General features: G+C 73.1%; 99 protein-coding genes, 1 tRNA gene and 2 pseudogenes (2 of these 102 cut by a window edge). 52 read left to right on the forward strand and 50 right to left on the reverse strand.

Features of this window, described 5'->3' with window-relative positions:
- A protein-coding gene (locus ACFUJY_RS16890; RefSeq protein ID WP_383299666.1) for a glycoside hydrolase family 9 protein crosses the window boundary here: on the forward strand, positions 1–1,248 show its 3' portion. It extends 1,140 nt beyond the left edge of the window; only the last 1,248 of its 2,388 coding nucleotides appear in the window; its start codon lies beyond the left edge, outside the window; it ends in the stop codon at positions 1,246–1,248.
- 40 nt (positions 1,249–1,288) lie between these two features.
- On the opposite strand, the gene ACFUJY_RS16895 is transcribed toward ACFUJY_RS16890, so the two are convergent.
- Positions 1,289–2,491, reverse strand: coding sequence for an MFS transporter (locus ACFUJY_RS16895; RefSeq protein WP_383300281.1), 1,203 nt, complete (start codon positions 2,489–2,491; stop codon positions 1,289–1,291).
- An 81-nt stretch (positions 2,492–2,572) separates the two neighbouring features.
- Between ACFUJY_RS16895 and manD the strand changes: the two genes are divergently transcribed.
- Entirely contained in the window at positions 2,573–3,787 is a 1,215-nt protein-coding gene (gene manD / locus ACFUJY_RS16900) for a D-mannonate dehydratase ManD (protein ID WP_383299669.1), read from the forward strand.
- A 40-nt stretch (positions 3,788–3,827) separates the two neighbouring features.
- Here the strand turns inward: manD and ACFUJY_RS16905 are convergent, their stop codons facing one another.
- The gene (locus tag ACFUJY_RS16905; RefSeq protein ID WP_383299672.1) at positions 3,828–5,621 is read right to left on the reverse strand and encodes an ABC transporter ATP-binding protein; all 1,794 of its coding nucleotides are present in this window, start codon (positions 5,619–5,621) and stop codon (positions 3,828–3,830) included.
- Positions 5,622–5,704: 83 nt separating this feature from the next.
- A complete protein-coding gene (locus ACFUJY_RS16910) occupies positions 5,705–6,934 on the reverse strand; it encodes a benzoate/H(+) symporter BenE family transporter (RefSeq protein WP_383299674.1) in 1,230 nt (409 codons plus the stop codon).
- A gap of 116 nt (positions 6,935–7,050) precedes the next feature.
- Here ACFUJY_RS16910 and ACFUJY_RS16915 point away from each other — a divergent pair, with 116 nt between their 5' ends.
- Complete coding sequence (locus ACFUJY_RS16915) at positions 7,051–7,590, forward strand: helix-turn-helix domain-containing protein (RefSeq protein WP_383299676.1); 540 nt, start codon at positions 7,051–7,053, stop codon at positions 7,588–7,590.
- Here ACFUJY_RS16915 and ACFUJY_RS16920 read toward each other — a convergent pair.
- From ACFUJY_RS16920 to ACFUJY_RS16930, 3 genes are all read right to left on the reverse strand, one after another.
- The gene (locus ACFUJY_RS16920; protein ID WP_383299679.1) at positions 7,568–8,158 is read right to left on the reverse strand and encodes an N-acetylmuramoyl-L-alanine amidase; all 591 of its coding nucleotides are present in this window, start codon (positions 8,156–8,158) and stop codon (positions 7,568–7,570) included. The two genes, ACFUJY_RS16915 and ACFUJY_RS16920, sit on opposite strands and share 23 nt — an antisense overlap.
- Before the next feature lie 156 nt (positions 8,159–8,314).
- A complete protein-coding gene (locus ACFUJY_RS16925) occupies positions 8,315–9,643 on the reverse strand; it encodes an SWF or SNF family helicase (RefSeq protein WP_383299681.1) in 1,329 nt (442 codons plus the stop codon).
- Complete coding sequence (locus ACFUJY_RS16930; protein WP_383299684.1) at positions 9,640–12,534, reverse strand: DEAD/DEAH box helicase; 2,895 nt, start codon at positions 12,532–12,534, stop codon at positions 9,640–9,642. Before ACFUJY_RS16930 ends, ACFUJY_RS16925 begins: the two co-directional genes overlap by 4 nt.
- A gap of 253 nt (positions 12,535–12,787) precedes the next feature.
- On the opposite strand from ACFUJY_RS16930, the gene ACFUJY_RS16935 reads away from it, so the two are divergent.
- From ACFUJY_RS16935 to ACFUJY_RS16945, 3 genes are all read left to right on the forward strand, one after another.
- Positions 12,788–13,831 carry a fatty acid desaturase family protein gene (locus ACFUJY_RS16935; RefSeq protein WP_383299687.1) on the forward strand — a complete coding sequence of 348 codons (1,044 nt, stop codon included), beginning with the start codon at positions 12,788–12,790 and terminating at the stop codon, positions 13,829–13,831.
- Positions 13,832–13,934: 103 nt separating this feature from the next.
- A complete protein-coding gene (locus ACFUJY_RS16940; RefSeq protein ID WP_164399881.1) occupies positions 13,935–14,117 on the forward strand; it encodes a hypothetical protein in 183 nt (60 codons plus the stop codon).
- 28 nt (positions 14,118–14,145) lie between these two features.
- The gene (locus tag ACFUJY_RS16945; protein ID WP_383299690.1) at positions 14,146–14,688 is read left to right on the forward strand and encodes an MOSC domain-containing protein; all 543 of its coding nucleotides are present in this window, start codon (positions 14,146–14,148) and stop codon (positions 14,686–14,688) included.
- 47 nt (positions 14,689–14,735) lie between these two features.
- Here the strand turns inward: ACFUJY_RS16945 and ACFUJY_RS16950 are convergent, their stop codons facing one another.
- On the reverse strand, positions 14,736–15,554 hold the full coding sequence (locus ACFUJY_RS16950; protein ID WP_383299693.1) for a hypothetical protein: 819 nt from the start codon (positions 15,552–15,554) through the stop codon (positions 14,736–14,738).
- 118 nt (positions 15,555–15,672) lie between these two features.
- Entirely contained in the window at positions 15,673–15,981 is a 309-nt protein-coding gene (locus tag ACFUJY_RS16955; protein ID WP_383299696.1) for a hypothetical protein, read from the reverse strand.
- A gap of 116 nt (positions 15,982–16,097) precedes the next feature.
- On the opposite strand from ACFUJY_RS16955, the gene ACFUJY_RS16960 reads away from it, so the two are divergent.
- Positions 16,098–17,000 (forward strand): oxygenase MpaB family protein, encoded by a 903-nt coding sequence (locus tag ACFUJY_RS16960; protein WP_383299698.1) that lies wholly within the window; start codon positions 16,098–16,100, stop codon positions 16,998–17,000.
- A gap of 15 nt (positions 17,001–17,015) precedes the next feature.
- Here the strand turns inward: ACFUJY_RS16960 and ACFUJY_RS16965 are convergent, their stop codons facing one another.
- On the reverse strand, positions 17,016–17,528 hold the full coding sequence (locus tag ACFUJY_RS16965; protein ID WP_383299700.1) for a MarR family winged helix-turn-helix transcriptional regulator: 513 nt from the start codon (positions 17,526–17,528) through the stop codon (positions 17,016–17,018).
- A gap of 91 nt (positions 17,529–17,619) precedes the next feature.
- On the opposite strand from ACFUJY_RS16965, the gene ACFUJY_RS16970 reads away from it, so the two are divergent.
- Positions 17,620–19,731 (forward strand): MMPL family transporter, encoded by a 2,112-nt coding sequence (locus ACFUJY_RS16970; protein ID WP_383299703.1) that lies wholly within the window; start codon positions 17,620–17,622, stop codon positions 19,729–19,731.
- A gap of 64 nt (positions 19,732–19,795) precedes the next feature.
- Here ACFUJY_RS16970 and ACFUJY_RS16975 read toward each other — a convergent pair whose 3' ends face one another.
- On the reverse strand, positions 19,796–20,371 hold the full coding sequence (locus ACFUJY_RS16975; RefSeq protein WP_383299706.1) for a TerD family protein: 576 nt from the start codon (positions 20,369–20,371) through the stop codon (positions 19,796–19,798).
- 436 nt (positions 20,372–20,807) lie between these two features.
- On the opposite strand from ACFUJY_RS16975, the gene ACFUJY_RS16980 reads away from it, so the two are divergent.
- The 5 genes from ACFUJY_RS16980 to ACFUJY_RS17000 all read left to right on the forward strand — a co-directional run bounded on the left by ACFUJY_RS16980 (position 20,808) and on the right by ACFUJY_RS17000 (position 25,227).
- Entirely contained in the window at positions 20,808–22,208 is a 1,401-nt protein-coding gene (locus ACFUJY_RS16980) for an LCP family protein (protein WP_383299709.1), read from the forward strand.
- 118 nt (positions 22,209–22,326) lie between these two features.
- Positions 22,327–22,740, forward strand: a complete 414-nt coding sequence (locus ACFUJY_RS16985; protein WP_383299711.1) for a roadblock/LC7 domain-containing protein — start codon at positions 22,327–22,329, stop codon at positions 22,738–22,740.
- 202 nt (positions 22,741–22,942) lie between these two features.
- Entirely contained in the window at positions 22,943–23,881 is a 939-nt protein-coding gene (locus ACFUJY_RS16990; protein WP_383299714.1) for a DUF6397 family protein, read from the forward strand.
- A 40-nt stretch (positions 23,882–23,921) separates the two neighbouring features.
- Positions 23,922–24,410: a GNAT family N-acetyltransferase gene (locus tag ACFUJY_RS16995; RefSeq protein WP_383299716.1), complete on the forward strand. Its 489-nt coding sequence runs from the start codon at positions 23,922–23,924 to the stop codon at positions 24,408–24,410.
- Positions 24,411–24,597: 187 nt separating this feature from the next.
- Positions 24,598–25,227 (forward strand): LAETG motif-containing sortase-dependent surface protein, encoded by a 630-nt coding sequence (locus ACFUJY_RS17000; RefSeq protein ID WP_383299718.1) that lies wholly within the window; start codon positions 24,598–24,600, stop codon positions 25,225–25,227.
- A 106-nt stretch (positions 25,228–25,333) separates the two neighbouring features.
- Here the strand turns inward: ACFUJY_RS17000 and ACFUJY_RS17005 are convergent, their stop codons facing one another.
- Positions 25,334–27,484, reverse strand: a complete 2,151-nt coding sequence (locus tag ACFUJY_RS17005; protein ID WP_383299720.1) for a SpoIIE family protein phosphatase — start codon at positions 27,482–27,484, stop codon at positions 25,334–25,336.
- Positions 27,485–27,673: 189 nt separating this feature from the next.
- Between ACFUJY_RS17005 and ACFUJY_RS17010 the strand changes: the two genes are divergently transcribed.
- Positions 27,674–28,744: an enoyl-CoA hydratase/isomerase family protein gene (locus ACFUJY_RS17010; protein WP_383299723.1), complete on the forward strand. Its 1,071-nt coding sequence runs from the start codon at positions 27,674–27,676 to the stop codon at positions 28,742–28,744.
- 34 nt (positions 28,745–28,778) lie between these two features.
- On the opposite strand, the gene ACFUJY_RS17015 is transcribed toward ACFUJY_RS17010, so the two are convergent.
- The gene (locus ACFUJY_RS17015) at positions 28,779–29,006 is read right to left on the reverse strand and encodes a hypothetical protein (protein WP_383299725.1); all 228 of its coding nucleotides are present in this window, start codon (positions 29,004–29,006) and stop codon (positions 28,779–28,781) included.
- 90 nt (positions 29,007–29,096) lie between these two features.
- A complete protein-coding gene (locus ACFUJY_RS17020) occupies positions 29,097–29,585 on the reverse strand; it encodes a hypothetical protein (RefSeq protein ID WP_383299728.1) in 489 nt (162 codons plus the stop codon).
- A gap of 135 nt (positions 29,586–29,720) precedes the next feature.
- On the opposite strand from ACFUJY_RS17020, the gene ACFUJY_RS17025 reads away from it, so the two are divergent.
- Positions 29,721–30,575 carry a pentapeptide repeat-containing protein gene (locus ACFUJY_RS17025; RefSeq protein ID WP_383299730.1) on the forward strand — a complete coding sequence of 285 codons (855 nt, stop codon included), beginning with the start codon at positions 29,721–29,723 and terminating at the stop codon, positions 30,573–30,575.
- 3 nt (positions 30,576–30,578) lie between these two features.
- Here ACFUJY_RS17025 and ACFUJY_RS17030 read toward each other — a convergent pair whose 3' ends face one another.
- Complete coding sequence (locus ACFUJY_RS17030) at positions 30,579–31,085, reverse strand: SRPBCC family protein (RefSeq protein WP_383299732.1); 507 nt, start codon at positions 31,083–31,085, stop codon at positions 30,579–30,581.
- A 220-nt stretch (positions 31,086–31,305) separates the two neighbouring features.
- Here ACFUJY_RS17030 and ACFUJY_RS17035 point away from each other — a divergent pair, with 220 nt between their 5' ends.
- Positions 31,306–32,661 carry a radical SAM protein gene (locus tag ACFUJY_RS17035; RefSeq protein ID WP_383299734.1) on the forward strand — a complete coding sequence of 452 codons (1,356 nt, stop codon included), beginning with the start codon at positions 31,306–31,308 and terminating at the stop codon, positions 32,659–32,661.
- A 4-nt stretch (positions 32,662–32,665) separates the two neighbouring features.
- Here the strand turns inward: ACFUJY_RS17035 and ACFUJY_RS17040 are convergent, their stop codons facing one another.
- Positions 32,666–33,550 carry a LysR family transcriptional regulator gene (locus ACFUJY_RS17040; protein ID WP_383299737.1) on the reverse strand — a complete coding sequence of 295 codons (885 nt, stop codon included), beginning with the start codon at positions 33,548–33,550 and terminating at the stop codon, positions 32,666–32,668.
- Between the two features lie 115 nt (positions 33,551–33,665).
- On the opposite strand from ACFUJY_RS17040, the gene ACFUJY_RS17045 reads away from it, so the two are divergent.
- Both ACFUJY_RS17045 and ACFUJY_RS17050 read left to right on the forward strand, forming a co-directional pair.
- Positions 33,666–34,538, forward strand: a complete 873-nt coding sequence (locus tag ACFUJY_RS17045; RefSeq protein ID WP_383299740.1) for an oxidoreductase — start codon at positions 33,666–33,668, stop codon at positions 34,536–34,538.
- A 147-nt stretch (positions 34,539–34,685) separates the two neighbouring features.
- A complete protein-coding gene (locus ACFUJY_RS17050; protein WP_383299743.1) occupies positions 34,686–35,237 on the forward strand; it encodes a glycoside hydrolase family 25 protein in 552 nt (183 codons plus the stop codon).
- A 33-nt stretch (positions 35,238–35,270) separates the two neighbouring features.
- Here the strand turns inward: ACFUJY_RS17050 and ACFUJY_RS17055 are convergent, their stop codons facing one another.
- Complete coding sequence (locus tag ACFUJY_RS17055) at positions 35,271–35,678, reverse strand: VOC family protein (RefSeq protein WP_383299746.1); 408 nt, start codon at positions 35,676–35,678, stop codon at positions 35,271–35,273.
- A 56-nt stretch (positions 35,679–35,734) separates the two neighbouring features.
- Here ACFUJY_RS17055 and ACFUJY_RS17060 point away from each other — a divergent pair, with 56 nt between their 5' ends.
- The 3 genes from ACFUJY_RS17060 (at position 35,735) to ACFUJY_RS17070 (ending at position 38,094) form a co-directional block, all read left to right on the forward strand.
- Complete coding sequence (locus ACFUJY_RS17060; RefSeq protein WP_383299749.1) at positions 35,735–36,196, forward strand: MarR family winged helix-turn-helix transcriptional regulator; 462 nt, start codon at positions 35,735–35,737, stop codon at positions 36,194–36,196.
- A 35-nt stretch (positions 36,197–36,231) separates the two neighbouring features.
- The gene (locus tag ACFUJY_RS17065) at positions 36,232–36,501 is read left to right on the forward strand and encodes a hypothetical protein (protein WP_383299752.1); all 270 of its coding nucleotides are present in this window, start codon (positions 36,232–36,234) and stop codon (positions 36,499–36,501) included.
- A 126-nt stretch (positions 36,502–36,627) separates the two neighbouring features.
- Positions 36,628–38,094, forward strand: a complete 1,467-nt coding sequence (locus ACFUJY_RS17070) for a carboxylesterase/lipase family protein (RefSeq protein WP_383299755.1) — start codon at positions 36,628–36,630, stop codon at positions 38,092–38,094.
- A gap of 21 nt (positions 38,095–38,115) precedes the next feature.
- Here the strand turns inward: ACFUJY_RS17070 and ACFUJY_RS17075 are convergent, their stop codons facing one another.
- Positions 38,116–39,189 (reverse strand): SCO7460 family lipoprotein, encoded by a 1,074-nt coding sequence (locus tag ACFUJY_RS17075; RefSeq protein ID WP_383299758.1) that lies wholly within the window; start codon positions 39,187–39,189, stop codon positions 38,116–38,118.
- A gap of 213 nt (positions 39,190–39,402) precedes the next feature.
- On the opposite strand from ACFUJY_RS17075, the gene ACFUJY_RS17080 reads away from it, so the two are divergent.
- A complete protein-coding gene (locus ACFUJY_RS17080) occupies positions 39,403–40,551 on the forward strand; it encodes a S1 family peptidase (RefSeq protein ID WP_383299761.1) in 1,149 nt (382 codons plus the stop codon).
- Positions 40,552–40,620: 69 nt separating this feature from the next.
- Here ACFUJY_RS17080 and ACFUJY_RS17085 read toward each other — a convergent pair whose 3' ends face one another.
- Positions 40,621–41,061, reverse strand: coding sequence for a GNAT family N-acetyltransferase (locus ACFUJY_RS17085; RefSeq protein WP_383299764.1), 441 nt, complete (start codon positions 41,059–41,061; stop codon positions 40,621–40,623).
- A gap of 106 nt (positions 41,062–41,167) precedes the next feature.
- Positions 41,168–41,240: transfer RNA gene (locus ACFUJY_RS17090), tRNA-Val, on the reverse strand.
- Positions 41,241–41,346: 106 nt separating this feature from the next.
- Between ACFUJY_RS17090 and ACFUJY_RS17095 the strand changes: the two genes are divergently transcribed.
- Positions 41,347–41,964, forward strand: a complete 618-nt coding sequence (locus tag ACFUJY_RS17095; protein ID WP_383299767.1) for an NUDIX domain-containing protein — start codon at positions 41,347–41,349, stop codon at positions 41,962–41,964.
- 37 nt (positions 41,965–42,001) lie between these two features.
- On the opposite strand, the gene ACFUJY_RS17100 is transcribed toward ACFUJY_RS17095, so the two are convergent.
- A complete protein-coding gene (locus tag ACFUJY_RS17100) occupies positions 42,002–43,051 on the reverse strand; it encodes a PhlD (RefSeq protein ID WP_383299770.1) in 1,050 nt (349 codons plus the stop codon).
- Between the two features lie 111 nt (positions 43,052–43,162).
- Positions 43,163–43,993 carry a helix-turn-helix transcriptional regulator gene (locus ACFUJY_RS17105; protein ID WP_383299772.1) on the reverse strand — a complete coding sequence of 277 codons (831 nt, stop codon included), beginning with the start codon at positions 43,991–43,993 and terminating at the stop codon, positions 43,163–43,165.
- Between the two features lie 723 nt (positions 43,994–44,716).
- Between ACFUJY_RS17105 and ACFUJY_RS17110 the strand changes: the two genes are divergently transcribed.
- Positions 44,717–44,920, forward strand: coding sequence for a cold-shock protein (locus ACFUJY_RS17110; RefSeq protein WP_018552900.1), 204 nt, complete (start codon positions 44,717–44,719; stop codon positions 44,918–44,920).
- A 75-nt stretch (positions 44,921–44,995) separates the two neighbouring features.
- Here ACFUJY_RS17110 and ACFUJY_RS17115 read toward each other — a convergent pair whose 3' ends face one another.
- On the reverse strand, positions 44,996–45,601 hold the full coding sequence (locus ACFUJY_RS17115) for a hypothetical protein (RefSeq protein WP_383299776.1): 606 nt from the start codon (positions 45,599–45,601) through the stop codon (positions 44,996–44,998).
- Positions 45,602–46,001: 400 nt separating this feature from the next.
- Between ACFUJY_RS17115 and ACFUJY_RS17120 the strand changes: the two genes are divergently transcribed.
- From ACFUJY_RS17120 to ACFUJY_RS17150, 7 genes are read left to right on the forward strand one after another with little or no spacing between them, the layout of a single operon-like run.
- Positions 46,002–49,190: an amino acid adenylation domain-containing protein gene (locus ACFUJY_RS17120; protein ID WP_383299779.1), complete on the forward strand. Its 3,189-nt coding sequence runs from the start codon at positions 46,002–46,004 to the stop codon at positions 49,188–49,190.
- Positions 49,187–54,727: an amino acid adenylation domain-containing protein gene (locus ACFUJY_RS17125; protein ID WP_383299782.1), complete on the forward strand. Its 5,541-nt coding sequence runs from the start codon at positions 49,187–49,189 to the stop codon at positions 54,725–54,727. The genes ACFUJY_RS17120 and ACFUJY_RS17125 overlap by 4 nt, the downstream gene beginning before the upstream one ends.
- Positions 54,724–56,214: a class I adenylate-forming enzyme family protein gene (locus ACFUJY_RS17130; RefSeq protein WP_383299785.1), complete on the forward strand. Its 1,491-nt coding sequence runs from the start codon at positions 54,724–54,726 to the stop codon at positions 56,212–56,214. The genes ACFUJY_RS17125 and ACFUJY_RS17130 overlap by 4 nt, the downstream gene beginning before the upstream one ends.
- Positions 56,211–59,246, forward strand: coding sequence for an amino acid adenylation domain-containing protein (locus tag ACFUJY_RS17135; RefSeq protein ID WP_383299788.1), 3,036 nt, complete (start codon positions 56,211–56,213; stop codon positions 59,244–59,246). Before ACFUJY_RS17130 ends, ACFUJY_RS17135 begins: the two co-directional genes overlap by 4 nt.
- A complete protein-coding gene (locus ACFUJY_RS17140; protein WP_383299791.1) occupies positions 59,243–59,452 on the forward strand; it encodes an MbtH family protein in 210 nt (69 codons plus the stop codon). The genes ACFUJY_RS17135 and ACFUJY_RS17140 overlap by 4 nt, the downstream gene beginning before the upstream one ends.
- Positions 59,449–59,709, forward strand: a complete 261-nt coding sequence (locus tag ACFUJY_RS17145; RefSeq protein ID WP_383299794.1) for an acyl carrier protein — start codon at positions 59,449–59,451, stop codon at positions 59,707–59,709. The genes ACFUJY_RS17140 and ACFUJY_RS17145 overlap by 4 nt, the downstream gene beginning before the upstream one ends.
- On the forward strand, positions 59,706–61,124 hold the full coding sequence (locus ACFUJY_RS17150; RefSeq protein ID WP_383299796.1) for a condensation domain-containing protein: 1,419 nt from the start codon (positions 59,706–59,708) through the stop codon (positions 61,122–61,124). The genes ACFUJY_RS17145 and ACFUJY_RS17150 overlap by 4 nt, the downstream gene beginning before the upstream one ends.
- 7 nt (positions 61,125–61,131) lie before the next feature.
- Here ACFUJY_RS17150 and ACFUJY_RS17155 read toward each other — a convergent pair.
- A pseudogene (locus tag ACFUJY_RS17155) lies at positions 61,132–61,305 on the reverse strand (SAM-dependent methyltransferase); the annotation flags it as partial.
- A gap of 88 nt (positions 61,306–61,393) precedes the next feature.
- Between ACFUJY_RS17155 and ACFUJY_RS17160 the strand changes: the two are divergent.
- A pseudogene (locus ACFUJY_RS17160) lies at positions 61,394–61,834 on the forward strand (phosphotransferase); the annotation flags it as partial.
- 162 nt (positions 61,835–61,996) lie between these two features.
- Positions 61,997–62,737, forward strand: coding sequence for an SDR family oxidoreductase (locus tag ACFUJY_RS17165; RefSeq protein WP_383299799.1), 741 nt, complete (start codon positions 61,997–61,999; stop codon positions 62,735–62,737).
- Between the two features lie 69 nt (positions 62,738–62,806).
- Here the strand turns inward: ACFUJY_RS17165 and ACFUJY_RS17170 are convergent, their stop codons facing one another.
- From ACFUJY_RS17170 to ACFUJY_RS17185, 4 genes are all read right to left on the reverse strand, one after another.
- Entirely contained in the window at positions 62,807–63,697 is an 891-nt protein-coding gene (locus tag ACFUJY_RS17170; protein WP_383299802.1) for a GH25 family lysozyme, read from the reverse strand.
- Between the two features lie 339 nt (positions 63,698–64,036).
- On the reverse strand, positions 64,037–64,807 hold the full coding sequence (locus tag ACFUJY_RS17175; protein WP_383299805.1) for a phosphatase PAP2 family protein: 771 nt from the start codon (positions 64,805–64,807) through the stop codon (positions 64,037–64,039).
- Positions 64,808–65,761, reverse strand: a complete 954-nt coding sequence (locus ACFUJY_RS17180) for a YihY/virulence factor BrkB family protein (RefSeq protein ID WP_383299808.1) — start codon at positions 65,759–65,761, stop codon at positions 64,808–64,810. It lies immediately after the preceding gene.
- Positions 65,761–67,476: a diacylglycerol kinase family protein gene (locus ACFUJY_RS17185; protein ID WP_383299811.1), complete on the reverse strand. Its 1,716-nt coding sequence runs from the start codon at positions 67,474–67,476 to the stop codon at positions 65,761–65,763. Before ACFUJY_RS17185 ends, ACFUJY_RS17180 begins: the two co-directional genes overlap by 1 nt.
- Before the next feature lie 190 nt (positions 67,477–67,666).
- Here ACFUJY_RS17185 and ACFUJY_RS17190 point away from each other — a divergent pair, with 190 nt between their 5' ends.
- Both ACFUJY_RS17190 and ACFUJY_RS17195 read left to right on the forward strand, forming a co-directional pair.
- Positions 67,667–68,047, forward strand: coding sequence for a VOC family protein (locus tag ACFUJY_RS17190; protein ID WP_383299814.1), 381 nt, complete (start codon positions 67,667–67,669; stop codon positions 68,045–68,047).
- Positions 68,048–68,094: 47 nt separating this feature from the next.
- Positions 68,095–68,526 (forward strand): SRPBCC family protein, encoded by a 432-nt coding sequence (locus ACFUJY_RS17195; RefSeq protein WP_143617067.1) that lies wholly within the window; start codon positions 68,095–68,097, stop codon positions 68,524–68,526.
- 11 nt (positions 68,527–68,537) lie between these two features.
- Here the strand turns inward: ACFUJY_RS17195 and ACFUJY_RS17200 are convergent, their stop codons facing one another.
- The 3 genes from ACFUJY_RS17200 to ACFUJY_RS17210 form a co-directional block, all read right to left on the reverse strand.
- Positions 68,538–69,026: a flavin reductase family protein gene (locus ACFUJY_RS17200; protein ID WP_383299818.1), complete on the reverse strand. Its 489-nt coding sequence runs from the start codon at positions 69,024–69,026 to the stop codon at positions 68,538–68,540.
- A 113-nt stretch (positions 69,027–69,139) separates the two neighbouring features.
- A complete protein-coding gene (locus tag ACFUJY_RS17205; RefSeq protein WP_383300284.1) occupies positions 69,140–70,456 on the reverse strand; it encodes a phosphatase PAP2 family protein in 1,317 nt (438 codons plus the stop codon).
- A 278-nt stretch (positions 70,457–70,734) separates the two neighbouring features.
- The gene (locus ACFUJY_RS17210) at positions 70,735–72,537 is read right to left on the reverse strand and encodes a cellulase family glycosylhydrolase (RefSeq protein WP_383299821.1); all 1,803 of its coding nucleotides are present in this window, start codon (positions 72,535–72,537) and stop codon (positions 70,735–70,737) included.
- Positions 72,538–72,897: 360 nt separating this feature from the next.
- On the opposite strand from ACFUJY_RS17210, the gene argJ reads away from it, so the two are divergent.
- On the forward strand, positions 72,898–74,091 hold the full coding sequence (gene argJ, locus ACFUJY_RS17215) for a bifunctional glutamate N-acetyltransferase/amino-acid acetyltransferase ArgJ (protein WP_383299824.1): 1,194 nt from the start codon (positions 72,898–72,900) through the stop codon (positions 74,089–74,091).
- A gap of 51 nt (positions 74,092–74,142) precedes the next feature.
- Here the strand turns inward: argJ and ACFUJY_RS17220 are convergent, their stop codons facing one another.
- From ACFUJY_RS17220 to ACFUJY_RS17230, 3 genes are all read right to left on the reverse strand, one after another.
- Positions 74,143–74,511 (reverse strand): DoxX family protein, encoded by a 369-nt coding sequence (locus tag ACFUJY_RS17220; RefSeq protein ID WP_383299827.1) that lies wholly within the window; start codon positions 74,509–74,511, stop codon positions 74,143–74,145.
- Positions 74,512–74,516: 5 nt separating this feature from the next.
- On the reverse strand, positions 74,517–75,116 hold the full coding sequence (locus ACFUJY_RS17225) for a TetR/AcrR family transcriptional regulator (protein WP_383299829.1): 600 nt from the start codon (positions 75,114–75,116) through the stop codon (positions 74,517–74,519).
- Positions 75,117–75,196: 80 nt separating this feature from the next.
- On the reverse strand, positions 75,197–76,087 hold the full coding sequence (locus ACFUJY_RS17230; protein WP_383299832.1) for a TIGR03620 family F420-dependent LLM class oxidoreductase: 891 nt from the start codon (positions 76,085–76,087) through the stop codon (positions 75,197–75,199).
- Between the two features lie 206 nt (positions 76,088–76,293).
- Here ACFUJY_RS17230 and ACFUJY_RS17235 point away from each other — a divergent pair, with 206 nt between their 5' ends.
- Complete coding sequence (locus ACFUJY_RS17235) at positions 76,294–77,838, forward strand: MFS transporter (RefSeq protein WP_383299835.1); 1,545 nt, start codon at positions 76,294–76,296, stop codon at positions 77,836–77,838.
- Between the two features lie 18 nt (positions 77,839–77,856).
- Here ACFUJY_RS17235 and ACFUJY_RS17240 read toward each other — a convergent pair whose 3' ends face one another.
- A complete protein-coding gene (locus tag ACFUJY_RS17240) occupies positions 77,857–78,489 on the reverse strand; it encodes a TetR/AcrR family transcriptional regulator (protein ID WP_383299838.1) in 633 nt (210 codons plus the stop codon).
- 105 nt (positions 78,490–78,594) lie between these two features.
- On the opposite strand from ACFUJY_RS17240, the gene ACFUJY_RS17245 reads away from it, so the two are divergent.
- The 4 genes from ACFUJY_RS17245 to ACFUJY_RS17260 all read left to right on the forward strand — a co-directional run bounded on the left by ACFUJY_RS17245 (position 78,595) and on the right by ACFUJY_RS17260 (position 82,261).
- Complete coding sequence (locus ACFUJY_RS17245; protein WP_383299841.1) at positions 78,595–79,770, forward strand: FAD-dependent monooxygenase; 1,176 nt, start codon at positions 78,595–78,597, stop codon at positions 79,768–79,770.
- A 72-nt stretch (positions 79,771–79,842) separates the two neighbouring features.
- Positions 79,843–80,709 (forward strand): GNAT family N-acetyltransferase, encoded by an 867-nt coding sequence (locus tag ACFUJY_RS17250; protein ID WP_383299844.1) that lies wholly within the window; start codon positions 79,843–79,845, stop codon positions 80,707–80,709.
- 87 nt (positions 80,710–80,796) lie between these two features.
- A complete protein-coding gene (locus ACFUJY_RS17255; RefSeq protein WP_383299847.1) occupies positions 80,797–81,567 on the forward strand; it encodes a restriction endonuclease in 771 nt (256 codons plus the stop codon).
- 133 nt (positions 81,568–81,700) lie between these two features.
- Positions 81,701–82,261 carry a YrhB domain-containing protein gene (locus ACFUJY_RS17260; RefSeq protein WP_383299850.1) on the forward strand — a complete coding sequence of 187 codons (561 nt, stop codon included), beginning with the start codon at positions 81,701–81,703 and terminating at the stop codon, positions 82,259–82,261.
- On the opposite strand, the gene ACFUJY_RS17265 is transcribed toward ACFUJY_RS17260, so the two are convergent.
- Positions 82,258–83,517: a cation:proton antiporter gene (locus ACFUJY_RS17265; RefSeq protein WP_383299853.1), complete on the reverse strand. Its 1,260-nt coding sequence runs from the start codon at positions 83,515–83,517 to the stop codon at positions 82,258–82,260. The genes ACFUJY_RS17260 and ACFUJY_RS17265 overlap by 4 nt on opposite strands.
- 140 nt (positions 83,518–83,657) lie before the next feature.
- On the opposite strand from ACFUJY_RS17265, the gene ACFUJY_RS17270 reads away from it, so the two are divergent.
- A complete protein-coding gene (locus ACFUJY_RS17270; protein ID WP_383299856.1) occupies positions 83,658–84,032 on the forward strand; it encodes a VOC family protein in 375 nt (124 codons plus the stop codon).
- A 92-nt stretch (positions 84,033–84,124) separates the two neighbouring features.
- Here ACFUJY_RS17270 and ACFUJY_RS17275 read toward each other — a convergent pair whose 3' ends face one another.
- Positions 84,125–84,373 carry a DUF5133 domain-containing protein gene (locus tag ACFUJY_RS17275; RefSeq protein ID WP_383299858.1) on the reverse strand — a complete coding sequence of 83 codons (249 nt, stop codon included), beginning with the start codon at positions 84,371–84,373 and terminating at the stop codon, positions 84,125–84,127.
- Positions 84,374–84,609: 236 nt separating this feature from the next.
- Positions 84,610–85,512: a DUF3626 domain-containing protein gene (locus ACFUJY_RS17280; RefSeq protein WP_383299861.1), complete on the reverse strand. Its 903-nt coding sequence runs from the start codon at positions 85,510–85,512 to the stop codon at positions 84,610–84,612.
- 134 nt (positions 85,513–85,646) lie between these two features.
- Between ACFUJY_RS17280 and ACFUJY_RS17285 the strand changes: the two genes are divergently transcribed.
- Genes ACFUJY_RS17285 through ACFUJY_RS17295 form a run of 3 tightly spaced genes read left to right on the forward strand, consistent with a single transcriptional unit; the run spans position 85,647 to position 87,014 of the window.
- Positions 85,647–86,195 (forward strand): hypothetical protein, encoded by a 549-nt coding sequence (locus ACFUJY_RS17285; protein ID WP_383299864.1) that lies wholly within the window; start codon positions 85,647–85,649, stop codon positions 86,193–86,195.
- 34 nt (positions 86,196–86,229) lie between these two features.
- Positions 86,230–86,571, forward strand: coding sequence for a hypothetical protein (locus ACFUJY_RS17290; RefSeq protein ID WP_383299867.1), 342 nt, complete (start codon positions 86,230–86,232; stop codon positions 86,569–86,571).
- Positions 86,572–86,582: 11 nt separating this feature from the next.
- The gene (locus tag ACFUJY_RS17295; protein WP_383299869.1) at positions 86,583–87,014 is read left to right on the forward strand and encodes a glutaredoxin domain-containing protein; all 432 of its coding nucleotides are present in this window, start codon (positions 86,583–86,585) and stop codon (positions 87,012–87,014) included.
- Positions 87,015–87,029: 15 nt separating this feature from the next.
- Here the strand turns inward: ACFUJY_RS17295 and ACFUJY_RS17300 are convergent, their stop codons facing one another.
- The 5 genes from ACFUJY_RS17300 to ACFUJY_RS17320 form a co-directional block, all read right to left on the reverse strand.
- Positions 87,030–87,917 carry an NAD-dependent protein deacetylase gene (locus ACFUJY_RS17300; protein ID WP_383299871.1) on the reverse strand — a complete coding sequence of 296 codons (888 nt, stop codon included), beginning with the start codon at positions 87,915–87,917 and terminating at the stop codon, positions 87,030–87,032.
- Between the two features lie 39 nt (positions 87,918–87,956).
- The gene (gene rph, locus ACFUJY_RS17305; RefSeq protein ID WP_383299873.1) at positions 87,957–90,557 is read right to left on the reverse strand and encodes a rifamycin-inactivating phosphotransferase; all 2,601 of its coding nucleotides are present in this window, start codon (positions 90,555–90,557) and stop codon (positions 87,957–87,959) included.
- A 195-nt stretch (positions 90,558–90,752) separates the two neighbouring features.
- On the reverse strand, positions 90,753–91,760 hold the full coding sequence (locus ACFUJY_RS17310; RefSeq protein WP_383299876.1) for an adenylate cyclase regulatory domain-containing protein: 1,008 nt from the start codon (positions 91,758–91,760) through the stop codon (positions 90,753–90,755).
- On the reverse strand, positions 91,757–92,206 hold the full coding sequence (locus tag ACFUJY_RS17315; RefSeq protein ID WP_383299878.1) for a universal stress protein: 450 nt from the start codon (positions 92,204–92,206) through the stop codon (positions 91,757–91,759). The genes ACFUJY_RS17310 and ACFUJY_RS17315 overlap by 4 nt, the downstream gene beginning before the upstream one ends.
- Before the next feature lie 120 nt (positions 92,207–92,326).
- Positions 92,327–92,926 (reverse strand): SUKH-4 family immunity protein, encoded by a 600-nt coding sequence (locus ACFUJY_RS17320; protein WP_383299880.1) that lies wholly within the window; start codon positions 92,924–92,926, stop codon positions 92,327–92,329.
- Positions 92,927–93,048: 122 nt separating this feature from the next.
- Between ACFUJY_RS17320 and ACFUJY_RS17325 the strand changes: the two genes are divergently transcribed.
- Complete coding sequence (locus tag ACFUJY_RS17325) at positions 93,049–93,588, forward strand: GNAT family N-acetyltransferase (protein ID WP_383299882.1); 540 nt, start codon at positions 93,049–93,051, stop codon at positions 93,586–93,588.
- A gap of 18 nt (positions 93,589–93,606) precedes the next feature.
- Here ACFUJY_RS17325 and ACFUJY_RS17330 read toward each other — a convergent pair whose 3' ends face one another.
- Both ACFUJY_RS17330 and ACFUJY_RS17335 read right to left on the reverse strand, forming a co-directional pair.
- On the reverse strand, positions 93,607–94,017 hold the full coding sequence (locus ACFUJY_RS17330; protein WP_383299885.1) for a RidA family protein: 411 nt from the start codon (positions 94,015–94,017) through the stop codon (positions 93,607–93,609).
- Between the two features lie 103 nt (positions 94,018–94,120).
- On the reverse strand, positions 94,121–94,804 hold the full coding sequence (locus ACFUJY_RS17335; protein WP_383299887.1) for a ThuA domain-containing protein: 684 nt from the start codon (positions 94,802–94,804) through the stop codon (positions 94,121–94,123).
- Positions 94,805–94,954: 150 nt separating this feature from the next.
- On the opposite strand from ACFUJY_RS17335, the gene ACFUJY_RS17340 reads away from it, so the two are divergent.
- From ACFUJY_RS17340 to ACFUJY_RS17355, 4 genes are all read left to right on the forward strand, one after another.
- On the forward strand, positions 94,955–95,179 hold the full coding sequence (locus ACFUJY_RS17340; protein ID WP_383299890.1) for a hypothetical protein: 225 nt from the start codon (positions 94,955–94,957) through the stop codon (positions 95,177–95,179).
- 67 nt (positions 95,180–95,246) lie between these two features.
- Entirely contained in the window at positions 95,247–95,942 is a 696-nt protein-coding gene (locus tag ACFUJY_RS17345; protein ID WP_383299893.1) for a response regulator transcription factor, read from the forward strand.
- Positions 95,935–97,017: a sensor histidine kinase gene (locus tag ACFUJY_RS17350; protein ID WP_383299895.1), complete on the forward strand. Its 1,083-nt coding sequence runs from the start codon at positions 95,935–95,937 to the stop codon at positions 97,015–97,017. Before ACFUJY_RS17345 ends, ACFUJY_RS17350 begins: the two co-directional genes overlap by 8 nt.
- Positions 97,018–97,087: 70 nt before the next feature.
- Positions 97,088–97,777, forward strand: a complete 690-nt coding sequence (locus tag ACFUJY_RS17355; RefSeq protein ID WP_383299898.1) for a VanZ family protein — start codon at positions 97,088–97,090, stop codon at positions 97,775–97,777.
- On the opposite strand, the gene ACFUJY_RS17360 is transcribed toward ACFUJY_RS17355, so the two are convergent.
- Complete coding sequence (locus ACFUJY_RS17360; RefSeq protein ID WP_383299901.1) at positions 97,768–98,376, reverse strand: TetR/AcrR family transcriptional regulator; 609 nt, start codon at positions 98,374–98,376, stop codon at positions 97,768–97,770. The two genes, ACFUJY_RS17355 and ACFUJY_RS17360, sit on opposite strands and share 10 nt — an antisense overlap.
- 154 nt (positions 98,377–98,530) lie before the next feature.
- Between ACFUJY_RS17360 and ACFUJY_RS17365 the strand changes: the two genes are divergently transcribed.
- Positions 98,531–99,361: an alpha/beta fold hydrolase gene (locus ACFUJY_RS17365; RefSeq protein ID WP_383299904.1), complete on the forward strand. Its 831-nt coding sequence runs from the start codon at positions 98,531–98,533 to the stop codon at positions 99,359–99,361.
- A 47-nt stretch (positions 99,362–99,408) separates the two neighbouring features.
- A complete protein-coding gene (locus ACFUJY_RS17370) occupies positions 99,409–99,618 on the forward strand; it encodes a DUF4287 domain-containing protein (protein WP_383299906.1) in 210 nt (69 codons plus the stop codon).
- 60 nt (positions 99,619–99,678) lie between these two features.
- On the opposite strand, the gene ACFUJY_RS17375 is transcribed toward ACFUJY_RS17370, so the two are convergent.
- The 5 genes from ACFUJY_RS17375 to ACFUJY_RS17395 all read right to left on the reverse strand — a co-directional run.
- Entirely contained in the window at positions 99,679–100,950 is a 1,272-nt protein-coding gene (locus ACFUJY_RS17375) for an MFS transporter (RefSeq protein WP_383299908.1), read from the reverse strand.
- A complete protein-coding gene (locus ACFUJY_RS17380; protein WP_383299910.1) occupies positions 100,947–101,486 on the reverse strand; it encodes an ArsR/SmtB family transcription factor in 540 nt (179 codons plus the stop codon). Before ACFUJY_RS17380 ends, ACFUJY_RS17375 begins: the two co-directional genes overlap by 4 nt.
- Positions 101,487–101,584: 98 nt before the next feature.
- Complete coding sequence (locus ACFUJY_RS17385) at positions 101,585–102,418, reverse strand: NAD(P)H-binding protein (protein ID WP_383299913.1); 834 nt, start codon at positions 102,416–102,418, stop codon at positions 101,585–101,587.
- Positions 102,419–102,483: 65 nt separating this feature from the next.
- Positions 102,484–109,035 carry a beta-ketoacyl synthase N-terminal-like domain-containing protein gene (locus ACFUJY_RS17390; protein ID WP_383299916.1) on the reverse strand — a complete coding sequence of 2,184 codons (6,552 nt, stop codon included), beginning with the start codon at positions 109,033–109,035 and terminating at the stop codon, positions 102,484–102,486.
- Between the two features lie 48 nt (positions 109,036–109,083).
- Positions 109,084–113,390: the 3' portion of an SDR family NAD(P)-dependent oxidoreductase gene (locus ACFUJY_RS17395; RefSeq protein ID WP_383300287.1), read on the reverse strand. 1,666 nt of this gene lie beyond the right edge of the window; only the last 4,307 of its 5,973 coding nucleotides appear in the window; its start codon lies off the right edge, out of view; the stop codon is at positions 109,084–109,086.

The following is a 113,390-nucleotide window of genomic DNA, read 5'->3' on the forward strand; positions in this document are numbered from 1 at the left end:
GACGCCACCCGCAAGGCCAGGTACCACGACTTCGCGGTCCGCCAGATCGACTACGCGCTCGGGGACAACCCGCGCGGATCGAGTTACGTGGTCGGCTTCGGCGAGAACCCGCCGACCAAGCCGCACCACCGCACGGCCCACGGTTCGTGGACCGACCAGATGAACAACCCGGTGGAGACTCGCCACACGTTGTACGGGGCCCTGGTCGGCGGCCCCAGCGCTCCCGACGACTCGTACACGGACGACCGCGGCAACTACGTCAACAACGAGGTCGCCACCGACTACAACGCCGCGTTCACCGGGGCGCTGGCCCGGCTCTACGCCGAGTACGGCGGGGCACCGCTCGCCGACTTCCCGCAGCCGGAGGAGCCGGACGGGCCGGAGATGTCCGTCCAGGCGTCGGTGAACGCGACGGGCGCCGGCTTCACCGAGATCAAGGCGTACCTGATCAACCGGTCGGCCTGGCCCGCCCGCGCGCTCACCGATGCCTCGGTGCGGTACTACTTCACGCTGGAGCCGGGCGTCGCACCCGAGGACATCAGCTTCACCACCAACTACAACCAGTGCGGTGACGTGACGGGCCCCACGCATGTGGCGGGCGACGTCTACTACGCCACGGTGGACTGCTCGGGTACGGACATCGCGCCGGCCGGCCAGTCCGCGTACCGCAAGGAGGTGCAGTTCCGGATCAGCTCGGCCGGTGCGTGGGACCCGTCGAACGACTGGTCCTACCCGTCGACGGCGACGACCCCGGGCGGCACCCCCGTCGACGCCCCGCACATGGTGCTGCTCGAGGGCTCGGCGCCCCAGTGGGGCAGCGCACCCGACGGCACGGACCCCGGGCCGGACCCCGACCCGACGACCACGCCCGACCCCACGACGACCCCCGACCCCTCCCCGACGCCCGACCCGACGGACACGCCCGACCCGGAACCGGGCGCCTGTGACGTCAGCTACCGGGTCAGCCAGGCATGGGGCACGGGTTTCACCGCCGATGTGACGGTGAAGAACACCGGATCGACGCCGCTGGACGGCTGGCAGCTGGTCTTCGACTTCCAGGGCGCCGAGAGCGTGAGCAACGCGTGGAACGCCACCGCCACGCAGAGCGGGACCCGGGTCACGGTCGAGAACGCCGGCCACAACGGTTCGGTCCCGGCGGGCGGCAGCGCCTCGTTCGGCTTCCAGGCGGCCGGCGCGCCGGCCGCCGATCCGGACTCCTTCACGCTCAACGGGAAGGAGTGCGGCTGACCGGTGTGAGCGGTGGGGCTCCGCCGGTGGGCGGAGCCCGTCACGCCTCGGGCGGCGTACGCAGGGCCGCGTACGTCCCCGACACCGCCGCCAGGACCACCACGCAGCCCGTGAAGACCAGCCCGGCGGCGCGCAGCCCGACCGCGGTCGCCAGCGCGCCCACCCCCACCACCGGCAGCGAGATCCCCGTGTAGGCGACGACGAAGAACGCCGAGATCGTGCCGCCCCGGTGCTCGGCGGGGGCCGCGGCGCTCACGAGCGTCAGCGCGGCCCGGAAGGCGAGCCCCTGCCCGATGCCCCCGCAGACCGCGCCCAGGACGAGCAGCGCCAGTGACTTCGCCAGCAAGGAGGAGGCGACCAGCAGCAGTCCGGCGATCAATACGGCGCACCCCAGCGGCAGTGCCCGGCGCGCCCCGGCGCGCGGGGCCAGCCACTGCCCGGCCGTCGAGGCGCAGAACACCGAGAACACCACCGCGCCCGTCACCGCCAGATTGCGCACGTCCAGCGTCTCGGCCGCGAAGCTGGGCGCGACCGCCGTGAACAGGCCGAGCAGCGCGAAACCGGCGAAGGCGGCCAGCGAGGCCGGCACGAACACACCCTTCACCTCTGCGGGCACCCTGACGCCCTGGGGTTCGAGCCGCGGCCACCGCCGCGGCTCGGCCACCGTCTCCGCCAGCCGCCACGTGATGAGGCACGCCACGGCGACCAGCCCCAGGTGCACCCAGAACGGGAGGGACAGCGGCCAGGGCGTGTACTCGGCCAGCACACCGGAGAGCAGCGGACCGCAGCCCAGACCGCCCATGTTCGCGGCCGTCGCGGCGAACCCGGCGCGCGCCTTCTGCCCCGGGCCCGCGAGCTCGATGACCGCGGCCGTCGCCGCGCCGCTCAGCAGCCCGGCCGCGCCACCGGACAGCACCCGGCCGGCGAAGAGGAGAGGCAGCCCGGTCTCCAGCAGGAAGCACCCGGCACTCGCGGCGGACAGGGCCATGGCGGCCAGCAGCACCGGCTTGCGGCCCACCTTGTCCGAGTAGTTGCCCGCCAGCAGGAGCACGGAGATGACCGCGACCGCGTACACGGCGAAGACGACGGTCACCATCAGCTCCGAGAAGCCGATCTCCTTCTGGTAGAGCCCGTACAGGGGCGTCGGCAGCGTGGTGCCGGCCATGCCGATGGCGAAGACCACCGCCGCCGCCGGGTAGCCCGCCCGGTGCCCGCCCGTCCGTCCCGTATCCTCACGCACCATCACGCACGCCACTCTATGCAGCGGGCGGCCCCCGGTCAGGGCGACGGGCTGCCGCCCGCCGCGGCCCGAAAGAGAGCCACCATGAGGATCGCCGACGCACAGGTCGTCGTCACCAGCCCCGGCCGCAACTTCGTGACGCTGAAACTGACGACCGACGAGGGTCTCACCGGTCTCGGCGACGCCACGCTCAACGGCCGGGAGCTCGCCGTCGTCAGCTACCTCACCGACCATGTGGTGCCCCTGCTCACGGGCCTGGACCCGCACCGGATCGAGGACACCTGGCAGTACCTCTACCGGGGCGCGTACTGGCGGCGCGGCCCCGTCACCATGGCCGCGATCGCCGCCGTCGACGTCGCCCTGTGGGACATCAAGGCGAAGGCGGCCGGGATGCCGCTCTACCAGCTGCTGGGCGGCGCCTCGCGCGACCGCCTCGCCACCTACGGCCACGCCAACGGCCGCGACATCCCCGAACTCCTCGACTCCGTGCGGCAGCGGCTGGCCGAGGGCTACCCCGCCGTCCGCATCCAGACGGGCATCCCCGGCCTCAAGGCCGTCTACGGGGTGCACGCCACCGACGAGCACGGCGCGCCCGTCCTTCACCAGCAGTCCCGCCCTCTCGTCGAGGACTGGGACACGGACGCCTACCTGCGCCACACCCCGGCCGTGTTCGAAGCGGTACGAGCGGAGTTCGGCGCCGCGCTACCGCTCCTCCACGACGCCCACCACCGGCTCACGCCCGTTCAGGCGGCCCGGCTCGGCAAGGACCTGGAGCCGTACCGCCCGTTCTGGCTGGAGGACTGCACCCCCGCCGAGAACCAGGAGGCCCTGCGGCTCGTACGCCGGCACACGACGACGCCCCTCGCGCTCGGCGAGGTCTTCAACACGGTGTACGACTACCAGACGCTGATCACCGAGCAGCTGATCGACTACGTGCGCAGCGCCGTCACCCACTTCGGCGGGGTCACCCCGCTGCGCAAGCTCTTCGACTTCGCCGCCCAGTACCAGATCAAGAGCGCGGTCCACGGGCCCGAGGACATCTCCCCGGTCGGGATGGCCGCCGCCGTCCACCTCGGCTTCGCCGTCCACAACTTCGGCATCCAGGAGTACTCGGGCCACAACCCCCTCACCGAGGAGGTGTTCCGGCACGCGTACACCTTCACCGACGGCTTCCTGCACCCCGGGGAGGCCCCCGGAATCGGTGTGGAACTGGACGAGGAGCGCGCCGCGGCCCACCCGTACGAGCAGACCTATCTGCCCGTCAACCGGCTCCGGGACGGCACCGTCCACGACTGGTGACCGTTCGCCGGGGTCCCGGGTGCCCGGGACCCCGACGCCGTCACGGGAACGCCGGCTGGAGGCCCGCGTACACGCCGTGCCGGTCCAGCAGCTCCTCGTGCGTGCCGGCCTCCGCGATCCGGCCGCCCTCCATGACCACGATGCGGTCGGCGCCCTGGATGGTGGAGAGGCGGTGGGCGACGACGAAGACGGTCCTGCCGTGCACGAGGCGGGACAGCGCCTCCTGGACCAGTGCCTCGGAGCGGTTGTCCAGCGCCGAGGTGGCCTCGTCGAGCACCAGGACCCGGGGGTCGCGGATCAGCGCCCGGGCGATCGCGAGCCGCTGCTTCTGGCCGCCCGAGAGCCGGGCGCCGCGCTCACCGACCACCGTGTCCAGGCCCTGGGGCAGCCGGCGGACGAACTCCATGGCGTTGGCGTCCTCCAGGGCGCTCCGCAGCGTGTCCTCGTCGGTGTGCCCGAGCCCGTACGTGACGTTGTCGCGGATGCTGCCCTCGAAGAGGATCGACTCCTGCGGCACCACCGAGAGGAACCGCCGGTAGCTGCGCAGATCGAGCCCGGCCATGTCGGTGCCGTCCAGCAGGATGCGCCCCCCGGTGGGCCGGATGAACCCGATGAGCAGGTTGAGGACCGTCGACTTGCCCGCTCCCGACGCACCGACCAGGGCGATCGTCTCGCCGGGCCGCGCGGAGAGCGTGAACCCGTCGACGGCGGGCCGCTCGTCCTCGTACGCGAAGGAGACGCCCTCGAAGTCGATGCGGCCGGTGACCTGCTCCACCTGCGCCTTGCCCGCGTTGTGCTCCAGGTCGGGGGCCTGGAGGACCTCGCCCGCCGAACGGACGGACTCAAGGCCCTTGGTGAGGATGGGCGCGAGGCCGAGCAGGGTGGTCACCGAGCCGGTCAGGACGGTGAAGAAGGCGCTCAGCATGACGACGTCACCTGCGGTGACGTCCAGCCAGCCGTGGTACGCCACCAGCGCGGACCCGGTCAGGCAGAGCACGCCGAGCGTGTTGAGCAGCACCCAGGCCAGTGAGCCGAAACGGCCGTTGAGCATGTCCAGGCGCAGACCGGCGGCGAACACCTGCCGCAGGGAGCCGTCCACGCGCCCCAGCGCGGTGCGCTCCAGTCCGTGGGCGCGCGTGATGGGGATGAGCGTGGTCATCTCGCCGACCCGGGACGACAGCTGCTCCACCTCGCGCCGGAACGACTCGTTGTGGCTGCGCAGCCTTCCCCGCAGCTTCATCACGAGGAACCCGGCGGCGGGGACGACGACCAGGAAGACGGGCAGGAACGAGGGGACCCGGACGCCGATGACGACGAGCCCGCCGACCAGCGTCACGACGGCCCCGAGCCCCATGTCGGCGCTCTGCTGCACCATCTGCTCGACGGCTTCGACGTCGCGGACCACCTTGGCCTGGAGCACGCTGGAGCTGACGCGGGCGTGGTAGCCGACGGACAGCTGCTGCATCCGGCGGCAGAGCGCGGAGCGCAGGGTGATGCCCATGCGGCGGATGCTGCCGCCGAGGCAGCGGACGTACCACTGATGGAGCGGGTAGTTGAGGACGAGGATGAACAGGAGGAGGCCGGTGGCCTTCCAGAGCTCGGCCTCCCGGCCGTGCTGGACCACCACGTCCAGCACGGTGGCGGTGATCAGGGGCAGCAGCCATATGGGGCTGTGCTTCACGGTGAAGAGGACGACGGCGAGAGCCAGCCGTCCCCGGTCCGGGCGGAAGAGGAGCGCGAGGGTGCGGACCGGGTGTTCGCCGCGGTAGTGGTGGTCCAGGTGGTCGAAGGGTGCCGGGGATTCGGCGGAGGGTGGGGATACCGCTTTCTGCATGGCACCATCCCAACCCGCGACCGATGCCCGGGGCAACTGTGTTCCACCTAGGGGACAGCACACCGCCGGCGACAGGGGGGATGTCAGCGCACGGGGAGTTCGTCCGGCCGCCGCTCCGGCGCGGGTTCTTCGTGCCGGGGGCGGCCCACCGTGGCGATCACGCTGGTGACCAGGCCGGCCAGCAGCCCCCAGAACGCCGAGCCGATGCCCAGCAGCGTCACGCCCGAAGCGGTGGCGAGGAAGGTGACGACGGCCGCCTCGCGCGACGCCTTGTCGGCGAGGGCGGTGGCCAGTGAGGACTCGATCGTCGCGAGGAGTCCGATGCCCGCGATCGCCATGACGAGCTCGTGCGGCATGGCGGTCAGCAGCGAGGCGACGGTCGCGCCGAGGAGCCCCACGCACAGGTAGAAGAACCCGGCCCACACCGCCGCCAGATAGCGCTTGTCGCGGTCCGGATGTGCCTCGTCGCCCGTGCAGATGGCGGCCGTGATGGCGGCGAGGTTGATCCCGAACGCCCCGAAGGGGGCGAGCACGGCGTTGGCCGCGCCGGTCCACGTCATCAGCGGGGACACCCGCACGTCGTAACCGGAACCGCGCAGCACGGCGACGCCGGGCAGGTTCTGCGAGGCCATGGTGACGACGAACAGCGGCGCGCCGACGCTGACGAGCACCTTCCAGTCGAACTCGGGCGCGGTGAAGACCGGTGTGGCCAGGGACAGCTGGACCTCGCCGGTCCGCCAGCCCCCGGTGAACAAGGTGGCCACCACCCCCGCGGCCAGCGCCAGCAGCACCGCGTAACGCGGCAGCAGCCGACGGCCCAGCAGGTAGATCACGAACATCGGGAACGCGACCGCGAAGCTCCGGTGCATGGTGCCGAACAGGCCGGTGCCGAACCTCAGCAGCACCCCGGCGAGCAGTGCGGCGGCCAGCGGCACGGGGATGCGGTTCATGACCCGGGCGAACCAGCCCGTGACCCCGCTCACCACGATGAGCAGCGCCGAGAAGATGAACGCGCCGACCGCCTGCGGCATGGACACCCCGCTCAGACCGGTCGTCAGCAGGGCCGCGCCGGGCGTCGACCAGGCGGTCACCACCGGCGCCCGGTGGCGCAGCGACAGGCCGGCACAGGTGCAGGCCAGTCCGACGCCGAGCGCCAGCATCCAGGAGGAGATCTCGCGGGCGTCCGCCCCCGCCGCCTTCGCGGCGGTGAAGACCAGCGCGGCGGAGCTGGTGACCCCGACCATGACGGCGATCAGGCCGGCCGCCACGGCGGAGGGAGGCGCGGCCGAACGTATGCGGGTCAACGCGGGCATGAGTGAGCCACTTCCGGGATGCTGCCGGGCGTTCCGTATACGGAACGTTCTGTTTGTGGAACACTAGAGACGCGGGCCGGTGCCCGTCAACCAGGTGGGCGAGCGGGCGGACGGCGATGGGGCTGAACGAGGACGTGGGGCGCAGGCTGCGGGCCCTGCGCCACGGCATGGACGTATCGCTTTCGGAGCTCTCGCGGCGCTCCGGGGTCGGCAAGGGCACGCTCTCGGAACTGGAGAGCGGCAGGCGCAACCCCACGCTGGAGACCCTGTACGCCCTCACCACCGCCCTCGGCCGCCCCCTCAGCGCGGTGCTGAGCGACCCGTCACCGGACGGGGCGGGCGTCTCCGGCAGCGCCGTCACCGCCGTGCTGATCGAGCGGTACGAGGACGGGGAAGCGGTCACCGACGTGTTCCGGGTGACCATCCGGGCCGGCGCGGTCCAGGAGTCGGAGGCCCATGTGCCGGGTACGTCCGAGAGCCTGATGGTGCTCGCCGGCACCGCCGTCGTCGGGCGGCCCGACGACCTCAGCACCGTCGGGCCCGGGGCCTCCGCCCGGTGGCGCGCCGACGTGCCCCACGTCTACAGCGCGCCCGACGGCGATGCGCAGGGAATCCTCTTCGTGCGCTGCCCGGTCAGCCCGCGCCGAGGAGATTGACCAGGCGGATGTAGCGGACCCAGTCCCAGTGCGGACCGGGATCGGTGTGGTCGGTGCCCGGGACCTCGACGTGACCGAGGATGTGGGCGCGGTCCTTCGGAATCCTGTAGCGGTCGCAGACATCGGCCGTGAGCAGCGCGGACTGCTCGTACATCGAGTCGGTGAAGTACGAGGGCTGGTCCACCCACCCCTCGTGCTCGATGCCGATGCTGCGGGTGTTGTAGTCCCAGTTCCCCGCGTGCCAGGCGATGTCCTTCTCCCGCACCATCTGGTTGACGTAGCCGTCACCCGAGCGCACCACGTAGTGGGCGGAGACCTGCTTCGCCGGGTTCTGGAAGATGGACACCGTCTCGGAGAACGTCTCCTGCGTGACATGGATGATGACGTACTGCACGGGGTACGCCGAAGGGCGCGAAGAGGCCGTGTAGTTGGACGTCGAAGCGGGCACCCAATGCGCCTCCGGGTAATCCGTGGCACCCGTCGTCGCGGCGACGGCGCGGACGGAGGCGGGCAGCAGCGCTCCCGCCGCCGCCACCGCGGCGCCCTGAAGGATTTTTCTGCGTTCCATGCGAACTCCTGTGGGGGGTGAGAGGGGCAGGGATACCGAAGGCGCGGCGCCGAGTGCGGGCCCCACCGTACGGGCGCCGCGCAGGTCGCGGAAGACGGCGGGAGTCCCAAATCCTGTCCATGGCAGGGGAGTTCAGGCGAAAGCAGACCCCCGTCGTCAGACGCCGAGCGCCTCCGCCCAGGCCGCCGCCGGATCGTCGTCCGACGGACCCGCCGGGAACCACTGACCGTTCTCCTTCCGGTACGGATTCCAGCGCCCGTCCGGTCCGTAGCGGAGTTGGAGGCCACCGTCCGCCGACGTCCAGCGGTTGCGCTCGGCCCGCAGCCGGGGCGCCTCGTCCTCCTCCCACGCCTCGGCCAGCCGGCTCCTGGCCCGGGCCAGCGCCTCGCCGTCCAGGGGCCGGTCCTCGTCGAGCACGGCGAGCGCGGTCGCCCCACCGTACCGCCAGGCCGCGACCGCGGCGGGGAGCCCGGCGCGCGTCTTCCCCGCGCCGCCCGACAGCCGGTGGGCGATCCACGGCTCGGGGCGGGCCTCGGCGGCCAGCCTGACCGCGTCCTGGCGCACCGTCAGCCCCTCGGGCACCGGGCGCCCTTCGTGGCCGGGCGCCAGCGCGTCGGCGAGCATCCGGTGCGCCCGGGCCGCCGCGTCCCGCGCCAGCATCTCCAGCGCCGTCGGGTCGATGCCCGCCTCGGGGTCCGTCTCCGTGTCGAGCGAGGGGGCGGGGCCCGGTTCCCCGGGAAGCGCCGGAGGAGCCGGCAGCCCGGGCAGGATGGAGCCGGCGGCGTACGCCTGATCCGCCGGTATGCCGGTCACCGGGTCGGGTACCGATTCCTCGGTCGTGACCTCCGGCACCCCGGCCGCCGCCGCGATCCGCTCCTGGAGTCCGCCCAGCAGCATCCGTTCGCCGCGCCCCCGCATCAGCATCAGCACGAACGGGTCCTGGTCCAGGAGCCGCGCCACCTGATAGCAGAGGGCGGCGGTGTGCGGGCAGTGGTCCCACGCCTCGCACGTGCAGCGCGGTTCCAGGTCGCCGACCCCCGGAAGCAGGTCCATGCCGGCGGCCGCGGCGTCCTCGACCAGATGCGGCGGCATATCCCGGTCGAGCAGCGCCGCGATGTGTCCCGTCCGCTCGGCCGCCATGCCCAGGAAACGGTCCCACTCCTGCTCGTCCAGCTCCTGGAGCAGTACATCGCTGCGGTAGGTGCTCCCGTCCCGCTCCCGCACCACGGCCGTGATCCGACCGGGGCGCACGGACACGGCACCGACCCCGCCCTCCCGGGCGACGCGCCGCCCCGCCTTCAGCTGCTGGAGGTCCAGAGCGGTGTCCTCCAGCGCCTTGAGCCACGCCTTTCCCCACCAGGAAGCGGCGAAACCGCGTCCGGGCGCCGGGGGCAGGGCGGCGAACGTACGCTCCTGTGCCGCCGCCCCGTCCTCCCGTGCGCCGCCGCCCTCGGCGAACTCCTCGGCCTCGTATCCGTCCCTCATCGCGTTCCCCCTCGAAGCTCCACCAGGTCGGCCAGTTCCGCGTCGCTGAGCTCGGTCAGGGCGCTCTCGCCGGAGCCGAGCACCGCGTCGGCCAGGCCCTGCTTGCGGGCGAGCATGTCCGCGATCCGGTCCTCGATCGTCCCCTCGGCGATCAGCCGGTGGACCTGCACCGGCTGCGTCTGCCCGATCCGGTACGCGCGGTCGGTGGCCTGCGCCTCGACCGCCGGGTTCCACCAGCGGTCGAAGTGCACCACATGACCGGCCCTGGTCAGGTTGAGCCCGGTGCCCGCGGCCTTCAGGGACAACAGGAACACCGGTGCCTCGCCCGCCTGGAACCGGTTCACCATCTCCTCCCGCGCGGCGACCGGTGTCCCCCCGTGCAGGAACTGCGTACCGATGCCCCGCGCCGCCAGATGCCGTTCGAGGAGCCGGGCCATACCGACGTACTGCGTGAAGACCAGCACACCGGCGCCCTCCGCCACCATGGTGTCCAGGAGTTCGTCGAGCAGTTCCAGCTTCCCCGAGCGGCCGGCGATGCGCGGTTCGTCCTCCTTGAGGTACTGCGCCGGATGGTTGCAGATCTGCTTGAGCGAGGTCAGCAGCTTCACCACGAGACCGCGCCGGGCCATGCCGTCGGCCTCCGCGATCGCCGCCAGCGTCTCCCGGACCACCGCCTCGTACAGCCCCGCCTGTTCGGGCGTCAGCGAGACCGCCCGGTCCGTCTCCGTCTTCGGCGGCAGCTCCGGCGCGATGCCGGGGTCCGACTTGCGCCGGCGTAGCAGGAACGGCCGCACCAGCGCGCCCAGCCGCTCGGCCGCCGCCGGGTCCCCGCCCTCCACCGCCCGGGCGTACTTGGTGCGGAACGTGCCGAGCCGCCCCAGGAGCCCCGGAGTCGTCCAGTCGAGGATCGCCCACAGCTCGGAGAGGTTGTTCTCCACCGGGGTGCCGGTCAGCGCCACCCGCGCCCCGGCGCCGATGGTGCGCAGGGCACGGGCCGTCGCCGAGTACGGGTTCTTGACGTGCTGCGCCTCGTCCGCGACGACCATGCCCCACCGCGCCGCGGCCAGCTTCGGCGCGTCCAGCCGCATCGTCCCGTACGTGGTGAGCACGAAGCCGTCCGGTGCCAGGCCGTCCAGGGTGCGGGACGCGCCGTGGAAGCGGCGGATGGGGGTGCCGGGGGCGAACTTCTCGATCTCGCGCTGCCAGTTGCCCATCAGCGAGGTCGGGCAGACCACGAGCGTGGGCCCGGCACCTCCTTCCAGGGTCCGGCGGTGCAGGTGCAGCGCGATCAGGGTGATCGTCTTGCCGAGCCCCATGTCGTCGGCGAGGCAGCCGCCGAGCCCGAGCGAGGTCATGGTGTGCAGCCAGTTCAGACCCCGGAGCTGATAGTCCCGCAGGGTCGCGGTGAGCGCGGCCGGCTGACCGACCGCCGGTTCCCCGCCGCCGTCCGGCCGGGCCGGGTCGGCGACGCGCTCGCGCAGCCGTTCCAGCCAGCCGGTGGCCCGGACCTCGACCCGCCGGCCGTCCACCTCGGCGGAACCGGTCAGCGCCGCGCCCAGCGCGTCGATCGGGGAGACCTTCCGGTCCTGCGTCTCCCTGGCCCGCCGCGCCTCGTCGGGGTCGATGAGCACCCACTGGTCGCGCAGCCGCACCAACGGCCGGCCCGCCTCGGCGAGCCGGTCCAGCTCCTCGCGGCTGAGCTGCTGGTCGCCGAGGGCGAACCACCAGTTGAAGGTCAGCAGGGCGTCGGACGACAGCAGCGGCGCGGCGTCCGACGCGGTCCGCGCGAGCCCCCGGGGCGCGTCGCCGTCGCCGTCCGCCTCGTCGCCGTCCGGGCCGATCACCGCGCGCGCCGTCAGCTTGCGGGCGGTCAGTTCCCGGGGCCAGTGGACCTGGACGCCCGTCGCGGCGAGCGCCCGTGCGGCGGGTCCGAGGAGTTCGGTGATCTCCTCGTCGGCCGGCTCCACCGCGTCCGGCACGGCCGCCGACAGCAGGGGAGTGAGCGTCGGCCAGGCCCGGGCGGCCCGGCGCAGCATCAGCAGGGTGTCCATCCGGGCGCGCGGCCCGAACGCCTCCGCGGCCGGGCCGCCGCCCGCCCACACCTCGGCGGCGTCGGCGACCACGGCGGGGTCGCTCACGCTGTGGATCTGCGGGACCACGCGGAACGAGGGCCCGGACCCGGGTCCGTCGCCCCCGTCGAGCCCCGTCACCTCCACGCGCAGCGACAGCCGGACCCCCGCGTCGTGGCCCGCCGCGACATCGGCGGCCCAGGCCCGGTGGCCGGGCAGACGCTGCGGCTCCCACGCGCTGAACGCCGGACCTCCTGCGGCGAGCGGCGCGGCGGGGGTCCGGGGCAGCGAGTCGGCGACCGCGTCGAGGAACGCCCGTACCAGGCGCTCCGGTTCGGGCAGGAGCAACGGCCGGGCCGCCGCGTCGACGGGCACGGCGTGGGCGGTGGGCGGCATGGAGGCGGCCAGGGTGCGGACGCGCATCAGGTCGTCGGGCGTCAGCGGCCCCGACCGCCAGCTGTCGTGGTCCGTCGCGCTCAGCCCCGGAAGGAGCAGGCCCCGGGCGGCGAACTGCAGGGCGAGCAGCCCCGCCGCGCCCCAGAACGCCACGGCCGCAGAGGCGTGCGCCGCCGCCCGGGCCCGCGTGAGCACGGGCAGCCCGTCGGCGACGGACAGGAGGTGCGCGGGCACCTCGTACGGCAGGGCGTCGGGGCCCGCGACCGTCAGGGTGCCGGGCTCGCCGGGGCCTTCGGGCGGGCTGCTCCCGTCGGGGTGCCAGAAGGCGAGACGGCTGGTCCGGGCCGGGTCCGAGGGCAGGAACACCACGGAGCAGCCGGCGAGTTCGGAGACGTGGGAGAGGGAAGCGGAGGAGGGGCTGTGCACAGCGATGTCAGATTCCTCAAATTTGACTAGCCGACCGAGGTCGCCGAGGGTACTCCAACTTCCGCGTCCAGGGGCCCTCGTCCCGTGTGAGGTACGCCACGCGACGGTACGGGTGCGACTCCCCGGTGCAGTCGGCCCCCCATCCCGGGCGGGTGCTGGCACCACCATGCCTCGGGTGGTGGCGCCATGGCTCCGCGTACCCCGTGAACCGTACGTTTCCTGAGGTCGGAGCGGATTCGAGACCGGAGACACCATGCCCCAGGCCACCCTCGCCCCAGCGGAACGAACGCGTGACGGCGCCCGAAGCCCAGGAAGCGACTTCGCGCCGCTGCTGCGGGACGCCAAGGCGCAAGGACTCCTCGAACGGCGCACCGGCTGGTACGCCGTCGGAATCACCGTCAACCTGCTCGCCCTGGCGGCCGTGGTCACCGGCATCGTGCTCCTGGGCGACACCTGGTGGGTGCTGCCGCTCGCCCTGCCCCTGGCGCTCCTCTGGGCCCGTACCGCATTCGTGGGACACGACGCGGGGCACGCCCAGATAACCGGCAACCGCAAGGTCAGCCGTGTGATCGGCCTCGTCCACGGCAACCTGCTGCTCGGCATGAACGAGGCATGGTGGAACGACAAGCACGTACGCCACCACGCCAATCCCAACCACATCGACAAGGACCCCGACGTCGGAGTGGGCGCGCTCGTGTGGACGCAGAAGCAGGCCGCGCAGCGCGAGGGTTTCGCCCGCTGGCTCACCCGCAACCAGGCCCGCCTGTTCTTCCCGATGCTGCTCCTCGAAGGCATCGCGCTCAAGGTCTCCGGATTCCAGTACCTGAAGCGGCAGCCCCCGCGCGAGCGCGCCCTGTCCGCCTTCCTGTTCACCGCGCACCTCGGCCTCTACGCCGCCCTGCTCCTCACCGTCATGTCCCCGGGCAAGGCCCTCGTCTTCGCGCTCGTGCACCACGCGCTGTTCGGACTCCACCTCGGCATGGCGTTCGCCCCCAACCACAAGGGCATGGAGATGCCCGACCCCGACGGGGACCGCTGGGACCACCTGCGGCGCCAGGTCCTCACCTCGCGCAACGTGCGCGGGGCGGCCCTCACCGACTGGTTCCTCGGCGGCCTCAACTACCAGATCGAGCACCACCTCTTCCCGAGCATGCCCCGGCCGCACCTGCGCCTGGTCCAGCCGCTGGTCAAGGCCCACTGCGAGTCCGTCGGCCTGCCGTACGCGGAGACCGGACTCGTCGAGTCCTATCGGCAGGCGCTCACCCACATGCACGAGGTCGGTGCGCCGCTGCGGTGACCGGGCGCTCCGCGCGGGACGGAGCGGGAAGCAGGAACCGATGAGGGCGCGCGGACGTTCTCACCATCAGAGGCGGCCACGGGCCGCGAAGGAGGTACGGACGATGTCGAACAGCGCCAAGATCGCCATCGGGGGAGTCGTCGTCGCGGTCGTCCTGATGCCGTTCATCGGGTTCTGGCTGTCCCTGCTCGTGCTCGTCGGCGTCCCCACGCTCGCGTATCTCGCCCTGGATCCCGGCCAGCGCCGGCGGCTCCGTAGGATCACCCGCAAGGAGATCGGCCGCTGAGGGCCGGCCGCTGAGAGGGGTATCCGCCGTGAGTGGCACCGTGACCGCCGTCAGCAGGAACGAGACCTACAGCTTCACGAAGCCCAACCGCGACAGTGTCACGCTGCTCGCCGGCCTCGGCGTGGAGGGCGACGTGCACGCGGGGCTCACGGTCAAGCACCGTTCCCGGGTGGCCCAGGATCCGACGCAGCCGAATCTGCGCCAGGTCCACCTCATCCATGAGGAGTTGTTCGACGAGGTCCGTGCGCTGGGCTTCGAGGTGGCGCCCGGCGACATCGGGGAGAACATCACGACCCGGGGGATCGATCTGCTGGCCCTCCCCGTCGGCACCCTGCTGCGCCTCGGTGACGAGGCGGTCGTCGAGGTGACCGGGCTGCGCAATCCGTGCATGCAGATCGACGACTTCCAGGGCGGCCTCCTGAAGCAGGTCGTCGGCCGCGACGAGGCGGGCAACATCGTCCGCAGGGCCGGCATCATGGGCGTCGTCACGGCCGGCGGCGTGGTCAGGCCCGGGGACCCGGTCAAGGTCGAGCTCCCCGCCGAGCCGCACCGGCCGCTCGATCGCGTCTGATCCCGCCCGGACCCGTTCGATCCCGCCGGCACCCGCCCCGCCGGCGGTCAGGACGGGCGTACGGCGATGGCGTCCAGGGCCGTGAGGAGACCGGGCAGTTCGGGCCCGCGCCCGACCGGCAGGATCTCGCTCGGGACCTCGTCCAGGAGCAGGAAGGCGATGTCGTCGGTCCTGGCCACCATCGACCAGCCGGGGCCGTCGGCCCGGATCATCCGGGCATCCCCGGGCGCGAACGAGGACCGGACGCGGCCCGGCGGCGGCGGATCGTCCAGATAGCCGCGCGCCTCGGCCAGGGCGCGCCGGATGCCGGGATGCCCGCCGGAGGCCGGTGGCGGCGCCGCGTCGTCCGGGGCGGGGTCCGTCGCGTCGTCCATCTGTTCGCGCCAGGCGGCCCACTGCGAGGCGATGGCGTCCGCGCCCAGACGGCGCTGGGCCGGCCCCCACACATCGGTGTCGGGAGGCGACAGGGGGGCCGGGTCCTCCCCGTCCGCGTCCGGACCGGGGTCCGGGTCGTGCGGGTCCGGCACCCCGGGCGCGGCGACGGCCACGGCGAGCGGCCAGCCGGGGAGCGCGCAGACCACCGAGCCGTCGTCCGGTGACAGGTCGTACTCCATGCCGCAGTCCCACGACGCGATCGCCACCGCCACCAGGGAGACGTCGTCCACGACGACGGTCCACCGGGCGCCGTCGGAATCCTGGCCCAGGACCAGCCCGTACCCCTCGGCGTACGGCTCAAGGCCCAGCGCCGCGCACGCCGCCGGATAGTCGTCGCCGAGCACGCTCGGGAACTGCGCGGGCGTCAGCAGGACCGCGGTCAGCACATACAGCGCGTCGTCGTCGGCGACCGCGTCGTCCGTCCCGGTCACTGCGCTCTCCTCGTCCGTCGTGGATTCGTCGGCGCACCCTAACCAGTGGGTAACCCCGCCGTCGAGGCCCTGACGAGGACGGATGTCCCACGAGGGCGTCCCCCCTGCCCCACCCGGATCAGGCGTCGGACAGGCCGAGCAGCTCCCGTGCCACCACCTGCGGCGATTCGTTCCGTTCACGGGCCAGCGCGATCACCGCCCGGCAGGCCAGCTCGCTGACGCCGAAGGAGAGCTGCTCCGGCGACACCCAGCCGCTCGCCTCGTCCATCCGCTCCTCGTCGTCCTCGGCCGAAGCCGCGACGAACACGGCCGCCGCCTCGAAGAGGTTGTGCTGCCTGCGCCGGGCCGATGCGGGGACCGTCCGGGGGCTGCCTGCCCTGCGGCCCGTGGTCACGGCTCTGCGCAGGACGCCGAATATCGCGGTCATGGGGGCCCGCCTTCCGTCGGTGCGTCAACATGTCGACGCGCGTGCGTCGCGCCTACTCACGGTCCTGCCCCCGGACGTAGGCTGGGACACTCGACCTGGACAAGGGGGACGGTGCGGTGAAGCGTTACGACCGGCTGAAGGAGATCCAACGCCTCGATCCGGAGCGGGACTTCCTGAAGATCTACCGGCTCACCGTCACCTACGAGTTCCCCTGGGACGTCACCCGCGCCCTCGAACTCGCCCTCTACCGCACCTATGCCGTCCCCGGCATCGGCCGCCTCCTGGCCGAGACGGCCGAACTGACGGACCGTTCGCAGAAGCGGTACGACGACACCGCGCTGCTCCTCGACACCGTCGTCGAGCACGGCTTCGACAGCGATCCGGGGCGCACCGCCCTCCGCCGGATCAACCGGATGCACGCCGCCTACGACATCGGCAACGACGACATGCGCTACGTCCTGTGCACCTTCGTCGTCACCCCGAAGCGGTGGCTCGACGCCTACGGCTGGCGCCGGCTCTGCGACCACGAGCTGCGTGCGTTCGCCGCGTACTACCGGACGCTGGGCGCCCGCATGGGGATCAAGGATCTGCCGCACACGTACGAGGACTTCGAGCACACCCTCGACACCTACGAGGACGCGCACTTCGGCTGGGACGAGGGCGCGCGCTCGGTCTCCGACGCCACGCTGGACCTGATGGCCTCCTGGTACCCCCGCCCCCTCGCACCGCTCGTACGCGGCGCCAGTCTCGCGCTCCTGGACGACTCGCTGCTGCGCGCCTTCCGCTACGAGCGGCCGGCGCCCCTGGCCCGGAGCCTCACCCGGGGCGCGCTGCGACTGCGGGCACGCGCCGTACGCCTGCTGCCGCCGCGCGCCACGCCGCACTACGCGCGGCAGAACCCTGAGATCAAGGGCTACCCCGGGGGATACGAGGTGGCGGCCCTGGGCACGTTTCCCACCCCCGGGGTGCGCGGCTGTCCGGTCCGCGATCTCGCCCGGCCGGAGGCCGTCGCGGAGTGACCGCGGGCACCGGCCCTACGCTCGCGGTTCGGTGCGGCGCAGCTGGGTCAGCTCCTCGTTCATCGCCTCCAGGAAACGGATCACGACACGCAGCTCGTCGTCGGCGAACTGCCTGCGCGCGGCGTCCGTGCCCGCCGCCAGCGGCTTGAAGAAGTCACGGGCCACATGCTTCGCGGCGGCCGCGTAGTGGAGGTGCACCACGCGCCGGTCGCTGCTGTCCCGTACCCGCCGGATGTGTCCCGCGCGTTCCAGCCGGTCCAGGCACGCGGTCACCGCTCCCGACGTGAGATCCAGCTGTGCACGCAGCCGCCCCGGTGTCATGGCGCGGTCGCCCTCGCCGCGGTCCGCGTCGAGGATGGCCACGAGGGCCTGCACATCCGTCGGGTGCAGCCCCTGGGCCTGGGCGAATTCATGTGCGATGCGGTTGAACTCGCTGTTCATACGGCGCAGCAGTACGGCGAACGACTGGAGGCCCGTGGGCCCGTCGTCGTCCGTGCCGCTGCCCGGGGTCTCGTCTGCGGTGCGCATGTCTCTACAGTAATATCTCTCAATCATTGAGATAATGAATGACAGAGAGACTTCGGGTCATGTGTGTCATGTGTCGAACCCTGAGGAAGCGATGAAACCCCCACCGAGGTACCGCGTCATCCGCTGGCTCGTGCCCGTAGCCCTGCTCGTCGTCTGGCTCGGAATCGGCGGGGCACTCGGCCCGTACGCCGGAAAGCTCGGCGAGGTGGCGACCAACGACCGGGCGGCGTTCCTGCCGCGCAGCGCCGAGTCGACCCGGGTCGCGGACGAGCAGAAGGCGTTCCAGCGGTCCGGGACCGTGCCCGCCATCGTCGTCTGGACCGGCGAGGACGGGACGCTCCCGGCCGGCGCCCGTGCGTCCGCGACGCGAGCGCTGGCCTCCCTGTCCGGAAAGCCCGGCGTGGTCGGCACCCCGTCGCCCGCGCTGCCGTCCGACGACGGCGAGGCCCTGTCGGGTGTCGTGCAACTGCGCTCCGACCTCGGCGACGAGCTCCCGGCCACCCTCGACCAGGTGCGTGACGCCGCCGGTTCGGTGGCGGGCACGAGCGCCGAACTCGCCGGACCCGCGGCCACCCAGGCCGACCTCAAGGACGCCTTCGCCGGCATCGACGGGCTCCTCCTCGGGGTGGCGCTCGCCGCCGTCCTCGTGATCCTGCTGCTGGTCTACCGCAGTGTGCTGCTGCCCTTCCTGATCATCATCAGTGCCGTCTTCGCCCTCGCGCTGGCCTGCGCCGTCGTCTACCTCCTCGCGGACCACGACGTCGTCCTCGTGGACGGCCAGGTCCAGGGCATCCTGTCCATCCTGGTGATCGGCGCGGCCACCGACTACGCGCTCCTGCTCACCGCCCGTTTCCGGGAGGAGCTGGCGCGCCACGGCGACCGGACGACAGCCGCCCTCGCCGCGCTCCGCCGTTCCTTCGGCGCGATCGTCGCGAGCGCCGCCACGGTGGCGCTCGGCCTGCTCGCGCTGCTGCTCAGCGACCTGACGAACAACCGGGCCCTGGGGCCCGTCGGCGCGATCGGCATCGTCTGCGCGGTGCTGAGCACGATGACCTTCCTGCCCGCCGTGCTGGTCCTGTGCGGGCGGGCGGCGTACTGGCCGGCCAAGCCGCGCCCCATGGACGAGGCGACCGGCGGGCACGGGATCTGGCGCCGGGTCGCCGCCCGCGTCGACGGGGCGCCGCGCAAGGTGTGGCTCTCGTGCGCGGTCGTCCTGGTCGCCTGCGCCTCCTTCGCCCCCACCCTGAAGTCCCACGGCGTTCCGCTGGACGAGATCTTCGTGAACGACGCCCCCTCCGTCTCCGCCCAGGCCACGCTGAGCAAGCACTTCCCGGGAGGCTCCGGGAACCCGGCCGTCGTCATCGCGGACGCCGACCGGGCCGACGAGGTCACCGAGGCCGCCGAGGCGACACCCGGGGTGGCCTCCGCGGCGCCCGTCACGGCCTCCGGCCGGCCCGGCGGGGGCGAGCCGCTCGTGGTCGACGGCCGGGTCCGCGTGGACGTCACCCTGAAGGACGCGGCGGACAGCGACGGGGCCACGGAGACGGTGAAGCGGCTGCGTACCGCCGTGCACGCCGTGCCCGGGGCGGACGCGCTCGTCGGCGGCTACACGGCGCAGCAGTACGACACCCAGAACACCGCCGAGCGCGACCGGGACATCATCGTTCCGGTGGTGCTCGTCATCATCCTGCTGATCCTGATGGGCCTGCTGAGGTCGGTCCTGGTGCCGGTGCTCCTGGTGGCCACCGTCGGCCTCAACTTCCTGGCGACCCTCGGCGTCTCGGCCCTGGTCTTCGAGCATGCCTTCGGCTTCAGCGGTACGGACGCCTCGGTGCCCCTGTACGGATTCGTGTTCCTGGTGGCCCTCGGCGTCGACTACAACATCTTCCTGATGTCACGGGTCCGCGAGGAGGCGCTGGCGCACGGGGCCCGGCAGGGCATGCTGAGGGGCCTGGTGAGCACGGGCGGTGTCATCACGTCGGCGGGCGTGGTGCTGGCGGCCACCTTCGCCGCGCTGATCGTGATCCCGCTCGCCTTCCTGGCGCAGATCGCCTTCATCGTCGCCTTCGGCGTCCTGCTGGACACGCTGGTGGTGCGGTCGCTGCTGGCGCCCGCGCTGGTCGTGGACATCGGGCCCAGGGCCTGGTGGCCGAGCGCCATCAGCCGTACCCCGCGTGCAGCGGAGCCGGGGCGCTCGGACTGACGGCCGCCCGGACGGAGCCGGCCCGGCCACCGCTGACGCGGGGCCGGGCCGGTGGGCGTCACGCTCAGACGTTCACGCCGTAGTCCTTCGCGATGCCCGCCAGACCGGAGGCGTAGCCCTGGCCGACGGCGCGGAACTTCCACTCGCCACCGTGCCGGTACAGCTCGCCGAACACCATCGCGGTCTCCGTCGACGCGTCCTCGCTGAGGTCGTACCGGGCGAGTTCCACACCGTTGGCCTGGTTGACCACGCGGATGAACGCGTTGCGCACCTGGCCGAAACTCTGCCCCCGGCTCTGCGCGTCATGGATGGAGACCGGGAAGACTATCTTCGCGATGTCGGCGGGGACCGCCGACAGAGTCACGTTGATGGACTCGTCGTCGCCGTCGCCCTCACCCGTCAGGTTGTCCCCCGTGTGCTGGACGGAGCCGTCCGGGCTGTTGAGGTTGTTGTAAAAGACGAAGTGCAGGTCGGAGACCACCTTCCCGTGCTCCGCGCACAGCAGCGCACTGGCGTCGAGGTCGTAGTCCGCCCCCGTCGTCGTGCGTACGTCCCAGCCCAGGCCGACCGTCACCGCGGTCAGGCCGGGCGCCTCCTTCGACAAGGAGACGTTGCCGCCCTTGGCCAGGGTCACACCCATGAACTTCCTCCAATGATCCAGTGGTTCACCGACCGCCGTCCGCGCGTGCCGCCGGTCGCGGTCCGGCCGCTGCCCGGAACGGACGGCGGCTGTCCCCTCACTCTTCAGGAAACGCGAGGATTTGCCCAGGGCGCGGGTGGCCTCCGGCCCGATTCGTCGCGGGGCGGCCGGGGAAGAGACGCTTTTCGCCCCGCCGCCTCCCGGTGTCTTCCGGTCAATGTTTCCGGGGCCGCTGTGGGGAGAGGGGATCGGACTGACGATGGTCAGGTCCGGAGGCGCATGAAGCCACCGCACGGCACGACCAAAACCGCACGACCGTACGGATTCCGCCGGCAGGCGGGCCCGCGCGGCAGCCGTACGAACGGGGTGGCCCATGGCAAGCAGGAAAAGAGCGACAGGAGCGGGGAGGAGGGGGAGCCGTCTGCGGCGGACGGCGGTGTCCGCACTGTCCTTCCTCGTCCTCCTGGTCGCCGGGATCGGCTGGGGATACCTCAAACTGACCGGCAGCATCGACACGTTCAGCGCCGACGGGGTCTCCGGCGACCGGCCGCCCGGTTCCTCGGGCGGGCAGAACGTCCTCGTCATCGGGTCGGACACCCGCTCGGGCAAGAACAAGGGACTGGGCGGAGCCACCGGAGAGGTCGGCCGCTCCGACACCGTGCTCCTGCTGCACGTCTACGCCGATCGCCGACACGCCGTGGCCGTGTCCGTCCCCCGCGACGCCATGGTCGACATCCCGGCCTGCCGGAAGCCGGACGGCAGTTGGACCGCCCCGCGCCGGCACAGCCAGTTCAACGGGGCGTTCTCGGTGGGCGGGACCACCGAGGGCAATCCGGCATGCACCCAGAACACCGTCGAGCACCTGACCGGGCTGCGCGTCGACCACACCGTCGTCATCGACTTCGCGGGGTTCTCCGCGCTGACCTCCGCCGTCGGAGGAGTACCGGTGTGCCTGCCCGAGGACGTGTACGAGCGCGACCTGAACCCCAAGCGGGTGACCCGGGGCGGCCTCGTCTTCGAGAAGGGCCCGCAGACGGTCTCGGGCCAACGCGCGCTGGACTACGTACGGCTGCGCCACGGCATCGGCGACGGCTCCGACCTGGGGCGGATCAAGAGGCAGCAGGCATTCGTCGCCTCCCTGGTGAAGAAGATCAAGTCGCGTGGCATGAACCCCACGACCCTCCTGCCGCTGGCCGACGCCGCCACCGACGCGATGACCGTCGACCCCGGGCTCGGCTCCGCCGACAAGCTGCTCTCCTTCGCGCTCTCGATGAAGAACATCGATCTGCACAACACCAAGTTCGTCACCGTCCCCTGGCGGTACGAGGGCGAGCGCGTCGCCGTCGTGGAGCCGGACGCCGACGCGCTCTGGGCGGCGCTGAAGGCCGACCGCCCCCTCGACGCCGAGGCGGCTGCCGACGCTTCCCCCAAGGCTTCGCGGTCCCCCGTCTCGGGTACGGGCATCCAGGTCGCCGTCCAGAACGGCACCACGGTGCCCGGACTCGCGGCCAAGGCGGCCGAACTGCTGCGCGCGCACGACTTCACCGTCACCGACACGGCCACCGCGCAGGACCAGACCCGCGCCACGACCGTCGTCGCGTACGGCCCCGGCCTGCGGGACGAGGCCCGCACCACGGCCGGGCTCTTCCCGGGCGCACGGATCACCGAATCCGGCGGCGCGGTGAGCGGAGTCCGGGTCACCGTCGGACAGGACTACGCGGACGCGCCGTCGGCCGCGCCCGACACCGCGTCCGCCACACCGAAGGCGCGGGCCAGGATCGCCGAGGAGGCCCGGTCGGCGGACGACGACCCGTGCGAGAACCTCTCCTACGGCTGAGGGGCGGTGGCTGCTTCCCGACCGGTGGCGGGAGCGGGGTGCTTGCCCGTACGTGACCCGTGCGCAAGGCTTGCCCACGAGCGAGGCACGGGGAACGCGTGAACGGGGAGGAAACAGAATGGCGATGGACAGGGGACTCGACTGGCTCCTGGACGATCTCACCAAGCGGGTGGCGCACATCCGGCACGCCCTGGTGCTGTCGAACGACGGGCTGGTGACCGGTGCGAGCACCGGCCTCGCCCGGGAGGACGCCGAGCACCTGGCGGCCGTCTCGTCGGGGCTGCACAGCCTGGCCCGCGGGTCGGGCCGGCACTTCCGGGCCGGGAAGGCCCGCCAGACCATGGTGGAGTTCGACGAGGCACTGCTCTTCGTCACGGCCGCGGGGGAAGGCAGCTGCCTGTGCGTGCTGAGTGAGGCGGAGTCGGACGTCGGTCAGGTGGCCTACGAGATGACGCTTCTGGTCAACCGGGTGGGACAGCACCTCGGCGTGGACTCACGGCAGGACGGGAGCGGGGGAGCCGACCGGCTCTGACGGCCCGGCCCGACGCGATCCGACCGCCGCCGAGTCCGTGGAGTTATCCACAGGCTCGGCGGCGGTCGGCTTTTTCGGGACTACTCTGACTGCGGAGAGTGATCACGAGTCGCGGGGGAGTGACGGCATGACGATGAATCAGCTGCGGAACGGGATGTTGAGGGCCGAGTCGGGCCCTGGAGGGGCGCCGACACCCGATACCGTGCGTGACGAAGTCGCGGGGACGCTCGGTGCGGCCCGCGCGGCTACGGAGCTCGGCCTCAAGCGCAACGAGTTCGACCTCGCCGTGTACCTGGGAGCGGTCCGGGTGAACAGCGGACCGGACGGCCGGCCCAGGATCGGCCGCGCGGAGATCGAGCGCCTGCGGGCCCAGGACGGCTTCCCCGACGCGCTGCGCGAGCGGGTCCGGACGGTGGGGACCGCCGAGGGGGCCCGACTGCTGGGGATCAGCCCGGCCCGGTTCACCCGGCTGGCCCGGGCCGGATGCCTCACGCCCGTCGCCTTCTACCTCAACCGGTACCGGGCGGTGGTGTGGGTCTATCTCGCCCAGGAGCTCGAAGCGCTGGCCGCCCGCACGCCCGAACTCCTGGTGGGCAACAGCCCGCCCTGGATGCGCAGCCGGCTGGACGCCGGGGCCGACTGGCGGCCGCGCAACTGGCGCTCCCGGCGGATCGAACGCCTGCTCGCCCTCACCGGCGACCCCTGGGTGCGCGCCGCGATCGTCGCCCAGGGCCTGGACCCGGAACAGCTGGCGGAAGTGGTGGACGACCCGTACGAGCGCGCCCACTTCGCCCGGGTGAGGCCCGAGGCGGTGTTCGGGCGACGAGGATCGGTCGCCGGCCGCGAGGCCATGACGCGGCTGATGTCCGCCGACGCACCGGACGAGATCCTCTGGCGCAGGATCAGCCTGATCGCCGAGCTGGACGCCGCCCGGGAGGCGCGGCCGGCGCCACGACCGGTCCCGCCCCCCACCGTGCGAGCCCGGCCCGAGGGTCCGCCGGGGCTGCTGGCCCGGCTGCGGGGGCGCGCGGCCCGGGGATGGGGGTTCCGCCGGCCGCCCTACGACAGGGCACCCGGCGCGGTGCGACCCGGCGGGCGCCGGCGGACCGGAGGCCGGACCGGTGCGGGGCACCCCGGATAATCGCTGGTCATCGGCGGGCGGGCCGGGCATCCTGTGCGCCATGTTGATCAGGGAAGCCACCTCCGAAGACTGGCCCGCCATCTGGCCGTTCTTCAATGAAATCGTCGCCGCGGGCGAGACCTTCACCTACCCCCTCGACCTCCAGGAGGCGGACGCCGCCGGCTGGTGGCTTCTGGAGCCGCCCAACCGGACCGTGGTCGCGGTCGCCGACGACGGGACCGTCCTCGGCACGGCGAAGATGAACAAGAACCACATGGGCAACGGATCTCACATCGCCAGCGCCAGTTACATGGTCGACCCCCGGCACTCGGGGAAGGGCGTCGGACGCGCCCTGTGCGAGTACACCATCGACTGGGCACGCACGGCCGGGTACCGGGCCATGCAGTTCAACGCGGTGGTGGAGACCAACACCGCCGCGGTGAAGCTGTACCGCTCGCTGGGCTTCGACATCCTGGGCACCCTCCCCGAAGGATTCGCCCACCCGGTCGAGGGCTTCGTGGGGCTGCACATCATGCACCGCCGCCTCTGACGGCGAGGCGAGCGCCGGGGCCCGCCGCGCGGTACCGGTTCGTGTCCGGCATGTCCCAACCGGCGCGGATGTGGGTGTGGTTGGGACGCGGAAACGGCTGTGGGGCGGGTGCACACCGTGGGGACGGGGGCAGTACTGTGCGCTGCACCGTCCATACGGGCGCGAAACATCTGCGGAGGAAATATCCATGACCATACCCAGGAGATCGTGGCGCGCAGCGGGAACCCTCGTCGCCGCCGCGGTTGTCGGCCTCTCCGGCGCGGTCCTCACCGCCGGTCCGGCCGCAGCTCACACCCCCACCTGGGACGTGACCTGTGACGAAGTGAGCCTGCACCTCACTCAGTACAACGCCGGTGTCACCAACGAGGTGACCGTCACCGTCGACGGCAAGGACCTGCTGCCGACGGAGACGTTCGGCAAGGACTTCGACAAGAAGCTCGCTCTGCCGGAGCACGACCAGCCGCTGAACGTGCGCCTGGTCGTCAAGGCCGGGGACGGCGAACGGTTCTCGAAGGACGAGACCAAGCAGGCGCCGGTGTGCGAGGGCACCCCGCCGTCGAAGCCGACGCCGAGCCCGACCGAGACGAAGCCGTCCGAGACGCCGACCACGGCGTCGCCCAGCCCGACCGGCACGCCGAGCGAGTCCGTCTCGCCGTCCGCGCCCGCCGCGGCTACGCCGAGCCCCAGCTCGCCTGACCTGGCCGAGACCGGCTCCTCGTCCGCCACGCCGATCATCGGTGGCGCGGCGGTCGCCGTGCTGCTGGCCGGCGGCGGCATCATGTGGTCGGTGCGCAAGCGCCGCACCGCACAGCACTGACATGAACCGCGCCACCCGGACGCGGACAGCGTAGCGGGGCGCGGCCGAGGGGCGCACCGTCACGGCGTGACGCGGCGGTGCGCCCCTCACCGTTGTGCGCCGCCCCTCACGGGCCGCCCCGGGGCGGTTTCGCGGCGTGCCGGTGCACGGGCGGCGAGGTGGGCGGGGCGCCCGGCCCGATCTCGCACCACACCGCCTTGCCCTCGCCCCGCGGCTCGATGCCCCAGCGCGTGGAGACGGCGTCGAGCAGCAGCAGCCCCCGGCCGGATGTCGCGGTCTCGCCCGGTGACCGGCGGCGCGGCCACGCGCTGGAGCGGTCCTGCACCGAGAGCCGCACCCGGCGGACCGGTTCGGGCAGCACCTCCAGGGTCAGGACGGCCCCGCCCTCCGTGTGGAGCAGTACGTTCACCAGCAGCTCCCCGGTCACCAGCTCGGCGTCGTCGGCCAGCTCGGCCATGTCCCAGTCCGTCAGGGCCTGGCGCACGATGGTCCGGGCCTCGGACAGCCCCTCCGGGTCCGCCTGGTGGATGTACTGGTGGAGCCTCGGCGCCCGGGGCGACCCCGGGTCCGGGCTGCGGCGCAGCACCAGCAGCGCCACGTCGTCACCGGAACCCCAGCGCTCCCACAGCCGGTCCGACAGATGGTCCGCCAGCGCCTCGGCGCCCGCCGGCCCCGCGCTGACCTCGGTGATGAGGGTGCGCACCCCCGCGTCGATGTCGGCGCCCGGCTCCTCCACCAGCCCGTCCGTGTACAGCACCAGCGTCTCGCCCGGCACCAGGTCGAGCCGGGTCTCCGGATACTCCTCGTCGCCGAAGTCGGTCGAGATGCCCAGCGGCATGCCGCCACGCACCCGAGGGCTGCCGACCCGGCCGTCCATGTGCCGGATCAGCGGCCCGAAATGGCCGGCCCGCACGACCCGGACGGTCCCGGTCTCCAGATCGACCTGCGCGTAGGCGCACGTCGCGAACCGGTCGGTGTCCAGCTCGGCGAGGAACCGCGAGGCGCGGGCCAGCACCGTCGAGGGCGGATGCCCCTCGGCGGCGTACGCGCGCAGCGCGATCCGAAGCTGTCCCATGATCGCCGCCGCGTGCGTGTCGTGCCCCTGCACGTCGCCCACCACGATCCCGAACCGCCCTTTGGGCAGGGCGATCACGTCGTACCAGTCACCGCCCACCTGACGGCCGCTCCACGCCGCGTGGTACCGGACCGCGATCTCGCCGCCCTCGATGTCATGGATGCGGCGCGGCAGCATCGCGGACTGCAACCCGGTCGCGAACTCCCGCTCCTCGTCGAACAGCTTGGCCCGCTGCAAGGACTGGGCGACGATCGCGGCCAGCCCCAGGCACAGATTGCGCTCGTCGGCCGTGAAAGCGATGCGCTGCCGGTAGAACAGCGCCAGCCCACCGAGCGTCCTCGCCTGGGCGACCAGCGGCAGATAGGCCGCCGCCTGGAACGTCAACCGGCCCACGTACGGCTCCAGCACCGGATAGCGCCGCGTCAGTGCCGCCAGCGAACCGACGAAACGGGGACGCCCGCTGAGCACGGTGTCGGCCAGCGGAAACGTCGGGTCGAGGCGGCCGGAACCCAAGTCGTCCAGCACCTCCAGGGACTCGCCGCTCAGCGCGATGACGTCGAGCGCCGCGTTGTCCAGCAGCCCCAGCGCCAGCCCGTCCGCGCCCAGCCGCGCCAGCCCGCCGGGACCGGTCAGGGCGGAGGTCACGTCGTCCACCGTCACCGCACGCGACAAGGCACTCGTCGTACGCTCCACTATGTCCGTCTGGCGGCGCCGGCGTTTTTCCAGCTCCAGCACGAAGTCCGAATGGGTGACCTCGGCCGTCGCGTCCCGCACCAGACCGATCACCCGGCGCGCCTTCCCGTCCTCGCCGCGCAGGATGCGCCCCTGGACATGCGTCCACTGGTCCCGGCCGTCGGCCAGCCGGATGCGGAAGTGGATGCTGTACGAGCTGCCCGTGCCGTTCAGCGCCTCGTCCGTCGCCACGCTCAGACGGGTGCGCTCCTCCGGCTCCAGCAGTTCCGCCAGGGACTCCGGGCGCGCGTCGAACCCGGCCGGGTCCAGGCCGAACACCAGCAGACCGGCCTCGTCCACATCCAGCGTCCAGCCGTCGAGGTCCCACTCGAAGCTGCCCGTCCGGTTCAGGGCGAGCCGCTCCGCCGTACCGGTCTCGCCGACCGGCATCCTGCCCTCCGGCCGGTCGTCCGGTCCGGGGACGACCGTCGGCCGGTTCTGATCGGTCATTCCAGCTCCGAAGATCGTCCGGCGGGTCCGCCGTACGGCGTGCCTCAATTGTCCGGCCGGTCCGGCACGCCTGCCACAGCGGAAACCACCCCGCACCGCCCGCCCGCCGGAGCCCCGCGCACAATGGCAGCGGAAGATCGTCCCCCGACCGGCGGACGGCACGGCACCCGGGCTGAGCGGAGCGCGCGCATGAACCACGAGGACCCCGTCCTGCTGCACACCGAAGGACGCGTCCGCCACCTCACGCTCAACCGGCCGCGCGCCCTGAACGCGCTCAACCACGCCATGGTGCGGCTCATGGCCGACGCGCTCGACGCGGCCGGGAGCGACGAGGCCGTCGTCGCCGTGCTGCTCACCGGCGCGGGGGAGCGCGGCCTGTGCGCCGGCGGCGACATCCGAGCCGTCCGCGACGACGCCCTGGCCGGAGGCAGCGCCTCGCTGGACTTCTGGCGGGACGAGTACCGGCTCAACGCACGGATCGCCCGCTTCCCCAAGCCGTACGTCGCCCTCATGGACGGCATCGTGATGGGCGGCGGCGTCGGAGTCTCCGCCCACGGCTCCGTGCGGATCGTCACGGAGCGCTCACGCATCGCCATGCCGGAGACCGGGATCGGGTTCGTCCCGGACGTCGGCGGAACGTACCTGCTGGCAGCCGCCCCCGGCGAACTCGGCACGCATCTCGCGCTCACCGGTGAGCCGGTCGGCGCGGCCGACGCCCTGCTCTGCGGACTCGCCGACCACTTCGTGCCCGCCGAAGGGCTCGCCGCCCTCGTCGCCGCGCTCGCCGACTGCACGACCCCCGACGCCGTCACCGCGACCGTGCAGGACCACGCCCGCCCCGCCCCGGGCGGCGAGCTCGCCGCGCACCGTGCCTGGATCGACTCCTGCTACGCGGCCGGCACGGTCGAGGAGATCGTCGACCGCCTCGCCGGCCACGGGGACCCGGCCGCCAAGCAGGCCGCGGCGACCATCCTGGCCAAGGCGCCCACCTCGCTCAAGGTGACGCTCGAAGCCGTGCGCCGGGCGCGCCGCCTCGGCGGGCTCGAAGCGGTCCTCGACCAGGAGTACCGCGTCTCGACCGCCGCCTTCGCGGGGCCCGACCTGGTGGAAGGCGTACGCGCCCAGATCGTGGACAAGGACCGCGACCCCCGGTGGAATCCGGCCGAGCTGGCCCACGTCACCACCGAAGACGTGGCCCGCCACTTCGCGCTCCTCGGAGACCGCGAACTCGGCCTCGCGCCCCTGCCCGAGGCCGGCTGAGGCGCCGCCGGCGGGACCCGCCCCGGCGCACCCCTCAGCGGCCGCTGCCCGTCAGACTCGGCCGGAGCGATCCGACCAGCTCGAAGAACCGGGTCTCGTTGCCGGCGAACCCCGCGCGCCGGAGCGCCCCGTCGGCCTCCTCCATCGGCGACGTGAGCAACGGCAGGTACACCGGGGCGTCCTCCGGGTCGGAGAGGGCCGCCCGGGTGGCTTCCAGTAAACGGACATACGCCTGCGCCGCCGCGAGTTCGTCCTTGCGCATCTCAGCATCTCCAGGGTCAGAGGTGTCGGACGCCACCAGCATCCCCCATGGGTCCGACAACGGCGTCCGGCGAGCGGCACGGCACGGCGACTATCGGCCGTCCGGCCGACCCGCCGGCGGCTCGACCTCCAGGAAGCGCCGGCCCCGCGGCCCCCGGTACAGCAGCGCGGTCCAGCCCGACTCCCGCAGCGCCGCCGCACACCTGGACAGCTCGCCGTCCTCCTCGTACGCCGCCCCGCTCCCGGCCGGCCCCAGCCACTCCACCCGCACGGTGCCCGGCGCCGCTCCCGCCGTCACCCGGTAACCCTTCGCGGTGCGCTCCCCTGACGGGCCGACGGCCGAGGCGGGGAGACCCGCGGCCTCCAGGACCAGGGCCACGGCCCGCACCGGACGGTGCAGTTCCCATGGCGCGGGCACCGACTCCGGGCCGGCCAGGCCGCTGTTGGCCAGCCGCCTGATCTGCCGCAGCCCGGCCAGCGCCGACCGCACCGAAGCGGCACGCGCCTCCGCGTCCCCGGGGGCCGGAGGGCCGTCCCCGGTCGCCGGTTCGAACCCGCTCTCCTCCCCGCCGCCGCTCATCCGCGCCCCTCCGTTCCCTTCGCCGTTCCGCACCCCTGCAGTGTGCGCCGCCCCACCGACAACGGCGGACCGCACCCGAAGCGGATAGGCTCCGGTGCTGCTCACGAACACCGCACCCCGAAGGATTCACCCACCGTGCCCGACACCGACCGGCCCTCCGGCACCGACCGCCAGGACGGAGACGGCCGTGACGCCCTGCGGGCCGACTGCGGCAGCTGCTTCGCCCTGTGCTGTGTCGCGCTGACGCTCACCCGCTCCGCGGACTTCGCCGTCAACAAGGCCGCGGGCACGCCCTGCCGAAACCTCCGGGACGACTTCCGCTGCGGCATCCACTCCCGGCTGCGCACCGAGGGCTTCCCCGGCTGCACCGTCTACGACTGCTTCGGGGCCGGTCAGAAGGTGTCGGTGGACATCTACGGCGGCCGGGACTGGCGCGCCGCACCGGAGACCGCGCAGCAGATGTTCGAGGTCTTCCCGGTCGTCCGGCAACTCCACGAACTGCTCTGGTACCTGACCGAGGCGACCGCCCTCGCCCCCGCCCGGTCCCTGCACGGCGAGATCCGGCGCACTCTCGAAGCGACCGAAGCCCTGACCCGCCTCGATGCCGCCGCCCTGGCGGAGCTCGACGTGGCCGCCCACCGGGCCGAGGTCGCCGTGCTCCTCGGACGCGTGAGCGAACTCGTGCGCGCCACGGCCCCGGGCCGCAAGCGGCGCGGCCACCGGGGCGGCGACCTCATGGGCGCCCGGCTCAGGAAGGCGGACCTGCGGGGCGCCGATCTGCGCGGCGCCTACCTCATCGCGGCGGACCTCGGCGGCGCCGACCTGCGCCTCGCGGACCTGATCGGCGCGGACTTCCGGGACGCGGACCTCTCGGGCGCCGACCTGACCGGGGCGCTGTTCCTGACGCAGGCGCAGGTGAACGCCGCCCGGGGGAGCGCCGCGACCCGGCTCCCGCCGTCGCTCGGGCGCCCCGCGCACTGGACGGCGTGACCGTCAGGCGTCCGGGGATTCCAGGGCCGCCTTGAGGCGTTCGAGCGTGGTGCGGATGTTGCGGCGCTGGAACACGGCGAAGGTGTGCCCCCGGGTGGCCACCCGGTCGAAGGCATGGGCCACGACGTCCGGCCAGGCGCGGCGGTCGTCCGTCCAGGTCTCGGTGACCCGGGTGCCGCCCTCCACCGCCTCGAAGCGGTACTCCCACGTGGCGATCGGCCCGCGCAGCAACGGCCGCCGCGCACCGATGGCGTGGACCCGGAACGCGAACCGCCGGCCCGGATCGGCCGCCGTCACCGTGCACCGCGTCGTCCAGCTCACCGGCCCCCGCTTGTTGCGGCCGTCGAAGACCATGCCGACGTACGCCTCCCGGCGTTCCCCCCGCACCCGCGCGCCGAGGTTCTCCGGGCTCCAGCGGCCCATGGCCGTGGGGTCGCTCAGCCGGGCGTACACCTCCATCGGTCCGGTGTGCACGACGATGCTGTCCGACACGGACATGGTGCGGGGCATGGCGCACTTCCGTTCCGCGGCCGGCTGCGGTCACGACGGGGCGTCGGACCGGCCGCTCGGCCGACGGGCTCCCGCCCCCATACCTTACTGACCGGTCACATAGGATCGGGAGGCGGGGAGTGACGCATCCGGCAGCGGGGACGAGAACGCCCCGCGGCCGTGGTTCGTTGCACAGACGTCGCATCCGGAACACGCCGACGACCGACCGAGGAGCCCGCACATGCCCAGCCGTACCGATCCCAGCCGCACCGAGCCCGGCACCGCAGACCGCACCCGGCTCGTCGAACGGCTGATGGAACAGTTCCCGCACGTGCCGCGCGAGGCCGTCATCAAGGAGGACCTGCTGCGCGGCGGCGTGGCCTTCGACGAGTCCGCGCTCAGCGACAACGAGGGCGGTGACGTCAAGCCGAAGTCGTACTTCATCTTCTCCTTCGACCACGGCACCCTGCCCGAGCTGGGCGCGGCCGCCCTGCGCCGCCCGCCGGAGGAGATCGTGCTCACCGGCGGCCCGTACGAGCTGCGGCGCACCGTCGTCTCCGTGCGCGTCAACCCCGCCTCCCCGTACCGCGTCGCGGCGGACGCGGACGGGATGCTCGGGCTCTACCTCGACGGCAGGCGCATCTCCGACGTCGGCCTGCCCCCGATGCCGGACTACTACCGGCACACGCTGGCCAACGGGAAGTCCGTGATGGAGGTCGCCCCGACGATCCAGTGGGGCTACCTCGTCTACCTCACCGTGTTCCGCGTCTGCCAGTACTTCGGCGCGAAGGAGGAGTGCCAGTACTGCGACATCAACCACAACTGGCGCCAGCACAAGGCGGCGGGCCGCCCGTACACCGGGGTGAAGCCCGTCGAAGAGGTGCTGGAGGCACTGGAGATCATCGACCGCTACGACACGGCGAAGACCTCCACCGCGTACACCCTCACCGGCGGGGCCATCACCTCGCACATCGGCGGCCGGGACGAGGCGGACTTCTACGGCCAGTACGCCAAGGCCATCGAGGAGCGTTTCCCGGGCCGCTGGATCGGGAAGGTCGTCGCCCAGGCGCTGCCCAAGGCGGACGTCCAGCGGTTCCACGACTACGGGGTGCAGATCTACCACCCCAACTACGAGGTGTGGGACCGGCGGCTGTTCGAGCTGTACTGCCCCGGCAAGGAGCGCTACGTCGGCCGTGACGAGTGGCACCGCCGCATCCTCGACTCCGCCGAAGTCTTCGGCGCCCGCAACGTCATCCCGAACTTCGTGGCCGGTGTGGAGATGGCCGAGCCGTTCGGCTTCACCACGGTGAAGGAGGCCATCGACTCGACCACCGAGGGCCTGCGCTTCTTCATGTCGCACGGCATCACCCCGCGGTTCACCACCTGGTGCCCGGAGCCGACGACCCCGCTCGGCAAGACCAATCCGGACGGGGCGCCGCTGGAGTACCACATCCGGCTCCTGGAGTCGTACCGCGCGACGATGGAGGAGTTCGGTCTCAGCTCGCCTCCCGGCTACGGCCCGCCCGGAGCGGGGAACGCGGTGTTCTCCGTCAGCTCCTTCATGGACAGCCTGCCGGCCGCCCCCGAAGCGGACTGAGCGCTCAGACCTCCGCGGCGAGTTCGCGCACCACGCGCGCGAAGCCCCGGACCAGTGCCCCGTCCGCGCCGTCCGCCCAGGCCAGGACCACGCGCAGCGGCTCGACGTCGGTGAGCGGCACCCAGGACAGGTCGGGGCGCGCGTAGTAGCGGGCCATGCTCTCGGGTGCGAAGCAGATCGCGGACCCCTGCGCCACCTGCTCCAGCATCTCCTCGACGTTGTCGTTGGTCGGCCCCCAGACCGGGGCCGACCCGTCGGGGCGCGGGTTGACGGCCCACCAGTCCACCCACTGCCGGGGTGCCCGCCGGGTCCACAGCAGCGGCTCGTCCTTGACCTCCAGGACGGAGACGCCGTCGCGGGACGCCAGCGGGTGCCCCGTGGGCAGTCCGACGACGCGGGGCTCGGTGTGCACCGGTTCGTACGTCAGGCCGGTCAGGTCGTTGGGCAGCCAGACGAACGCCACGTCCGCCAGGCCGTCCCGCAGCGCGTCGGCCTCCTGCCCCCAGTCGTAACGCTTGGGCGCCACCCGCACCCCGGGATGGCGGCGGGCGAACTCCGCCCGCGCCCTGGTGGTCAGTTCCCCCGCCCCGCTCGCCTCGAAGCCCACGCGCAGCACCCCGGTCTCGCCCCGGGTGTGCCGCTCGGCCGCCGCGGTGACGCGCTCGGCCTGGCGCACGGTGAGCAGTGCCTCGGCGATCACGTCGCGCCCCGCCGGGGTGGGGGAGACCCCGCCCGCGTGGCGGTCGAAGAGCTTCACCCCGAGTTCCGTCTCCAAGGTCTTGAGCGCGTACGAGAGTGCCGGCTGGCTGACGTAGAGCCTGCGGGCGGCCCGGCCCAGGTTCTCCTCCTCGGCCATCACCGTGAGGTAGTGCAGCTGGCGCAGTTCCATGGCGCGATCATAAGCCGCGTTTATCGCTCCGGAGAATCCATGTCTTGGACCGTTCGGGAGCGCGGATGACATAAAGGGATCACCACAACGGGCCGATGAAAAAACGGAGTTGGACATGAACACCGCACCCGGTACCCCCGCCCGCGACAACGCCCAGGGCCGCGTCTGGCTGATCACCGGCGCCTCCTCCGGCTTCGGCCGGTCCATCGCCGAGGCCGCCCTCGCCGCCGGCGACACCGTCGTCGCCACGGCCCGCCGGCCCGAGACGCTCGACGCCCTCGTCGCCGCACACCCCGACCGCGCGGTCGCCGTCCGGCTCGACGTCACCGACACCGCCCGCATCGCCGACGTCGTCGCGGACACCGTGCTCTGGTACGGGCGGATCGACGTGCTCGTGAACAACGCGGGCATGGGGCTCGTCGGCGCGGTCGAGGAGACCACCGACCGCGAGCTGCGCGACCTCATGGACCTCCACTTCTTCGGCCCCGCGGCCCTCGTCCGGGCCGTGCTGCCGCACATGCGCCGCAACGGTTCGGGCGCCGTGGTCCAGATGAGCAGCATGGGCGGCCGGTTCACCTTCCCCGGCGTCGGCGGGTACTCCGCCACGAAATTCGCTCTGGAGGGCCTTTCCGAAGCCCTGGCCGCCGAGGTGGCTCCGCACGGCATCAAGGTCCTCATCGTCGAACCCGGCTCCTTCCGCACCGGCTTCGCCGGCGGCGGCGCCCTGCGGCAGTCGGCGCCGCTGGACGCCTACGCGGACTCCGTCGGCCCGGTCCGCAGCGGCCTGCCGGACTCGGACGGCAAGCAGGAGGGCGACCCGGCCAAGGCCGCCGCGGCCATCCTGACCGCACTGGACGCCGAGGACACCCCGCTGCGGCTGCCGCTCGGCAACGACGCCACGGACGCCGTGCTCGGCGCGCTCGACGCCTCCCGCGCCGAAGTGCTCACCTGGGAGAAGGTCAGCCGCTCCACCGGATTCGACGCCTGACGCCCGGCGGGCGCGTACCCGCCCGCGCGTGTGTGCCGGAGCGCGCGCCCCGGCACACACGCGCATTCGTGCTTCGGGTGAGGGTGGGAGGCGGGCGATCAGGGAAAGTAAGCGGAACAGAGCACCCCAATTGTAGAGGTGGCGCCCATGCTGCACGGTGTCGACGTCAGCGCCCATCAGTCCTCGTTCGACACGGACGGAGTGGACTTCGTCTTCATCAAGGCCACAGAGGGCCGTTCGTACGTCAACCCACGCCTGACCGACCAGACGAAGCAGGCCCGCGACGCCGAATGCGTCGTCGGCTTCTACCACTTCCTGTGGCCCGGGAACATCGCGGCTCAGGCCGAGTACTTCCTCAGCAAGGCGCCGGAGAAGGCCGGCGATCTGCTCGCCGTCGACTGGGAGCAGAACGGCGAGGGCACCCGCCCGAGCAACTCCGAGAAGGACCGCTTCATCCGCGAGGTCAAACGCCTGCGGCCGCACCACCGCGTCCTGCTGTACTGCAACCGCTACTTCTGGCTGAACCACGACACCACGTCGTACGCGGGAGACGGACTCTGGATCGCCGACTACGTGAAGGCGGGCAAGCCGCGCATCAAGGCATCCTGGCGCATCCACCAGTACACCGACCGACCGCTCGACAAGGACGTCGCCGACTTCTCCTCCCGCTCCGCCATGCGCGCGTGGGCGCGCAAGTGACCTAGGGTCTTTCGGGCGCCGGGCCGGCACCCGTCAGTAGGACTGCAGCTCCAGAAGATTCCCCTCCGGGTCGCGCACATGGGCGGTGCGCAGCCCCGGCCCCCACTCCGGGCGGTCGCACGCGGGCGCGGTCGGCTCCGCGCCACGGCCGAGGCAGAGGGCCAGTCCCGCGTCCACGTCCGTCACGCGCAGGACGAACATCGACCGGTCCTGCGCCGGAGGCGGGTCCGCGGGCAGCTGGGCCGTACCGGCGACCGCCGCCATCGCGCTCCGGTCGAACAGCACCAGTACGCCCTGGCCCTCGACGTCCCAATGGGCGTACGGCCCCGAGGCGTTGCCGCTGGCGCGTACCGCCCCGATCAGCTCCGGCAGTACGGCGTCGTAGAAACGGAAGCAGTCGGCGAACCGGTCGACGAGCAGGCGGGGATGCAGTGCGTCCACGGTGTCTCCTTCGATAGGTGCACACCCATCATTGGGTTGGCCCTACGATATACCTGATGAACGAAACTCCTCCCAGTCTCCTGGGCCTCACGACCTACCTCATGTCCAAGACCGGCAAGACGGCGCGCGGCAGGCTCGCGGACCGGCTGGCCGAACGCGGGCTGAGGCTCTGGCACATGGCGGTGCTCGCCGCGCTGACCGACTTCGGCCCGCATGTGCAGCGCGAACTCGCCACGCGGCTCTCGATCGACCGGAGCGACGTCGTGAAGATCGTGGACGGCCTCGGTGGGTCCGGCCTGGTGGAGCGGGCCCGGGACACCGCCGACCGGCGCCGCGTCACGGTCACCGTCACACCGGCCGGCCGGGCCCTGCTGGAAAACCTCAAGTCCGAGGCGCTGGCCGTGCAGGACGACGTCCTCGCGCCCCTGACGCCCCGTGAACGCGCCCAGTTGACCGCCCTGCTGCTCCGCGTCCACGACGGGGCGCGGGAGACCGGACCGGCACGGCCGGGTCGATGACCCCGACGGGGCACCGGGTGCGGCAGAATTCCCCGGTGACCACACCCGCGGCCCAGCCGCCTCGTGACCGCGCGCTCGGGCGCGGCATCACCACGCTCATCCCGCAGGCCGCACAGGCCACGCCCGCCGAACAGGCGGCGGCCGTCCTGACCGCCATGCGGTCCGTTCCGGTGCGCGTCGGTGTACTCCAGGCGGCGGTGGTGCTGCTGGAGGAACGGGTGCGGGCCACGGAGGACGAGGCGGAGCGGGCCGCCGCGGCGACCACCGTGGCCATGCTCCGCAGCGCCATCGGACAGACCGGCTGACCAACTCCTTGATCACTTCCGCCGAATCTCCATCGCGTCGGAGCAGGAAGTGAGCCATCCTGATCATCGCTCCCGGCCCGGGAGCCGTGATCGAAGGGCAGTGGCAACGCGTTGGCGAACAGCGGTGTGTACGAGACGGCAAGCGGTCGGGTACGCGGACGCGCCCCGCACAAAGACGTCGTCGCCGTCCTCGGCATCCCTTACGCCGAGCCGCCGTTCGGCGAGAACCGCTTCCGCGCCCCCCGCCCGCGCGCCCCGTGGCCCGGCGTCCGCGACTGCACGGGGTTCGGGCCCGTTCCGCCCCAGTCCGCCGAGCTACCCGGCGCCCCCACCTGGTCGCCCGGCGACGAGGACGTCCTGAGCCTCAACATCTGGGCCCCCGTGGCGGCAGCGGACCCGCTGCCCGTCCTGGTCTGGCTCCACGGCGGCGCCTACACCTTCGGATCGAGCGCCCAACCGGACTTCGACGGTACGGCGCTGGCCCGTGCCGGTCTCGTCGTCGTCACCCTGAACTACCGCGTCGGCTTCGAGGGCTTCGGCCATGTCCCGGACGACGCCTGCCCGCCCAACCGGGGGCTGCTCGACCAGATCGCCGCCCTCGCATGGGTCCGCGACAACATCGCCGCGTTCGGGGGAGCCCCGGACGACGTCACCCTGGCCGGGCAGTCGGCCGGAGCGACCTCCGCGGTCTGCCTGATGGTGATGGACCGCGCCCAGGGGCTCTTCCGGCGGGTGATCGCGCACAGCGCGGTCGGCCCCGTCTTCGCCCCGGAGCTCGCCGAGCGGGTCGCGGCGCGGGTGGCCGCCGCCGCGGGGGCACCCGTGACCGGGGCCGCCCCGCAGGAGCTGCTCGCCGCTTCCGACAAGGTCGTCGGCGACCACCGCGAGGACCCCGGCTCCGGGCAGCTGCACTGGGACCGGGTCATCTACGGCCCGGTGGCCGACGGACGCCTCCTGCGCGACGACCCGCTGGCCCTCCTCGCCTCCGGAGCCGCCCGGGACGTCGACCTGCTCGTCTGCCACACGACCGAGGAGTACTGGCTGATGGACGCCGTCGGCAGCAGCATCCCGGTCCCCACGGACGAGCGGCTGCGCCGCTTCGCCGCCGACTTCGGACTGCCGCCCGGGCTCGTCGACGGGTACCGCGCGCTCATGCCGGGCGCCGGACCGCACGACATCCACCTCGCCGTATACGGGGACCTGATGTTCGGCGAGTACAGCACCCGGCTCGCCGAGGCCCACGCGGCGGCGGGGGGCCGCGCCCACCTCTCCCGGTTCGACCGCAGGGGCGGCGGAGTGCGCGCCTGGCACTGCGCCGACGTGCCCTTCGCCTTCGGCAACGTGGACGACGAGCGCACCCGGTTCCTCATCGGCGGCGCCGCGCCGACGCCCGACGACCGGGCCCTCGCGGACCGGATGACCTCGGCCTGGGCCGCGTTCGCGGCCACCGGCGACCCGGGCTGGGAGCCGGGCGCCGGCCACGTCAGGGTGTGGGCGACGCCGGACCGTGCGGCGGCCTCCGGACACTGGCGGGACAGCGGCGCGGTCCGGGCGCTGTGGGACGCGTACACCTACCGGCCCGCCCGCTCCTGACGCGGCGCCGGCCGCGCGAGGTCACATCGGGGGCAGGCGCAGCGGACCCCGGCCCTCGCGGACCTTGCCGATCTCCCGCAGTTCGCCCAGCAGCCCGCCGTCGAGGTCGGTGGTCGCCAGCACGGCCCGGTCGCCCAGGCACTCCAGGTCCCCGTCGGGCTCCTCGCAGTAGAGGACGTAACCCGTGAGCCGGTCGACGGTCCCGGGCTCCAGACGCCAGATCCACTCGTAGTCGCTCACCTGCACACGGGGGTGGGCGGCCCGGAGCCGGTCCGCGACGGCGCTGTGGACGGCGGTGGCGAACTTCTGCCGTTCGGCGAACGGGCGCACGATGCGTGCGCTGCCCGACGCCGGGTCGACGCGGCCGTCCTTCGCCGCGTAGCCGGCGCTGTAGTAGGCGTGCGAGCCGAGCGCCGCCAGCAGTGGCGTCGCGCTCAGCCGCATGGCCGTCGGCTGCGACTTCTCGCCGGTGGGCCGCTTCTCCGCGACGGCGGGGGAGACCAGGTTGACCGAGGCGCCCTTCACCTCGGCCCCCTCCTTCCACCGCCGCGCGCAGGCTCCGATGTCCTTGAGCAGGCCCGAGACCGTCGCATTCGTGGGGGCGGCGGCGATCCAGGGCGCCCCGGTCCGCGGGTCGACGGCGATCACCTCGTGGCCGCAGCGCCGGAACGCGCCGAGGAGCACGCGCAGCGCCGCCGCCTCGCGCCGCCCGCGTTCCACCGCCTCGTCCATCACGTCCCGGCAGTCATGGGTGTTGCAGGTGCCCGCTTCGGCGTCCACCCGCATCCGGACCACGGCGTCGGAGTCGTCGGTCATCGCGAAGACGACCTCCGAACCGCCGGAGTGCGGGACCAGCGTGTGCGCCTCGATGACGCGGAGAACGCCCGGGTGGTACCTCTCGGCCAGCTTCTCGGCGTACGCGCGGTCCTCCTTCGTCGTGGTCACCAGACCGCACCCCGTGAGTGCTGCCGCGAGCGCGCACACCAACGCCCCGGCCATCCCCGCCGCCGTCGTGCGCCATCTCGGTGATCCGCCCATCTCCGCCCGCCCCCACTCGTGTTCCGGCCCGCCCGAAGGCCGGACCTGCTCCTTCATCTGATGTGACGGTAGGACGGGGGCGCGTGCGAGGGATGAGTACGGCTACTCAGTGGGCGGCCCGTACGGTCACCCATGTCATTGGCATGGACCTGCTAACGCCTTCTCCGCTACAGTCCGGAGCGGCACACTCTGAGAGCGCTCTCAGCGAGGACGCCTCGGACGCCTGCTGTTCCTCCCCCACCCAGTCGGAACAACAGAAGGGCCAAGACCTTGAGACGCTCCACAGCCTTGAGGACCGCACTCTCCGCCGTACTCCTCCTCGGAGCCTGGGCGGGCGCGGGCTTCCCCTCGGCCTCCGCCGCCGACACGCCCGCCGCCGCACCCGCACCCGCATCCGACGGCCTGCTCGACGCCATGCAGCGCGACCTGGGCCTGACGGCACGTCAGGCCAAGGTGCGGATCGCCCAGGAGAAGACCGCCACCGCGCTCCAGCCCAAGGCGCGCCACGCCGCGGGGCCGGCGTACGGCGGCTCCTGGTTCGACCCCGCGACCGGTGGTCTCACCGTCGCCGTCACCGACGCCGGACAGGCGGACGCCGTGCGGGCCACGGGTGCCGCCGTACGGATGGTGACCCACACCGAGAAGCGCCTCGACTCGGTCAAGGCGAAGCTGGACAAGCTGAACGCCCCGCAGGGGGTCAGCAGCTGGCACGTCGACCCCCGCACCAACTCGGTCGTGGTGGACGTCGTCGCCTCACAGCGTGCTGACAACGATGTCCAGGCCTTCCTGCGGAAGGCCGAGGCGGCCGGCCCGGTCACCGTCGAGCAGACCGCCGAAGCGCCGCGCACCTTCTCGGCCGGGACCGTGGGCGGCGACCCGTACTACACGGGCAACGTCCGGTGCTCCATCGGCTTCTCCGTCTACGGCGGCTTCGTCACGGCCGGCCACTGCGGCCGGGCGGGTGCCGGGGTCAGCGGCTGGGACGGCTCCTTCATAGGCAACTTCCAGGGGTCGTCCTTCCCCGGCGACGACTACGCGTGGGTCAGCGTGGGCAACGGCTGGTGGACGGTCCCCGTCGTCCTCGGCTGGGGCACCGTCTCCGACCAACTGGTCCGCGGCTCCAACGTGGCCCCGATCGGTGCCTCGATCTGCCGCTCCGGCTCCACCTCGCACTGGCACTGCGGCAATGTGCTCGCCACCAACGACACGGTGAACTACGCGCAGGGCGCGGTCTACCAGATGACCAAGACCAGCGTCTGCGCGGAGGGCGGTGACTCCGGCGGCTCCTTCATCAGCGGTGACCAGGCGCAGGGTGTCACCTCGGGTGGCTGGGGCAACTGCAGCTCCGGCGGCGAGACCTGGCACCAGCCCATCAACGAGATCCTGAACCGGTACGGGCTGACCCTCCACACCGCCTGACCGAGTTCCGCGGAACCCGGGGCCTGCCGAGCGGGACGGCGGGCCCCGGTGCGCGTGCGCGCGGAGCCGTCAGGCGAGCCGCAGGTCGATGAACGGCACGGTGTCGCCCGGCAGGACGTAGCGCTCGGTCTCCACGAAGCCGTTCCGCAACGCGAACCGCAGGCCCTCGGGGTTCGACTCCAGGACACACGTCTCGATGACCTCGGCGCCGAGCCCCCGGGCCAGCTCCAGCCCGTGCGCGTACAACTGCTGGCCGAACCCCCGGCCCCGGTGTTCGAGCAGGACGCGGGCGATCACGGTCCCCACCGGGGCGTCCGCGCCGGGCGGGCGCACCGTGGAACACCCCACCAGGACATCCCCCGCGTAGGCGACGCACAGCCGGTTGCGCCCCGCGCGCTCCGTCACGTCCGCGAACGACAGGGTGGCCGTCGGGATGACGGTGTTGTGGACGAACCGCCAGTCCAGGAGCGAGGCGTCGCCCTTCACCGGTTCGATACGAAGATCGGTCATCGCGTCAGGAAACCGGTCCCGGGCCCGTGCGTCAACCGGCGCAGGCCCGGTCGCACCCGGGACGGCGTCAGCCACCGGAGGCTCCCGCTGCCGGAGGCAGGACGGGGCGGGCCGACCGGATTCGAACCGGCGTGCTCCTACATGTCGTGAAGGCGCGACGACCACTGCGCTACGGCCCACCCCGCAGAGCAGCCTACCGGTCGGGCGGCCCGGTAACTCCCGCGGCGTCACACCCCGTTCTCCCGGCACACCTTCACAGGGCGGGAGATACCTGAGGAGGCCCAAGTGACCACAGTGACCGGATTCGGCTCGACGCAGACCGGTGCCGCACCCGCGCCCATCCGCAGAGTGCGCGAAGTCCCCGTCTTCCGCAGCCGGTACGGCACGTTGTTCAACGACGACGTCGTCGCCCCGTCCGGAGCCACCGGACAGTACCTGCGCTGGCAGGCGCGCAAGGAAGGGGCCGTCGTCGTCCCGGTCGGCCCGGCCGGCTACGCCTTCGTGGCGAGCTACCGCTACCCGATCCAGGCCACTTCCGTGGAGTTCCCCCGGGGGTCGAGCGAGGGCGGGGAAGGGCTCGCGGCGGCGGCCGCCCGCGAACTGCGCGAGGAGACCGGGCTCGTCTGCGCGTCCCTGCGGCCCCTCGGCGTCATCCACGCCGACACCGGCATCCTCGCCGCTCCGGTCCAGGCGTACGTGGCGGAGGTGGACGGGGCGGCCGGAGGGCCGGCGGAGCCGGAGGCGATGGAATCCCTCAGCGAACCCGTCTGGGTCACGCCCGGCGAGCTGCCCCAATGGCTGGCCGAGGGGCGGATCACCTGTGGCATCACCCTCGCGGCGCTGGCGCTCCTCCAGGCCCGCTGTCCGGCACCGGCGGACATCCGCACGGTCGGGAGGTCCTGAACCTTCATCCTCCCCGACGCGGCCCGGCCCCGGCCGCTCAGGCGGTCCAGGTTCCGCGCAGCGCGGCCGTGGCGAAGCCCGGCCCGTACGCGACGGTGATCCCGTCGGCGCCGGCCGGCGGCGGCTCGGCGTGGGTGCGTTCGAGGATGCGGAGTACGGAGACACCGCCGAGGTTGCCCTCGTCGGTGAGGGTGGCGGTGGAGTGCCGGGTGTCGTGGGCGTCGAGGCCGAGCGCCGTCGCGGTGTCGCTGATGATGCGCGCGCTGCCCGGGTGGATGACCCCGAAGTCCACGGAGGTCCGGCCGAGCCAGTCCAGCAGACCGGGCAGCACGTCGTCCGCCGCGCTCAGCGCCTCCTTCGTGCTGTCGAAGTGGAATCCGGCCGGATCGACGCGGCCCGCGTACCGGGTGAGGCTGTCCGGCAGCACGTGCTCATAGGTGTCGGCCGGGGAACCCACGCGGAAACCGGGGCCCAGCGGGGCGTCGGTCACGAGGGTCGCCGCGGCGCTGTCCCCGAACAGCACCTTGTAGATCATGTGCTCGACCGCGTCGTCCTGGTGGTTGTACACGGCGGAGATGACCTCGGCGGCGACCACCAGGACGGTCGCGCCGGGTCTCGCGGCCACCAGGTCGACGGCCCGGATCAGCGCCTGGGTGCCTCCCGCGCACGCCAGCGTCGTCAGGGCGATCCGGCGGACGTCCGGCCGCAGGCCCAGCCGGTCGATGAGGTGGATGTCCATGTTCGGCACGGACCAGCCGGTCGAATGCGTCGTGATGACCGCGTCCACCTCACCCGGCTCCACCCCGTACGCCAGGAGCACCTTTCGTGCCGCCTGCTCCGCCATGTCCAGCGCGTCGGTGAACGCCGCCGCCGCCCGGGCCGCGACACCGGCGTCCCCCGACACGGTCGGCGCCGCCAGCGGCCGGGTGAAGTACCTGCTGCGCACCCCGGTGTTGGCCACGATGCGGAGGATCGCGGCGAGCCGCGGGTGGTCCGGGTGGTGGGCGCGGATATCGTCCGCGATCTCCCCGGTGGTCACTTTGTGGGCGGGGAACACGGTGGTGGGGCGGGCTATGTAGGCAGGCACGACATCCTCCGGCGGGCACGGTGCGGCGGCGATGTGGGGGTGGGCACAACCTAAGCCACGAACGGCCGTGCCGCCCTGATCACAACACCGCGGAGAGCCGGAGGGAAGTGTTCACGGCGCGCGCAGCACCGGAACGCGTGTGTGCGCGCGCCGCGCACCCGCGTGGAAGACGAGAACGATCATGCGCGCGCCGGGGGCCGCCATGGGCTGAGCCGCGCACATCGTCACCCACCCCGGACCGTCGACGGCATGGCGGATGGGCCGTTCGTCGCCGTCGGGATGGATGTGCGCGCCGCCCGACTCCCAGATCGGCGCACACTGCGGATCGGCCAGCACGTCCTTCTCGAGCCGGCGGAGCACCTCGTCGTCGGGCCGGCTGGCGAGCGCGGCCCGCAGCTGCGGCACGACCAGCGGGGCCCAGGCGGTGTCCCAGTCGATGAGCATCTCGCGGCCCTGCGGTTCGAGGAGCATCCACCGCATGGTGTTGGTGGGCACATCTCCGGCGGGGAACAGCCGCGCGAACTCGTCGTTGTGCGCGATGAGCTCCCAGGAGGCGTCGGTGATGTAGGCGGGATGGGTCATCCCGTCGATGGCCTCCTGCCACACACCCGGCACCTCCTTGCCCGAGCGGGCGGTGAGCGGGCCCGGCGGGTCGCCTATCCCGGCGTACCGGCACAGCGACACCCACTCCTGCTCGTTGAGGGCGAAGAGCATCGCCACATCACGGAGGAAGCCGGTGTCCGGCCTCGGCCAGGCACCGGACTCCAGCCGGCGGTAGGTGCCGGGGGTGCGGTGCAGCAACTGGTCGACCTGGTGCTGGGAGAGTCCGGGTGCGCGGCGCCCCTGGCGGGACGAACGGTGGAAACCGTGTCCGGTGGGGTCGATCAGTGCACGACGGACTCTGAGCAGTGTCCGCAGTGCCGTCTTGTCGGTGTTGGTCATGCGATCAAATCCCCCGCGTATGGGCCCGGTTGCGCGGGCGTGAGCCTAATTGGCGCGACGTGGCTTAGCGCTAAAAACTGGACGTAGAAAACAGTCTGTTTACCTTCCATGCTGGACCGCGTGAGGCAGTGGACCGCGGCTCTTCGGGGCGGTGGGCCCACGCCTGACGTGCGGTCTTCCTGCTGTCCTCTCCTGGCAATGTTCGCAGCCGGAATTCCGCACCCGTTCAGAACGGTGGCGGGAAGGGCTTGACCAGCAGACCGTAATTCGCTCCTTGGAGGGGCGGACAGTGCGGCACGGTCCGCTGATCTGGCTCTTTCCGTCACCCACCTCGGTCTCCCGGGCCGAGGCGGGGCGGTACTCGGTGCGGTCGGCAGCCCCCCTGCCGACCGCACCATTTTCATCCCGGCGGGCACTGCTCCATCCGGAGCCGGGCCGTCACCCCGCGGTGCTCCGGTACGGTGACGCCGCCGCGGAGGCCGCCACTGGCCCCGGTTCCTCGTGCGGACGGCCCCATCAGCGGCTTTCCCCGGCATCCGGCGCGACGCGAAGTCGTTGCTCTCTGGTGGAGAGGGGTTTCGCCATGTAGCGTCACTGCCGGAAGTCGTGGTTCGCCGAAACCGCCCGTGCTCCGGCGCGGGCGCCTTGCTGTGCAGGGGGGCGGACCGGGACGCCAGTGGGACCGCGTGGTGCGGCTCCCGATATCGACTGAGAGGCACCGGCATGGCCAGCGGAACCGTCAAGTGGTTCAACGCCGAAAAGGGTTTCGGCTTCATCCAGCAGGACGGCGGCGGGCCGGACGTCTTCGCTCACTACTCGAACATCAACGCCACCGGCTTCCGTGAGCTCCAGGAGGGCCAGGCGGTGACCTTCGACATCACGCAGGGCCAGAAGGGCCCGCAGGCGGAGAACATCACCGCCGCCTGACGCCGCGGTACCACCGTCCGGCCCCCCGGGAGCACGCTCCCGGGGGGCCGGACGTGTGACACGGCCACGCGCCTCTCAGCCGGCCGCCGGGGCCTCGCCGCCCTCGGACGCGGCCGGTGCGGTCGCGGTGTACATGGCCGTACCCTTCTGGATGCCCTTGCCGACGGCGCCCCGCTTCACCATGGTCTCCAGGGTGTTGCGCACCACCTGCACCGAGGTGCCGCGCTCCGGGTGCGCCTCGGTGAGGTCCGCGTGCACCTCGCGCACCAGGCGCGGTTCGCCCACGGGCATCAGGGCGCGGATGAGCTGATGCAGGGGAACGCCCGCCGCGGACGCCGCCTTCTTCCTGCCGCTGGTCCTGGCCCGGGACGGCCTCGCCTTGGCGCGTCCGGCGGGCCGGGGGCCCGGGACGGGGGTGCCGGCGGGGGCGTCATCTCCCGCAGGCTTCTCCTCGGTGCGCGGCGCGCGGCGCGGCCGAGGGGGCATCGTCTCTCCCGGAAGTGCGGCCTGCATCCCGGTCAGCCAGGTCTCGTCCGCCTCGAGCTGTTCCAGGCGGGCCCGCAGCCGCTCGATCTGCGCGGCCAACTCCTTCTGCTCCGCACGGTTGTCGGTGAGATCGCTGGCGAACCGCTCGGCATACATCGTCTGTACGCTCTGCGACGCGCTGTCCGCGTTGTTCATGCTGGTCCACACTCCTCGGGCCGGGGGTTTGCTGTCGCACGCCCCCATTCACCACCCGGAAGGACGCGAAAGGCGCAATTTGTGCCCAAGATCCAGCCGAAGGGATGAATGCCCGGCTGAGGACAAGAGTGCTCCCTCCGGCTGGGAGCTCACGGCGCTCGGATTTCACAACTCCGTTTGTGTGTACAGGTCTTGCATTGACGGACGCGTGTGCTGTTCATAACATCGCAACACCTGAAGCCGTGAATTGACCGGATCTCGCCGTTGGCGAGACCGTTCGGCCGCCGCGGTATCCCCGTGCCGTCGCGTCGCTCCGTCCCCCCCCACATGCTCCACACGTCCCCATTGACCTGAAGCAACCGCACACCACGCCGCTCGGCGTGCGCGCCGAGGGAGTCGGATGAGTACCCAGGCCGTCCAGTCGTACCTGACGCGTGGCCAAAAACGTCTGTGGTTCCTGCACCAGATGGACCCCGACGACGCCTCGTACAACATTCCGCTCGTCCTGCGCCTCTCCGGAGAACTGTCCGAACCCGCCCTGTGCGCGGCCTTCGACGCGGTGACCGCCCGGCACGAGGCGCTGCGGAGCCGCTTCCCCGCCGAGGACGGCGAACCGGCCGTCCTGGTGGCCGCACCGGGCCCCGTGGACGTGGAGCGCCGCGACCTGCGCGGCGGGGGCGACCGAATCGAAGCGCTGATCGCCGAGCGCACGAACCGCGCCTTCGACCTCGCCCGGGGCCCGTTGCTGCGCGTGGCCCTCTTCCGTACGGGAGACACCGAGCACGTCCTGTGCGTGGTCCTGCACCACATCGTCGCCGACGGCTGGTCCCTCAACGTCCTGCGCGACGAGCTGGCGGCGCACTACACCGCACACCTCCGGGGCACCACCGCCGACCTGCCCGCCCCACCCGCGCACCCGGCCGAGCAGGAGCGGGACGCGGACGAGGCGCAGGCACGGGAAGCCCTCGCCTACTGGCGGGAACGGCTGGACGGCGCGCCCGCCCTGGAACTGCCCCTCGACCGCCCCCGCCCCGAACACCCCTCGCCGGAGGGCGCCTTCCACACCCAGCTCCTCACCGGAGCCGGGCCCCTGATCGACGCCCTGGCCCGGGCCCGGCGCTGCACCCCGTTCATGGTGCTGCTCGCCGCCTACCAGGCGACCCTGCACCGCTGCACCGGGCAACGCGACTTCTGCGTCGGCGTCCCCACGGCGGGCCGCGCCGGCCCCGACGCCGAGCAGGCCATCGGCTACTTCTCGCGGACCCTGGTCCTGCGCTCCGACCTGTCCGGGACGCCGACCTTCGCCGACCTCCTCCGCCGGGCCCGCACCACGGTGCTCGGCGCCTTCGCCCACGACCGCGTTCCCTTCGAGGAACTGGCCGAATCCCTGCGCCTGGACCGGGACCCCGGGCGCACCCCGCTGTTCCAGACGATGCTCACCGTCCACACCCAGGACGCCGGTCTGCTGCGCGACGCATCCTTCGCCGGTCTCGGCTGCACCGAACTCGACCCCTCGATGCGGGCCTGCAAGTTCGACCTCACCCTGGACGTGCGCCGGGACGGCGACGACGTGGTCGCCGTCTTCGGCTACCGCACGGACCTGCTCGACGGGGACCGGGTCGCCCGCCTCGCGCGCTGGTTCGAGACGCTGCTGCGCGGCGCGGCGGACGGCCCTGACACCCCGGTCCACCTCCTGCCGCTGCTGGACGAGCCCGAGCGCGCCGCCCTGGACGCGGCCGGCCGGGGCCCCGCCCTGCCCGAGGGCCCGTCCACCGTGCACGACGCCATCGCCCGGACCGTACGCGACCGCCCCGGCGGCGAGGCCCTGCGCGGGCGCGACGACTCGCTCTCGTACGCCGAGCTGTGGCAGGGCGCGGGCAGACTCGCCGGACGGCTGACCGCGGACGGGGTGCGGCGCGGGGACACCGTGGGCGTGCTGCTGCCGCGCGGGCCGCGCGCCGTCGTGGCGATGCTCGCCGCCTGGCGCGCCGGTGCCGCCTACCTCCCCCTGGACCCCGACTACCCGCCCGCCCGGATCGCGCACATGGTCGCCGACAGCGGTGCGCGCACCGTCCTGACCTCGCGCGACATCCCACCGCCCGAGCTGCCCGGGAGCGTCCGGACCCGGTACGTGGAGGACGGCGACGACACCGGTCCGGCGGGGGAGGGCCCCACCGTGCCCCTCCCCGACGACCCCGCGTACCTCGTCTACACCTCCGGCTCGACCGGCAGGCCCAAGGGCGTCGTCGTGCCGCACCGGGCGCTGGCCGAGCGGGTGCGCTGGATGCGCGACGGGTACGGGATCACCGCCCAGGACCGCGTCCTGCACTGCGCCTCGCTCAGCTTCGACACCTGCGCAGAGGAGCTGTTCCCCGCGCTGGCGGCCGGTGCCACCCTCGTCGTGGCCGACGCCGGCGCCACCCTGCCCGACCAGCTGACCGAGGACTTCACCGCCGACGTCACGGTCATGGACCTGCCCACCCCGTACTGGCAGCACCTGGTCGGCGACCCGGACGTCGTCGCCTGGCCGGACGGGCTGCGCCTGCTGATCCTGGGCGCAGACCAGGTCCAGGCCGCCGCCGTGGGCGCCTGGCGCGAGCGGTTCGGCGACCGGGTACGCCTCGTCAACTCCTACGGCCCCACCGAGACGACCGTCATCGCCACGACCGCCGACCTCGGCGACGCGGACACCCGCGCCCGGCCGCCCATCGGCACCCCGATCGGCGGCGTCACCGCGACCGTGTGCGACGAGTACGGCGCCCCGGTCCCGCCCGGCACCCCGGGCGAACTCCTCCTCGGCGGAACCGGGGTGACCTACGGCTACACCGGCCGGCCCGGCGCCACCGCGCGCGCCTTCGTCCCCGACCCGTACGGTCCGCCCGGCGCGCGCCGCTACCGGACCGGCGACCTGGTGCGCCGGAGACCCGACGGAGCCCTGGAGTTCCTGGGGCGGCTGGACGGCCAGCTCAAGGTGCGCGGCTACCGCGTCGAGCCCGGCGAGACCGAGAGCGCGCTCCTCGCGCAGCCCGGGATCGCCGAGGCGGTGGTCGTCGCCCACCGCGACACGCTGGTGGGATACGTCGTCCCCGCTGCCGAGGCGCCTGATCCTGGACAGTTGCGGAGCGCCGTGGGAGCGCTCCTACCGGCCCACCTCGTGCCCGCCGCCGTCCTCGTCCTGGACCGGCTGCCGCTCACGCCCAACGGCAAGCTGGACCGCGCGGCCCTGCCCGCCCCCGAGCAGCGCCCCGAACTCCGCGCGAGCTACCTCGCCCCGCGCACCGAGGCGGAGGAACTGGTCGCCGACATCTGGCGCGAAGTGCTGGACATCGACCGGGTCGGCGCCCTGGACGACTTCTTCGACTTGGGCGGGCACTCCCTGCTCGCGACCCGGGTCATCGCACGTGTCCGAGCCACCGCCGAACTCACCGTCCCCCTGCGCACCCTCTTCACCCACCGCACGGTCGCCGCCTTCGCCGAGGCGGTGGAGACGGCCCTGATGGCCGAGATCGACGCCCTGTCGGACGAGGAGGCCGCCGCCCTCCTCGCATCGGACGGCGCCACCCTGAAAGGAACCGGTACGCCGTCATGAGCGACACCACCACGCCCCCCGCCGGGCTCTCCGACGCCAAGCGCGCTCTGCTCAGCCGCCGGCTCAAGGCGGGCCGGGCCGCCGCGTCCCGTCCCGTCGTCCCCCGGAGACCCGAGGGCGCCCTGCCGCCGCTCTCCTTCGCGCAGGAACGCCTCTGGTTCATGGAACAGTTCGCGCCCGGCACCGCCGCGTACAACATCCCGGTCGCCCGCAGGCTGCGCGGCGAACTGGACCGGGAGGCGCTGGCCCACGCCCTGGACGCGGTCATCGCCCGGCACGAGACGCTGCGCTCCCGCTACCCGGTGACCGACGACGGCCGCCCGGTGCTGGAGATCGCCGCGCCCGCGCCCGCACCGCTGCCCCTCGTAGAGGCCCAGGACGAGGAGCACGCGGCCCGGCTGGTGGACGAGGCGGGGGCCGAGCCCTTCGACCTGGCCGCCGGTCCGCTGCTGCGCAGCCTGCTCGTACGCGTGACCGACCGCGACCACATCCTGCTGCTCGTCGTCCACCACAGCGTCAGCGACGGCTGGTCCAGTGAGATCCTGATCTCCGAGCTCCTGCGCTGCTACGCGGCCCGCGTCGAGGGGGAGGGCCACCCGCTGCCCGAACTGGTCGTGCAGTACGGCGACTTCGCCCAATGGCAACGCGACCGGCTGAGCGGGGACGCGCTCACCGCCGAAGTCGCCTACTGGGCGGACGAGCTCGCCGGAGTGGAACCGCTCGTCCTGCCCACCGCCCGGCCCCGTCCGGCGCGGCAGACCTTCGACGGGGCGGGCTACGGCTTCCAGGTGGAGCGTGAACTCCTCGACCGGCTCGCCGCCCTCGGCAAGGCGCACGGCGCCACGATCCACATGGTGCTGCTGGCCGCCTTCCAGGAACTCCTGGCCCGGTTCAGCGGCCAGCGCGACTTCGCCGTCGGATCACCCGTCGCCGGCCGCCCCGAGCCGGAACTCGAGGGCCTGGTCGGCATGTTCGTCAACGTCCTGGCGCTGCGCGCCCGGCTCGACGGCGACCCCACCTTCGCCGAACTCCTGGAACGCACCCGCGAAACCTGTCTGGAGGCGTACGCACACCAGGAGCTGCCGTTCGCCCAGCTGGTCACCGAACTGCACGTGGAACGCGACGTCTCCCGCTCCCCGGTCTTCCAGGCGGTGCTCGCGGTCCAGAACTACGCCACCGGGCGCCAGGCCACCGCCGCCCCGGGGCTCGATGTGGAGACCTACGGCCTGCGTGCCTCGGGCACCCGCTTCGACATCGAACTCTTCCTGATGGAGTGGCCGGACGGGCTGCGCGGAGCCTTCAACTACCACACCGACCTCTTCGCCGAGGAGGACGTCGCCCGGCTCGCCGCCCACCTCGACCGGCTGCTGCACGCGGTGGCCGACCGCCCGGACGTGCCGCTGTCCGGAATCGACACGCTCTCGGACGGCGAACACACCCTGGAGACACAGGGCTTCAACCGCACCGAGGCGCAGGTACCGGCCGATGCCACGCTGGTCTCCCTCATCGCCGAGCAGATCGCGCGCACCCCCGACGCCACCGCCGTGACGGCCGGCGACCGCAGCCTCACCTACGCCGGCATCGACGCCGCCGCCGACCGCATCGCCGCCCGGCTCGTCGCGGCGGGCACCGGCCCCGGTGACGTCGTCGCCGTCGGCGCGGAACGCTCCCTCGACCTGGTCGCCGCGCTCCTCGCCGTCCTGCGCACCGGCGCCTGCTACACCCCGCTTGACACCGAGTACCCGCCCGAACGGCTCGCGTTCATGCTGGACGACAGCGGCGCGCGGGTGCTCCTGACCCAGCGGTCCGTCCCCGTCCCCGAGGGCTGCCGGGCTGCCGTCCTCTTCCTCGAAGACGACGATCCGCACCACGGGAGCGCTCCCACGGCACGGGTGGGGGCTCCCGCACCCGACGATCCCGCCTACCTCATCTACACCTCCGGTTCCACCGGCCGGCCCAAGGGCGTGCCGAACACCCACCGCGCCATCGTCAACCGCCTGTTGTGGATGCAGCGGAGCTACCCCATCGGCCCCGGGGACTCCGTGCTCCAGAAGACGCCGGCCGGATTCGACGTCTCCGTCTGGGAGTTCTTCTGGCCGCTGATGACCGGCGCGCGCCTCGTGCTGGCCCGTCCCGGGGGCCAGAAGGACGCCGCCTACCTGACCGAACTCATCCGCTCCGCGCCCGTGACCGTCGCCCACTTCGTCCCCTCGATGCTGCCGCTCTTCCTCGCCGAGGAGGGCGCGGGCCGGTGCACGGCCCTGCGCCGCGTCGTGTGCAGCGGCGAGGCGCTGCCCCCCGACACGGCGCGCGCCTTCCGCGAGGCGCTGCCCGGCTGCGCCCTGGCCAACCTGTACGGACCCACCGAAGCGGCGGTCGACGTGTCGGCCTGGGAGTGCGAGGAGCCGGCCGACGTCGTCCCCATCGGCTTCCCGGTCGACAACATCCGCCTCTACGTCCTGGACCGGGCGCTCCGACCGGTGCCCCCGGGCGCGCCCGGGGAGATCCACATCGCCGGGACCGGGGTCGCGCTCGGCTACCACCGGCGACCGGGGCTCACCGCCCGCCGGTTCGTCCCCGACCCCTACGGGCCGCCCGGATCGCGGCTCTACCGCACCGGTGACCTGGGCAGACGCCGCCCCGACGGGGCCCTGGAACACCTCGGCCGGATCGACCAGCAGGTGAAACTGCGCGGCCTGCGCATCGAACCCGGCGAGATCGAGTCCGCCCTGCGCGCCCTGCCCCCGGTGAGCGAGGCGGCCGTCGTCGTGCGCGAGGACACCCCGGGCGACAAGCGGCTGGCGGCCTACCTCGTCACCACCGGGGACGAGCCCGCGCCCGACCCGGGGGACCTGCGCACCGCGCTCAAGCAGGTGCTGCCCGATTACATGGTGCCCGCCTCGTTCACCGCCCTGCCCGCCCTTCCCCTCACGCCCAACGGGAAGCTGGACCGCCGAGGGCTGCCCGCCCCGCAGGTCCACCGGGCGACCGGAGCGGCCGGCGCGCCCGGGACCCCGGCGGAGCGGGTGCTCGCGGCCGTCTGGGGCGAGGTGCTCGGTCTCGACGAAGTCGGGGTGGACGAGGACTTCTTCGACCTCGGCGGCCACTCGCTGCTCGCCACCCAGGTCGTCGCCCGCGCCCGCAGGCTGCTCCCGGAAGCGGGCGCCCGGCCGGTCAGTGTGATGGACCTGTTCACCTGCCGGACCGTCAGGGACCTCGCCGCCCTGGCGGACACCCCGGAGGAGGCCCGGGGACCCCGCAGACTGCTGCACCGCCTCACCCCCGAGGCCCCGGCCGGACGCCTGCGCGCCACCCTGGTCTGCGTCCCGTACGGCGGGGGCAGCGCGGTCGTGTACCAGCCCGTCGCCGATCTCCTGCCCGAGGGCTACGAGTTGTGGTCGGTCGCCATCCCCGGCCACGACGTCGGTGTGACCGAGGAACACCTGCCGTTCGGGGAACTCGCGGAGAACCTGGCCGCCGAGATACGCGAACGGGTCCGCGGCCCGCTGATCGTGTACGGGCACTGCGGTGTCGGCACCGCGCTGGCCGTGGCGACCGCCCGGCTGCTGGAGGCGTCGGGCCGCGAGCTCGAAGCGGTGTACGCGGGGGCGCAGTTCCCCTTCGCCAAGCCGCGCGGGAGGGTACTCGGGGCCCTCTCCAAGGTGGCCTCCCTGGAATCGCTGCTCGGCAACCGGGTGTACGTCAACTGGCTCACGGGCATGGGTGTGGACACCTCCCAGTTGGACCGGGAGCAGACCGAGTTCATCGTGGGCAACATGCGCCGCGACAGCCAGGCCGCCGAGGAGTACTTCACCGGGGCCATCGCGGACGTCGAGGCCGGCGCCCCGAAACTGCGCGCCCCGCTGGTCTCGCTCGTCGGCGACCGCGACCCGGCCGCCGACTTCTACCAGGAGCGCTACCGGGAGTGGCTGCTCCTCGCGGAGCGCTCGGCGGTCGCGGTCATCGACCAGGGCGGCCACTTCTTCGTGAAGTACCGGGCCGCCGAGGTCGCCGAGGCGGTGACGCACGTCCACGAGGCGATCCGCGCGGAGAGCACCGCGACCCTGCCCGCGCGCTCCCCGGACGCGGCCTGGTGGTTCCATGCCGAGACCGGGCCGCCGGGTGACGCCGAGGCGGCCCCGGCGGACGGCGGCGAGGCGCGGGCCCCGGGCGCCCCCGCACCGGGTGCCGCACGCTTCATCGCCGTCGTGATCGGGCAGCTGGGATCGATCGTGGGTTCCGCGCTCACCGAGTTCGCCCTGCCCATCTGGATACTGCTGGAGACCGGTTCACTCACCCGGTTCGCGCTGTACTCGGTCGTCGCGATGCTGCCCGGAATCCTCGTCGGCCCGCTGGCCGGCGCCGTCGTGGACCGGTTCGACCGGCGCAAGGTCATGCTCGCGGGCGACCTCGCGGCGGGACTCAGCCAGGTGGCCATGCTGTGCCTGCTGCTCGGCGGTGTGCTGGACACCTGGTACCTGTACGTGCTGCTGGGCGGCCTCTCGGTGGCGCTCACCTTCCAGCGCCTCGCGTACAGCTCGGCGATCCCGCAGCTCGTCCCCAAGCGCTATCTCGGCCACGCCAACGGCATCGTCCAACTCGCCTTCGGCACCGCACAGTTCGTCGTGCCGCTGGTGGCGGTGGCGCTGATGGCGGGCATCGGTATGCGCGGCATCCTGATCCTCGACATCGCGAGCTACGTGGTCGCGGTCGCCGTACTCGTCTGCGTGCGGTTCCCCCGCACCCTGCCCTGGACCCGCCGGGAACCGGTCGTCGAGGAGATCAAACAGGGCTTCGCGTACACCTGGCGGCACCGGGGCTTCCGCTCGATGCTGCTGTGGTTCGCCGCGCTCAACCTCTTCCTGTCACCCCTGTTCCTGCTCGTGACGCCCCTGGTGCTGTCCTTCGACACCCTGGACGGGGCGGCGGCGGTGGCCACGGCGGGCGGTGCCGGAGCCGTCGCGGGCGGCCTGATCATGGGGGTGTGGGGAGGGCCCCGCAGACACCGGGTGCGCGGCATGCTCGCGCTGGCCGGGCTGTTCGCCCTGGCCGGGGCGGTGACCGGGCTGCGGGCCGACCTCTGGGTGATCGGCGCCGGTGCCTTCGGGATGTCCTGCACCATCGCCCTGGTCAACGGCGTCTACTCGACCATCGTCCAGGTGAAGGTCCCGCAGCGCTTCCACGGCCGCGTCTTCGCCCTGAACACCATGGTCGCCTGGTCCACCCTGCCCCTCGGCCACGGACTCGTCGCCCCCCTGGGCGCCCGGCTGTTCGACCCGCTGCTGGCCGACGACGGGGTCCTGGCCGACAGCGTGGGCCGGGTGCTGGGCACGGGGCCGGGGCGCGGGATCGGGCTGATGTACCTGCTGTGCTGCCTGATCATGCTGGCGCTGGTGGCCCTGGCCCTGCGGCTGCCGGTCCTCGCCCGCTTCGACCGCGACGTGCCGGACGCCGAACCCGACGACCTCATCGGTCTCCGGGAACGCGCCGCCGCCCTCGCGGCCTCCGCGCCCGTTCCCGCCGGGGCCGACCGGTGAGCCCCGCCGCGCCCCCGCGCTCCCTGATCGAGCTGCTGGTCCACCGCGCCGCCCTCCACCCGGACCGCGTCGCCCTCCGCAACGGGCCGCGCGCCCTGGACTTCGGCACCTGGCGCGACCGGGCCGCCGCCCTCGCCCACGGCCTGCTCGCCCGGGGTCTGCGCCCCGGCGACCCGGTCGGGCTGCGCTACGGCAGCACGGAGTGGACCGACTACGCGGTCGCCTACTGCGGGGTGCAGTGGGCCGGCGGCATCGCCGTACCCCTGTCCGACCGGCTGGCTCCGGCCGCCACCGCGCACATCGTCGAGAACAGCCGGTGCGCGGGCGTCCTGCACGGAGCGAGCGGACCACCGCCCCGGCTGCCCGCGCAGGCGTGGCAGGCGTCCGCGGAGGACATCGAGACCGGGACCGGGGACGGCCTGCCGCTGCCCGGGCCGGCCGCACCCGCGCAGTACCTCTACACCTCCGGCACCACCGGCCTCCCCAAGGGCGTCCGGGCCACCCACGCCAACCTCGCCCACGGCTGCACCCTGGACGAACGCCGCCGGCCCCTGCGCCACTCGCGCGCCTTCCTGCACGCCTTCCCGATCGGCACCAACGCCGGACAGACCATGCTCGTGAACTGCCTGGACACGGCGGCCACCGGTGTCGCCGCCCCGCAGTTCACGCCGCTGCGGTTCGCCCGGCTCATCGAGGAGCACGCCGTCGGCAGCGTCTTCCTGGTGCCCGCCACCGCCATCGAACTCCTCGCGTCCACCGCCCTGGCACGGCGCGACCTCAGCACGGTCAAGCTGGTCGGCTCCACGGCGGCGGCACTCCCGCAACCCGTCGCGCTACGGCTGGCGCAGGCGTTCCCCGGGGCGCAGATCGTCAACTACTACACCTCGACCGAAGCCGCACCCGCCCAGATCACCCTGCTCTTCGACCCCGACCACCCCGACTCGCCCGGCCGGCCCGCCTCCCTCGACCACCTGCGCGTCACCGGCGCCGACGGGCGCCCGGCGGCCACCGGTGAACCCGGCGAGATCTGGCTGCGCTCACCCACCGCGCCCCGCGCCTACCTGGGCGCACCCGACGCGGACTCCGAGGTCTTCCGGGGCCGCTGGGTGCGCATGGGGGACATCGGGCGGCTCGACGCGGACGGCTACCTCCACCTGCTCGACCGGGAGCGCGACGTCATCAAGTCCGGCGCCCACAAGGTGTCCACGATCCAGGTCGAGAACGCGCTCCACGCCCACCCGGACGTCGCCGACGCGGCGGCCTTCGGCATCCCGCACCCCGTACTGGGCAGCGTGGTCGCCGCCGTCGTCGTACCCCGGCACGGCGAGCCGGACATGCCCCGGCTGCGGTCGTTCCTGCTCGACCGGCTCGCCGCGCACGAGCTCCCGGCCCGCATCCTCTTCCGCGCCACCCTGCCCCGCAACGAGGGCGGCAAGGTCCTCAAACGTGAACTCCACCGGCTCCTGGACGACGAGGCGACCCCATGACCCCCTCTTTCGAAGCACCGGCCCCGCTCGACCCGGCCCAGCACGGGCTCTGGGTCACCGAGCAGACCCTCGACACCGGTTCGGCGTACCACCTCAGCCTGGCCCTGGACTTCCGAGGCCCCCTGGACCCGGTGGCCATGGCGGCGGCCTGGGACGACTACGCGAGGTCCGTCCCCGTGCTCACCTCCCGGACCGACCCCGCCGGGCCGCACCTGGTCCCGGACGAGGCACCGCCCCTCCGGGCGGTCCCGGCCGCCCCCGGCGACCTCGGCAAGCTCCGCGACGAGGAGACCGCGGTCCCCTTCGGGCCGGGCGAGACCCTGGTACGCGCCACGCTGTTCACCACCGCCCCGGACCGGCATCTGCTGCTCGTGGTCGCCCACCACCTCGTCTTCGACGGCGAGTCCAAGGACCTCCTGGTCGCCGGACTGGCCCGGGCGTACCGGGCGGTGACGGGGGAGAGCCCGCCGCCCGCCGCGGCCGAGGAGCCGACACCCCCGCCGCCCGTCTCCGAGGCGGCCGTCCACGACGCCGCCCGCTACTGGGCCGGCCGCTGGCACGACAGCCCCTCGCCCGCCCTCCCCGGCCTCACCGCCCACCACGCGGACCCCGTCGCCCCGGCCCCCGGCAGCGCCTGCGGCTTCCGGCGCGACGGAGAACGGCACGCCCGCCTGGTCACCGCCGCCGCCACGCTCGGCGTCACCCGGTTCGAACTCCTCACGGCGGCCTGGCACGCCCTGCTGCTGCGCTACGGCAACACCGCCCCCGCCACCGCGATCGAACTCTCCACCCGCGTGCCCGGCGGACCCCGGCAGGTCGGCCTGCACGTCAACGAACTGCCCCTCTTCACCGACCCGCGCCCGGAACTCGCCTTCGCCGACTTCGCCCACGAGGTCCGGGCCGCACTGCGCGCCCTCTACGCCCACCGCGCCGTCCCCCTCAGCCGTGCGGTGCGCGGGCTCACCCCGCGGACCGCCCTCTGCCCGGTCTCCCTCAGCTACCGCCGGCGCGACACCTCCCGGCCCGCCGACTTCGGCCCCGGCCTCGACGTGCGCACCGAGTGGACCGGCTTCGCGCACACCGCACGCAACATCGCCCACCTCCACCTGGTCGACGCCCCCGACAGCCTGGAAGGCAGCCTCCAGTACCGCACCGCCGCCTTCGAGGGCGAGGCGCCCAGCCGCGTCCTGGACCACTTCCTCACCCTGCTCGACGGGGCCCTGGCCGCGCCGGACACCGCCCTCGGCCGCCTGCCGGTCCTGCCGCCCCGGGAACGGACGACGCTGCTCGCCGACACCACCCGCACCCCGGACCACGGCCGCGCCACCCTGCCCGCGCTGTTCGCCGCCCAGGCCGCAGCGACCCCGGACGCCGTCGCCGTCATCGAGGGCGACACCACCCTCACGTACGCCGAACTCGACGCCGCCGTCCGCCGCCGCGCCCACCGGCTGCGCGCCCAGGGGGCCGGGCCCGGCGCCCTCGTCGGCATCGCCCTGCCCCGCTCGGCCGCCCAACTCGTCGCCGTCCTCGGCACGCTCGCCGCCGGTGCCGCCTACCTGCCACTGGACCCCGACCACCCGGCGGAGCGCCTGGCATTCCTCCGCACCGACTCCGGGATCACCCTGGAGACCGCCACCGATCCGAGGCGGGAGGACCTGGAACGGCTGCCCGACGCCCCGGCGGCGCCCGCGCCACCCGCCCTCACGGACCCCGCCTACGTGCTGTACACCTCCGGTTCCACCGGTGTGCCCAAGGGCGTCGAGGTCTCGCACGCGGCCCTCGCCAACCTCCTCACGGCCCTGCGGGACACCACCGGCACCGGGACCGGCAGCCGCTGGCTCGGACTCACCTCGCTCTCCTTCGACATCTCCACCGTCGAACTCTTCCTCCCCCTGGTCACGGGCGGCACCGTCGTCCTCGTCCCCGAGGGCCGTCACCGCGACGGCACCGCGCTCACCGCACTCGTCGCACGGCACCGCCTCACCCACGTACAGGCCACCCCCAGCGGCTGGCGCACCATGCTCGCCGCCGGACTCCACGCACCGGACCTGGTGGCCCTGACCGGGGGAGAGGCCCTGCCCGACGCCCTCGCCCGCGAACTGCGCTCCGCCGTCGGCCGGCTGGTCAACGTGTACGGGCCGACCGAGACGACGGTCTGGTCCACGGCCGCCGAGCTCGAACCCGACGACCCGGTCACCATCGGCCGCCCGCTGGCCAACACCCGCACCTACGTCCTGGACGCCCGGCTCCAACCCCTGCCGCAGGGGCTGACCGGCGAGCTGTACATCGGCGGCGACGGTGTCGCCCACGGCTACCGGGGCCGCCCCGGACTCACCGCCTCCCGCTTCGTCCCCGACCCGTTCGGTCCGCCCGGCGCCCGCCTCTACCGCACGGGCGACCTGGTCCGGCTCACCGCCGACGGCCGCATCGCCTTCGCGGGCCGGTCCGACACCCAGGTGAAGGTGCGCGGCCACCGCATCGAACTCGGCGAGATCGACACCGCCCTCGGCAGCCACCCGCACGTCGCGCAGGCGGTGACGGTGCTGCGGGGCGCCCCGGACGGTGAGTCCGGACGGCTGGTCGCCTACCTGGTGCCGGCCCCGGCCGGCGCGGCGCCGACGCCCGTTACCCTGCGCGATCACCTCGCCCGCAAGCTGCCCGCGGCGGCCCTGCCCGACGCGTACGTGACCCTCGACGCCATGCCGCTCACCCCCAACGGCAAACTCGACCGGGCCGCCCTGCCCGAACCGCCGCGTGAACGGGCCGCCGGCGGCGAAACCCCCGAGCACGGAGCCGACGAAGGCGTCACCGCGACCGTCCTCGCCATCTGGCGGGAGGTGCTGGACCTCGACGACCTCGGCGCCGACGAGGACCTGTTCGACCTCGGCGGCCACTCCCTCACCATCACCGCCATCGCGGGCCGCATCCGCAAGGAGTACGGCGTCTCCGTGCCCTTCGACGTCTTCTTCGACCACCCCACCGTCCACGGCGTCGCCGCGTGCGTCGCCGCACTCATCGAGGAGAACCAGTGAACACATCCGCCCTCCGCTATCTGGTGGCGGTCAACGACGAGGAACAGCACGCCCTCTGGCCCGCCGGCACCCCGTTGCCCGCCGGCTGGCGGGCGGAGGGGTTCAGCGGCACCGAGGAGGAGTGCGCGGCCCACGTCGACCAGGTGTGGCCCGACATCAGGCCCCTGAGCCTGCGCCGCCGACTGGCCGGCGAGGAGGACAGTTGAGCACCGCCCAGGACCCGGCCACCGAGGAACGCGCACGGCTCGCCGGGCTGATCAGCGATGCCATGGACGGGCAGCTCGCGGCGGCCGAGATCCTCACCGCCCGCGGCACCCTCACCGAACTCGGTGTCACCTCCCTGGCGTTGCTGCGGCTCGCCGACACCCTGGAGGACGAGTACGGCATCGAACTCGACCTGGCGGACCCGGCGTTCTACCAGGAGAGCGTCGACAGCCTGGCGGCCAGGCTGGTGACGGGATGACCGGCCTCGCCACCGCCCGCACCCTGCACATCCCCTTCGCGGGCGGCAGAGCGGGCACGGCGCCCCTCACCTGGGGCCAGCGGGCGATCTGGAACGCGATCCTGCGCACCGCGCCCAACGACGTCTACTTCAACATCGGGCGCCTCCTCCCGCTGGCGGAGCGCGGACGGGTGACGGACCTGCCCCGGCTCGCCACCGCGCTCGCCGCCCTCCTCGAACGCCACGAGGCGCTGCGCACCCGGCTGTACGACGGCGAGGACGGCGACCCCCGCCAGTCGCTCACCGACTGCGGGGCCCTGCCGGTCACCGTGGTGGACGAGCCCGACCCCGACCGGACCGAAGCCACCGCACGTGCGCTGCTCGACGAGATGACCGCCACCCGCTTCGACTACGCGCGGGAGTGGCCGCTGCGCGTCGGCGCCGTCTGCCACCGGGGCCGGGTGACGCACGCGGCCCTGGTCCTCTGCCACCTCGCGGCCGACGGCCACGCCGCCGAGCAGGTGGTACGCGACCTGCGGCTGCTGGTGCGCCGGGGCTCGGCCGGGCGGCCCCCGCGCACCAACCCCCTCGACCTCGCCCGCTACCAGCACGGACCGGCCGGTGTGCGGCGCAGCGAGCGGGCCCTCGCCCACTGGGAGAGCTTCTACCGGACCATGCCGCCGACGATGTTCCCCCGGCAGGCCGCCGCACCCCGCACACCCCGGTTCTGGAGCGGCCGGCTGGTGTCCGAGGCGCTGATGAGCGCGACGGACACGCTCGCGGCCGCCCACCGGGTCAGCGGATCGACGGTCCTGATGACCGCCCTGGCCGCCCTGGTCGCCGCCGAGGGCGGGCACCGGGCGGCGGCCATGATGCCCATCGTCGCCAACCGGGCCGCCGAGGACCGGCGGGACCTGGTCGCGATGCTCTCCCAGGACGCGCCGTTCCTGCTCGACACGACCGGCGCGGAACGGTTCACGGACCTCCTCCCCGTGGCCTGGCGCGCGGCCCTGGCCGGATACCGGGCCGCGTCCTACGACCCGGTCGCCTGGGAGGCCCTGCGCGAACGCGTCGGCCGCGAGCGCGGCACCGCCGTACACCCGTACTGCTGCTACAACGACCAGCGGTTCCACGTACGCCCGCCGGACGAAGGGCCGCCGCCGGGCGCGGCGGAGCTGCGCGCGGCACGGGCCCGTACCGCGTTCGGCTTCCCGGCCACCGAGGACAAGCTGGGCTGCCGGTACTGCGTCCACGTCACCGAGGAGGAGGGCGTCCTCGCCGTCATGCTCACCGCCGACACCGCCTACCTCCCGCCGCCCAGGATCAGGGCGCACCTGTGGGCGCTGGAGGAGGTGGTCGTCGCGTCGGCGTGCGGCGAGGCCCCGCTCCTCGCCGGCCTCCCGGCTCTCCTGGCGCGCGCGGAGGCCGCCGCCTGATCGCCCCGGAGCGCGCGCCCGCACCGACCTCCCAGCACCGCATGCCGGGCCCGATGCCCAGCCGGTCGACATGGCGGAACGTCACCGGGTCGAAGGGTTCGGAGAGCGCGCCGAAGCGGGTGCCCGCCTCCGACTGCTGGTTGTCCAGGAGACAGCCGTGGTCCGACGCGTGCCGAGTCATGGCGCGATTCTGACACCCGACCGGAAGCGGCCGGACCGCTCGCCACCGCCCGGAAAACGGCTCGACAGACGGGGCGCGACGCCGTGTGATGGTCCGGACCGCCCGCCGCACGCAGGGGGCCGAGGACTGGGAGCCGCCGTTGACGGCCGCGAGCGACCGCCCCGCGATCGACACCCCGCTGGTCAGACGGCTGGTCGACAGCCAGTTCCCGCACTGGGCCGGACTGCCGCTGGAACGGCTCGCCCCGGCCGGCGCGGACCACGTGATCCACCGGCTCGGCCGCGAGCTCACCGTGCGGCTGCCGCGCCACGCCGGTGCGAGCGGGCAGGCCGGCAAGGAGCTCGCCTGGCTGCCCCGGCTCGCCCCGCACCTGCCGCTGGCCGTCCCTGCACCGGTCGCGGTGGGGCAGCCCGGCTTCGGCTGTCCGTGGCCGTGGGCGGTGACCCGCTGGCTGGACGGTGAGCCCGCCACCGTCGAGGCCCTGGGCGATTCGCAGACGACCCGCCAGATCCACGCGGCCCTCGCCGGCTGACCGCGGCGCACCGCCCGGCCGCGACCGCCGCGGCCCCGGTCGGCCGCGCTGAGCCGTACGGGTCATGAGCTGCCGGAAGACCGGGTTACGGCACGTGCGCCCGGGAGTCCGGGGCTTACGGTGGCGGCCGGCCACCACCGGCGCACGGAAGGCTCGTCCATGAAGATCACGGTCATCGGCGGTACCGGATTGATCGGCTCCCAGCTCGTGTCGAAGCTGCGCGAGGCCGGCCACACGGCGGAACCCGCCTCCTTGTCGACCGGCGTCGACCTGCTCACCGGACAGGGTCTCGACGAGGCGCTCGCCGGCGCGGAGACGGTCGTCAACGTCTCCAACTCGCCCACGTTCGACGAGGCGTCCCCGGACTTCTTCCGCACGACCATGGGAAACCTGCTGACGGCCGGTGAGCAGGCCGGTGTGCGGCACCAGGTCGTGCTGTCGATCGTCGGTGTCGACCAGGTGCCCCAGCTGGACTACTACCGGGCCAAGACGCTCCAGGAGGAACTTCTGCGCAACGGGCCCGCCGCCTACTCCGTCGTGCGCGCCACGCAGTTCTTCGAGTTCATGGACGCCGTCATGTCGTGGACCTCCGACGAGGACACCGTCCGGCTCCCCGGCACGCGCGTCCAGCCCATCGCGACGGCCGACGTGGTCGCCGCCCTCGCGGACACCGCCACCGGCGCGCCGCTGAACGGAATGGTCGAGGTGGCGGGGCCCGACATCTACGCCCTCGACGAGCTCGGGCGCCTCACGCTGGCCGCCCGGGGCGATGGCCGCACCGTCGTCACGGACGACCGGGCGGGCATGTTCGCGGCCGTGGAGGGCGACGTGCTGCTCGCGGGGCCCGGGGCGCGCATCGCCCCCACCTCGTACGAGGAGTGGCTCGCCGGGTCCCGCTGAGGCGGAAGGGCGGCCACCCGGTGCGGACCGGAGCCCGCACCGGGTGGCCGCCCTCCTGCGGCCGGTGTCTCAGGTGTTGTTGGCCAGAGCCAGCAGCCGGCTGGAGTCACCGTTGAACCGGTCGCGGTCCACGGCTCCCGAAATCCCGCCCACCGAACCGGAGTCGGTGTACTGCCAGAACGTCCAGTACGGGAAGCCCTTCGGGATGGTCGGGCTCGACGCGGTCGTCCAGTGCGCGGTGAACAGCGGGCTGCGCGCCGACATGCCGCTCCAGCCGCCCGTGCACGAGTTCCACCAGCTCGCACTGGTGTAGATGACCACGTCGCGGCCCGTCTTGGCCTTGTACGTGTTGTAGAAGTCGAGAATCCACGACTGCATGGCGGAAGCCGACTTGCCGTAGCAGCCGCCCTCCAGGTCGAGCATCCCCGGAAGCGTCAGGTTGTCCCGCGACCACGCGCCGCCGTGGCCGGCGAAGTAAGTGGCCTGGGCCGCTCCGCTGGACAAGTTGGGACGCGCGAAGTGGTACGCGCCCCGGATCACCTTCGCGTTGTAGGCGTTGAGGTAGTTGGCGTTGAAATTGGGGTCCTTGTACGAGGTGGCCTCGGTGGCCTTGATGTAAGCGAACTTGATGCCCGCCGACTTCACCGACGACCAGTTGATCGAGCCCTGGTAGTGCGAGACGTCGATGCCGGGGAGCGTCGTCGCCTGGATGGAGGTTTCGCGCTCCGGAGTGAGGTCGACGCGCCGGTCGTCCGGGGCGAACGTGTCGCCGTCGGCGAGGTAACCGGCGCCCATGTAACCGTCGCCTAGCGGGATGGCGGCGCCGGACGACGCGGGCGGTTGCGGCGACGCGGATGCCGGCACGGCGGTGACGGAAGGCACTGCCACCAGGCCGATGCCGACGGCTCCGAGGGCCACCAGCTTGCGGAGTGCGGGTCTGCGGCTGCGGATCGATAACACGGGAGCCTCCTGGGGTGAGCGGCGCGAAGGGGTGTCTACTCGCGTAGCATGTGGAGCGGTTCCGAGCGTAGCGGCGGGTGCGGGGGATGGCCTGTCACAGAGGGCGGCGGGACCACTCCCTTGACGAGGGCATGCCACGAGTGACGCATGAACACCACTGCGTCGTAAAGGGTTTCGGATCGGTCTCTGTGGTCCAGTCCAGTGAAGAATCCACCGAGCTGGGGCGACACCGCCAACCGGGTGAGAAGTTTCACTCCCCTGAAACCCCCGCGCGCGCCCGGCGCTCCGGAAGGCGGACACCGCGACGCCCCGCCGCGCCGGAAGGCGGAGACCGGCCCCTCAGCGCTCCGGCGCCACGTGGGTCAGCTCCGGCTCCAGCCCCTCCGTCAGCTCGCTGCGCCCCAGGCCGGATTCGGCCCGCCATGCCTCGAAGGCCCAAGCGGTCCACGCCACCACCGCGAGCCCGAGCAACCAGCCGCCGACCACATCGCTGAACCAGTGCACCCCCAGCGCGACCCGGGTGAAGCCGACACCGAGCACCGACAGCACCGCCACCGCCCAGCACACCACCCGGCCGCGCCGGGGCACCAGCGGCAGCAGGACCAGCAGCAGCACCGCGAACGTCGTCGTCGCGGTCATCGCGTGCCCCGACGGGAACGAGAAGCCGGGCGCCCGTGCCACCGGATCGTCCAGCGACGGCCTGGCCCGCTCGACGACCACCTTGACCAGGAGGCCCGTCAGCCCCCCGGCCACCGCCGTGACGGCGGACCAGGCCGCCAGCCGCCAGGCCCGCCGGTACAGCAGCCAGCCGGTCAGCAGCGCGACCGCGCAGCGCAGCGTCAGCGGGTCCCAGACCCAGTCCGAAAGGAAGCGCAGCGCACTCGTCCAGGCCGGGTGGTCGAGCGCCGTGCGGTGCAGCCGGCCGGCCGCGCCCGAGTCCACCGCCCGCAACGGCCGCCAGTGCCCCTCCACGAGGACCAGGACCAGTGCGAACGGCACCGCGGACACGGCGGCCACGGCGGCGGCCCCGAGCAGACGCACGCCGAACGCACGGTCCGCGGTCCGGCGCCGGTGCTTCCGCAGCAGACGTGTAGTGGCTCGTACAACCATTCATGCTCCCGGATCGGCGTGTATCGGACCGGGCCGGCGGGCGCGGACAGCCTCCAGCTGCGCCGCGAAGGACAGCCCGAGGAACAGGGCTATGGAGGTCAGATAGGCCCAGAGCAGCAGCGACATGAAGGCGCTCAACGGGCCGTAGACCGTGTCGAAGGAGCCGCTGAGCGACAGATACTGGCTCAGCAGATACGTCAGGGCCGTCCACAGCACCAGGTACAGGGCCGCGCCGAACGCCAGCCAGCTGTAACCGGGCTGGTTGCGGCGCGGGGAGCGACGGAAGATCGCGCTCGCCGACATCAGCGCGAGGAGCAGCCCGCACGGCCAGCGCAGCAGGTCCCAGGTGGTCCGCGCCGTGTCGCCGAGGTGGTAGACCGTCGCGGCGGCCGTGAGGAGGTCGCCGCCGACGACCATCAGGATGAACCCGAGCCCCAGCGGGACCCCGGCCGTCAGCGACATCACCAGGCCCCGGAAGTACTTCCGGTGGAAGGGCCGGTCGCGCTCGACCCCGTAGATGCGATTGGCCCCGCGCTCGATCTGGCACATCGCGGTCGTCACGTTGACCAGCGAGAACAGCAGGCCGAACCAGAGCGTGAGCTGCGACCCCTCACCGGCCCGCCGGCGGCTGCGGTCGAGCGCGTCGTCCACCACATCGGCGCTCGGCCCCGCCGCGATCCGATGGATCGTCAACTCCGCGATGCGGCCCACGTCCTCGGTGTGCAGCGAGGCCGAGAGCCCGACGAACGCGATCACCAGCGGTATGACCGCGAGCACCGTCTGGAGCGCCAGCGCCCGCGAGTGGCTGAACCCGTCCGCGTAACGGAAACGTACGAACGAGTCACGCACCAGCGGCCAGCGCCCGTAGCGGCGCAGCGAGGCGAGCGCCTCGTCGGCGGTCAGCTCGTCGCCCGCCATGTCACGGGTCTGCGGGACCCGCGTCGCGGTACCCATCACTCACCCCCCGACGGCAGCAGGACGGTGAGCGCCCCCGGACGCACCTCGGCCACGAGCCGGCGCCCCTGGCCCACCGGGTCGCCGTCCAGCTCCCTCGACTGCGGTGCGGCGAACCGGAGTTCGGCGCGACGGAAGGTCAAGTACTCCACGGGCGCACCGGCGGGACCGCCCGGCTGCGGACGCCCGCGCAGCACCGCCCCGACGGCGCGCAGCCAGCCGCCCGGCCCGTGCGGGTCGAACACCGCCAGGTCCAGGAGTCCGTCGTCGGGCTCGGCGGACGGGACGAGCGTGGCCCCGCCCTGCACGGCCCCGATGTTGGCCAGCAGCACCATGCGCGCCGTGCGGCGCAGCACCGGCCCGTCGTCCAGCCGGACGGAGAGCGACATGCGCGGCGCCCGCAGTCCGCGCAGACCGGCGACCACGTACGCGGGCCAGCCGATCGCCGCCTTCGCCGCACTGCCGGTGTTCTCCAGCATGGCGGCGTCCAGACCCGCCCCGGACATCGCGGTGAAGTGCGTGGCGGGCAGCCCGTCGCCCTCGATCCGGCCGAGGTCGATCCGGTGCTCGGCGCCCGACAGCGCGGTGGCCAGCGCGTCGACGGGTGACACCGGCAGACCCAGGTTCCGGGCGAGCAGGTTGCCCGTGCCGCACGGGACCACGGCCATCGGGACCCCCGTCCCGGCCAGCCGGTCGGCAGCCGCCCGGATGGTCCCGTCGCCGCCGCACACCACGACCAGCGACGCGCCCGCGCGCACCGCTGCCTCCGCCTGGCCGCCGCCCGGATCGTCCGCGGTCGTGTCGACGAACTCCGCCCCGTGACGCCCGTGCTGTTCCAGGACGAGCCGCAACGTCTCGCGCTGCACCTCGTCGGTCACCGTCGGGTTGACCACGACCACCGTGCGGCCCGCGATCCGCTCGGCGTGCTCGGCGGCCGCCTCCTGGGCGATCTCCATCGCGTTCTTCGGGACCGGGGCCGGGCTCGTGCCCTCGGCCAGCAGTGCCCGGCCCGCGACCAGGAGCGACAGGGCACCGTTCAGCATGCCGCCGAGCACATCGGTGGGGTGGTGCATCCCCCGGTAGAGCCTGGCGAGCCCCACCAGCAGCGCGAGGAGCAGCAGCAGCCCGGCGAGCACCTTGCGGCGCCGGCCGCGCCCGCCGGGAAGGAGGGCCAGCACGGCCAGCCCCGCGTAGAGGGCCGTCGCGGCCCCGGTGTGCCCGGAGGTGTAGCTCGCCGTCGGCGGTGACGCGTCGAGCCGGTCCACATCGGGCCGGTCGCGGTCCACGCAGACGGTGATGACCAGGAACACCAGGGACTGGAGCGAGACGCCGACGGCGAGGAAGGCGGCCTGCCGCCACTTCGGGAGCCGGGGGAGGACCACCAGGCCCAGGCAGACCAGCACGGTGATCACGATGATCGTGAGGGTGTTGCCGGCCTCCGAGGCCACGAACGACAGATCGGTCAGCGGGCCGGTCCGCAGGTGCTCGAACCCCTCATTGACGCGGTCCTCGACGCTCAGCGGCCAGATCGCCTGCGCGGGCCCCGTGATGAGGAGCCCGAGGCCCACCATCAGCGCCGCCTGCCCGACGGTGAGCGCGCCGAGGCGCAGACCGGCCGTGCGGAGGCCGGTCGTCAGGGCGGGGGAACGGCCCGGTCCGGCGGGGGCGCGGGACCCCGTCGGCCGGACGGGTCTCTCGGGCTGGGCGGCAGACATGAGTCCCCCCTGTTCGGCGATGGGAAGGCTGAGGCGCTTCCGGTGCACCGCCGTCTGCCCCGTAAACCGCCCGGCAGGCATTCCATCGGCGCCGGCCGTGGAACCGCCGGTGACCGGGTGTGACCGAGGGCGGCGCGGGTACGCGGTGCTGCGTCCGGAGGAACGAGGAACCGCGAACAGGAGGACGGTCATGGCGGTGCCCAAGACGGGTCTGCTGGTGCTGGACTGCGCCGAACCGCAGGAGCTGGCGGACTTCTACGCCGCCTTGCTGGGGGCCGAGGTCCGTCCCGGTCACGACCTCGATGTCATCGAGGTGGTGGGCGCGGCCGGAATCCACCTCGCCATCCGCATGGACCACGGCTACGCACCGCCGAGCTGGCCGAGGCCCGACGACTCGCAACAGGCCCACCTGCGCATCCTGGTCGCCCGCGAGGACATGGACGAGGCGGAACGGGAGGCCGTCGGCCTCGGCGCACGTCCCCTGGACACGAAGAACAACGGCGGCGCACGCGACGCCCGCCTCTACTCCGATCCTGCCGGACACCCCTTCACGCTGGCGACACGCCCTTAGGACGTGTCGGCGGCGCTCCTCACACATTCCTACGACTAGGAGTTCCCATGTCTTCCTCGATCGTCGAAACCGTCGACATCAAGGCCCCGGTCGCCGTGAGCTGGGCCCTGTGGAGCGATGTCGCCCGCTGGCCCGCCTTCCTGAGCCACGTCCGTCGCGTCGACCCCCTGGACGCCCGCCGGTTCGCCTGGCAGCTCTCCCTCCCCGGCGCCGACAAGGAGTTCGTGGCCGAACTCACCGAGGTGATTCCGGAGAACCGGATCGCCTGGAGGACCATCGAAGGCGTCCAGCACGCCGGGGTCGTCACCTTCCACCGGCTGGACGACGAGTCGAGCCGGGTGGCCCTCCAGATCGAGTACGACCCGCAGGGGTTCGTGGAATATCTGGGTGCCCTCACCAACCTCGACTCGGTGCTGGCCAACTACGACCTCGGCGAGTTCCAGAAGCTGGCCGAGCGGACCGCGCGGGGTGACTTCTGACCGCCGGGCGTTCAGTCCACGGGGTGGCCCGGCGGAATGTCGATGGCACCGGAGACCGACAGGAACGGGAAGCCCCCGTCCGCCGGGTGGCACACCTCTTCCGGGGCGAGCAGATGTCCGATGTGGTCCCCGCCGTCGACGCGTCGCAGAACGCGTCCGACGAACCACGCGGGCGCCTCGTCCAGCACCGGCACCCCGCCCGGCCCGGGGTGCCAGGCGACCCGGGCGAACTTGTCCGTACGGTCTCCCGTCTCACCGCCGAAGAGCCGGGCCAGGGCGGCCTGGTCGCGGCGGAGCAGATGGACGGCCAGCCGGTCGGTGCGGGCGGCGACCCGGCAGGTCCGGTTCAGCTCCGACAGCCACACCATGTACCGCGGTGGCCGCATCGAGCACTGTGACCCGAAGCCGACCAGGCAGCCGGCCCGCTCGCCGTCCGCCTCGGCGGTCACGACATACATCGGATAGTCCAGCGCGTCGGTGAACCGGTCGAACGCGTTCACGGCGGGTCGCTCCTTCCCGGGCTCCAGGATCTTCGACGGCATCACCCCGCCGGTTCGCGAACCGGCGGGGTGATGCGGGTGGTCACACGTTACCCAGGAAGGCGGACGGTGGCTCAGGCCATCTCGGGCTGCGGCTCCAGCTTCGGAACGGCCGCCGCCTTCGGCTCCCAGCGACGGATGGTCCGTACGTATCCGTAGATCACCGACACCATGGCCAGGATGAGCAGCGGCCCGAACAGCCACGGGTGGTGGGCCATCTCCAGCGACAGGTAGCGGTACGACACCAGGAGCGCGGCGAAGACCACGGTGCCGTAGGCGACCAGGCCGACCGCCGGCCGGTCCCAGCCGCGTTCCAGTGCGCGCATGCCCGTCTCGATCGTCAGAGTGAACACCACACCGGCGACGAGGTCCGCGCCGTAGTGGTAGCCGAAGCCCAGGGTCGCGGCGAGCGTGGCGACGAGCCAGAAGGCCCCCGCGTACCGGAGGAACCTCGGACCCTTGCGGGAGTGGATGAAGATCGCGGTGGCCCACGCGGTGTGCAGGCTGGGCATGCAGTTGCGCGGGGTGATCTCGTCGAACGGCATGTGGTGCGGGGTGCCGATCGGCACGGTGGTGTCGGGCCACAGGTCGCCCACGGCCCAGTGGCCGCCGTCGGAGCCGAACGCGAAGATCGGGCCGACCACCGGGAAGATCATGTAGATGGCCGGACCGAACAGGCCGATCACCAGGAAGGTGCGCACCAGGTGGTGGCCGGGGAAGCGGCGGTCCGTCGCCACGTTGCGCAGCTGGTACAGCGCGACGCACACCGCGGCCACCGCGAGCTGTGTGTACACGGCGTCGAGGAAGTGGGCACCGGCCGAGCCGGTCGCCTCGATGAGCCGCCCCACCACCCAGGACGGGTTGCCGAGCGCGTGGTCGGCGTTGGCCATGTACTGGTCGAGCACCTCGGGGCGGGTCTTGGACGTGATGACCAGCCAGGTGTCACCGGTCTTCCGCCCGGCCACCAGCAGCAGACCCAGGCCGACACCCTTGAGGAGCAGCATGCGCTCCTGGCCCGTACGGCGGGTGAGGGCGATGACCGTGACACCGATGATCACCCACAACGCGCCGTTGCCGAAGGGGTGCCCCTCGGTGACCGGAGCGTCGGCCACCCACCGGATCAGTGCGACGAGGAGGTCGATGCCGACCGCGACACCGACCCCGATGAACCGCTGCCGCCAGGTGAGGACCACCATCATCAGCCCCATGCTGGCGTACAGCAGGAAGCCTGATTTGGGGGCTACGTACACTTCTTGGATCTGAGTGGTCACCGGCCCCGGCAGACCGTAGTGGCGCGCGGCGATCTCCAGCGCGACGAGGAACGCGAGTGTCACCACCGCCGCCGCAGTCCATAGGATCGCTCGCGGCCGGCGCCACGCGGCGAAGGGTATTCGGCGGCTTATTCGCGAAAACACCCGCGATGCTGTAGATATCAATTCTCTGGCCGATGTCCTGGGTTTTGGTCAAATAGGTCGCTTTTCATGCCACATGGCATGGTGTGCGGGCGATGAGGGTGGTCGCCGGGGTGGGATCATGCTAGCCGAGCGGTTTCGACGCCTATTCGGTGGTCGTGTCCGCGTTCGAAAACGGTGTCCCGAATGCGGTGCAGCCCGCCACGAGGGGCGGGCTACGGTGCTTCCTTCCGGGCTGGGTCGTGCGGACGGGACGGTCAGGAGAGCGTGCAGCTCACGGTCGGAACGGCTCCGGCGGCCGGTGTGCCCTGGAAGCCGAAGCTGGTGTGCGCTCCGGCCGCGAGCCCGCCGTTGTAGCCGGTGCTCGTCACGGTGACCGCGGTGCCGGTCTGGGTGTAGGCGGCGTTCCACATGTTGGTGATCTTCTGGTCGCCGGCGTAGGTCCAGGTCAGCTTCCACGAGGTGGCCGGTGCGGTACCCGTGTTGGTCACGGTGACGTCCACCCCGAAGCCGCTGCCCCAGTCCCCGTTCACCGTGTAGACCGCCTTGCAGTCGGTGTCGCCGCCGGAGCCGGTGGTGGTGGCGGTGACGGACGCGGAGGGCGTGGAGGTGTTGCCCGCGGCGTCGCGGGCCCGGACGGTGTACGTGTACGAGGTGCCGGACGTCACACCGGTGTCCGTGAACGTGGTGCCGGTGGCGCTGCCGGCCTTGGTGGAGCCCCGGTAGACGTCGTAGCCGGTGACCCCGGTGTCGTCGGACGCGGCCTTCCACGACAGGGAGACGGAGGTGCCGGTGGTGCCGGTGACGGCGAGGCCCGTCGGTGCCGTGGGCGCCTGGGTGTCGTCATCGCCGCCGTTGCCGCCGCCGCTGCCGAAGTCGGGCGCCTTGATGCTAGCGAGGTAGCCGTCCTTCACGGTGTCGACCGAGGTCCAGTCGTCCTTGAGGATGCCACCGGTGTCGCCGGAGTTCGGGTTCCAGGACCAGAAGGTCCAGGAGAAGCTGTCGGCCCCGTACTGGCTGGTGGGCCGCAGGTAGTCGGCCAGGGCCTTCAGCCACTTCTGGTCGGTGGTGGACTGGAGCGTCGTACCGAACTCGCCGACCCACACCGGGGCGATGTTCTGCTTGAAGATGTAGCCCCAGTACTTGTCCCAGACGCCGGGCATGTTGTCCGGGAACGAGGAGTCGGTGAACCAGGGCTGCTGGGCGACGCTGGTGGCGTAGTCGTGCGCCGAGTACACCACCTTGTGCGGCACGCTCAGCTCCACCGGGTACTGCCCGACGCCCATGAGGTTGCCGCCCCACCAGCCGGACACCCCGTCGAAGGTCTGCACGCCCTCCACGAAGATCAGCAGATCCGGGTTGGCGGACAGCACCGCGTCGCCGCCGCGCTCCGCCGCGAGCCGCCAGTCCTTCGTGGTGTCGCCGCAGCCCCAGCAGGCGGGGTCGTGCGGCTCGTTGTGCAGGTCGATGCCGACCACCGCGTCGTTGCCCGCGTACCGGGCGGCCAGCGACTTGAGGTGGGCGAGCCACGTGGACTCGGGGACGGCCGAGGTGTACCAGAGCGGCGACTGGCCCGCCGAGTCGGGGCGGTGCCGGTCCAGGATGACCTTCATGCCGACGCTGCCCGCGTGGTCCACGATGCGGTCCATCACCTGGAGCGAGTCGAGGCCCGCCAGGTCGGTGTTCATCCCGGAGGAGTAGTTGATGCTCGCCGGTTCGGTGCCGGCGAAGATGTCGTCGCTGTAGGGCAGCCGGATGGTGTTGTAACCCAGCGACTTCATCTGGTCGATCATGCTCTTGTAGTCGCGGGACCAGAGGCCGTGGGGCACGTAGTTGGCGGTCTCGAAGCCGAACCAGTTGATGCCGGCGATGCGGACCGGCTGGTTGTCCGCGTCCAGGATCTGCCGCCCGCTGGTGTGCCAGTAGCCGGAGCCGGCGGCGGCCGCGGTGGCCTCACCGGCCGACGCCGCGTGGGCGCCGGCGAGGGGCAGGAGCAGGGCCGCCGCGGCGACGGCGACGGTTCTGGCGGCTCTTCGGAAGGTGCGGAGAGGGTGAAGCACGGTGCTGGTTCCTCTCTCGGCGGCGCGGTGCACGGCGCGAGAAGGGAGTGGGAGCGCTCCCATCCCGCGTCGTGCGCCGCCCCGCCCGTGACATGGGGGACGGGGGTGCGGAGGTCGATGCTCCCGCTCGCTCGGCCGAAGCCGGGCGGGGCGCGACCCGGCGCAATAAAAGCGATAAAGCAATGAGCATGTCAATGGACGCGCGGTGTTCATGTGTTGAACGCAGGCGTTGTCCGTCCATGAAGGCTGCGTCGACGGCGAGTTGCCTCGGTTGCCGAAGGGCGCACGGGGTGGCCCGGGGGATGTCCGGTCGGGAAATGGGGTGGACGCGTGAACCCCTGCACTGCAAAAATATGTGCCATGACGCATGATCATGCAGTGCAGACCACTGATGACCTCACCTGGCCCGCCGGGTTCCTCGGGTACACCGGCCACGGCGGGTTGCGCGAGCACGGGGACGACATCTCGATCGTCGCCTCGGACCGGCCGGCGACCAGCGCCGCCGTGTTCACGCGGAGCCTCTTCGCCGGTCCGGCCGTGCTGCTCAGCCGCAGGCACGCCGCAGGACGCGGCCTTCGCGCCGTGACCACCCTGGCGCAGAACGCCAACGTCGCGACCGGCCGCCAGGGCGAGGAGAACGCCGCCGAGGTCGTCCGGCGCGTGGCCGGAATCGTCGGCGCCCCCGAAGGCGACGTGCTCATCGGGTCCACCGGTGTCATCGGCCGCCCCCTGCCGATGTCCACCATCCTTCCGCACTTCGACAGGACCGCCGAGCAGGGCCTCGCCGCGTTCACGGCGTCCCCCCAGGACGTCGCGCGCGCCATGATGACCACCGACACCAGGCCCAAGACCGCCTCGCGCACCGTCGGGCCGGCCCGCATGGTGGCGGTGGCGAAGGGCGTCGGCATGCTGGAGCCCGACATGGCCACGATGCTGGCCTACGTGTTCACGGACGCCGAAGTACCGCCGGCCGACCTGGACGCCGCGCTGCGGGGGGCCGTGGACCGCACGTTCAACTGTCTGAGCGTCGACACCGACACCTCCACCTCCGACACCGTGGCCGTCATCGCCAACGGGGCAGCCGGGCCCGTCGACCCCGTGCGGTTCGCCGACGCGCTGGCCGGCCTCTGCCTGGATCTCACCCTGCAACTCGCCAGCGACGGCGAAGGTGCCACCAAGCTCCTCCGCGTCACCGTGGGCGGCGCCCGCGACCACGCGCAGGCCAAACGCATCGCCAAGAGTGTGGTGAACTCGCCCCTGGTCAAGACCGCCGTCCACGGCGCGGACCCCAATTGGGGGCGGGTGCTCATGGCCATCGGCAAGAACACCGACGAAACCGACATCGTCCCGGCCCGCGTCACCGTGAAGTTCGGGGACGTGGAGGTGTATCCCGTCGAGCCCGGGGCGGACACCCTGGACGAGCTCGTCAACCTCATGCGGCAGGACGAGGTGGACATCACCGTCACGCTCGGCACCGGTGAGGGCGAAGCGACCGTGTACGGCTGCGACTTGTCGGCCGACTACATCCGGGTCAACGCCGACTACACCACCTGACCGGCCGCCCCGTCGCCGCGGTGCGCGCGCGTCCCGCGGCGGCGGGCCTGGTCACACCCGTACGAAGCACCCCACCAGCACCGCCGACGAAATCACCAGCATGCCCAGGCAGTTCACCCAGAACGTCATGTTCAGCGCCCGTGCGCGGATGTGCGCGGCGGCAGCCGCGAGGAAGTAGACCACGATCGCCGCGGTCGTCGTCATGGCCACACCGGACACCCAGAGGCCGACGACGAGACCCGCCACCGAGGCGGTCTTGGCGGTGGTCAGCACCCACCACCACTCGCGCGGCAGCAGTACGCCCTCCAGGCAGGCCACGATGAACTTCGGCGGGCGCAGCATCATCGCCGCGTCACCGGCCTGGATGACGAGCAGAACCACCACCGGCCATACGGGCGAGGGGAGTTCGAGGAGCGACATGGGTATCAGTTCCCTTCCTGCGCGGTGACGAAGGCGGCGATGGTCCGCAGTCGCGTCGCCGTCTGCCGGGGTTCGGTCGTTCCGGCGGCGAGCAGCATCAGTTCCCCCAGGTAGCCGGCGAACATCACCTGCGCGGCGAGCCGGGCGCGCGCCTCGTCCATGCCGTCGTTCACCATCGCGGCCGTCAGGTTGTCCTCGGAGAGCGCCCGGAGCGCTCCCAGGGCGGCGTTCTCCGGCCTGCCCCGGGCCAGGGTCCGGAAGTAGGCGCGGGCGAGGTCGTCGTTCTCGGCGAACAGGGCCAGGAACGGATCGAAGTAGTGCGCCAGGTACTCGACGGCGGGCGGCGCGGCCCCCGCCCCCGCCGGTCCGGGCGGGGGCGGAACGCGGTCCGCGATGGCCTGGTCGTACACCAGGCTCAGCAGGGACTCCTTGTCCCCGACCGCCATCACCGCGCCCACCGAAACGCCGGCCCGTCCGGCGATCTGACGCACCGTCGTGCTCTGGAAACCCTGCTCCTGGAAGAGGTGGGCGGCGGCCCGGACGACGCGGGCGGCGGTCCGCCGCTTCTGCTCCGCACGGGTTGAGTGAACGTGTTCACCGAACATGTTCACCAATGTACGAGGACGGCTCCGCCCACGCAAGAGCCCCGGCCCGCGCAGCCGCGGACCGGGGCTTTGAAGGGGTTCTACAGCTCGTCGCCGAACGCCTCGGCCAGCTCGCGGTACTCGGCCAGCGGCAGCCCTGTCCTGCCCTCGCCCGCGGTGACCACCTGGAGCGCCACGTGGTCCGCGCCCGCGTCCACGTACTCGCGCGTCCGCGCCTTCACCCGCTCGGCGTCGCCCAGCGCGAAGAGGGCGTCCAGCAGGCGCGCGCTGCCGCCCCCGTCGAAGTCGCCCTCCGTGAAGCCGAGGCGCAACAGGTTCGAGGTGTAGTTCGGCAGCTTGAGGTACATCGCCAGCATCCCGCGCGCCGTGTCGCGGGCCCGCCCGAGATCGGAATCGAGCACGACGGACAGTTCGGGCGCCAGCAGCGCGTCGGGTCCGAGGGCCTGCCGCGCCTCCGCCGTGTGCGCGGCGGAGACGAGGTAGGGGTGGGCGCCCAGCGCCCGGTCGGACGCCAGCTTCAGCATCTTCGGGCCGAGCGCCGCCAGCACCCGGTGCCGGGGGCCCACGGAGGGGTCGGCGGCGTCCAGCGCGTCGAGGTACTCCACCATCGCGGTGTAGGGCTTCGCGTACTGCGGGGCCAGCACGTCGTGGCTGACGCCCAGGCCGAGGACGAACCGTCCCCGGGCGCTCGCGTCGATCGCGGCGACACGGGCGGCCACCTCCTCGGCGGTGTGGTTCCAGATGCTCAGGATGCCGGTCGCCACGGTGACGGTCCGGGTGGCGTCGACCATCGCGGCGGCGTCGTCCGGCGAGGGGCTGCTGCCGAGCCAGAGTGTCCCGTAACCCAGCGCCTCGATCTCGGCCGCCGCCTCCGCGATCGCCTTCTTCCCGTCGGCGTCCACCCGTGACGTGTGCAGGGCGCCGCTCCAGATGCCGATCCGGCCGAACGTCTCACGCTTCTCAGAAGTCATGCCGGGGACAACAGCCCCCGGCCCGCGCTATTCCCCCGTCTGCTCCGAACGGGTGGGCCGTCCTCCGACACGCCGTCGGCGGACCGGGTACGGGACCCGTGTGGCGGAGTCACCGCGTGTGCGGCGGCGGCGCCGGGGCAACTGGCGGATATTGGATGCTCTGCGGCTCCGCAGGACGCACCAGCCAGGACGAGGAGGTAGCTGCCGTGACGACCCCCGCCGCACCCGAGGGACCTGGGGACAGGGAACACCGCTCACGTGGGGAAGGGGACCGAGGTCGCGATCGGCGCGACGAGGCGGCGGCGCCCGGCGACTCCGGAGTCGGCACCGTCACCACCGCCGTGCCGGCCAGACTCGACCGGCTGCCGTGGTCCCGCTGGCACTGGATGATCGTCATCGGCCTCGGCACGGTGTGGATTCTCGACGGCCTCGAGGTCACGACGGTCGGCAACATCGCGAGCCGCCTCTCGGAGGACGGGTCCGGCCTGGACATCACGTCCGCCCAGGTCACCGGGCTCGCCGCGGCCCTCTACGTGGCGGGCGCCTGTACGGGGGCGCTGTTCTTCGGCTGGCTCACCGACCGCTACGGCCGCAAGAAGCTGTTCATGGTGACGCTCGCGGTCTACCTCGCCGCGACCGCCATGACCGCTTTGTCCTTCAGCGCCTGGTGGTTCTTCCTCTTCCGCTTCCTCACCGGCTTCGGTATCGGCGGCGAGTACGCGGCGATCAACTCGGCCATCGACGAGCTCATCCCGTCGAAGTACCGGGGCCGGGTCGACCTCATCATCAACGGCAGCTACTGGCTGGGCGCGGTCGGCGGCGCCCTGCTGTCCATCGTCATGCTGGACACGGACATCTTCCCCAAGGACCTCGGCTGGCGCCTCACCTTCGCGCTCGGCGTCGTCCTGGGCCTGGTGATCCTCCTCGTACGCCGGCACGTTCCGGAGAGTCCCCGGTGGCAGTTCATCCACGGGCACGGCGAACAGGCCGACGAACTCGTCGATTCCGTCGAGCGGGAGGTCGAGGAGGAGAAGCACGAGAAACTGCCGCCGCCGGCCGGGGAGATCACGATCCACCAGCGCAAGAGCATCGGCTTCGGGCTCATCGCCAAGACCGTCTTCCGCAGCTACCCCAAGCGCGCGGTGCTCGGCCTCTCCCTCTTCATCGGGCAGGCGTTCCTCTACAACGCGATCACCTTCGGCTTCGGTGCGATCCTCACGACCTTCTACGACGTGGAGAGCGGACACACCGGCTACTACTTCGCGGTGATCGCGGCGGGCAACTTCATCGGTCCGCTCGTTCTGGGCAAACTGTTCGACACCATCGGACGGCGCGTCATGATCGCCACCACGTACATCCTGCCGGGCATCCTGCTCTTCGTCACGGCCTGGCTGTTCGACCGGGGCTCGCTGACCGCCAACACCCTCACCGCCTGCTGGTGCGTGGTGCTGTTCTTCGCCTCGGCCGGCGCGAGCAGCGCGTACCTCACGGTCTCCGAGGTCTTCCCCATGGAGACCAGGGCGATGGCCATCGCCTTCTTCTACGCCATCGGTACCGCGGCCGGCGGGATCAGCGGCCCCCTGATCTTCGCCGACCTCACCGAGTCGGGCATTCCCGGCGACACCGCCCTCGCGTTCTCCATCGGCGCCGCTCTGATGTGCGCGGCGGGCCTGGTCGCCGCCTTCCTCGCGGTCGACGCGGAGCAGCGCTCCCTGGAGGACATCGCCAAGCCCCTGTCTCAGACCTCGTAACGCCTCCGGGCGCATCCCTCAGGCCGGACCCGGCGTCGCGGACGCGGGTCCGGCCAGTCCGTGCAGCAGCAGCCCGGTCAGCGTGTCGATGATCTCGTCGTCGGAGAGCTCCGGCCGCCCGGGCCCCGCCGTCGTCACCGCGAACGCGAGCTGCGAGACCATCGCGCCCATGGCGGCGGCCACCACGGCCGGGTCGCCCGGGAGCCGGTGCCCCCGGTCGCGCAGCCAGGCCAGGTGCTCGCGGAAGACACCCGTGTCCCCGGCCAGGCTCGCCCAGGCGCGGCCCTCGCTCGGCGGCCCCGCGAAGGTGGTCTGCATCATCGCCACGATCACCGGGAGGTGGTCGCGCACGACCCCCCAGGTGACCGCCAGATGCGCACGCAGCTGCGCCGGGTCGGTCAGGTCGTGGTCGGCCGGGTGCTCCTGCGCCCCCATCTCCGCGTGGAGTTGCGCCTCCAGATCCCCCACCAACGCCTTCAGCAGGGCTTCCTTGTCCGCGAAGTGCGCGTAGAAGGAGCCGGTGGCGCGCCCGGCCTCACGGGTGATGTCGGTGATCTTCGTATCGAGGTAGCCGCGCTCGGCGAACAGCCGGCGCGCCGCCTCCTTCAGCGCCGCCTCGGTCTCGGCGGCCTTCTCCTTGCGAACGCCCATCGGACGGGGCTCCTTGTCGCGCTTGACGTGCGGTCGGGGTGCCCATCATAGTGAACCCGAGTTCGATGAATTGTGATTCACTGAATATGGATTCAGGGGGCTGATGTGCACGTCATCGTCGTCGGCGGGGGAGTGGCCGGAGTGGCGAGCGCCATCGCGTTGCGGCGGCTCGGAGTTGAGGTCGCGGTCTACGAGGCGTACGCCGAGCCGGCGGGCCGGGTCGGCTCGTTCCTGAGCCTCGCGTCCAACGGGCTCCGGGTGCTCCGGACGCTCGGCGTCCTGGAACAGGTGCGGCGCGCGGGTGTCGAGGTACCGCGGCAGCGCATGTGGGCCGGGTCCGGAAAGCTGCTCGGGGACGTACCGCGGGGACGGCTCGGCGGCGACGACCTGCACAGCGTGACGCTGTTGCGCGGCGCCCTCGTCGAGACGCTCCGCGCCGAGGCGCTGGCCGCAGGGGCGCGCATCGTCACCGGCGAACGCCTGGTGGACGCCGTCACGACGGACACCGGTGTACGCGCGGTCTTCGCGAGCGGCCGCACGGCCGAGGCGTCCCTGCTCATCGGCGCGGACGGCATCCACTCGGTGACCCGCGCCCTGCTCGACCCGCACGCACCCGTGCCCGCCTACGCCGGTCTGTACAGCATCTCCGGCGTCTCCGAAGGCGTGCACGTCGAACCCGGCGTCTTCCACTTGACGTTCGCCCGCAACGGCGCCTTCCTCCACCTCGCGGCCCCGGACGGCAGGGTCTGGTGGTCGGCCCAGGTCGCGAGCCCCGGGGAGCCGGACCTCGACCGCACCGAGGACGGGTGGCTCAGCCACCTCGCCGGTCTGCACCGGCACGAACGGGTGCCGTCCGCCGTCCTCGCCGCCACCACCGCACTGCACCGCCCCACCCTGACGCACTCCCTGGAGGCGGTGACGGTCCGGCACGGCGACCGCATCGTGCTGCTCGGGGACGCCGACCATCCCGTGGGCGCCGGCCAGGGGGCGTCGATGGCGCTGGAGGACGCCCTCGTGCTCGCGCGTTCGCTCGGCACGGCGACCTCCGTGCCGGCCGCCCTCTCGGCATACGACGCGGCGCGCTCGGACCGGCTCGCCCGGATGGCCAGGGCGGCGGCGGGCAACCGCGACTCCAAGACGGCAGGCCCGCTCGGCCGTTGGGCGCGGGACCTGATGATGCCGGTCGGCATCCGCCTCTTCCACGAGAAGGCCACGGCCTGGCTCTACACGTACGACTGCGGCGAACTCCCCGCCGCGCGGGCGGGCGTGCTCCGGGACTGACGCCCGTGGCCGGCCCGGAGCCCGGGGATATATCGGCTGCGGTCCGGCCGTGTGGTGGTGTGGGATCGGGGCATGACGATCGCACTCGGCACACCGGACACCGGGGGACTGGCCGCGGCGGCGGACGCGCTGCGCGAGTGGCAGGCCGAGGGCGCCCCGATGCAACTGCACCCGGGCGACCTCGGCTGGTACGGGCGCAACGGCCCCCACGCCACCGCCGCAGCGGTCAGGACGTGGAGCCGGGCGGGGCGGATCCTCGCCGTCGGACTGCTCGACGGCCCCGGCCTGGTCCGGCTGACGACCGCGCCGGACGTCCGCGGCGACGAAGCGCTCGCGCGACGGCTGGCCGACGACCTGTCCGACCCCGCGCACGGGGTGCTTCCGACGGGCAGGGCGGCCGTCGAGGCGCCGCGGGACGCGCTGGTCCGGGAGGTGCTGGGGGAGCGGGGCTGGGGCATCGACGAGCCGTGGACGCCGCTGTGCCGCGACCTGACCGGGCCGGTGCCCGCACCCGGTCCGGCGGTCGAGGCCGCCGGTCCCGACCGGGCCGGCGAGGTGGCGGCCGTCCACCGCTCGGCGTTCCCGGGCTCGCGGTTCACGGAGGCGTCGTGGCGGGCGATGGCCGCGGGGCCGCTGTTCGCCGACGCCCGCTGCCTGCTCGGGCGCGACGAACGGGGCCACGCGGTGGCGACGGTGACGGTGTGGTCCGCCGGCCCGGGACGACCGGGGCTCCTCGAACCGATGGGGGTGCACCGGGAGCACCGCCGCCGGGGCCACGGCCGGGCGATCACCCTGGCCGCGGCGGCCGTGCTCCGGGACCTCGGCGCGTCGAGCGCACTCGTGTGCACCCCGGGCTCCAACACGGGCGGCGTCGCCGCGTACGTGTCGGCGGGCTTCGAGCGGCGCCCCGAGATCCACGACCGGTACCGGAGCGCCTGAGGGCGGACGCCGCTCGCTGATCATGGACGGCGCGGTTCGGGGCACACGGCGGGCGACGACATACGCGACCCGCCGAAGGAGACGCCGGTGCCGATACGCAGAACGAGAGGCGCGACACCCCGCCCCCGCACCACGGGCGCCCTGCGGAGTCCCCTGCTCACCCTCGCCCTCGCCGGCGCCGTGATCGGCGCCGCCGTCCTCCTGTTCGTCCGCTTCGCGCACTGGGCCGGCACCCACCCGGTCACCGCCGTGCTGCTGGCGCTGCTCGCCCTGCCGGTCCTCTACGTCCTGTTCCGGGCCATGCCCCGCGCCCGTGAGCTCCGCCGGGCGGCCCGCGCCGGCATGACCCCGCCGGCCGGGGAAGAGGCCGCGCCCGGACCTGAGCCCGCCCCGCGGGTCCCGGCCGGCCCCACCGGTGCCCACGACGGGCTCACCGCCGTACTCCCGCCCCCCGCCCCCGACTTCACCGCCCTCGACCCGGACGGCTTCGAGGCCGCGGTGGCCGCGCTGTGCGAGCGGGACGGCTGCCAGGAGGTCGAAGTGGTCGGCGGAGCAGGTGACTTGGGGGCCGACGTCCTCGCCACGGCCCCGGACGGCCGCCGCGTCGTCGTGCAGTGCAAGCAGTACGGTCCCGAGCACAAGGTGGGCTCCCAGGACCTCCAGCGCTTCGGCGGCACCTGCTGGACGGTCCACGGCGCGCAACTCGCCGCCGTGGTGACGACCAGCGAGTTCACCGCACCCGCCCTGGAGTACGCGGAGGCGTGCGGCATCCGCTGCGTGGACGGCACCGAACTCGCGGCCTGGGCGGAGGGCTCGGGCGCGGCCCCCTGGGGCCCGGTGATGCTGGACACGGCCTGAGCAGCCCCGCCGGACCCGGGCGCCGGTCGCGCCCTCACGGGGGAGGAACCCGCCATGGAGGCTCTCGCCCCGCCCGGCGGTGGTTCCGCGGAACGCATGGACGGCACGCCGGCCCGTACGGGAGGCTCGGGGGATGATCGAGCGAGAGACAGCGGTACGCCTCGTCGAGGAGCAGTTGGAGCGCGAGCACCGCGAGTGGCTGGCCAAGGGCGTGGAGCAGCCGGCCGTCGCCGTGGCCGAAGTCGAGGAACACGAGCTGGTGTGGATCGTGTACTGGCAGTCGGTCGAGTACCTGCGGACCGCGTCCTTCAGGGACATGCTGCTGGGCATCGGGCCGTACCTGGTCGACCGCGTCGACGGGGGCCTGCACAGGATCGGCGCACTCTCGGCGGTGTCCGGCGCGTGGAAGGACGACTACCGCGGCCGGATCAGGGGACTGCCCGTACGGACGGCTGTGGACGACCTCCACGACGCCGTACGGGCGGCCGCCGCCGAACACGGACGGCTGCACGCCGTACGGATGCTCCGCGGCAAGCTGCCGGGCATGCCGCCCGCGGCGGCGGCCGACTACGCGCGCACCCTGCTGGACGGCGAGCCGCCCGCGCACTTCGTGGCCGCCGCGACGGCGGAGCTGGTGGAACCCGTCAACCCGGTCGAACGTGTGGAGACCGTCCGGCCCGGCCGCGCACCCTAGGGCCTGTCCGACCATTCCCGTCGCCGGTCCAGATGCCGGATCACCGGGGTCGCCGTCGCGCCGTGCAGGAGTACGGAGACCAGCACGGTGAACGCCGTGACCGCCCACAGCTCGTCGGCGTAGCGCGTGAAAGGCCCTTCGCCGAGCGCGTACGCCAGGTAGAAGAGCGAGCCGATGCCCCGGATGCCGAACAGGGCCGTGACCGCCCGCTCGCGCGGTCCGGCCGGGAAGCCCAGCTGCGCGGCGGCGCCGGCGGCCGGGCGGATCACCAGGATGAGCGCGAGGCCGAGGAGCGCCCCCTGCCACGGGAGGTCCGCCAGCCCGTCGGCGACCAGATAGCCGCCCAGCAGGAACAGCAGCACGGCGGTCAGCAGACGCTCGATCTGTTCGCTGAAGCCGTGCAGCACCTGGTGGTAGCCGTGGCCGCGTTCGGCGCCCCGGATGGTGCACGCCGTGACGAACACCGCGAGGAAGCCGTACCCGTGGAGCAGCTCGGTCAGCCCGTACGCCGTGAACGTGGCCCCCAGCGCGGTGAAGCCCTCCATCTGCCGCGAGAGGCGGACGTACCGGGAGCGGAAGAACAGCCGGCCGAGCAGCCGCCCCACGGCCACCCCCGCCACCAGCCCGACCACCGCCCGCACCAGCACATCGGCCAGCAGCCAGTGGCCGATCCACCCCGCCGACCAGCCGTCGCCCGCAGCCGCCGCGAGCGCCACGGCGGCCAGCACGAACGGCATCGCGAGCCCGTCGTTGAGACCGGCCTCCGAGGTCAGCGTGAACCGCACCTCCTCCTCGTCCTCCTCGTCGTCCCCGCTCGTCGGCTCCCCGACCCGCACCTCCGCCGCCAGCACCGGATCGGTCGGCGCCAGCGCGCCGGCCAGCAGCAGGGCCACCGCCGGCGGCCAGCCCATCAGCCACCAGCCGAGCAGCGCCACGCCACCGATGGTCAACGGCAGGGCAAGCCCGAGGAACCGCCAGGCCCCCGCCCAGGCACGCCATCCGAAGGGCCGGTCGATCGCGAGCCCGGCCCCCATCAGCGAGACGATCACGCAGACTTCCGTCACATGCTCGACCCACACCCGGTCCCGAACCGGGTCCACGACGGGCACGCCGAGCGGCAGCAGCGCGAGCGCCGCACCCGCCACCAGGAACACCATGGGCATCGAGAAGGGACGCCGACGGACGAGCGGGGGAAGGACGGCGGCCAGCAGGATGCCGATCCCCGCAGCCGCGTATATGCCGTGCATCGACGTCATCCGGTACCGCGTCCTCCATCGGGTCTGCCGCGGCCGGTCGCACCGGCCCCGTATGCGGCGGGAGGAACCCCGGGTACCCGGCGGCCCGGTTCCCATACCCCCGGATGCATGAGGGCGGCAGCCGGGGCAACGTGAGGGGCATGACGACGAAGCTCGGTGCCTTTGTTCTCGGTACGCCCGACCCCGCCGCCCTGGCCGATTTCTACCGCGCCCTGCTGGGCTGGGAGGAGGTCGAACGGGACCCCGAGTGGGTCCGGCTGAGGGCCCCCGAGCGGGAGCGCCCGAGTCTCAGCTTCCAGCTCGAAGCGGACCACACGCCTCCGGTGTGGCCGCAACTCCCGGGCACCCAGCAGATGCAGGCGCACCTGGACCTGGAGGTGGACGACCTGGAGGCGGAGACCCAGCGGGCGTGTGCCCTGGGCGCGACGCTGGAGGAGCTCCAGCCGCAGAAGGACGTCCGGGTCCTGCGCGACCCCCACGGCCACCCCTTCTGCCTGTTCCTCCCGGGGGCCTGACACGCCCCGGCGGCCCGGGCCGTCACACGCCGGCCGCCGGCGCCCAGGATCTCCAGGGGCACCGGCGGCCGGTTCCACGTGCCGGACGTACCTCAGACGGGCACGGCCCCCGAGTGGTCGGGCCGGTCGGCCTCCGCGGCGGAGGCGCCGCGGCTCAGCAGGGTGTCGGCGGTGCTCAGGGCCTCGCGCACGTCACTGACGCCCGTCATGACGCACAGGGTGTACGCGGTGTCCTCCCGTTGCCGGACGGTCTCCGGGGTGGAACGGCGCTCGTCCTCGATCACCGCGTCGGCATATCGGGACAGTGCGGCACGCAGGTCCGCGGGCGTGGGAAGCAGCACAGCCAACTCCTCTCAACTGAACTGACCCTCCCGAGCCGACAAGGTGGCCGGGGAGGGGGCGTCGCTCACGACGATCATCGGATTCCCCGTCACGCGCGGACCATTCCAACCGTTTTCGGCCGAAGTCGAATTCCCGCGCCCCCGTTGACGGCGACGTCACGGGGCACACGTCCTCCATGGCCGGGGCGGCCGTCCTGCGGATGTGGACACCCAGCCCCGCACGGCAGGCCCCCCGGTCATCCGTCCTTCCCGGCCGGCACGGGTTCGGCCGACGACCCGGTGACCGCCGCGGCCCGGTCCTCGTAGGGGAATCCGTAGCGTGCCAGGCAGTGCCACACCTTCTTGACCGCCTGAGGATCGAAGCGCCCCGCGCACGCCGCTTCCCCGACGATCCGGGGGTCGAGGACGCCGTCCACGGCGATGGCCGCGCCCAGGTCGACGTACTCTTGACCCCGGTAGCCGGGGTGCCGGCGCAGCTCGTCCACCGTGAGGCGGAACCCGGGGTGCCACTCCACCGGACAGCCCAGCCGTTCGGCCGCCGCCGCCACCTCGGTCCCCCGGTAGCAGGGGTCCAGGACCAGCGCCTCCACATCGCGGTCCGGGCGGACCGGCCCGTGCACCTGCGACTCGATGTAGTCGTCGAGCACATCCTGCTCATCGGCCAGCGCGAGGGCGATCAGGCCCATACGCGCGGCGACCCCGAAGTCCGTGGGCTCGAGGAAGCTGTCCGGATAACAGAAGGTCGTACGCTCCAGCGCCCCGACGCCCAACCGGAAGTGCGCCGAGCCGAACCTCGGCGCTCCGCCGACCGCGTACCGGCGGAAGTTCAACGCCCCGTAGACGGGCCGGTCCCCGGCCGGTGCGTCGTCGTACGCGCCGCCGAAGATCCTGCTCTCCCAGCGCCACCGGTCACCGCCCGGATGGGCCGTCAGGCCGCCGTTGCTCGTGCCGGTCACGAACTGCGAGGCGTAGACGCCGGTCGCGGCCATCGCCTCCAGCAAGGGCCTGCCGGCCGACAGCCGGTCCGGGTGGAAGTTGAGGGTCACGCGCAGGCCGGGGTCCAGAGCCGGACCCGACGCGCGCTCCGCGACATGGGCGAGGGCACGCCGCCGAGGAGTGGGGGAGGAAGGTGCGTTCATCGGCACAGTGTTCCCGCAAGCGCCCCGAGAGCGCAGGGAATTGTTTCCCGCACGGCGACCGGCGGCCGCGCGGGCCCGTGCCGCGTGACGTTATGGTCTTTCCGCCGTGCACAGGACCGACCGGGGGGGCCTTCGTGAGTCTGACCGCACAGATACTGCCGCTCGCCGGCGTGGTCCTGGGCGCCGTCACCTCGTTCGTGGTGACCAGTGCCAACGAGCGTACGAGATGGCGCAGGCAGCAGTCCGTCCGATGGGACGAACGCCGCCTGACCGCCTACGCCGACTACGCCCACGCGGTCAAGGAACTGGCCGCGCGCTACCAGATGCTTGCCGCCGGCCGGGGCCTCACGACCGGTCCCATCCCCGTGGAGGCGACGACCGAGGTCCTGGCCGAGGTGGGCCAGCTGGAGTCGCGGCGCTCCGCGCTCTCGGAGACGCTCGGCCTGCTCGGCGACACGGAGGCGAACACCGCGTCCAAGTCCGTGGACCACTGCCTGTGGCGGCTGGAGTCCCTGGCCCGGGGCGTCGAGACCGCGGTCGAGCAGGACTGGGACCAGGCGTACCTGCAGTTCCGGCAGGCCCGCGACCGGTACGTCGACCGTGCACGGGCCAGCCTCGGCGTGCCGGGGGCCGCCGCCCGCGCCGTGCCCTGGCCGGACGACTGGCGGCCCTCCGCCGGCTGACCGGCGCCAGGGCGTGCGCTACCTTCCTGGGGATATGGACGACGACGCCGAGGCCCCCTTCATCGACCCGGAGTCGGACTACCCGTGCTGCTGGTTCTGCCCGGCGCTGCGGCTGCCGCGCCCCGGCTTCCTCGTCGCGGACCGGCCCAGCCGGGACTGGCCGTTCGACGCGGCGGACGGCTTCCGGTACACCGTGGACACCCGGACCCCGGTCTGCGTGCACCCCGGCCGCGTCGGCCTGGCGGCGGAGCTCACCGCCCGGACCTATGCGGACCCACCGCTGCCGGGCCCCGAGGAGGCCGACCCGCACGGGCGCCCGCGCCGGTGGTGGCGGCTGCGGCGGCCCGGCTTCCCGGCCCCGCCGGCGCGCCGCTAGCCTGGGGCACCATGATGCGTGCCTGGTTGCTGCCGATCGTCTTCCTCGCCGTCGGAGCGGCCGCCGCGGCCGGGTCGATCGTCCGGGGGAGCACCGGCGAAGGCGTCGTCCTCCTGGTGGCCTTCGCGCTGCTCGCGGGCCTCAATTCTCCCTTGGTCTTCCCGAGGTCGGTCAGCGTGGCGGAGGCCCGGCGCCGCAGTGCGGCCGACGGCCGTCCCATCGTGTTCTGGCGGCCGGGCTGCACGTACTGTCTGCGGCTGCGCTTCCGGCTGCGCCGGCACGCCCGCCGGCTGCACTGGGTCGACATCTGGCGCGATCCCGAGGCCGCCGCCGCGGTGCGGGCGGTCAACGACGGCAACGAGACCGTGCCGACCGTCCTCGTGGCGGGGCGGGCCCACACCAACCCGGACCCGGCGTGGGTGCGGGAGCGGTCGGCCCCTTGACGGGACCCCCCCCTGCTACTCCTCGGCCCGCAGCCCCAGCCGGTCCGCCACCGTGCCCAGAGCCGCACCCAGCGGGAGCCCGATCCGCGTGACCGCCTGGCCGTCGCCCCGGGTCGGCTCGCGGTTGACGATGAGCACCGGCTTACCGGCCTGCGCCGCCTGCCGGACGAACCGCAGCCCGGACATCACCGTCAGCGAGGACCCCAGAACGAGCAGTGAGTCCGCCGTACGGACCAGCTCCCGGCAGTGCTCCACCCGTGCCGGGGGCACCGACTCGCCGAAGAACACCACGTCCGGCTTGAGGATGCCGCCGCAGACCTCGCACGGCACCACCCGGAAGTCCCCGACCTGCTCGTCGGTGAGGTCGGCGTCACCGTCCGGATTGACCCCGGCCGCCACCGGCTGGAAACCGGGGTTCGCCTCCTCCAGGCGCCGGGCGACCTCGCGCCGCGCGACGAGCGTGCCGCAGTTCAGGCAGACGACCCGGTCCAGGCCCCCGTGGAGCTCCACCACGTCCTCGCTGCCGGCGGCCTGGTGCAGGCCGTCGACGTTCTGGGTGATCACCCCGGCGAGCCTGCCACCGCGCCCGAACGCGGCGACCGCCCGGTGGCCGGCGTTCGGGAGGGCGCGCCGGAAGGTCTTCCAGCCGAGGTGGCTGCGGGCCCAGTACCGCTGCCGGGCTCGGGCGCCGGACGTGAAGTCCTGGTACGTCATCGGGGTGTGCCGGCTCAGACTTCCGCCCTCGCCCCGGTAGTCGGGGATGCCGGACTCCGTCGAGATGCCGGCTCCGCTCAGCACCAGCACACCGCCCCGGCCGAGCGCTTCGACCACGGGTTCCAGGTCGGTGGTGGCCGGGGGCAGCCCCGCGGTGGGGGTCCAGCTCAGAGTGGGGCGCATGCGCATTCCTCCAGAGTACGGAACCGGCCGCCCACCGCCCCGCCCTCAGGGCAGCAGCTCGATGTACCCGTCGGTGCCGTGCACGCGGATGCGCTGCCCGTCCCGGATGCGCCGGGTGGCGTGCTCGACGCCCACGACGGCCGGGAGCCCGTACTCCCGGGCGATCACCGCGCCGTGGGTCATCAGCCCGCCCACCTCGGTCACCAGACCCGCGATCCCCACGAACAGCGGGGACCAGCTGGGGTCCGTGAAGGTGGTGACCAGGATGTCGCCCGCTTCGAGATCGGCCTCGGCCACGTCCAGGATCACGCGGGCCCGTCCCTCGACGGTCCCGGCGGACACCGGCAGGCCGCTCAGCGCGCCCTCCGGCGCGTCGTCCCGCCGGTACGCCCCGTTCACCGCCTCACCGTCCGAGGTGAGCACCCGGGGCGGGGTGAGCGCGCTGTACGCCCGGAACTCCTCCCTGCGCCGCCGGACGAGGTCCTGGTCCACCGCCCCGGAGCGCACGGCGTCACCGAACTCCTCCAGCGTGAGGTAGGAGGCGTCCTCCCAGTCGGCCAGCACTCCGGCTTCGGCCAGGCGGCCGGCCTCCCGGACGAGGGCTTGCCGGTAGAGGAAGTAGCGGCAGACGATCGCGTACTTCGGGTACTCGCGGTACCCGATGAAGGTGCGGACCCGGTCGATCATCCGCTTGGTCTCCTCGGCCTTCCGGTCGCCGTCCGGAAGGGCCCGCAGCCGTGCGAGCACGTCCCGTTCCTTCGCCAGGGCCTTTCGCCGCCCCTCCTCGAAGCGCCGCGCGGCCGTGCCCGGCCCGAAGAGCCGTACGTTGTCGAGGATCACCGGCACGAGCGCGGTGGGGCGCTCGCTCCAGCGCGGCCGGGTGATGTCGATCTCCCCGACGCACCGCATGCCGTACCGGGCGAGGTACGCCTCGATGGCCTCGCGGGCCTCGGCCCCGCCGGGGACTCCTCCCAGCCCGTCCAGCAGGCCGTCGTCGTCCACGGCGCCCCGCAGGTACGCCACCACCTCCGGATACGGGCGGATCGCGTCGGCGACGTCCAGGAGGGCGAGGCCCATCTCCGAGGTCACGTTGTCGGGGGCGGACAGGGTGAGCGTGTCGGCCGCGTTCTTCTCGCCCAGCCATTCCAGCAGCTTGTCGTTGAGCCACCAGGTGGACTCCATGCCCGCCATGATCGCCTGCATGCTCACGGGGTCGCCGAGTACCCGCTTGTGCTCCGCGAAGGCCGTCGGCAGGTAGTCGAACAGGGCGGTCCCGGAACGCGTCCGGATCTCACGCTCCAGGGCGGCGACGGACTCCTCGCTGCGCGCGATCAAGCCGGCGACGACGGCCGGGTCGGTCGCGATCGGGGCGGGCGCGCCACCGGCCGGCGGCGCGGCGGGTGCCGGGTCCGGGAGTGCCGGGACGAAGCCGGGGCGGGCGAGGACGGTCTCCAGGGCGTCCCTGACCAGCGGGTCGCCCTTGCCCATCATGTCCAGGAGCCCGGCCCGGACGGAGGGCGAGGCGAGGCGCCGGGTGACGTCCACGAACAGCCGCCCGCCGGCCTCCACCATCGGAGCCATGGCCGTCAGCCGCCACATCGACAGCCCCAGGGGCTTCATCGCGTCGGTCATCATCTGCTGATGCCCGACGGAGACGTAGACGTGGTTCCCGTCGTCCGCCGCGTCCGGGACGGGGAACAGCGTCGTGATCGGCCGGCTCTGGACGATCCGGAAACCGTCGTCGGACAGGCACCACTCGATGTCCTGCGGGCGGCCGAAGTGCTTCTCGGCCCGCCGCCCGAGCTCCACCAGGCCGAGGACCTGCTCGTCCGTCAGGGCCGGCTCCTCTCGCCGTCCCGCGTCGACCGCCACCTCCCGCGTGCCACCGCCCTCCAGGGCCTCGACGGCACGCTCCTTGACGGCGATCGACCGGCTGGTGATCTCACCGTCGCGCACGGTGAAGACGTCCGGGTTGACCAGGCCGGAGACCAGGGCCTCGCCCAGCCCGAAGCCGGCGTCCACCGTGGCGTCCCGGCGGTTGCCGGTCACCGGGTCGGCCGTGAAGAGGATGCCCGACGCCCGCGGGAACACCATCCGCTGCACGACGACGGCCATGTGAACGGCTCGGTGGTCGATGCCGCCCCGCCGGCGGTACGTCACGGCCCGCTCGGTGAACAGCGACGCCCAGCACCGGCTGAGGTGACGGAGCACCGACTCCGGACCCACGACGTTCAGATAGGAGTCCTGCTGGCCGGCGAAGGACGCCGTCGGCAGGTCCTCGGCCGTGGCGCTGGACCGCACGGCGTACGCGGCGTGCTCGCCGTGCCGGGCGAGTGCGCCGGTGACCTCCGCCGCCAGGTCCTCCGGCAGCGCGAGGCCCTCGACGGTCCGCCGGATCTCCGCGCTCAGGGTGCGTACGGCCTCCCGGTCGTCCGGGTGCACGCCCGCCAGCCGGTCGAGCTGTTCGGCGACCGCCGGCTCCGCGGCCACGACGCGCCGGAAGGCGTCCGTCGTGACGCAGAATCCGGCCGGCACCCGGACGCCCTCGATCCGCGCCAGCGTGGCCAGGTGCGCGCCCTTGCCGCCGACGGCCGCGACCGGCGCCCCCTCGGCCTCGTTCAGATCCCACACGTACCGCTCGCGCACGCAGCGTCCTCATTTCCGCAGGTCGGGGTGGTCAGGCCGATGATTCTGCGGCACCACCCGGCCCTTGCCGCAAGCCCCCCGGTGCGCTATATGTTGGTTACGGCAGGGAGAGGGTTCTCCCTGCTTCCTGTTTTTGTACGCCGTGCCGGGCGGCCCGCCCGCCACCGGCACGCGCTCCCCGGCCACCTCATCGGGTCAGGCACCGGGCCCGCCCCTCCGCAGCAGTACCGGCCGCAGCCGGCTGTAGCCGCGCACCGACACCGGGCGCAGCGGCCTCAGCGTGTACGCCGCCAGCCCCGCGAGCTCCCCGGCGAGCGCGGTGTCGACCAGGACGGACGCGGGGCGGGCCACCGCCGTGAGCCGGGCCGCGATGTTGACCGCCGCCCCGTAGACGTCACCGAACCGGCCGATCACCGGGCCGTGGGCCAGCCCGGTCCGCACCTGCGGCAGTTTCGGGTCGGCCTGGGCCCGCGCCGTCAGCTCCAGGCCGATCCCGGCGGCATCGGCCGCGGACTCGCAGACGAAGAGCACCTCGTCGCCGATGGTCTTCACCACCTGGCCCCGGCCCTCGGCCACCACATCGCCGGTCAGGGTCTCGAACCGGTCGAGCACGCCCACCAGTTCGGCGCCGTCCAGGCCACGGGTCATCCGGGTGTAGCCCACCATGTCGGTGAACCCGACCGAGCGCTCCCGGACGTGCGCGCCGTCACCGGCCACGGCGCCGTCCGCCTGCTCCTCGGTCAGCAAGTGCCCGGCCTGCGCGACGAGATGACGGCGCCAGACGTACCGCTGGACGCGCTCGATCTCCGGCAGCAGCGCCGCCATGTGCTCCAGAAGGGCTTCCCGGTCGGGCGAGGATTCCCCGCCGCGCCCCATCCAGTCCCGCAAGGTGCCCACCTGCCAGTCGGCGAGCCGGGAGAGGTGATGGCCCAGGGCCCGGGCCATCAGGGTCTCGCTGTGCTCGGTGATCAGCCCGGTCGCGATGAGGCGTTCCCCCGCGCGCAGGGCCTCGACGTCGGCGTCGGTGAAGACCGCGGACTCGTCGTCCACCGCCGGGAACCCGAGCGCGCGCCACACCCGCACGGCACGCTCGAACTCCACCCCGGCGCGCGCGGCCACGTTCCGCCGGGTCCAGACCCGGCCGCCGCCGAGCAGCACCTCCTCCACCGACCCCGCCGCCGCGCCGTCCGGCTCCCCGCTCACGTGGTGTGCACGATCAGGACGTCGAGGCCGGCCTTCCTGGCGACGTCCGCCGGCACCGAGCCGAGGAGCCGCCCCGCGAGCGACCTCAGCCCCCGGTTGCCGACCACCAGGAGGTCCGCCGAGCACTTCCGGGCCGTCCGCACGAGCGAGGGGACCGGCTCGCCCTCCACGGCGACCGTGCGCACCTCGGCCGCGCCCTGGAGGTGGGCGTGGTCTCTCGCGGTCCTCAAGGTCTCCTCGGCGGGGGCGGAGCCCACCACCTGGTATGCCTCCGCGCCCAACTGATCCTGAGCGGCCGCGAGTTCGGGGCCGCGCATGGGTGCGTACGCGCAGGTGATGACGAGCTCGGCGCCGCACACGGCGGCGAGGCGTGCGGCGGCCTCGACGGCCGCGTACGACGATGCGGACCCGTCCGTGCCGACCAGTACGGTCCGATAGGCGGTCAAGGCAAACTCCTTACTCTGAAGTAAACTTACTTCAGAGTAAGGTAAAGGGCGCGGCGGACCCGGGCAAGAGTGCGGTCACCGGACCGGTGGCTTGACGACGCGCCGCGGACCCGACCGCGTTCAGCCGTAGAGGGACACGGCCCCCGGGCTGCCGGCCGCGAAGCGCTGACCCGCGGCGATCTCGTCGGCGACCACCGACCACACGGACTCCTCGTCCCCGAAGGGCAGCGGGTCCACCTCGCTCGTCGTCCGCCGGATGTGCTCCACCTCGCGGTCCAGGCGCTCGAAGTCCGCCTCCTCGTCGGCGTCCTCACCGCTGAAGGCGAACTCCTCCAGCAGCCGCTGGAGCAGCACGGCCACGTGCACGAGGGAGGAGACATCGGAGTGCAGCGCCCGCACGGTCTCCTCGTCCGGGTCGAAGGCGTACACCCTCCCGGAGCCAGGATCGAGCGCGAGGTGCGCGTTCAGCAGCCAGCCGATCACCGGCCACCCGCCCGCGTCCTCGCCGGCGTCGACCACCTCCCGCACGAGGGGGAGCAGCCCCGACTCCGGAGCGGCCGTCCGCAGTGAGAGCGTCCCGGTGGGCACGCCCACGGTGCACAGGAGGCGGGCACCCTCGGTGCGGGCGGCAGCAGGCGGGAATCCGGCGGCGGGCAGGGTGACGATCCGGTCCTCGCCGAAGAGGGCGACGAGTTCGGTACGGGCGATGTCGAACAGCACGGGTGGGGCTCCGGAATCGGCGGCGGGCGGACGAAGGGGAAGGACGAGGGGAACAGCATCGCCCACGCCGGTGAAGCGGTGGGCCCCGGGCTCGCGACGACCGGTCGGGTAGGTTCCCGGCCATGGCTGAACCGAGCTTCCTGCCCTGGCCGCCCGCGCCGATACCCACCGCACGGCTCGTGCTGCGCGAAGCGGAGAGCCGGGACCGCCCGGCGTTCATCGAGTTGTTCGCCTCACCGGAGGTGAACGCCTACCTGGGCGGCCCCCGCCCGCGCGACCGGCTCGCCCTCGAACTGCCCGGAACGCCGGGGAGGCGCCCGGGGCACTTCGTCATCGAACTCGACGGGGCGATGATCGGCACCATCGAGCTCCGACGCCGCGACCTGGAAGGGCCGGACGCGGTCCGCCCGGAGGCCGGGACGGCCGAACTGGGCTACCTGCTGCTGCCGGAGGCATGGGGCCGGGGGTACGCCGCCGAGGCGTGCGCGGCGCTCCTCGACCGGTTCGCCGCGACCTGCCCCGGCGAACCCGTGGTGCTCTTCACCCAGACCGCCAACGCCCGCTCCCTGCGCGTCGCCGAGAAGCTCGGCTTCACCGAGATCCACCGCTTCGAGGCGTGGGGCGCCGAACAGTGGATGGGCGTACGGACCCCGGCCGTGTAACCCGGCACACCACCGGTGTCAGGCGTCGAGCACGGCGGCGACCGCCTCGATCTCGACCAGCTGGTCCCGGTAACCCAGCACCGTGACGCCCATCAGCGTGCTGGGCACGTCGTGCTCGCCGAAGGTGTTCCGGACCACCTGCCAGGCCGTCACCAGGTCCTTCTGGTCGCTCGACGCCACGAGCACCCGGGTACTGATGACGTCCTGGAGCGACGCGCCGGCGGCGCGCAGGGCGACCTCCATGTTCTCGACGGCCTTGAGCGCCTGGCCCGCGTAGTCCCCGACCGCCGCCGTCGAACCGTCGTCGTTCAACGGGCACGCCCCGGCGAGGAAGATCAGCCGCGACTCGGCGGGCGCCGTGGCCGCGTACGCGTACTCGGCGACATCGGAGAGGGCGGCCGAGCGGATCAGGGTGACGGCGCGGGGCATGTCGCGGGGTCCAATCGCGTAGAGAGCCGAACCCGGACATCCTGCCAGCGAAGGCCGCGCCCGTCTCCTCCATTTCCGCCCACGGCCTCCCTGGACGGAACACCTAGAGCACGTCCGCCGCCGCCCACCGCAGCCCGCCCAGCAGATGCGCGCGGAACGCCGGATCGGAGTAGGCGGCCTCCGCGTGTCCGAGAGCCGTGAAGAACGAGCGGCCCGCGCCGGACTCGCGGCACCAGATCAAGGGGTGGTCGGCCCCCATGCCACCGCCCTCGTAACCGGACTCGGCGATCGTCGCCAGGACCCGCACCCCGGGGAGGTGGCGCGGGTTGCTCCGGAAGTCGTACCACTCGTCCTCCCGGTCCCAGCGCGGCGGCAGATGGCGTGTCGCCGGGTGGTCCCGGTCCTCGATCAGCACGGTGCCGGGCTGGAAGGCGGGGTGCCCGGCGAAGCGTGCGCCGACCAGTTCCCCGTAGTACGGCCAGCCGTACTCGGTGCACGCGGCGGAGTGGACGCCCATGAAACCGCAGCCGTCGGAGACCCGGCGGCGCAGCGCGGCCCGCCCCTCCGGTGTGAGCACGTCCCCGCTGGTGGACAGGAAGACCACCGCGTCGCGCCCCGCCAGGGACGCGTCCGTGAAGACCGAGGGGTCCTCGGAGCACTCCACCCCGAACCCGTGCTCCTCGCCCAGTTCGCGCAGGGCCGCCCGCCCCGCGGGGATCGAGTCGTGGCGGTAGTCCGCGGTGCGGGTGAAGACGAGAACGTCCGACAGGCGGCCGGCAGGGGGCATGCTGCGACTCCGGTTTCCAGGGCTGTGCGCGGTGGCGACGGTCAACGGCAGTGTGCCCCGGAAGCGGGGCGTCCCATGCGTACGTACCGGTTGGGCAACCGTTCGAAGACGCAGGACCACCTCTGCCCGGCGCGTCCCTAGACTCGCCGCATGAACAACCTGACGTGCACCCACTGCGGAACCGTCGGCCTGGAGGACGGCTTCATCGAGGACGCCGGCGACCACTCGCGCGGATACGCCCGCTGGATCGAGGGCGCCCTGGAGCGCGGGGTGTTCGGCGGCGCCAAGCGCATGGGCCGGCCGCGCCGGCAGATCGAGGCGTTCCGCTGCCCCAAGTGCGGACACCTCGACCTGTTCGCCACCGGCCAGGTGTAGGGCCCGCCCGGCGGACCCCTCCGCTTCGGATACGCCGACGATATGCGGCGGCTCGTAGCATGGCCGCATGCGTGTGCTGATCGTCGAGGACGAACCGTATATGGCGGAAGCCATCCGCGACGGTCTGCGGCTGGAGGCCATCGCGGCCGACATCGCCGGCGACGGCGGCACCGCGCTCGAACTGCTGAGCATCAACACCTACGACATCGCCGTCCTCGACCGGGACATTCCCGGCCCCTCCGGCGACGAGATCGCCCGGCGCATCGTCGCCTCCGGGAGCGGCATGCCGATCCTGATGCTCACCGCCGCCGACCGTCTGGACGACAAGGCGTCCGGCTTCGGACTCGGCGCCGACGACTACCTCACCAAGCCCTTCGCCATGCGGGAGCTGGTGCTCAGACTCCGGGCGCTGGACCGCAGACGCGCGCACAGCCGGCCACCCGTGCAGGAGGTCGCGGGCCTGCGCCTCGACCCGTTCCGCCGTGAGACCTACCGCGACGGCCGCTACGTCGCACTGACCCGTAAACAGTTCGCGGTACTCGAAGTCCTCGTCGCCGCGGAAGGCGGCGTCGTCAGCGCCGAGGAACTCCTGCGACGGGCGTGGGACGAGAACGCCGACCCGTTCACCAACGCCGTACGCATCACGGTCTCCGCCCTGCGCAAGCGGCTCGGCGAGCCGTGGGTCATCGCCACCGTGCCCGGCGTCGGCTACCGCATCGACACCACGCCGGCACCCGGCGACCGGGCGGCGGACCGTGGCTAGACAGCCCGGCCCGAGCATCCGCCTCAAGCTCACCCTCAGCTACACCGGATTCGTCCTGCTGGCGGGCATCCTGATGCTCGTCACCGGGTGGCTGTTCCTGACGCGCGTCCCGCACATCGGGCTGGTCTTCGTGCCCGACTACCAACTCGCCGTCGCCCGCGACTTCGCCCCGCTGGCCGCCGTGACACTCGCGTCCCTGCTGGTGTTCGGGCTCGGCGGCGGTTGGTTCCTCGCCGGCCGCATGCTCGCCCCGCTCAACAGCATCACGCAGGCCACCCGCACGGCCGCCGCGGGCTCCCTCTCCCACCGCATCCGGCTCCCCGGACGCCAGGACGAGTTCCGCGAACTCGCCGACGCCTTCGACACGATGCTCGCGCAGCTCGAAGCACACGTCGGTGAACAGCGGAGATTCGCGGCCAACGCCTCCCACGAACTGCGCACCCCGCTCGCCGTGACGAAGGCACTGCTCGACGTGGCCCGCGCCGATCCGGACCGCGGCACCGATCCGCTCGTCGACCGCCTGCACACCGTCAACACCCGGGCCATCGACCTCACCGAGGCCCTGCTCCTGCTCAGCCGCGCCGACCGGCAGAACTTCGCACGGGAGGACGTCGACCTCTCCCTCGTGGCGGAGGAGGCGACCGAGACGCTCCTGCCGCTCGCCGAGAAACACGGTGTCACCCTGGAGACCGACGGGGACATCGCGCCCACGACCGGCTCGCCGGCCCTGCTGCTCCAGCTGGCCACCAACCTCGTGCACAACGCCGTCGTCCACAACCGGCCCGAGCACGGCAGCGTACGCGTCACCACCGAGGTCCGCCCGCACACCGTGGCGCTCACCGTCGAGAACACCGGTGACCCGGTCCCACCGGACCTCGTCCCCCGCCTCACCGAACCGTTCCAGCGCGGCACGGAACGCGTGCACACCGACCACCCCGGCGCGGGGCTCGGCCTGGCCATCGTCAGATCCATCACCCACGCGCACCACGGCACGCTCACCCTCGCCCCGCGCCCGGCCGGCGGACTCCGCGTCACGGTCGAACTGCCCGCCGCCACGCCTCCGCCACGACCCTGACCGCACATATCGCCCGCGTATGGAGATGCGCATACGCCCCCGCAACAGCCCCGCGTATTGACTGGGCGGCATGGATCAGAACAGCGCACTGCCCACCTCGGCCGGCCGCGTACGAAGAGTCCTCCGCCTGGTCGTGCTCACCGCTCTCGGCGTCGTCGCGGTGGCCGTCGCCCCGTTCGTGCTGCGCATGTTCGTGGTGTCCGTGCCCATGGTCGTCCACGGTGGCTGGTACGCCTGGTTCTGCACGTTCAACGGCGTGATGCTGACCATGGTGGCCGCGCTGCCGCTGTCCGCCCTGATCGTGTGGCTCCTGACGCGCAGGCGCCGGGCGGCGGGGGTCGAGCCGGCCCGGGCGCGACGCGTGTCGCTGGCCGATGTCGCCATGGTCCACGGGACGTTGCCGTGGGTCTGGCTCGTCCTGATGCCCGGCGCGCACGCCGGTGAGGTCCCCGGCCGCGTCAGCCTGGTGCCGCTCGTGGACCTGGTCACGATGGGGCCGCTCGGGCTGCTCGGCAATCTGCTGGTGTTCGCCGCGCTCGGCTTCTTCGCCCCGATGCGGTACGCCGCGCTGGCGTCGCTGCCGCGCGTGCTGGCGCTCGGGGCCGGCCTCTCGGTGCTGCTGGAAACCCTCCAATACGTGCTCCGGCTCGACCGCGTCTCCTCGGTGGACGACGTCCTGGTCAACGCGGCCGGCGCCGCGCTGGCCGCCCTCGCGTCCACCCGTTGGTGGCTGCCGCGCGCGGCGGACGTTCACGCGTAGGCGGCCAGGAAGGCCCGGATGCCGCCGTCGGCGTAGCGGTCCAGTTCGGCGGTGGTGTGCTGGGCGCTGCCGTGGAACATGGCCTGGTTCACCGGAATCCACAGCAGCAGCCCGGAGAAGTGGTGGGCGGCCAGGAGCGGGTCGGGGGTCTTGAGGAGCCCTTGGTCGGTGAGACGGCGGAACGTGTCCGCCAGCGTGGCGAGGACCCGCTCGAACCCCTGCTCGTACCAGGCGGCGCCGAGCTCCGGAAAGGCGTCGGCGTTGGCGATGATCAGGCGCCGCAACTGGATCACCTGGGGCCGGGTGAGCGCCGTGAGGAACTGCCGGGCGAGCCGGTTCAGGTTCTCGGCGAGGGATTCCGCGTCGGCGGGGATGTCGGCCACCAGGTGGACCAAGGCGTCGATCCGGTCCGTGGTGGCCAGCACGATGTCGGCGAACAGCTTCTCCTTGTCCGCGAAGTGCTTGTAGACGGTCTGCTTGGAGACCGCGGCCAGCTTCGCGATGTCGTCCATGCTCGTGCCCGCGTATCCCTTGTTCAGGAACACATCGGTCGCGGCCTCCAGGATCGCCTGGTGCTTGCGCGCTGACCGGCTGTCCATCGTCGGCTCCCTCTCCACGTCCGCTTCTGCCTGCCTCCGAAGGGTACTGGACTGACCAGTACTCGTGTGAGTACTGTACCGTCCAGTTCCAGACCGCGGCGCTCGCTGCGGTCCGGAATCCATGTCAAGCAGTGCATCGATGGGGGTATTTCGCATGAGCAGGACCGTGGACAACGCCGTGGAGAAGGTCGTCTCCGCCGACGGAACGGCGATCGCGTACGAGAAGCAGGGCACCGGCCCGGCCGTGGTGCTCGTCGGCGGCGCCCTCATGACCCGGGGCGCCTCCGCCGAACTCGCCGCACTGCTGGCCGGGCACTTCACGGTGATCACGTACGACCGCCGAGGGCGGGGCGAGAGCGGGGACGGTTCCGCTTACGAGGTGCGGCGCGAGATCGAGGACATCGACGCGCTCATCGAGGGCCCGGGCGGCGGCTCCGCGATGCTGTTCGGGATGTCCTCGGGCGCCGTTCTCGCCCTGGAGGCGACGGCCCGGGGAAGCGCCGTCCCGCGTCTGGCGCTCTACGAGCCGCCGTTCGTCACGGACGACAGCCGGCCGCCGCTGCCCGCCGATTACGTGGCGCACCTGACGGAGCTGACCGGCCGCGGGGCGTACGGGGACGCCGTCGAGTACTTCATGACGGTGGCGGTCGGCGTGCCCGGCGAGATGGTCGCGGGCATGCGGCAGGCCCCCTTCTGGGCGGACCTGGAAGCCGTCGCCCACACCCTCCCGTACGACGGCCGGATCATGGGCGAATCCATGTCCGGCCGCCCGCTGCCGGTCGAACGCTGGGCGTCCGTGACCGTGCCCGTCCTCGTCGGCAGCGGAGACAGGGGCGCGCCGCACATGCTGACCGGTGCCCGTGAACTCGCGGCGGCGGGCGACAACTACACCCTCCGGGTCTTCCCGGGGGAGGAGCACGACATCTCGGCGCAGGTCATGGCGCCGGCCCTCGCCGCCTTCTTCGGCGGCGCGGAGGCGCGGTAGGCGGCACGACCGACGTTCACCCACCCCCATCAGAAGGAGGCACCGCGATGACCGCACAGGTCAAGGGACCCGCCAGCTACTTCCCCTCCATCGAGAAGAAGTACGGCCGGCCCGTCGAGGAGTGGAAGGACATGATCCGCGCGTCCGACCTGACCGGACACATGGAACTCGTCGCCTGGCTCAAGGCCGAACACGGCCTGGGCCACGGTCACGCCAACGCCCTGGTCGCCCACACGCTGGCCGAACAGGGCAAGTGACCCCGGGGTCCGCCCGCTCCGTGGACCACGGAACGGGCGGACCGGCGGCGGGGGAGGGGGTCACGCCGGATCGAGTGCACCGTCCCGGGGGGCCTCCTCGGCCGGGGCGGCCGCACGCAGCGCCGCCTCGACGCGGCGGTTGTTCGTCATGGACGCGGTGACGGCCGTCATCGTCAGGAGCAGGGCCGCGGCGGTGTAGAGCGGAGTGCGGATGTCGTACGCGGACGCCAGCCAGCCGCCGACGAAGGCCCCCAGGGGCGCGGCGCACATCGCGAGCATCCGGGAGGTGGAGGCGACCCGGCCCATGAGGTGGCCCGGAACGATCGCCTGCCGCAGGGAGGGCCCGAGCACCATCGTGGCGCCCATGGCCGCCCCGCAGACGGCGAGCGCAAGTCCGGCCACGTACGGGTCGGAGGCGGAGGCCAGGCCCAGGATCGCCAGCCCCTCGACGGCGGCCGTGCAGGTCAGCGCGGTTCCGGTGCCGAGGCGCCGGCCCAGCCGGGAGGCGACGGCCGCGCCGAACAGGCCGCCCGCGGCCTCGGCGGTCAGCAGCAGACCGAAGCCGTACGCGCCGATGCCGAGGCGCTCGTGCGCGAAGAGGACGAGGACCGTCTCCACGGCGAGGAAGGCGATGTTCCCGACCGCCGGGCGCAGCGCCAGCCCGAGCAGCAACTGGTTCCGGAAGACGTAGGAGGCGCCGGCCCGGGCCTGCCTGAGCAGCGACTCACGGGCTTCCGGCACGGGCCGGGGCATGGCCGGCAGCGTACGCACGAGGAGCGCGGAGAGTGCGAAGGACACGGCGTCGGCGACCAGCGGCACGGCCCGTCCGAGGGCGAGCAGCGCGCTGCCCGCCGGTGGCCCCGCGAAGCCGGACATGGCGGTCTGGGCGCCGCGCAGACGGGAGTTGGCGAGCTCCAGCCGCGCGGGGTCGCGGCTGAGCAGGTCCGGCAGATAGGCCGTGGCGGCGGTGTCGAAGAAGAGCCCGCCGAGGCCGAGCAGGAAGGCGACGGCCGCCAGCAGCGGGATGCTCAGCACGTCGAGCCCGGCCGCCGCGGCGGGTATCGCGAGCAGCACCGCACGTGCGGTGTCGGCCACCCACATGGTGCGCCGGCGGTCCCAGCGGTCCACGAGCGCACCGCCGAGGATTCCGAAGAGCAGCCACGGCAGGGTGCTCGCGGCCGTGACGACGGCGAGGGCCAGCGGGTCACGCGTCAGCGTGAACGCGACGAGCGGCAGTGCGGCGTGCGTGATCCCGTCACCGAGCGAGGAGACCGTCTGGGCCGTCCAGAGCCGGCCGAACCCGCTGGGCAGCTTTGCTGTTCCGGTCCTCATCCGGCGTCCCCCTCGCCCTGTCGGACCGGTGCGGGGCGGAAGAGCGCGAACACGAGCGAGGTGTCCGGCAGCGACGGATCGGAAAGCTCCCGGTACTCGTCCGCCAGGGCCTGCAGCCGGGCCCCCAGCTCCGCGAACTGCTCGTCGGTGAGCCGCAGATGCGCCATCCGCACCTGTCGTTCGCCGTCCGCCGGGGACGCCTCCAGATCCGCCACCGCGTGCCGCATCAGCACATCCGGGCCCCCCTCGCCCGGATTCGGCAGTTCGATCGACCGCGCGGCCATCGCGTAATAGCGCTCCATGACGCCCCGCACCTTGCGGGTCCGCACCACCTTCACCAGACCGGCCCGCTCCAGGAGCCGCACGTGGTAGCTGGAACTCCCCTTCGCGAGGCCGACCCGCTCGGCGATCTGGGTGATCGTCGCCGGCTCGAAGCGGAGCACGGCCATGATCCGGTGGCGCGTCAGGTTGGAGACCGCGCGCAGTTGCTCGTCGGTGGTGACGTGAAACGTCTCGGGGACGTCATCGGTTGGCATGCCCACAATGGTCAACGTTCCTTGACCATTGAGCAAGGGGTTTACGCGACGAGGCGTCGAAAAACGTCCGGACGGCGGGATTCCGCACGTCCCGGGCCTCACCGGAAGGCGTCGGCGTGCTCCACGGCCCACTGCCGGAACGTCCTGGCCGGTGTGCCGGTGACGTGCTGGACGGTGTCGCGCACGGCGAGCAGTTCCTCATTGGCGTCTCCGCCCATGACATCGAGCACCGCGTCCGCGTCCTCCTCCCCGACGACGCCGGCCATCCATCGGCGGGCCTCCGGCCTGCCCATCTCCGTGCACGGCACCGGGCGCCCGATCGCCGACGCGACGGCCTCCACCTGCTGCCGGGCCGGCATCGGCTCCGGGCCGGTCAAGGCGTACGTCCGCCCGCGATGGCCGGGCTCGGTCAGTGCGACCCGGGCCACCGACGCGATGTCCGCGGGATGGATCGTGGGCAGCCCCATGTCCGCGAACGGCGCGCGGACCGCTTCCCCCGCGCGGATCGAGGCTGCCCACAGCAGCGCGTTCGAGGCGAACTGGGTCGGCCGCAGGACGGTCCAGTCCATGCCGCTGTCCTTCAGCAGCCGCTCAACCGCCAGATTCTCGGCGGCGGGGCCGAGATGAGGATGGGTCAGGGCGGTGATGGACGACACCAGCACCACGTGCTCCACGCCCGCCCGCCGCGCCGCCGCGACGATGTCCGCGTCCGGCCCCACCCGCGACGGCAGGAACAGCGACCGCACCCCGGTCAGCGCGGTCTCCAGGGACCCCGGCACCGCGAGGTCGCCCTCAACGGCTTCGACCCCGGCGGGGAACGCCGCCCGTGGGACGTCGCGGGTCAGCGCTCTCAGGGGGCCCGCCCCCTGGGCGTGCAACTCCCTCAGTAAGACGCTTCCGATGTTTCCGGTGGCTCCGGTCACCAGGATCATGGCGTGTTCTCCCGTCGTCAGGCGGTGGACTCGGGAACACACTAGAAACTCAAGCACACTTCAGGTCAACGCGATGCCGGCCCGCCCGGGCGGACCGCGGCGGAGCCGGTGCCGCCCGGCACCACGCGCATGCCCAGACCCCGTACGCGGTAGATGCAGACGTCGTCGCCCCACAGCGTCGCGTCCGCCACCGCGTAGGGGCCCCGCTCGTCCCGGCCGGCCTCCACGATGTCCATGTCCACCCGGATCAGCCGGTGGGCCGGGGTGATCTGCCCGCGATACGTCCACGTCGCCTCCCGGCCGGGCAGCACCGGCTCGAACCTGGCGTCGGGCATGCCCTCGGCCGCGTCGCGCTCCAGCAGGTAGTACTGGAGGAGTTGGCACATCGCCTCGACGCCGAGGGAGCCGGGCTGCACTGGGTCCTGGAAGAAGTGGGCCCTGAAGAACCAGGCTTCCGGGCGGACGTCCTTCTCCGCACGCAACCGGCCCAGCCCCGCGCGGCCTCCGTGAGGCCAGTAACCGGTGACGCGGTCCAGCATCAGCAGCATGGGCCCCGGCAGCCGCAGCCGGCCGCCGCAGAAGCGGCCGGGCCGGGTGGTCAGGTCGACGGTGCGGTCGCAGGGCTCGGCCGGACGGGCGCGTTCGTCCGCCGACACCCGCACACCCTGCTGGTCGGCGAAGGCGGACCGGGGGAAGAAGCCGAAGACCGTGTCGAGCGCGAACACCGGCACACCGTCCGCCGTGCACGAGACCCGGAACGATTCGATGACCAGGTCCCCGCTGCGGGAGAGCCGCGTCAGTTCGGCCCGGGTCCGGACGGTGCGCGTCGCCGGCGTCACCTCGCCGGTGACCGTCCCCGTTCCGTCGAGGTTGCGGAACAGCAGGTCCACGTCCGAGGCCAGCGCGCTGCCCACGTACGAGGCGAGCCAGCCGCACGGTTGCAGCGCGGTCTCCATCAGCACCGCGAACGGCATGGTGCGGCCACCGCTCTGCTCGAAGAACCAGGCCCGGTCCGGTACGTCGTACTCCGCGACGACCGCACTCCCTTCCCGCATCCCGCCCTGCGGCCCGTCCACCGACACGATCCGGCTCATGAAGTGGTACGGGGGGCCGGGCAGCCGTGCCACGCCCCGGGGGCCGTCGAAACGCTCGTACATCGTGCCGAACGCCTCGCTCGGCCTGCCCCAGGCGCACGCGAGCAGCGAGGGGTAGTCGAACCGGAAGCCGTCGGACGCGGTCGCCACCGGCCGCTCCTCGCGGTGGCCGGCCAGCCCGCCCAGCTGCCGCGGCGGCAACGGCGCCGCGTCCGTCTGCACGGCGGGCGGCCCCGCGTGCCGCCACTGGGCCAGCGGCCAGTCGGGCACCAGCCGAAGTGCCATCCCGCGCCCCAGGAACGCCTTCATCCCGTCCACGGAGCCCAGCACATCGGCGTGGAGCGTCGGCACGGGACCCGTCGACACGCCCCGTACGAACACCTCGTAGACGACCCGCCGGTCCTCCGGGGTCGCCTGGCCCCGGCACATGGCCGTGTAGGGCCGCTCGGTCACGGGCTCGAAGCGCCAGCCGTCCCGGGCGACGGTGCAGCCCATGGCCGTCAAATAGAAGGCCATGGCCTGGAGTCCGCCCTGGAGCATCAGCGTTCCCGGCATGCACGGGTCGTTGTGGAAGTGCCCGGAGAAGAACCAGTCGTCCGGCGACAGAGAGGTCTCGGCGCGCAGATACCCGCGGCCCCACGGCCCGCCCGCCGGGTCGAACACGCTCACCTCGTCCAGCAGCCGCAGCCTCTCCCCGTCGAGCCCCGGCGTGCGGACATGGGCCGCCGTCGCCTCCCAGCCGGGGCCGAAACAGTCCACCGGCCGCCCTTCCGCGAGGGCCCGCAGCTCATCCGTGCCGAACCGGCTCCGGGTGCAGGGGACAGCCGGCGGGTCGAGCGGCAGACCGTCGCCGTCACCGGGCGGGTGGTCGGCCGGGTCCCACCGGACACCACCGCCGTCGGCGAGCTCCGCAGGGGTGAAGAAGCCGGCCCGGCCCTCGCGGACACTGAGCCGGAGTTCGCCGTCGACACGGCAGTCGTAGTGGAAGAAGGCCAGACGCACGCCGTCGGCCTCCGCGTGGCCGTCGACGTGGATCTCGAAGCACAGCGTGTCCCCGGCCCGCGGCGGCGCCCCGTGGAAGGTGACCTCGCAGCCGAGCAGCCGGTAAGCGCGCTCACCCCGGTTGAGGAGGTCGGCGCCCAGCCAGCTGAGCAGCAGCAGGTCCGCCTGGCCCGCCTCGATCAGGACACCGGACGGCATGTGGCCGGTGGAGTCCAGATACCAGCTGTCCGGCCGGATGTCGGTCTCCGTCCAGATCCTGCCGTCGGTGCGCACCGGCCCTGGCAGGGCGAGCGCCGCGGGCACCGCGTCGATGCCGGTGACCCGGTCCGCGAACAGCATCGGCGGCGCGGGCATGCGGGTCTGCACCGCGTATCCGTCCTGCTCGGCGAATCGCTCCCCGAACAGGGCGGAGATCTTCTGCGTCGCGAGGTACTCCAGCTGGGCACGGTCGAACTTGGGCCCCGGCTTCGGCTCCGACGGCTCCGGCGCACCCGCCGGCGGTGCGAGTGGTACGGCCGGGCGCCGCGCGGTGAGTCCGGACGGCGGTACGGGGCCCCCTGCGCGGGCCGGTGCACCGGCCCGCGCCAACGCGGCGACGGCCAGCGCCGACATGCCGAGGAAGCGCTGATGGCTCGCGGTGTGGCGGGCCATCACCTCTTGGTGCAGCTCGGCCGCCCGCAGCCCCAGCCGGGCGACGGCGGCCCGCGGCCCCTCGGCCACGGGGACCCCGACGGCACCGGGGCCGGCCCCTTCCGGCTCCCGCGCCGAGGGTACGGGAGCAGCCGTGGGCCGCCCCGGAGCGTGATCCGGGACCGGCGCCAGGCGCGGGGCCCGGGGGAGGACCGGTACGGAGTGTTCCGGGCGGGGCAGACGCGGAGACGGGACCGGCGACAGGGTGACCGAAGGCCCCGGGACGGGGGGCTCCGCAGCGGCGTCCGCGAGCCGGCCCAGCAGTTCATCGGCGCGCACCGGCACCCCCGCGACGACGAGTTCCGCCACCGCGAGGCACAGCTGCCGCAGTCCGGTGTCCCGGGGGGCGTCCAGCGCCACGGCGACGTGCTCCCGGTCGCCCAGCACCCGTTTGATCCACCCGGTGCACAGCTTTCGCGGTCCGTGCTCGACGAAGACGCGGACGCCGTCCGCCCACGCCTGCTCCACCATCGCCGCGAAGTCGATCGTGCCCATCCCCTGGGCGGTGACCGCGTCGGCGGCGCTCTCGGCCGTCAGCGGATACGCCTGCCCGGTGGCTCCGCTGTAGAACCGCACGCCCGGCACCTCCGCGGTGGGCCGGTGGTGGGCTGCGCGCCACACCTCGCGGACCTCCGCCAGCTCCGGCGCGTGGGCCGCCATGTCGTAGTCCAGCTCGACGGAGAACTCGGCACCCAGCCCGCCCACGACGGCCGCACACGCCTCGGACTCGCCGCCGACGACACACACGCCGGGCGCGTTCACCGCCATCAGGTGGACGGCGGGCTCCCCGGCGAGCGCCGCACGGACGGCATCCGCGCCCGCACCGACCAGGTAGCTCGACCACCGGGAGCCCTGGATGCCGTGCTGCCGCCAGTGGCGCCGCACCGCCCGCAGCTCGCCGGTGAGTTCGGTCGTGAACAGGCCGCTGTCCCGGGTGGCCTCGTACAGTCCCGAGGCGTCCGGCCAGGCGCCCAGCGCGACCAGCGCGGTCGACTCCCCGGAGGAGTACCCGAGCGCGGCATCCGGACGGAGACCGAGCACATCCCGGCTGAACACCGTGTGGCAGACCGCCAGTTCGGCCGCGCGCCAGATCTGCCGCAGCACCCCGTGGCGCGGCCCGGACCGCAGTCGCGTCCCGAGCGCGTGGTGCGTGTCCCGTACGGCCGCGCCGAGCGAGGGCAGCGCGAGCATCAGCTCATGGCCCATGCCCTCGTACGCGGCCGAGCCGTTGGTGTACACGAACGCGGTCTGCCCGCTCACCGGCCGCTCCCGGAACCGCACGCCCGCCGGCCGCGCCCCGCCCTCGGTCAGCCAGCGGCGGGCCGCCTCCTTGAGCTCCGGGGACACGCTGTCGCCGTCGGTCACGAACGCCAGCCGTGCCGGGCCCGCACCGGAGCGCACATCCGCGTCCAACGAGGCCAGCACCTCCCGGCGGTCCCCACCGGAGTACACGTGCAACCGTGGAGCCGGCCCCCGCAGCCACGGCCGCGCATCCCCCGCGCGCAGGCGTACGTGCACGGCGGGCCCCTCCATCGGCGCCACCGCGGCCCGCGCCGTGTGGGGGACCGCCCCGGCGTCGGCCGGGCCGTCCGGCCGGGGCACGGCACGGTGCTGGAGGGCGAGCGCGGCGACGGCGACGGAGACCAGCCCGGACGCCGCGTGCGCGCGTCCGAAGGCCGCCGAGGGATCGAACACGGCGTCCGGGCCGTCACCGACCACCAGGTCGGGTTCGTCGTCGCACCCGTCGTCGAGCAGGGCGACGACCTCGTCACCGTCCCTGCGCGCGGCATCCAGCAGCTTGAGTACGAGGACGACGGCGGCGTCCCCCGGCTCGGCCTCGTACCCCAACTCCCGCAGGGCGGCCCGGTGCACCGCCTCGCAGGACACGTCGGTGGCGCCCACGAGTGCGGCGTCGGCCTCGCCCGCGCGCAGCGCCCGCGCCGCGAGCTCCAGCCCGACCGGCCCGGACGCCTCCTCCGCCGAGACGGTGAACCCGGGCCCGCCGAGATCCAGTTGGGTGCTGATGCGGTTGGCCGCCAGATTCGGCATGCTTCCCACCACCCCCTCCGCCGTCATCGCCGGGGCGAACGCGTCGCGCGCCCGGTCCGCCGGCACGGCGCCCGCCTGCCCCGCCTCCTCCAGCCAGTGCGGCATCCGCCACCGGGCGCCCGCGCGCGCCACCTCCGGGTCGACCCCCATGCCGATGACCACCATGGTCCGCTCACGGGGAAGCGCCACCGTCCGCACGGCCTCCCGGGCGGCCTCCAGGACCAGGATCTGATGGCGCACGGTCCGCTCCAGGGCCAGCGGCGGGAAGCACAGGTCGTCGAGCGCCACGGCGAACTCCGTGGCCGGGCCCCGTCGCTCGCCGCCCAGGACCGCCCGGCGCAGATCCTCCGCGGACGTCCCGTCCCCCACCCGGGCACCGACCGCCACGATGGCCACCGGTGCCCGACGCCCCGGTACGCCGGGCGACTCGCGCGCCGGCCGGGGCACGGCGGACCGGCGCACCTCGTCGGGATGGTCCACGACGAGGTGGGCATTGGTCCCGCCGAACCCGAACGCACTCACCGCCGCCCGGCGGGGTCCCGTCCACTGCTCAGGCTCCGTCAACACCCGCAACGGTGTGCCCGACAGCGCCTCCAGCGGCCGTCGTACCCCCAGCGTTGCCGGGCGCACCCCCGCGTGCAGTGCGCCGAGCACCTTCAGCAGCCCGGACATGCCCGCCGAGGCCAGCAGATGTCCGATGTTCGACTTCACCGAGCCGATGGGCACGTCCGCCCCGCCCGCGAAGACACGGGCCATGGCCCGTGCCTCGACGGCGTCACCGACGGGCGTTCCCGTCGCATGGCACTCGACCAGCGTCACCGACTCGGGCGCGACGCCCGCCCCGGCGTACGCCAGACGCATGGCCCGCACCTGGCCCGCCTCCGCCGGGCTGATCAGCCCGGAGCCGCGCCCGTCGTTGGAGAGCCCCGCACCCCGGATCACGCCGAGTACCGGAAGCCCGGCCGCCACGGCGTCGGGCAGCCGCATGAGCGCGACGAACCCGGCGCCCTCGCCGTGGACCAGCCCGTCGGCGTCCCGCTGGAAGGGACGGCTGCGCCCCGTCCGGCTGGTCGCGGACAGGGCGCAGAACCCCACATGCAGATAGAGCGGGTCCGGCCGGCTGACCGCGCCGGCCACCATCAGGTCGGCGGTGCCGTCGTGCAGCCGGTCGCACGCCAGCTTGACCGCGTACAACGAGGAGGCGCAGGCAGCGTCGAGGGACCACGCCCCGGCCCCGAGCCCGAGCGCCCGGGCCGCGAGGGCCGCCGGCAGCCCGGAGGAGAAGCGGTTACGGGCACCGGGACGCGTGCGGCGCCCGCCCCGAAGCAGAGCGTCACGCAGCGGCGGGCGCTGCTCCGACAGCCATACGTGTTCGGCGAACGCGGCCCCCGACTGCGTCGGGTACGACAGATTGCCCAGCACCAGACCACCGCGCGGCAGAGGCCCCGGCCGGCCCGCCTCGGTGAGCGCCTGCCGGGCGCCGTACAGGACCCAGTGGAACAGCGTGTCCAGCGCGCCGATCCGCTCGGCCCCGATCGCGAAGCCGCCGGGGTCGAAGACGGACTCGAACCCCTCGACGTAGCCGCCGGTCTCCGTCCAGGTGCGGTCGACATGGTCGTCCACCGAGCCCATGACCCGAGAGCGCGGTACCCGCCAGCGTCCGGCCGGGGCGGCCGACAGGCTGGTGCGGCCCGCGGCGATGTTCGCCCAGAACGTGTCGGGGTCCAGGGCACCGGGCAGCACACAGCCCCGGCCGACGACGGCGATCGGTTCGAAATCCATACGGGTGCTCACTTCAGCGGCGGGGAGGGGCGGCGGGAACCGGTGCGGTCAGGAAGGGCGGCGGACGAGTTCCACCCCGGACAGCTCCAACAGGACATCCCCGTCGGCGTCGATCAGCGCCGCGTCGCACCGCGCGCCCGTGGCATGCGCCTTCCGCCCCCGCACCACACACCGCACATCCCCGTCCACCGGGCCGCGCCGGTGCACACGGCACTCGGCCACCGCCATCGGCAGCGTCTCCGCCCCGAGGGCCACCTCGGCCCAGAGCAGGGCGAGTTGAAGGGCGCCGTCCACCGCCGCCGCGTCCAGGGCCCAGTGATCACCCGCCCAGTCCAGACGGCGCAGCCCCGCGACGACCGCCTCGGCCCCGTCCTCCGAGACACCCCGCACCGTGCGCAGGGCATGGAACCGGAGGCCGTGGAAGAGGGCCGTCCCCTCGTACGGACCGGCCGCGCCGAGCGGCTTCAGGCACTCCGGGGCCGCCCAGGTGTCCGCGGCCGGCCGGCGGTCCCCGGTGTCCAGAACGGCCCGGCAGTACGCCGGACCGTCCTCGCCCCGCAGTTCGGCCTCGAGCCCGGCCGGCGCACCGGGCGCGCCCCGGCTGCCGAGCAGGGTGAGCCGGTGGCCCTCGCCCGCCAGGTCGGGCAGGGCGCACGTCCGGTACACGCGCAGTTCCCGCACGACGAGCGGACCGGGGGCCGGCAGCCACGCCGCGCCGGCACCCGCGAACCAGTTCAGGGCCATCGCCACGGGCAGCACCGGCACATCGGCGGGCGCGTGGTCCGCCAGCTGTGGCAGCGAGTCCGCATGGACGAGGACCTGCGCCCTGGACGGGCCGTCGGCCGGTGCGACGGCCGCCGGGTCGTCCCCGGCCACCAGGACGACCCTGGGCTCACCGGCCGGGCCGGCCACCTCGGCCGTGAACGCGGCGGCGCCCCGCGCCGGAGGAATGAGCGGCACCCCCGACCGGCCGAAGTGCTCCGCGAGGGACGGGGTGACCATCCCCCCCTGCCAGGGCCCCCAGGCCACGCACCGCACCACGCAGCCGGGACGGCGGGCCTGCTCGGCGGACGCCACCTGGTGCAGGATCTCGTTGGCCATGGCGTAGTCGCACTGCCCCGGATTGCCGAACACGGCGGCGACCGAGGAGAACAGGACGATCGTGTCCAGGGGATCGTCCGCCGTCGCCGCCAGCAGGGCCCGCAGACCGTCCACCTTGGTGGACATCACCAGCTCGGCCTGCTCGTCGCTCTTGTCGGCGATCCGCTTGTCGGCGAGCACCCCGGCACCGTGCACCAGGCCGGTGACCGGACCCCACGTGTCACGGACCTCGCGGAGGGCCGCGGCGACGGCGTCCCCGTCGCGGGCGTCCACCTGGACGTACCGCACGGGTGAGCCGGCCGCCTCCAGGGCCGCCAGTGTCGCCCGCACCTCGCGCGCGGCCAGGATCTCCCGCGCCCGGGCCGCGATCCGCGCGGGCGGGGTGCTCGTCCCGGCCGTATCGGCACGTCGGGCCAGCAGGCGGGTGAGCGCCTGCTCGTCGGTCGCCGCGCCGAGCCCGTCGGGCTCGGCGTCCGGGTCGGTCCTGCCCAGCAGCGCGATCCTGGGACGGTGGGCCCTGGCCAGGTCCAGCAGGGCGGCGGCGGTCACCCCCCGGGCGCCGCCGGTCGCCACGATCACGGATGCGGAGGTGATCCGGACGTCAGCCGAAGGGGCGGCAGGGGCGGGCACCAGGCGCGGTACGTGCCGTGAGCCGTCGGCCCGGAGGCCGACCTCCGCGTCGGTTCCGCCGACGAGCAGTTCCCGGACGACCGCCTCGGCGACCGCTTCGTCGTCCCGGCCGCCCCGCTCGCAGTCGATGGCCCTGCACGAGCCGTCCGGCCACTCCTTCGCCGCTGTCCTGACGAGTCCGGCGATCCCGCCCAGCCAGGCACGTGCGCCGCTGCGCCCGCCGAGCCCGAAGTCACCCCCGGTGTCCTGCACGGCCACGAACAGGGCACCGCCCTCGGCCGCCCGCGCCGCCACCGTGCGCGCCGCACGGAGTGCCGAACGGTGGATCTCCCTCGCCCCGTCCCGCGTACCGTCTGCGGTCAGCGCGCCGAGATGGACGACGGCCCGCGCGTCCGGCGGCACCTCGGCCGCGGCGGTGGCGTCCACGCCGTGCGCCACCAGTTCGCGGGCGACGAGACCGGTCAGCCCGCACTCGTCCGGGCCCGCGCCGGTGACCACGACCGGCCCGTCCAGCAGTCCCGCAGTCGCCAGGCCGGACGCCGGGGTCTCCACCAGGCGCGGCACGAGCCGCGTCAGGGGCACGTCCTCGCCGGACCGGGCGTCGGGGACGGGAAACCCGGCACCCTCCGGAGCGCCGGGCTCCGCGACGGCGGCGGGCGCCTCCACGGGCGCGGCGCCCGTGACCAGAGCATCGACGATCTCGCGCAGCGTACGGAGCCGCCCCAGGTGCCCGACGTCCCCGGACGCCAGGTCACCCACCTCGCGGCGGACGGCCGACAGGATCTCGACGCGCTTGATGGAGTCGACGCCCAGGTCCGCCTCCAACTCCATGTCCACGTCGAGCATCTCCGCCGGGTAACCGGTGAGCCGGGCGACCACCGACAGCAGGACGTCCCGCAGTTCCGAGGGCGAGAGGGACCGCGGCATGGCGTCATCGGCCGGATGAACCGGTTCCCTCGCTGCGGCCGGCGCCGGGGCGGTGGGGGCGGGCTCGGGCAACGGGGCGACGGGAGCCGGCGGTACGGGCGCGAACGCGGGAGCCGCCGCCGGCGCGGGCGCCGAAGGCCGGGGGAGCGGCAGCGGTGCCGCGGGAGCCGGAAGGACAGGCGCGTCCCCGGCGAGCGGCATGCCGAGCATCGCGGACATGCTCGTCTCCGTCATCCGGAGAAACGCCAGGTGGCTGTCCACCAGCATGCGCTGGCAGGCAGCGTGCGCCTCCGCCGCCTGCCGGTGCACCTGGTCCACGGCCGCGTACAGATCCGGGCCGAGGAGAACCGGTGCCTCGGGGGCGGCGGACTCCGGGACGACGGCCGCCCCTGCGGACTGCGTCGGCACGGGCGCGGGGGACGGGAGGTGCGCGGGCATGGGGGCCGCCTCGGTGTCGGGCTCGGATACGTGCGGGGGGCGCGGCCGGGGCGCCGGCTCACCGTGCGGTTCGGTGGCCGCGGCGCGGGGCGGGGGGAGCCGACCGTGGTTGGCTCCGCTGATCTTCACCGTCATTCGGGGCTCGCGCTCCTTCGCTGAGGTCTCGGGCGAGTCGTACGGCGCCCAGAGAGCGCCGAGGTCGAGGGGCACACCGTGCACGGACAGCTCGCCGAGCGCCGCGTGCAGGCCGTCGGTTCCGGCCCGGCCGGGCCCGTCGAGTGAGACGGCGGTGTGCGGCCGGTCGCCGAGGATCTGACCGGCCAGGACGGTCAGCGCGTTGCCCGGGCCGATTTCGACGAACGTCCGCACCCCACTCGCGTACATGGCCTCGATCTGGTCCTGGAAGAGCACCGGTGAGGCGAGGTGGCCGGCGATCCGGCGGCGTACCTCCTCCGGGTCCGAGGGGTACGGTGCCGCGTCCGCGTTGCCGTAGACCTCGATCCGGGGCGCCATCAGCGGCACCGACCGCAGGTACGCGGCCAACGGCTCCGCGGCCGGGGCGACGACCGGACTGTGGAAGGCGGTCGACGTGGCCAGCCGCCGGGTGGCCACACCCTCGGCGGCGAACGCCTCCCCGGCGCGAGCGACAGCGTCCGCCGAGCCCGAGAGGACCAGCTGGCGCGGCGCGTTGTGATTCGCGGGCCAGACGTCTCCGAACGCCCCGCCGGCCAGCACCCGCGCGACGTGGGCACGGTCCGTCGCAACGGCCAGCATCGCCCCCGGCACGACCGCCGCATCGCGCATCAGCTCGCCGCGGCGCCGGGCGAGGCCCAGCAGCGCCCCGGCGTCCAGCACACCCGCGCAGTGCAGCGCCACCAGCTCACCGAAACTGTGCCCCGCCACGCAGTCCGGGCGCAGCCCCAGCTCCCGCACCACTTCCAGCAGCGCCAGCGCGTGCACCGCCAGCGCCGGCTGCGCCCATTCGGTGGCGTCCAGCCGAGTCTGCCGGGCCGCGCGCTCCTCGTCGCCGAAGGCGGGCGGCGGGAACACCACCCGGTGCAGCGGCTGTCCGTCGAAGGCGGTGCCCCCCAGGCGGTCCCACACGGCTTGTGCCGCCGGGGCCAGCATGGCCGCACCGGCGCCCATCCCGACGTACTGCGAACCCTGCCCGGAGAACAGGAAACCGACCCGGCCGGGAGTCGGCTCCCCGCACGCGTACCGGGCCCCGAACGGTGTGGCGAACGCCGTGCCCGGGCGCT

This window comes from Streptomyces sp. NPDC057249, from assembly GCF_042669245.1.
Taxonomy (GTDB): domain Bacteria; phylum Actinomycetota; class Actinomycetes; order Streptomycetales; family Streptomycetaceae; genus Streptomyces.

Excerpts from the sequence above, each read along its gene's own strand:
- ACFUJY_RS17150 (WP_383299796.1), top strand. The coding sequence starts at position 59,706 with ATGACCGGCCTCGCCACCGCCCGCACCCTGCACATCCCCTTCGCGGGC.
- ACFUJY_RS17190 (WP_383299814.1), top strand. The coding sequence starts at position 67,667 with ATGGCGGTGCCCAAGACGGGTCTGCTGGTGCTGGACTGCGCCGAACCG.
- ACFUJY_RS17345 (WP_383299893.1), top strand. The coding sequence starts at position 95,247 with ATGCGTGTGCTGATCGTCGAGGACGAACCGTATATGGCGGAAGCCATC.
- ACFUJY_RS16915 (WP_383299676.1), top strand. The coding sequence starts at position 7,051 with ATGGGGCTGAACGAGGACGTGGGGCGCAGGCTGCGGGCCCTGCGCCAC.
- ACFUJY_RS17120 (WP_383299779.1), top strand. The coding sequence starts at position 46,002 with ATGAGTACCCAGGCCGTCCAGTCGTACCTGACGCGTGGCCAAAAACGT.
- ACFUJY_RS17335 (WP_383299887.1), bottom strand. The coding sequence starts at position 94,804 with ATGCCCCCTGCCGGCCGCCTGTCGGACGTTCTCGTCTTCACCCGCACC.
- ACFUJY_RS17365 (WP_383299904.1), top strand. The coding sequence starts at position 98,531 with ATGAGCAGGACCGTGGACAACGCCGTGGAGAAGGTCGTCTCCGCCGAC.
- ACFUJY_RS17390 (WP_383299916.1), bottom strand. The coding sequence starts at position 109,035 with ATGGATTTCGAACCGATCGCCGTCGTCGGCCGGGGCTGTGTGCTGCCC.
- ACFUJY_RS17085 (WP_383299764.1), bottom strand. The coding sequence starts at position 41,061 with ATGACCGATCTTCGTATCGAACCGGTGAAGGGCGACGCCTCGCTCCTG.
- ACFUJY_RS17220 (WP_383299827.1), bottom strand. The coding sequence starts at position 74,511 with ATGTCGCTCCTCGAACTCCCCTCGCCCGTATGGCCGGTGGTGGTTCTG.
- ACFUJY_RS16970 (WP_383299703.1), top strand. The coding sequence starts at position 17,620 with ATGAAACCCCCACCGAGGTACCGCGTCATCCGCTGGCTCGTGCCCGTA.
- ACFUJY_RS16965 (WP_383299700.1), bottom strand. The coding sequence starts at position 17,528 with ATGCGCACCGCAGACGAGACCCCGGGCAGCGGCACGGACGACGACGGG.
- ACFUJY_RS17250 (WP_383299844.1), top strand. The coding sequence starts at position 79,843 with ATGACGATCGCACTCGGCACACCGGACACCGGGGGACTGGCCGCGGCG.
- ACFUJY_RS16985 (WP_383299711.1), top strand. The coding sequence starts at position 22,327 with ATGGCGATGGACAGGGGACTCGACTGGCTCCTGGACGATCTCACCAAG.
- ACFUJY_RS17040 (WP_383299737.1), bottom strand. The coding sequence starts at position 33,550 with ATGGAACTGCGCCAGCTGCACTACCTCACGGTGATGGCCGAGGAGGAG.
- ACFUJY_RS17300 (WP_383299871.1), bottom strand. The coding sequence starts at position 87,917 with ATGCGCATGCGCCCCACTCTGAGCTGGACCCCCACCGCGGGGCTGCCC.
- ACFUJY_RS17265 (WP_383299853.1), bottom strand. The coding sequence starts at position 83,517 with ATGACGTCGATGCACGGCATATACGCGGCTGCGGGGATCGGCATCCTG.
- ACFUJY_RS17015 (WP_383299725.1), bottom strand. The coding sequence starts at position 29,006 with ATGCGCAAGGACGAACTCGCGGCGGCGCAGGCGTATGTCCGTTTACTG.
- ACFUJY_RS17030 (WP_383299732.1), bottom strand. The coding sequence starts at position 31,085 with ATGCCCCGCACCATGTCCGTGTCGGACAGCATCGTCGTGCACACCGGA.
- manD (WP_383299669.1), top strand. The coding sequence starts at position 2,573 with ATGAGGATCGCCGACGCACAGGTCGTCGTCACCAGCCCCGGCCGCAAC.
- ACFUJY_RS16935 (WP_383299687.1), top strand. The coding sequence starts at position 12,788 with ATGCCCCAGGCCACCCTCGCCCCAGCGGAACGAACGCGTGACGGCGCC.
- ACFUJY_RS17035 (WP_383299734.1), top strand. The coding sequence starts at position 31,306 with ATGCCCAGCCGTACCGATCCCAGCCGCACCGAGCCCGGCACCGCAGAC.
- ACFUJY_RS17280 (WP_383299861.1), bottom strand. The coding sequence starts at position 85,512 with ATGAACGCACCTTCCTCCCCCACTCCTCGGCGGCGTGCCCTCGCCCAT.
- ACFUJY_RS17180 (WP_383299808.1), bottom strand. The coding sequence starts at position 65,761 with ATGGGTACCGCGACGCGGGTCCCGCAGACCCGTGACATGGCGGGCGAC.
- ACFUJY_RS17240 (WP_383299838.1), bottom strand. The coding sequence starts at position 78,489 with ATGGGCGTTCGCAAGGAGAAGGCCGCCGAGACCGAGGCGGCGCTGAAG.
- ACFUJY_RS17355 (WP_383299898.1), top strand. The coding sequence starts at position 97,088 with ATGGATCAGAACAGCGCACTGCCCACCTCGGCCGGCCGCGTACGAAGA.
- ACFUJY_RS17370 (WP_383299906.1), top strand. The coding sequence starts at position 99,409 with ATGACCGCACAGGTCAAGGGACCCGCCAGCTACTTCCCCTCCATCGAG.
- ACFUJY_RS17290 (WP_383299867.1), top strand. The coding sequence starts at position 86,230 with ATGGACGACGACGCCGAGGCCCCCTTCATCGACCCGGAGTCGGACTAC.
- ACFUJY_RS17045 (WP_383299740.1), top strand. The coding sequence starts at position 33,666 with ATGAACACCGCACCCGGTACCCCCGCCCGCGACAACGCCCAGGGCCGC.
- ACFUJY_RS17060 (WP_383299749.1), top strand. The coding sequence starts at position 35,735 with ATGAACGAAACTCCTCCCAGTCTCCTGGGCCTCACGACCTACCTCATG.
- ACFUJY_RS17165 (WP_383299799.1), top strand. The coding sequence starts at position 61,997 with ATGAAGATCACGGTCATCGGCGGTACCGGATTGATCGGCTCCCAGCTC.
- ACFUJY_RS17260 (WP_383299850.1), top strand. The coding sequence starts at position 81,701 with ATGATCGAGCGAGAGACAGCGGTACGCCTCGTCGAGGAGCAGTTGGAG.
- ACFUJY_RS16955 (WP_383299696.1), bottom strand. The coding sequence starts at position 15,981 with ATGACCGCGATATTCGGCGTCCTGCGCAGAGCCGTGACCACGGGCCGC.
- ACFUJY_RS16995 (WP_383299716.1), top strand. The coding sequence starts at position 23,922 with ATGTTGATCAGGGAAGCCACCTCCGAAGACTGGCCCGCCATCTGGCCG.
- ACFUJY_RS17050 (WP_383299743.1), top strand. The coding sequence starts at position 34,686 with ATGCTGCACGGTGTCGACGTCAGCGCCCATCAGTCCTCGTTCGACACG.
- ACFUJY_RS17340 (WP_383299890.1), top strand. The coding sequence starts at position 94,955 with ATGAACAACCTGACGTGCACCCACTGCGGAACCGTCGGCCTGGAGGAC.
- ACFUJY_RS17195 (WP_143617067.1), top strand. The coding sequence starts at position 68,095 with ATGTCTTCCTCGATCGTCGAAACCGTCGACATCAAGGCCCCGGTCGCC.
- ACFUJY_RS17125 (WP_383299782.1), top strand. The coding sequence starts at position 49,187 with ATGAGCGACACCACCACGCCCCCCGCCGGGCTCTCCGACGCCAAGCGC.
- ACFUJY_RS16925 (WP_383299681.1), bottom strand. The coding sequence starts at position 9,643 with ATGAGGGACGGATACGAGGCCGAGGAGTTCGCCGAGGGCGGCGGCGCA.
- ACFUJY_RS17075 (WP_383299758.1), bottom strand. The coding sequence starts at position 39,189 with ATGAAGGAGCAGGTCCGGCCTTCGGGCGGGCCGGAACACGAGTGGGGG.
- ACFUJY_RS16940 (WP_164399881.1), top strand. The coding sequence starts at position 13,935 with ATGTCGAACAGCGCCAAGATCGCCATCGGGGGAGTCGTCGTCGCGGTC.
- ACFUJY_RS16975 (WP_383299706.1), bottom strand. The coding sequence starts at position 20,371 with ATGGGTGTGACCCTGGCCAAGGGCGGCAACGTCTCCTTGTCGAAGGAG.
- ACFUJY_RS17225 (WP_383299829.1), bottom strand. The coding sequence starts at position 75,116 with ATGTTCGGTGAACACGTTCACTCAACCCGTGCGGAGCAGAAGCGGCGG.
- ACFUJY_RS17110 (WP_018552900.1), top strand. The coding sequence starts at position 44,717 with ATGGCCAGCGGAACCGTCAAGTGGTTCAACGCCGAAAAGGGTTTCGGC.
- argJ (WP_383299824.1), top strand. The coding sequence starts at position 72,898 with ATGACGCATGATCATGCAGTGCAGACCACTGATGACCTCACCTGGCCC.
- ACFUJY_RS16910 (WP_383299674.1), bottom strand. The coding sequence starts at position 6,934 with ATGCCCGCGTTGACCCGCATACGTTCGGCCGCGCCTCCCTCCGCCGTG.
- ACFUJY_RS17105 (WP_383299772.1), bottom strand. The coding sequence starts at position 43,993 with ATGACCAACACCGACAAGACGGCACTGCGGACACTGCTCAGAGTCCGT.
- ACFUJY_RS17135 (WP_383299788.1), top strand. The coding sequence starts at position 56,211 with ATGACCCCCTCTTTCGAAGCACCGGCCCCGCTCGACCCGGCCCAGCAC.
- ACFUJY_RS17375 (WP_383299908.1), bottom strand. The coding sequence starts at position 100,950 with ATGAGGACCGGAACAGCAAAGCTGCCCAGCGGGTTCGGCCGGCTCTGG.
- ACFUJY_RS17295 (WP_383299869.1), top strand. The coding sequence starts at position 86,583 with ATGATGCGTGCCTGGTTGCTGCCGATCGTCTTCCTCGCCGTCGGAGCG.
- ACFUJY_RS17000 (WP_383299718.1), top strand. The coding sequence starts at position 24,598 with ATGACCATACCCAGGAGATCGTGGCGCGCAGCGGGAACCCTCGTCGCC.
- ACFUJY_RS17020 (WP_383299728.1), bottom strand. The coding sequence starts at position 29,585 with ATGAGCGGCGGCGGGGAGGAGAGCGGGTTCGAACCGGCGACCGGGGAC.
- ACFUJY_RS17005 (WP_383299720.1), bottom strand. The coding sequence starts at position 27,484 with ATGACCGATCAGAACCGGCCGACGGTCGTCCCCGGACCGGACGACCGG.
- ACFUJY_RS16905 (WP_383299672.1), bottom strand. The coding sequence starts at position 5,621 with ATGCAGAAAGCGGTATCCCCACCCTCCGCCGAATCCCCGGCACCCTTC.
- ACFUJY_RS17325 (WP_383299882.1), top strand. The coding sequence starts at position 93,049 with ATGGCTGAACCGAGCTTCCTGCCCTGGCCGCCCGCGCCGATACCCACC.
- ACFUJY_RS17360 (WP_383299901.1), bottom strand. The coding sequence starts at position 98,376 with ATGGACAGCCGGTCAGCGCGCAAGCACCAGGCGATCCTGGAGGCCGCG.
- ACFUJY_RS17175 (WP_383299805.1), bottom strand. The coding sequence starts at position 64,807 with ATGGTTGTACGAGCCACTACACGTCTGCTGCGGAAGCACCGGCGCCGG.
- ACFUJY_RS17270 (WP_383299856.1), top strand. The coding sequence starts at position 83,658 with ATGACGACGAAGCTCGGTGCCTTTGTTCTCGGTACGCCCGACCCCGCC.
- ACFUJY_RS17185 (WP_383299811.1), bottom strand. The coding sequence starts at position 67,476 with ATGTCTGCCGCCCAGCCCGAGAGACCCGTCCGGCCGACGGGGTCCCGC.
- ACFUJY_RS17385 (WP_383299913.1), bottom strand. The coding sequence starts at position 102,418 with ATGATCCTGGTGACCGGAGCCACCGGAAACATCGGAAGCGTCTTACTG.
- ACFUJY_RS17380 (WP_383299910.1), bottom strand. The coding sequence starts at position 101,486 with ATGCCAACCGATGACGTCCCCGAGACGTTTCACGTCACCACCGACGAG.
- ACFUJY_RS17230 (WP_383299832.1), bottom strand. The coding sequence starts at position 76,087 with ATGACTTCTGAGAAGCGTGAGACGTTCGGCCGGATCGGCATCTGGAGC.
- ACFUJY_RS16895 (WP_383300281.1), bottom strand. The coding sequence starts at position 2,491 with ATGGTGCGTGAGGATACGGGACGGACGGGCGGGCACCGGGCGGGCTAC.
- ACFUJY_RS17115 (WP_383299776.1), bottom strand. The coding sequence starts at position 45,601 with ATGAACAACGCGGACAGCGCGTCGCAGAGCGTACAGACGATGTATGCC.
- ACFUJY_RS17010 (WP_383299723.1), top strand. The coding sequence starts at position 27,674 with ATGAACCACGAGGACCCCGTCCTGCTGCACACCGAAGGACGCGTCCGC.
- ACFUJY_RS16920 (WP_383299679.1), bottom strand. The coding sequence starts at position 8,158 with ATGGAACGCAGAAAAATCCTTCAGGGCGCCGCGGTGGCGGCGGCGGGA.
- ACFUJY_RS17330 (WP_383299885.1), bottom strand. The coding sequence starts at position 94,017 with ATGCCCCGCGCCGTCACCCTGATCCGCTCGGCCGCCCTCTCCGATGTC.